The organism is Budvicia aquatica DSM 5075 = ATCC 35567, from assembly GCF_000427805.1.
GTDB lineage: Bacteria > Pseudomonadota > Gammaproteobacteria > Enterobacterales > Enterobacteriaceae > Budvicia > Budvicia aquatica.
In genome coordinates this window covers 1-84,623 of sequence record NZ_ATYS01000025.1, presented here as the reverse complement: position 1 = coordinate 84,623, position 84,623 = coordinate 1, and the positions used below count along the sequence as shown (strand labels likewise).

Genomic DNA, 84,623 nt, shown 5'->3' with positions numbered 1-84,623 from the left:
ATCGAATGGAAGTTACTGTGGGTCAAACAGGAAGGAAAAGAGTTGCCGAAAAAGGCACCGAACCTGAAATGGGCGTATCTGTCGTTGGCTAAAATGGGTCACTGGCATGATAGCAAACGCACGGGACGGGCTGGCTGGATAGTGATATGGGAGGGGTGGTTCAAACTTCAGGATATAGTTGAAGGCTACAGGCTGGCGAAGTCTCTTGATCAGGAGATCTGATCAAGAGACAGGTTGAAAAACGGGGTCCGGCCCTTAAGCCAAATACTCACTGGTTATAAAACCGGGATGATTCGCTGCGCTCACCCTGCGAGCAATTCGCTATGCGAATGTTTGCTTCACCTACGGCCCGCGTTCCCGTTTTCATGGGGATGAGCAGACCGGGGAATCATCCCGAGGATCAGGGGTATAAATTCCAACGCCCAATATTTACTTATTGGTAAAACTGACCGTCATCGGTATCTGTTGCTTGCCTAACTTATCTTTAAGAGTGACATTCACTTTCCAAACGCCTTTAGGATCGCCCTCTTCGCTGGTAAAGCCGATCACCGGAATAGCCATCGTCAGATCGGTCACGTTACCAACCAGCATGCCTTGAAAACAGGCTACGTCTTTCTTACTAAATGACGCACTGCCGTCGGGCTTAACCAACTGTAAATCACAGGCAATATCAACGGCCTGGTACTCATTAACGGTCGGATTAGAGAAAAAGGTAAGCACAAAAATCTGTTCACCCTTAGTCACGTTTTCAACCCGATGAAAATCAGGCAGTGCATCTGGCACGATGGTCCAGTTATCATCCCATTCAGAATTCGATGTCGCCACCAACATCCCGCTAAAACCGCTGCCAGAGTGCAATGCCCCGACATATTTAGGGAAAACGACGCCCTCTCGCCAATCCGTTTGCGCCAAGGCCAAACAGGAATAAAAACAGAGAGAAAGAGCTACTAGCAAGCGTGATGTCATTAATGAATATCCTTTTTATTTAACAATAGGGGAATAAGTGTGTTGTTTAACTACGTTAACCACTACGCAGGAAAAAAGGTATGGCATAAAGAATATATACTATCCCCGAAAAACCTCACGATGGTGCCAATAAATAAATGAATCCTGAGGATAATCCCCTTTATTTTTTGGTAATTCAATCTCTTTACCAGCAAAATCCCAAAATAGACGTTCAACAATATTATTACCATTAACGCCTTGGGATACGAGCAACTTCATATGTTCATCAATAGCAATGGCTCCCATATCAAATGCTGCATGGTGCAGTGAACATAATGCCAGACCATTATTAACTGAACAGGGGCCACCAGACTGCTTCCATTTGATATGCGCTGCTTCTAACCCAACAGGAATACAATCATGCTTAAGATTATAGCCGCATACAGCGCACTGATAATTATAGGCGCGTAAAACCGACTGTCTAAATTTAGGATCGCGCTCCTTACGTACTTCCGTCAACGAAAAACCTAACCGATTGGCAATAATATCCTGAACACTCTCAGGAAAATGCGCCTCTAATAGGTACTGAGCTAATTTATCAAGAAGCTTTGGTTTATCCTTCAATAACTGATAGGCAGCCTCATCAAAGCCGCCCGCAACGCCAAAGTCTATCAACTCCCGTTTTGGAGGCTCTTTGCTCCCAATTCGGGGGGAGCAACGCTCTGCATTCTTAAGCGACCAAAAGCCATCCCCCTGTAAACGCCAGAATGGCATTGCAGGATAGTGAGATCGCCGGCTTGGTCCAAAACTATTTAATAATTCTAGTAAAGGCCCCTGGATTTCCGAACCAAAATCAAAAAAACGCTGATGCCCTTTTTTATATTCAGATAAGACGTACAGTAACAAAAGAGGCTTGTGAGGAGCTCGTTGCTCACCCTTTTTCCATATGGTTATTCTAGAAAATGCTTCTTGTAAGCTTTGTTTGTTCATAGCACTCCAGCCGACAAATTCTATTACACCTATCAACGGCAATAATAAGTGATCTCATACCCAAATATTTTTAAGATACAAGATATTGTGCAGTATCTTATGCGATACAACGCCAAGAAAATACCGGCTATTTAAGCTTTCTCATCAAGGATGAACCAATACGCTCAACGCGAAACAATGTTAACCAGCTCAAAGAATCCATTTAATGGTATTGCAAAGGTATTACCAAGTGGTATTGTCATAAGGTACCCGATAATACCTATTGCCAGTAACATGGAAGGAATGAAAGATGAATAAAATAACAGCAAAACTCTCATTCATGATGTTCATTGAATGGTTTATATGGGGGGCCTGGTTTGTCCCTCTTTGGCTCTTCCTGAACGGAAGCGGATTTACTCCCTCTCAAATCGCTTGGTCTTACGCCTGTACGGCGATTGCCGCGATTATCTCCCCTATTCTGGTGGGATCAATTACCGATCGATTCTTTGCCGCCCAAAAAGTCCTCGCCGTACTGATGTTTGCCGGTGCTATTCTGATGTTCTTCGCCGCTCAGCAAACCGAGTTCAGAACATTTTTCCCGCTGCTGCTGGCCTATGCTTTGACCTATATGCCAACTATCGCATTAACCAATAGCATTGCGTTTTCAAACGTAGAAGACGTTGAGCGTGACTACCCGCGCATTCGGGTAATGGGCACCATTGGCTGGATTGCATCAGGTATTGCCTGCGGCTTCTTGCCTGCAATGATGGGCTTTGGTGATATTTCAGCGACCAATATTCCGTTGCTCGTTACCGCGGCCAGCTCTGCTCTGCTGGGAGTATTTGCCCTCGTCCTGCCAAACACCCCGCCGAAGGGAACAGGAAAAATGAGCATGAAAGTCATGCTGGGTCTGGACGCCATCGTATTACTCAAAGACCGCAACTTCTTAGTGTTTTTTGTCTGTTCATTCCTGTTTGCTATGCCGCTGGCCTTCTACTATATCTTTGCCAATGGCTACCTGACCGAAGTCGGTATGAAAAACGCAACCGGCTGGATGACGCTGGGACAGTTCTCTGAAATCTTCTTTATGCTGGCCCTGCCGTTCTTTACCAAACGTTTTGGTATTAAAAAGGTATTACTGCTGGGCTTAATTACTGCGGCTATTCGCTACGCTTTCTTTGTTTACGGTGGCGCAGATCATATCTTCACCTACGGCCTGCTGTTCTTAGGTATTCTGCTGCACGGCGTTAGCTACGACTTCTACTATGTGACCGCCTATATTTACGTTGATAAAAAAGCGCCGATTCATATGAGAACCGCGGCTCAGGGCCTTATTACCCTCTGCTGTCAGGGGTTCGGTAGCCTGCTGGGTTACAGCCTGGGCGGCCAGATGATGGAGAAGTTATTTGCCAACGCAGAACCCATCAACGGTCAGACATTTAACTGGGCTGGCATGTGGGGATTCGGTGCCGGCATGATTGTAGTGATTACCCTGATCTTTATGCTGATGTTTAAAGAGTCTGACGGTGATATCAAAGAGATTGATGTTCCCCAAGACAACGGTAAACCCGCTACAGCCTGATTAACCAGACCGTAAAATATTATCCGTTTTTATTTGCCGCTCTCAGGCAAATAAAAACGCAGCAGTCAGTCAGAAACTAAGGATTTATGATGAACAAAGAGAAGCGTATTTTAGGCGCCTTTTATGGCCAGGCTTTAGGTGATGCGATGGGTATGCCATCAGAGCTATGGCCCCGTTCTCGGGTCAAATCATACTTTGGCTGGATAGACAGCTTCTTGCCCGGTCCGAAAGAAAATAACGCTGCCTGCTACTTTAATACCGCAGAATTCACCGACGATACCTCAATGGCACTGGCACTGGCCGATGCCATTATCGAATGTCACGGCAAGATAGAGCCTGAAATTATCGGTCGGAATATCATGCGCTGGGCAGAAAAATTCGATGCCTTTAACAAAAATGTACTCGGCCCTACGTCTAAGATCGCCCTGAATGCAATTAAGCAGGGAACGCCGATTGCTGAATTAGAAAACAATGGCGTGACCAACGGCGCCGCGATGCGGGTGTCACCGCTGGGCTGCCTGCTGCCAACCCGCTCTCTGGACGATTTTATCGATCAAATCACCATCGCCTCCAGCCCCACCCATAAATCTGACGTGGCTATTGCCGGCGCGGTGGCCGTAGCATGGGCAATCTCTAAAGCTATCGACGGTATAAACTGGGCGCAAATTTGCGACCAGCTACCGGCGGTTGCCAAAGCAGCGCAGGAAAAACGCGTAACAACCTTCAGTGCATCAATGGCCGCCCGAATCGAGCTGGCGCTGTATACCGCAAGAAATGCCACCGGTATTGAACAAGGTATGGAGCAGATTTATCAATTAGTCGGGGCAGGAACCAGTACCATCGAGTCAGTGCCTGCGGCGATTGCCATGGTTGAACTGGCCGGAACGGATCCTAACCGCTGCGCAATACTGTGCGCTAACTTAGGCGGAGATACCGATACAATCGGCGCGATGGCAACGGCTATTTGCGGTGCTTTGCACGGTATCGATGGTATCGATATGAAACTTAAGCAGCAGTTGGATCGGGTCAATCAGCTTGATTTCACCCGCTACAGTCAGTCATTTATGACACTGCGAACCCTCAGGGAAAAGGCTTATGACAACGTCTAAACTGATTAACCAACTGCCTACGCTGGCTAACCGCCGCCCGGTATGCGTAGTGGGCGCGGCGGTTATCGATGTTATTGCCGATGCCTATTCACTGCCCCATCGGGGCAGTGATATTGAGCTACACCAGCAGGGCGTCAATATTGGCGGCTGTGCGTTGAATATTGCAATTGCTTTGCATCGGCTGGGGATGACATCCCTTAATGCCTTACCAATGGGAAAAGGTATTTGGGCGGATATTATCCGTAAAACCTTGGCAGAAAATGAGATCGTCTCAGCCATTGAAACCGACAAAGGTGATAACGGTTGGTGTCTGGCGCTGGTTGAACCCGACGGGGAACGTACCTTTCTTTCCATTAGCGGAGTAGAAAACCAATGGGATCGCCACACGCTGGATAACCTGAAAATTCAGGCGAACTCTCTGGTTTATCTTTCAGGTTATCAGCTTTCTTCGTCCTGCGGAGAAGTGCTGATTTCGTGGGCGGAGTCACTACCTGACAGCATCGATCTGTTTATCGACTTTGGCCCGCGTATTTCAGACCTGTCGGCTGAACAACTTGCTCGCTTAATGGCCTGTAAGCCAATGGTTTCACTAAATCGCCAGGAAGCTGAATATATTGTCGCAACGCTCTCCGGCACGCCGGGTAAAGAACTCGATACCGAAGCATTGGCCGAAGACTGGTTCAAACATTACGCCAGTCCGTTAGTGATTCGAGTGGATAAAGAAGGGGCATATTACCGTGACAGCCTGACTGCCGGCTGGGTCGCCCCGTTTGAAACCACGGTAGTTGATACTATCGGTGCGGGTGATAGCCATGCCGGCGGCGTTCTGGCCGGGCTGGCTTCCGGCTGGCCGCTCAGCGAGGCGGTTATGCTGGGCAATGCGGTGGCTTCATACGTTGTCAGCCATCGGGGTGGCGACTGTGCGCCGCTAAAAGAGCAACTTATCGACTATTTAGCCCGATATTAATCACACGGCTGAAAGATAAGGGAATATCTTTCTCAAACCGCTGCCCTTAGGCGCTCTGGACCCGTAGCCCTTTGGACTTAAAGACACGGCCGCCCGGTTACTCTTCAGAAACAAAGACATACATATCGCTACGGCACTGATTAATACTGTACTCAATCGGTATATTTTGGTGATCGAAGGCGACCTGCTTAATCACCAGCACCGGAACTGAATTTTCCAGCTTAATATGCGACTGGAAATCAGCATCCGGCATACGGGCACTGACTTTGCTTTTGGTACGCTGAGGAAAAATATTCTGGCTGCGGAAATAGTCATACAGCGACAGGCCGATATCATCGACCTCTTTAATCAGCGCCACCGGTACGTAGGACTCTTCAATCGAAACCGGCTGATTATCCACATAGCGGATGCGCTTTAGCATAAAGACATCGCTGTTCGACGGGATCTTAAGCTCTGCGGCAACGTCTTCCGAACATCTAATCACACTCTTATTAACCCACAGGGTATCGGGCTTTTTCCCCCGCAAAACCACCTGTTGAGAAAAGCCTTTGGCTTCTTTAAGCGAATACTCAAACTTATCGCTGATCTGGGTACCGTAGCCTCGGGAACGAATAATTACCCCTTCCTGATCGAGCAGTTCCATTGCTTTGCGCACCGTAATACGCGACACGCCGGTTTGCTGGCTCAGCTCCCGCTCGCCGGGCAACATATTTCCCTGATGTAATACGCCGGTGCGTACTGCAAATTTCACCGTATCGGCAAATTTCACGTATAAGGGTGTATTATCGGTTTGGGAAAGCCGCGTACAAAGCTGTTGGATCAGTGATGAATGTGCTGGGTTCATATCAGTCTGGTTACCAGAAAAAGTGTATAACAGTCGACGCAGCTCTGGGCTTAGTCAAAGTAATACCATTATACTACCACTGGTTTTATCGGCGTTGATCTATCCCGCAGTTTTATTATGTGGTTTAGGCAGATAACTATCAGGTATCCTTCACTTTGGCTGATTAGGGCCGGAAGATAAGCAGCGTCAGATCGCCAGAACTGCCGAATAATTTCGCCAAAAATCGATAAAAAGTACTAACGCGGATGGCTCCTATGCTTTCATCTCATTCTTATCACTGGTATCAGTACGCTCTGTTTCCTTTTCTGCGCCCGGATCGCAACAGGCTCAGCCAGCAGCTCAACAATAAAACCATACTAATCACCGGTGCCAGCTATGGTATCGGTGAAACGCTGGTCGCTATGCTATCAGGAATGAATATCCATTTGATTCTGGTTGCCCGCACGCAAGAGAAGCTGAGTCAGCTAAAACAACAAATAGAACCCCATGTCGCCAGCTGTCAGATTTTTGCCGTTGACCTGACTCAGCAGGATCGGACAGAACGGCTGATTAATGAAGTTAAGCAGCGTTATGGCGGTATTGATATTCTTATTAATAATGCCGGGAAATCCATTTGCCGATCTATTGCCGATTCAACTGACCGACTGCATGACTTTCAACGCACAATGGCGCTGAACTATTTTGCCCCGGTTCAGCTCTGTATGGGGTTACTGCCACAGCTGAAACAGAATCAGGGGCAGATAATTAATATTTCGGCGGTTAACGTATTACTGGCGCCGGCACCTTACTGGGCTGCCTATCAGGCATCTAAATCCGCATTTGACCAATGGTTTCGCTGCGCGGAACCTGAATTACAGGTATCGGGGGTTCAGTTAACCTCTATTTATCTTCCGCTGGTCAATACCCGAATGATTCAGCCGACGTATGCCAATAAGTCCGTTCCGGCAATTTCCGCCCCTCAGGCGGCAGAGATTATCTGTCGGGCAATCCAGACCAGAAAACCCTGCTTTAAACCGCTATGGACGATTTTTGGTCAGCTGGGCTCGGTAATATTTAACCGTTGGTGGGTGATGGGTTGTGCTCACTACCTGAAACGAAAAGTCTGAAACGGAAAGTTTGAAACCAAAAGTCTGAAAAAAAGCCCTAAAAACGCTAATGGATAAATATGATAAATAAACTCCGGCTACTGATTAAGTTAAATATCCTCACTCCGAACGGGTTATATACTTTAATTCAGTCAATTCGGGCTAACGGTATCAATCTGATGGCCCTGCTCGGTTTCAGCGCCAGACTTTACCCGCAGCGTATTGCGGTGCAAGACGACAGCGGCACCCTGACTTATGCGCAACTCTACCAACAGAGCAGGAATATTGCGTCAGCCCTTTGCCATCACCACCGGCTAAAGCCCGGTCATAAAGTGGCATTAATTTGCCGCAACCATGCCTTATTGCTGAAATCACTGTTTGCCTGTTCCTACGCAGGGGCTGATATCTATTTGCTGAATACTGAAATAAACCTGCGGCAGTTCTCTGCTTTTATCGACAAACATCAGTTTGATCTGATTATTCATGACGCCAATATCGCCCCGCTACTGGCCGAAGCCGGTTTCAGCGGGACGGCTATTCCGGCAGAGAATAGCGACAGCGTATCTATTCAATCTTATGCGCATACTTCAGGCTTGCTCGCTAAGCAGATCAAACATGGCCCGGGAAAAATTATTGTGTTAACCAGCGGCAGCACCGGTGACTTCAAAGCCGCTGCACGAAAGCCGTCGCTGTTTGCCTTTCTTAATCCACTGTATGCCCTGCTGACTAAGCTTGAGCTATTTCACTACCGATCAATTTATATAGCCACGCCGGTGTATCACGGTTTCGGCTTAGCAACGCTCAGCATTGCCACGTTAATGGGAGCCACGGTCTACCTGACGCGTAAGTTCGATGCCGATAACGCCAGCCATCTGATTGCTGAGCATCAAATTGAAGTCATTACGCTGGTTCCGCTGATGCTCAGCAGAATGCTCTATCGCTCAGCCGATAAGTTGCTCTGCTTGCGCTGTATTATTTCCGGCGGCGCTCAGTTACAACCGCGCTTGGTGGCCGATACCCGTACACAGCTGGGCGATAAATTATTTAACTTATATGGCACATCTGAAGCCGGAATCTGTACTATCGCCACCCCGCGCGATTTGGCTCACAGTGCCAGTACTATTGGTATTCCGATTGAAGGGCTGACCATTCAGTTGTTGGACAATCAAAGCGGATTGCCGGTGTATCAACATCATGTGGTCGGCAGATTAGCCATTAAGTGTCCGTGGGCCGCTCAAAATAACGGCGATCTGATTGAAACCGGCGACCTTGGGTTCCATGATGCTGACGGCTATTATTACTTAAGTGGTCGGGCTGACAGCATGATAGTTTCCGGCGGAGAGAATGTGTATCCCGTTGAGCTGGAAGATGCGATAACTCAGCATCCGATAATCAGCGAATGCGTTGTTATCGGTATTCCAAATGCCGAGTTCGGGCAGCGACTAAAAGCCTTTATTGTTACTCAGCAACCCGATAGTCTTACCGCGGAACAGCTCAAGCTGTGGCTCAGCGAACGAATTGCCCGCTATCAAATGCCTGAAGAGATTGTATTTCTGCATGAAATCCCGTTAACGCCAATCGGTAAGCCGGATTTAAAGTATCTGAGCCAACAAATCACATCAGAGAAGCAGCCAAACGGGCAAGAATAACGTATCTGTGTGATAATATTTATAGCGTTAATAAACCATAGCCAAATGCTTCAAGTTGCAACAATTTGAAGTATGACGGATATATAAGCGAGTGTTGCCATTGAATAATAAATTATCCTCGGTAGGCCTAAGAACAATGCTTATGTTAGCGTCGTTGGTCATTATTTTATCTGGCATAAAAGCGGCCTCCCAAATAGTTATTCCTTTTTTATTGGCGCTGTTTCTCTCTATTGTGCTCTATCCGGTCGTGCGTTTTATGGCGCGGTTTCGCATCCCTAACGTGATATCCGTTATCTTGATTGCACTGGCGATAGTGATTGGCTTTCTGGCGACCGCCAGCGTTGTCGGCTCATCGCTCAACGACTTCACCCGTACTTTGCCTCAATACCGCGGATTAATAGGCGAACACCTGCGGGATTTGCAGTTTTATGCCGCTCAGCTAAATATTCAAATTTCCAGTGAAGAGCTGATGCAATACTTTGATCCGGCGCTGTTAGTCAGCTTTCTCACCACCATGCTTTCCAGCTTTTCCGGCGTCATGACCAATATCTTTTTGCTGCTGATGACCGTTGTTTTTATGCTGTTGGAAGTTCAGAGCTTGCCCCACAAGCTCAATAAGTCACTGAGTAATCCGGTTCAGGGCATGATTAGCATCAATAATGCGATTAATAGCATCAGCCGCTATCTGGCGATTAAAACCGTTATCAGCATCATTACCGGTATGATTATCTGGGGATTCCTCTCATGGATCGGTGTGAAATACGCCATGCTGTGGGGCGTTCTGGGCTTTATGCTTAACTATATTCCCAATATTGGTTCATTTATTGCTGCCGTTCCCCCTATTCTGCAAGCCCTGTTATTTAACGGTTTTGCCGACGGCTTGGCGGTGCTGGGCTGCTATATTGCCGTCAACCTTATGATTGGCAATATTATTGAACCCCGGATCATGGGGCGCGGGCTGGGCCTGTCAACGCTGATTGTCTTTTTGTCTTTGATTTTCTGGGGCTGGCTGCTGGGGCCGGTGGGCATGTTATTGTCCGTTCCGTTAACTATCGTCGCGAAGATTATGCTGGAAGCTAATCCGGGAAGTCATAGACTGGCGATTATGTTGGGGGATGGTAAGTAACCATAAAACTACAGACGAAACGATTTAATTTAGTTTTATCGTCAGCTTCGTCCGTAAAAAGAACGTCGAAATATGACCTTTTCCTCGCGGCCGAGGGGGAGTTCTTCTTCATCCCGTTGAAAAATGGGATCCAGCCCTTAGGCCCGGAGCTCGTTTGTGAGCTAAAACCGTGGATGATTCACTGCGCTCAACCTGCGGGCCATTCGCTTTGCGAATGTTTGCTTCACCTACGGCTCGCGTTCCCGTTTTCACGGCGATGACGAGGGGGAGTTCTTCGTCATCCCGTTGAAAAACGGGATCCATCCCTTAGGCCCTGCGTTCATTTGTGAGCTAAAACCTTGGATGATTCACTGCGCTCACCCTGCGGACCATTCGCTTTGCGAATGTTTGCTTCACCTACGGCTCGCGTTTCCGTTTTCACGGGGATGACAAGGAGAAGAGCCGCGATAACAAAGGTGAAGGCTTCTTGGTTATCTTAATTTCCTTTATTTTCCATATTCCCCTACCTTTACAAATGTTAACAAAATGTTGATGAAATTTTATGTTATCTTTAAATAGCGTACTATAAAAAATCCGGCGGATACCGGAACTCTCTGATAATCAACGGAGGAGCTATGTCATCAAATCTACGTGAACAGAGTCTTGCCCGACTGACTGTGTCACATCAAGAATATCATTATTACAGTTTGCCCAAGGCCGCCGCTCAACTGGGCGATATTCAACGGCTGCCGAAATCCCTCAAAGTACTGTTAGAAAACCTATTGCGATTTATTGACGGTGATACCGTGCAAGAGTCCGATCTGTCGGCATTAGTTGAGTGGCTAAAAACAGGCCATGCCGATCGGGAAATCGCCTATCGCCCGGCAAGAGTATTGATGCAAGACTTTACCGGCGTGCCGGCCATTGTCGATCTGGCCGCCATGCGTGAAGCGGTTTTGCGGCTGGGGGGCAACGCATCTAAAGTTAATCCACTGTCGCCGGCGGATCTGGTTATTGACCATTCCGTTACCGTCGATGAATACGCGACGTCTCAGGCTTTCGGTAATAACGTCAGTCTGGAGATGGAGCGCAATCATGAGCGCTATGCTTTTCTGCGCTGGGGGCAAAAAGCCTTTAGCCGCTTTAGAGTAGTCCCGCCGGGAACCGGTATTTGTCATCAGGTTAATTTAGAGTATTTAGGCCAGACCGTCTGGCATGAAGAGCTGGACGGCAAAAATTGGATTTACCCGGATACGTTAGTAGGTACTGACTCCCATACCACCATGATTAATGGTTTAGGTATTCTCGGCTGGGGCGTCGGCGGTATTGAAGCCGAAGCCGCTATGCTGGGGCAGCCGGTGTCGATGCTCATCCCTGACGTGGTCGGTTTTAAACTCACCGGCCAGCTTAACGAAGGCATTACCGCCACCGATTTAGTACTGACCGTCACTCAAATGCTGCGTAAGCACGGCGTAGTCGGTAAATTTGTTGAGTTTTATGGCGATGGTCTGGCCCGCCTGCCGCTGGCAGACCGGGCGACTATTGCCAATATGTCACCGGAATTCGGGGCGACCTGCGGATTCTTCCCGGTCGATGAAGAAACCCTGCGCTATATGGCGCTGTCTGGCCGCACCTCACATCAAATTGAGTTAGTAGAGGCTTACGCCAAAGCGCAGGGCTTATGGCGCTATCCCGGTGATGAACCGATTTTCACCAGCTCATTATCGCTGGACCTCTCCAGCGTTGAAGCCAGCCTGGCCGGACCTAAACGCCCTCAGGATCGGGTAGCCCTGGCTAAAGTGAAGCAGGCCTTTGACGCAGCAATGCATCTGGATCTGACCTCAACCCAGCCTAACACCGACAGCGTGCCGATGGTGTTAGACGGTAAGAATCTAATTTTGAGGCAAGGTATGGTGGCTATTGCCGCCATTACCTCCTGTACTAACACCTCTAACCCCAGCGTGATGATTGCTGCCGGTTTACTGGCTAAAAAGGCGGTAGAGAAAGGTTTACAGCGCCAGCCGTGGGTTAAATCATCCTTGGCTCCGGGTTCAAAAGTGGTCACTGAATATCTGGACGCTGCCGGTCTGACGCCTTATCTGGAAGCACTAGGATTTAATCTGGTCGGCTATGGCTGTACCACCTGTATCGGTAACTCAGGGCCACTTGCGCCGGCTATCGAAGCGGCGATTAAGCAAGGCGATCTGACCGTGGGTGCCGTGCTGTCGGGTAACCGTAACTTTGAAGGCCGGATTCATCCGCTGGTTAAAACTAACTGGCTGGCATCACCACCGTTAGTGGTCGCTTACGCACTGGCCGGTAATATGAGAACCGACCTGACGCAAGAGCCGCTAGGCCAAGATAGAACCGGTGCGCCGGTGTATCTAAAAGATATCTGGCCTTCAGCGCAGGAGATTGCAAAAGCGGTTGAAGGCGTAAATGCAGAGATGTTCCATAAGGAATATGCTGAAGTATTTAACGGCGATAAAGAGTGGCAATCGATTAAGGTTGATGAATCTCAGACTTATCGCTGGCAAGAGGATTCAACCTATATCCGCCATCCGCCATTTTTCACCACTATGCAGGCTGAACCTGATATCGTTCAGGATATTCACGGGGCACGTATTCTTGCCATACTCGGCGATTCGGTGACTACCGACCATATCTCTCCGGCCGGTAATATCAAAGCCGATAGCCCTGCAGGGCACTACCTGAGCAACCACGGTATTGATAAAAATGACTTCAACTCCTACGGTTCTCGCCGCGGAAATCATGAAGTGATGATGCGCGGTACTTTCGCTAATATCCGTATCCGTAATGAAATGGTACCCGACATTGAAGGTGGTATGACCCGGCATATTCCGTCGCAGGATATCTTGCCAATTTACGATGCTGCCATGCGTTATCAGCAGGAAGATATCCCGCTGGCCGTGATTGTCGGTAAAGAGTATGGTTCCGGTTCCAGCCGCGACTGGGCGGCCAAAGGGCCAATGCTGTTAGGGGTGCGGGTCGTCATTGCTGAGTCTTTCGAACGAATCCACCGTTCCAACCTGATTGGAATGGGAATTCTGCCGCTGGAATTCCCGGAGAATACTAACCGTAAAGTCCTTGAGCTCTGCGGCGATGAACTGATTTCAGTGACCGGACTGGCCTTTATTAAACCGGGCCAGCAGGTTCCGGTGACCATCACCTATGCCGATGGTCATCATGAAATCATTAATACGCTATGTCGTATCGATACCGGTAATGAGCTGACCTACTACCAGAACGGCGGGATCCTGCATTATGTCATCAGGAAAATGCTGTAGTGTTAGTTCAATAGAAAAACCCCCGAAGAAGTAGCACCCTTCGGGGGTTTTTATTGCATTCCTATCGGGCAAAACCCGATATTAAAGACTATTTATTATCGCTAAAGAATGCGCGCTTAATCGCCAGCTCAACGCCGCGAACTTCAGCCAGGCCTTTCAGGCGGCCGATAGCAGAATAACCCGGGTTGGTTTTCTTCTTAAGATCGTCCAGCATCTGGTGACCGTGGTCAGGACGCATTGGAATAGCGCGGAAGTTTCCGGCTTTCTGACGGCGGTCTTCTTCAGTCAGAATGGCTTTCACCACCGAATACATATCAACGTCGCCCTGCAGGTGTGCACCTTCGTGGAAGGTTTTAGGATTCTCTTCCCGGCAGGTTGAACGCAGGTGAGTAAAGTGAATACGGTCACCAAAGGTTTCGATCATCTTCACTAAATCGTTATCACCGCGTACGCCGTAAGATCCGGTACACATGGTAAAACCGTTATGGATACTGTCGACGGTATCTTTCAGCCACTGCATATCTTCAATAGTAGAAACAATACGCGGCAGGCCAAGGATTGGACGCGGTGGATCATCCGGATGAACCGCCAGCTTCAGGCCAACGGCTTCGGCAACCGGTACGATTTGGCTAAGGAAATAGCCCATGTGCTCACGCAGTTTAGCTTTATCAATACCGTCGTAAGTTGCCAGATGAGCGCGGAACTGATCTAACGTATAGCCTTCTTCTGCACCCGGCAGACCGGCAATAATATTACCGGTTAACTTATCAATTTCCGCCTGAGACATGGCGTCAAAATAAGCTTTAGCCTGCTTAACTTCTTCTTCAGAATAATCAGCTTCAGCACCCGGGCGCTTAAGAATATGCAATTCAAAGGCGGCAAAGGCAATCTGGTCAAAACGCAGCGCTTTAGAACCGTCCGGTAATTCATATTCCAGATCGGTACGGGTCCAGTCCAGAACAGGCATAAAGTTGTAGCATACGGTGTCGATACCACAGGTCGCCAGATTACGAATCGACTGCTGATAGTTGGCAATATGCTGTTTATAGTTGCCGGATTGAGTTTTGATCTCTTCGTGAACCGGAATACTTTCGACCACGGACCAAGTTAACCCTTTCGCTTCCAGAATGGCTTTGCGCTTTTGAATCTCTTCAACTGTCCAGACTTCACCGTTTGGAATATGGTGTAGTGCGGTCACTACGCCTGTGGCTCCCGCCTGACGGATATCGTCAAGAGAGACCGGATCGTTAGGGCCATACCAACGCCATGTTTGTTCCATGATTTATTCACCTTTTATATTGGAATTTCATCTCAAACGGCTATTCACAACGCTCTGTCCGATATATTCCAAATCGCAGGAAAGTAGCTGATAAAGCCGTCCTGATAAACTTACATCAGTAAGCGGTCAGGACAATCGAACACAGCTAATACACCGTTAACTTGAAGTATGACGGGCATATCAGGCGCTAACCCGATGAACCGCTGTATTGATTAATTCTGATATTCCAGGTGTTCAGCCATTACAACTTAGTCACTGGGACAGAATCAAAAAGATAACCGTCAAACCCTAGATCGTCACTATTAGACAGTTCTAACAGCGTCAATTTTACATTCTCTAAATGTTGCCACATGGCATGCTTGGCCCCTTCCGGATCCCGATGCTGTAGAGCCAGCAAGATCTTACGATGGTCTTCAAGCCATTTGCGCCGATAACTTTGGTCCACAATATGGGTATGTAGCTTCTGCCACATCGGGCTATTCTGTCGGCGAACCCACAGGTCGTGAACCATACTTTCCAGCACTGAATTCTGTGTCGCGCGAGCTATCAACATGTGAAAAAGCTCATCGTCGTCATAATCTGTCCGGCCACTTTCCAGCGCCTGTCGCTCAAGTTCCAGAGCATTCATCATGTCAGCAATATCTGACTTGATGAGCTGTGTTGCAGCGAATGCAGCTATATTACTTTCAAGCAATTGTCTTGCCTGAAGTAATTCAAAAGGCCCGATATCATCATCTGTTGTTTTTAAGGCACTTTTTTCATCGCTGACGGTATTAATCACATAAACGCCCGAACCCTTACGAACATCAATCAGATTTTCCAGTTCCAGCATGATTAACGCTTCGCGTACTACGGCACGGCTAACACCAAACTGTTCCGCTATATCTCTCTCCGGCGGTAAACGAGAGCCTACCGGATAACGCCCCGAACTTAGTAACTCTTTGAGTTTTATACCGAGTTCCTGATAGAGGCGCTTAGCATTAAGCATAATAGAAATCCTTCTTTGGCTGTGAATTAGGGTATATACCGGGCTGAGTAAAATACCATACCAACCAAATTATTGACATAACATAGCCTATAGCCACAACATTGGTCAACCAATTATTGACATATTGATTTATCCATTATATTCAATGCATTAAGAATAAATACCCCATATAAATAGGATAAAATCCAGATAAAAACCAATTTTAATGCTTATTATTTGATTTATGTGGTTTGGATCTCAAAATTGGACTGACAACTATGATAACTTTCACCGCCTAAAGGTAAACCAGTCAGATAAAAACTCATCGAAAAATATCACTATCACCATGAATAATAATATTAAAATATCTTTTTTTATTTTGGTATGACCGCATTAACAATCTAAGAGGGATATCCCTATGTTAGGAAAAAGTTTATTACCACAGTCCGTTCTATCTCCGGAATACGATCGTAAAAAGCTGCAAACTCGCATCGTTCATTTAGGATTTGGTGCCTTCCATCGCGCGCATCAAGCGTTGTTAACCGATCGCGTATTGAACCAAACCAAAGGTGACTGGGGTATCTGTGAAGTTAACTTAGTTGGCGGCGAATCATTGATTAAATCACTGCGCCAGCAAGACCACCTCTATTCCGTGCTGGAAAAAGGCGCTGAAAGCAATAAGTGCATTGTTATCGGTTCAGTTAAAGAGTCATTACATCCGGCAATAGACGGCATTGATGCCGTACTGGAAAAAATGGCTGAACCACAGGTCGCTATTGTCTCACTGACCATTACAGAAAAAGGCTACTGTGTATTACCCGGTGGTGGTGGCTTGGACCTGAATAACCCGGCAATTCAAGCCGATTTGGCTAATCCAACTAGGCCGTCAACGGCGGCGGGAACCATCGTTGAAGCGCTGTATCGCCGCCGAGCCCGTGGACTGGCTCCGTTCACCGTCCTTTCCTGTGACAACATTCCAGAGAATGGCCATATCGTGAAGCAGGCTGTACTGGATCTGGCCAAAGCCCGCGATCGAGACTTAGCCGAATGGATTGAACAAAACGTCAGTTTCCCTAGCACCATGGTTGACCGCATTGTACCGGCGGCAACGGATGAAGCCCTGGCTGAAATTAGCCAAGCGCTCGGCTTTAGCGACCCTGTTGGTATTGCCTGTGAGCCCTTTATTCAATGGGTGGTTGAAGACAATTTCGTTGCCGGTCGCCCTGAATGGGAGTTAGCCGGTGCTGAATTGGTAAAAGACGTTCTGCCGTATGAAGAAATGAAACTGCGTATGCTAAACGGCAGCCACTCCTTCCTAGCCTATTTAGGCTATCTTGCCGGCTATCAGCACATCAATGACTGTATGACTGACGCATCATATCGCGCAGCGGCACATCATTTGATGTTAAAAGAACAGGCTCCGACGCTGAGCGTAGATAACGTTGACCTCGCGGCTTACGCCGACCGTTTAATTGAGCGTTATAGCAACCCGTCTCTTAAACACCGCACTTGGCAAATTGCCATGGACGGTACCCAAAAATTACCCCAGCGGATGCTGGACTCTTCCCGTTGGCACTTGGCACATAACAGTAATTTTGACTGTTTAGCGCTGGGTGTTGCCGGTTGGATGCGCTATATCGGTGGTGTCGATGACAACCAACAACCGATTGATATTCGTGACCCTATGGCCGACGTTCTGGCCGATATCGTTAGCCGCTCGCAGGATGGGACAGAACGGGTTAATGCGCTACTGGGCCTTAGCGCAGTCTTTGGCGATCGGTTGCCAAACAACCCACGTTTTGTCGAGAAAGTAACAGAAAGTTACCTGTTCCTGATGCAAAACGGCGCACAAAAAAGCATAGAGAATCTTAAATCGCAGGGAGTAATTTAATGAAGCCCTTTATGAATGATAGCTTTCTGCTGAGCACTTCAGCCGCAGAGCGACTCTACTTTGACTATGCTGCACCGCAGCCTATTTTTGACTACCATTGCCATTTGCCGCCAAAAGATGTGGCAGAAAATCGGCAGTTTAACAATTTAGCCGAAATCTGGCTGGCCGGTGACCATTACAAATGGCGCGTACTACGCACCGCCGGCGTTGATGAGCAATTGATCACCGGCAATGCCGATGACTATGACAAATATTTAGCCTGGGCTGCCGTTGTTCCTAAAACATTAGGTAACCCGATTTATCATTGGACGCATCTTGAGTTAAGACGCCCTTTTGGTATCGAAAATATTCAATTTGGCCCGCAAAATGCGGAAAAAGTCTGGCATCAGGCGAATGAACTGCTGGCTACGCCAGAGTTCTCAGCCCGCGGCATTATGCAGCAAATGAATGTGAAAATGGTCGGTACAACTGACGATCCTATCGATTCACTGGTTCACCATCAGGCGATTGCTAAAGATGCCAGTTTTGATATTCAGGTTCGTCCTAGCTGGCGCCCGGATCGGGCTTTTAAGATTGACCTGCCGGGCTTCACTGACTATTTACCGCTGTTAGAAAAAGCCGCGGATGTTTCTATTAGCGGCTTTAACGACCTGCTTAGTGCCCTGGCTAAGCGCCTCGACCATTTTGCCCAACACGGCTGCGTTGCGGCTGACCACGGTATTGAAGTAATCCGCTATGCACCGGTACCGGCTACCGCTGAACTCGATCTGATCTTGCAAAAGCGCCGGGCTCAACAACCTCTGTCTGAGCTGGAAATCGCACAGTTTAGTACTGCAGTTCAAGTATGGCTTGGTCGTGAATACGCTAAGCGTGGTTGGGTTATGCAATTACATTTAGGCGCTCTGCGTAATAATAATCAGCGGATGTTTAAGCTGCTTGGTGCAGACGCAGGCTTTGACTCGATCGGCGATCGTCCGGTAGCAGAAGCCTTATCTCAGTTGCTCAACGCACTGGATATCGATAATCAACTGCCTAAAACTATTCTCTACTGTCTCAACCCGCGTGATAACGAAGTACTGGCCACTATGTGCGGTAACTTCCAGGGCGGCGGTATTGCCGGCAAAGTTCAGTTCGGTTCGGGATGGTGGTTTAACGATCAGAAAGACGGCATGCAAAGACAAATTATGCAGCTGTCTCAAATGGGGTTACTCAGCCAGTTCGTCGGCATGCTGACAGATTCCCGTAGCTTCCTCTCTTATACCCGACACGAATATTTTCGCCGTATTTTATGCGAAATGGTGGGTAAATGGATGGATGATGGCGAATTACCCCATGATTTTGAACTGGTCGGGCAAATGGTAGCTGATATCTGCTACGGCAATGCATCCCGCTATTTCGCCAATTAAAAAAAATAATAATGCCGCAATACGTATTTGCGGCGACTTCAAACATTATGGCTTGTCTATTGGTAGGCTAGCCATTACGGGCATAGAGAATTCCTGAGGCTTTTACTTATGAAGATAAAAAATCTTCGCTGGTGGATCATATCGTTAGTTTGTTTAGTCACAATAGTTAACTATTTGGCTAGAAGCTCATTAAGCGTTGCTGCGCCAACATTATTTACAGAATTACATATTACCGAACAGCAATATTCCTGGATTATCAGTGCATTCCAACTGGCTTATACCGTCGCACAGCCGATTTGTGGTTATATCCTCGACGTTGTAGGTCTGAAAATTGGTTTCTTCATATTTGCCGTAGCATGGTCACTGGTCAACATGGCTCACGCCTTTGTCGGTACTTGGCAAGGGCTGGCATTCCTGCGTGGTTTAATGGGCTTAACCGAAGCGTCTGTTATTCCTGCCGGTATGAAAACCTCTGCTGAGTGGTTCCCTGCTTCCGAGCGTGGTATCGCCGGCGGTTTGTTTAACGTCGGTACCTCTATCGGTGCAATGTTAGCTCCGCCGTTAGTCGTGTGGGCCATTCTGACCTTTAACTGGGAAGCTGCTTTCGTTATTACCGGTGGTATTGGCTTAGTTGTCGCCATAATTTGGTATCTGGTTTATAACTCACCGGAAAAGCACCCGGCCCTTACTGACGAAGAAAAGAAGTACATCTTTGACGGTCAGGAAAAACACCTTCAGTCTACTGAGAATGAAAAGCCGGCAATGGGTGTCATTCTAAAGCAGCGTAACTTCTGGGGTATTGCCGTTACCCGCTTTCTTGCGGATCCGGCCTGGGGTACCATTAGTTTCTGGATGCCTTTATACCTAACTCAAGTGATGCATATGCCGATCAAAGAGATCGCGATGTTTGCATGGTTACCGTTCCTGGCCGCTGACTTTGGTTGCGTTGCCGGTGGCTTCCTGACCGCATTCCTGATTAAGCGTTGTAATATCACTACGGTTAACTCACGCCGTATTGGTTTTACCATTGCAGCAGTATTGATGACCGCTATCGGCTTTGTTAGCATTGTTGAAAGTGCTTATGTGGCGATTGCGCTGATCAGTCTCGGTGGTTTTGCCCATCAGATGCTTTCAACGCTGGTTATTACTCTGGCTTCAGACCTGTTTAAGAAAAGTGAAGTAGCTACCGTAACCGGTTTAGCCGGTTCAGCAGCCTGGGCAGGACAGCTGTCCTTTAACCTGCTGATGGGTGCGTTAGTGGTTACTATCGGTTATGGCCCGTTCTTTATTATTCTGGGATTCTTAGACTTGATTGGTGCGGTGGTTCTATGGACGGTGATTAAGGATACCCATCCGTCTGAAACCAATAAGTCACCGAAGCTGGCGACACAGAGCTGATATTAGTTTTAGCATAGAAATTGGTTAACCAGAGGAGCTTCCGCTCCTCTGTGGCTCCACCGTCATCCCCGCCAAAGCGGAGATCTCAGGTTTTAGCCCACAAATTAGTACTTAGCTTAAGGGCTGGATCCCGTTTTTCAACGGGATGACGACATGGCTACTCTCTCGTCATCCCCGCCAAAGCGGAGATCTCAGGTTTTAGCCCACAAATTAGTACTTAGCTTAAGGGCTGGATCCCGTTTTTCAACGGGATGACGACATGGCTACTCTCTCGTCACCCCGCAAAAGCGGAGGTCCAAAATTTTAGCCCACAAATTAGTACTTAGCTTAGGGGCTGAACCCCGTTCTTCAACGGGATGACGACAGGGTCACCCTCTCATCATCGTTATTCATTTCCCTAGACTGACAAGCATTAGACTCTATATCGAGGTTTCGTATGGCCAGTTTTTTCAAAAAGATGTCTGAACGTTCTCAGCTAAAAAAGTTTCTTAAGAAATATCGCATACCTGGAAAATACCAAAAATACATGGCGTTAGGTGCGGCATTTATTTCTATAAATGACTGTACTGAAAACGTGCTGGCGCTGCGATTGGATCAAGAAAAAATTACCGGGATGTTAGAAACAACGTGGAAAATTACCGATCGGGAAAGTGCAATAAACACCATCGATCAACTAATTGAAAACTGTTCCAGGCCGATAACGCTCGATGCGGAAAATGGTGCCGTCAAAAAGTTATTAGACCAATGTGAACACTATTACATCAAGCAAGATGCCATTCTCAGTTGCACCAATAGCGCCGGGCTGAATCTGGAAACCGCCGCATTTTTAGCCAGAAACTGCTTTCATGCCGGATACCTGTCCGATGAACAGACTTGGGAATATTTAATTAAGAAAATCCCGCCGGTCGCAGTGTCTCTGTTTGATAACTGGACCGAATATGGCGCCTCGGTGTTAGTCGGGCATACCGTAGTTCACGGACGAGAGCCAAAGAGCATTGCTTATGCTATCTCCCGGCTGCTCAATAATTCACGCTTTAACTCAATATGGCGCAAATGCCCGTTGAATAAATTATCAACGGTCAATCCGGGCTGACGATATTTATTATATCGCGGAGATTGGCCAGCTGCGGCCCTCTTTCTCTAAGCTAAGAGCCCGCTGAGAAGAGTTAAAAATCATCTGAGTTGAGATATAGCGACAAAGTTCAGCGTCGCGCAGTCGGATAGCATCTATCAACTGGGCGTGGGTTTCTGCCGACTTGTAGCGTTCTTCCGGTTCATCTAACGGGCAGGTTATCTGAATCGAGCTATTAACCGCGGCGTGCATGGTTGGCGCGAGTTGAATAAAGATCACATTATGCGTGGCATGAATCAGCGCATAGTGAAATGCTAAATCGGCTTCGTTATAAATTTCTGTCTGATGGATCTCACAGTTGGCCTTCATAATGGCGACCGCTTCTTCCATTCGCTTAATATCATCAGCATCGGCACTTTCTGCCGCCATCGCGGCAACGCTCGGCTCGATCACGCGGCGAAAACGCTCCAGCTCACTGATTTTAAACAGTTCAATACCTGCTTCATCGGCTATGTCTAATAATAACGAGTCCAGTATTTTCCACTGTAGACGGTCGGCAACAAAAGTACCGGCTTTCGGACGAGAAATAACTAACCCCATATTACGCAAACTGTGGAGTGCTTCACGAACGGACGTTCGGGAGAGGCCATATTCCAGACAAAGTTCCTGCTCTTTTGGCAGCTGAGAACCAATCGGATATTCCCCCTTAAGGATCATGGTCGCTAATGTGCCAAGCAGTTCATCATAAAGGTATTTTTTTGAGCTTTTTAAATTAGTTTTCATGGTATACCCAAGCGGACTCTAATCAACATCGGTGGCAACTAACACAATTGTCCAGTAGCGTATTTTCCGAAGTCAAAGAGTCGGGTCCTTGCCCTATCTCATCGTAAAGATGACAATACTACCATACTGTCTAACGTGCCCAATATCCTTGTCTAACATGATAATAATCTCTTATGGAAGCGGGTACTGGATACCGCTTCCATGCGCAAGATAAGTTTAATTCTTGTCTATCCCGTACCGCAGAGATCGATGGCTAAGCCATTCGTTCAATAACCTGAGCGGCTCGCGGGATCGGGCTTACCGCACCATAACCCATAACGCTTAATGCGGCGGCCATATTGGCGTATTGCAGACAGTATTTTATCTCTTTACCTGCCAGATAGTTATGGCAGAAAGCGCCGGCAAATGTATCGCCGGCACCGGTGGCATCAACCAGTTCAACCCTGTTCCCCGCCATCTGAATACGTTCCGATTCCGTTGCGGCAATCGCACCTTCAGCGCCTAATTTCAGCACCACCAGCTTGGCACCCAGCTTCAAATAATAATCAATAATTGCCTGTGGTTCACTAATACCGGTCAATAATGTGGCCTCATCGACACTTGGAAAACAAATATCAGACATGCCGACCGTTGCATCAATTGTCGCCCGCGCTCTGGCTTTCGACCATAGCTTCAGCCGTAGGTTAGTATCAAAAGAAACCAGCGTTTGGTTGTTTTTAGCTATCTCAATGGCAGCAAATACCGCATCAGAAGAAGACGCGCTAATGGCATGGGTAATTCCACTTACGTGAAGTAATTTAGCGCCGGCAATCGCCGCCTCTGGTAGCTGAGCCGGGGTGATCAAACTGGCCGCAGAGCCCTTGCGCATAAAGTCAAAGTGGTGGCCCTGACTGTCATAAGTAATAAAATAGACTGCGGTAAAAGCCGCCGGATTAATCACTACATTCTCGGTACTAACCCCTTCGCTCTGCCACAGGCTAATAAATTCTTTAGCAAACATGTCATCACCCAGATGACATAGCATGCCGACTTTAGCCCCCTGCCGCGCCGCGCTAATGGCAAAGTTAGAAACATCGCCGCCAAAACCACTTTTAAAATCTCCGTCGCCCGTAACCTGCTTAAGCTTAGAGAATTCATACATTGGTTCACCAAATGCCAATATTTCAGGATACATGCAACACCCCCTTAGGTTAAAAAAAGAACTATCTTGTATAACTTAATAATAAATAAATCCAGATTAAAGACAAGGTTAATGTGATCGAAATTACTTATTTTCATGATAAATAACGATTTTATACTTAAATCAAATCAAAACATCGTTTCATTTAAATCACATTTTTAGAAATAAAAGTAATATGTATGACATGGATCACAGTTAACAGGCACATTAATTCGCTAGCATGCAGCCATCAAAACAGACTTAAAAAATAGTAATCGAAAATACCTTATCTGGGTCAATGGAGGATTTATGAGTAACATTCTGGTTCAGGCGGATACGCTTAAGGCACTGGCAACTGAGCAGTTAGTCGCTGGTGGACTGCCCGTCGAATCTGCAGAGATCGTGGCAGATGTCTTAGTTCACGCTGATTCAAGAGGAATTCATTCTCACGGAGTAATGCGCGTTGAGCACTACTGCAAGCGTCTGGCGGCTGGGGGTTTAAATCCGAATGCGAATATCACTTTAGACCAACGAACTCCGGTGATCACCATTATGGACAGTGATAATGGCATGGGCCACGTTGCCTGTAAGAAAGCCACCGAGCATGCGATTGAAACCGCAAAAACTCAGGGTATTTCGATGGTGATGGTGAATAAAACGTCACACTGCGGCGCTCTGTCTTATTACACCGAGATGGCCGCAAAAAATGACATGGTAGCTATCGCCATGACTCAGACCGATAAGTGCGTAGTTCCTTACGGCGGCGCTGAACCATTCTTCGGAACTAACCCGATTTCGTTCTCATTCCCGTCGGCAGACAGCGAGCCGGTGATTGTTGATATGGCAACCTCAAACGCAGCCTTCGGTAAGATCCTGCACGCACGCGAAAATAATCTGGAAATTCCTGATAACTGGGCCGTTGATGCTGAAGGTAACGCCATTACTGACCCGACGAAGTTTGCCGCCCTGCTGCCTTTTGGTGCCGGTGCTAAAGGTTACTGTATTGCATTAGCCATTGATGCCCTGACCGGTGTGTTGATGGGCGCTAAATATGGCCCGCACATTACCCGTATGTACGATGAGTACGACAAAATGCGTAACTTGGTCAGTATGATCATCGTGATCAATCCGGAGTTCTTTGGCGGTATTGAAGTATTTAAATTGCTGATGAAACAAATGTCCGGTGAGTTACATGCGTCTAAACCACAGCCGGGTTTTGAAAGAGTGATGGTGCCGGGCGAACCAGAAATGCTTAACGCTCAGCGCAGCAAAACCAGTGGTGTACCTGTAGCAAAAAGCGTTTATGAGTCATTAACCAAAAACGCAATGGCTCAGGCATAAGGAGATAATCATGATCGTTACCAACGTTAATGACTACCAAGAAACCGTTTACTTATCAGCTCAAATGAAAGAATTGATCGGTAAAGCTTTGGCCATTACTGCCTCAAATCCGGCTGATGGCCGCCATAATATCGACGGTGATTCTGCTTTCGTACTGATTTCCAGCCCGATGACTGAACCTCATGAGAAGCGTTTAGCTGAAATTCATCAAAAATATCTCGACGTTCAGATTCTGCTGTCCGGTAAAGAGGTGATTGGCTACGGTATTGAACTGACTCATGATGCCGCAGACCAAGACTATCTGGCTGATAAAGATATCGCTTTTTATAAAGATATTCCGAATGAACAATTTGTTTCACTTAATCCGGGTGACTTTGTTGTTTTCTATCCTTATGAACTTCATCGCCCATTATGTGCAGCAGATAAAGAGCAACAGGTTAAGAAAGCCGTAGTAAAAATAAAAATCGATTATCTGAAATAAAATTAATTTTAATTAAAAGTGAAAATCAATCGAGATTGAAACTAGTTAAACGTTAATTACAGATAATAAAATTATTTAGTTAATACCACTTCGCTTTTATTTAAGGTGCTCATTACCTCACCCTGAATAAAGCGAAGTGATTAGAAAATGATATTATTTACAAGGAATAATAATGTCTATTACGTCAAATAGCACTCAGCTTGCTGATGATGTTCAAGTCCCGAATTATGACCGTAAGGCACTAAAAAGCCGTATCGTTCATCTGGGTCTTGGCGCGTTTCACCGCGGGCATCAGGCTGTCTATCACCATGAACTTTTAAATCAGGCACCTTCTGACTGGGGCATTTGCGCCATCAATCTGGTTGGCGGAGAACAGCTGATTAAAAGCCTGAGAGAGCAGGATCACCGCTATACGGTTCTGGAGCAGGACAGTGAAAGTCAGAGCTGGAAGAATATCGGTTCTATTCACGCCACCCTCCACCCGGAACTGGACGGACTTAACGCGGTACTCGAAAAGCTGGCTGAACCCCAAGTTGCTATTATTTCGCTGACCATTACCGAAAAAGGTTACTGCGTCCAATCCGGTAACGGTGCTCTGGACTGGAATAACAGCGCAATTATTCATGACCTCAACCACCCGGAGCAGCCGATTTCGGCGCTTGGCGTGCTGGCTGCAGGATTTAAACTTCGTCAACAGCGTGGGTTAACCCCGGTGACAGTGCTGTCCTGCGATAATATTCCTGAAAATGGCCAAGTCATCGGCAGAGCCCTGCTGGAATTCTGTGACCGACAGGATCCTCAACTGGCCCAGTGGATTCGCTCTAACATTACCTTCCCAAGCACCATGGTAGACCGAATTGTTCCGGCAATGACGCCGGCGGCCCTTGAATTGGTCAGCCATAAATTAGGCGTTGCTGATGACTGTGCGATTGTCTGCGAGCCTTTCAGACAGTGGGTTATTGAAGACAACTTTATTGCCGGTCGCCCGGAATGGGAAAATGTTGGCCCTCAGTTAGTAAAAGACGTTGTACCTTTCGAAGAGATGAAGCTGAGAATGCTCAACGGCTCCCACTCGTTTCTGGCCTATCTGGGCTTTCTGGCCGGATATACCTACATATATCAATGCATGGAAGACCCGGCGTTTAAGCGCGCAACGCTTAAGCTGATGTTACAAGAGCAGGCGCCGACATTAACCATCGGCGGCGATGTAGATTTAGAGGCTTACGCCCAAACGCTGATTCATCGTTTTGCGAATAAAGAAGTTAAACATCAGACCGCCCAAATTGCCTGCGATGGCTCACAAAAATTACCTCAACGTATTCTGGAACCAATGCGCAAGCTGATTGCCATGGGCAAACCTTTCCCTTGCCAGGCGATGGCCATTGCCGGATGGCTACGCTATCTGAGCGGAAATGATGAAAACAATCAGAGCTATCAGGTTAACGACCCGTTATTTAGCAGCCTGAGCCAAACCTTATCCGGAGCAGAAACCCCGGAACAAAAGGTTCTGGCGTTACTGTCATGCCGAGACATATTCCCTCAAGACCTGGCCACTAATCCGGCAGTGATTGCGGCAATAACCGATAGCTACCGTCAAATTATGACAAAAGGCACCGCTGCGGCCGTCGCGAGCCTGAGCCTCTGATTTTAAATTAAGACCAAGGACATCATTATGAAAGCGCTAGTTTTGCATGAACCGTTTAAATTTGAATATGTCACGATGCCAATACCGACTCCGGCAGAGGGTGAGCTGTTACTCAAGGTTAAAACCGTCGGGATTTGCGGTACGGATATTCATGCTTACTCCGGCAAGCAGCCGTTCTTTAGTTATCCAAGAATTCTGGGGCACGAAATCTGCGCCGAAGTGGTTGACGTCGCTGACCCGAATAGCACGATGAAAGTCGGCCAACGTGTAGCCGTTATTCCTTGTGTACCTTGCTATACCTGTCATGCCTGCCAGCAAGGCAGCACTAACTGCTGTGAGAAAGTATCACTGTTCGGCGTACATCAGGACGGCGGATTCCGCGAGTACCTGACCACACCGGAAAAAAACGTGGTTCGGGTTCCTGATGAAGTCTCTGACAGCGCTGCTGCGCTGATCGAACCTTTCGCCATCGCCGCGCATGCAGTCGCTCGGGGGGGGGTTCAGGCCAATGAAGATGTGCTGGTGATTGGTGCAGGCCCTATCGGTATCGGTATTGCTGCTATAGCGAAAGCCTACGGTGCCAACGTGGTAGTGGCCGACACTCAAGCTTCACGTCGCCAACACATTGAAAAAGTGCTTGCCCTGCCAACGGCCGATCCACTGGCTGACGATTTTAATCAACGGTTAATGGCGCAGTTTAACGGCCAGATGGCAAAAACCGTGATTGATGCCACCGGCAACGCCGCCTCGATGAATAAAGCGGTCACCCTGCTGCGCCATACCGGCAAGCTGGTGTTTGTCGGGCTGTTTATCGGTGAACTCAACATTAACGATCCTGAGTTCCATAAGCGTGAAACCACGCTGTTCGGCAGCCGTAATGCAACCCGTAAAGATTTCGAAAAAGTCATTGAGCTACTGCAAAAAGGACTGATCGACGAAAACATGATGAAGAGCCATGAGTTCTCTTTTCAGGACTTAGGGGATTACGAAAATACTGTAGTAAAAAATAAAGAACTATTAAAAGGCGTGATTCGCTTTTAATTGAAAACCAACGCGATCAGAAGGAGCTAGCCCCTCTTGACTGAAAATAATAAATAGAGAGTAGGAGAATTCGCATTTATGACTTCATTATTTTCCATGACAGCCATAAATAACCACTTGAACCCATTAGATTTGTTTTAAATGAATTATGAACGACCTGAAAAATAACAGTAATCATGATGACCGTAGTTAATTTTATTAAGTAATTACTTTCATTAAAAATAATCGGCGCTCTTCAAATACTCATTTGAAGAGTGGCCTAAAGCAAATATTCAATTTAGGTGGGAATTATATGAAAATTAAACAGGCCATAGACAGAATCCCCGGCGGGATGATGCTAGTACCTCTATTTTTGGGGGCGCTATGTCATACCTTATCTCCTGGTGCAGGTAAATATTTTGGCTCATTCACCAACGGATTGATTACCGGCACCGTTCCCATTTTAGCCGTGTGGTTCTTCTGTATGGGCGCGTCAATTCAGCTAAGCGCGACCGGTACGGTATTACGTAAATCCGGTACGCTGGTTATCACCAAAATCGCCGTTGCTTGGGTTGTTGCCGCCATTGCGTCACAATTTATTCCTGAACACGGCGTAGAAATCGGCTTCTTTGCCGGTATGTCAACGCTGGCTTTAGTTGCCGCGATGGATATGACTAACGGCGGACTATATGCCTCCATCATGCAGCAATACGGTACCAAAGAAGAAGCCGGTGCATTCGTTCTGATGTCGGTTGAATCAGGTCCGTTAATGACCATGATTATCTTAGGCACTGCCGGTATCGCTTCGTTTGAACCACAGGCGTTTATCGGTGCTGTTCTGCCGTTCATTATCGGCTTTATTCTCGGCAACCTTGACCCTGACCTGCGTGAATTTTTCAGTAGAGCTATTCACACCCTGATCCCGTTCTTCGCCTTTGCTCTGGGTAACACCATCAATCTGGGCGTTATCCTTGAAACGGGTCTGTTAGGCATTCTGCTGGGTCTGGCCGTTATCGTTGTAACCGGTATTCCTCTGATGCTGACCGATAAGTTTATAGGAGGAGGAAACGGTACCGCCGGTATTGCCGCCTCCAGTACAGCCGGTGCCGCAGTGGCAACCCCGGTGCTGATTGCTGAAATGCTGCCTCAGTTTAAACCTGTTGCTCCTGCGGCCACCGCCTTAGTCGCAACCTCGGTCATCGTGACCTCGGTATTAGTGCCAATTATTACGGCCATGTGGTCAAAGCGAATGAAAGCCCGCTATCCACAGCCGGCTGAAGCTGCACCAAATTCCGGAAGTGAACAGGTATAGCTAACAAGCGTATTGTCCGGCTCAAATAACGTAATTAATAAACTTTAATATTAGGATATTAAGATGAAAAAATTATTAGGTGCAGCACTGTTTTCCCTATTACTAAGCGGAACCTGTTTTGCTCAAAGCGCAGAGACTAAAGCCGTCACCGACGCCGTTGAAAGCATGCGTCAGGCAATGGTTAGCGCTAAAAAAGCTGAACTGGAAAAAGTAGGCTCACCGGCCCTAAGCTATGGCCATTCCAGCGGCAGAATCGAAAACAATGCCGAATTTGTTGACGCCATTGTGACCGGAAAATCGACCTTTGTGACTTTAGATCTGAAAGATCAAACGGTTCAGGTTGATGGTGACGTTGCTATTATCCGTCACATTATGGAAGCAAAAACCAACGACAGCGGCAAGCCGGGCGAAGTCAGAATCGGCGTAATGCTGGTGATGAAGAAAGACAAGGCCGGTGAGTGGAAACTGTTAGCCCGTCAGGCTTACAAGCTTCCACAATAAGATATTCCTACGGTCGGTAACACCGTATACGTAGAAAATTTAGCCGCCTTTCCCGTTGGGAGGCGGCTATAATCAAAGGATATTATTCCTGACAAAACCAGTGGATTTTATACCCTAAACATCATACTGCGATGGCAGCAGTGGCATACATAATCCCTGTTATTCATATTTAAAAGAGGTTCTACTATGGAAGTTCGTCAAAGCATTCACAGCGAGCACGCTAAAAGACTGGACACCACAGAACTCCGTCGCGAATTCCTGATTGAAAAAATCTTCGAAGCGGATCAATACACCATGACCTATAGCCATATCGACCGTATTATCGTCGGTGGCATTATGCCGGTCAGTAAGTCGGTCGCTATCGGAACCGAAGTCGGCAAACAGTTAGGCGTGAGCTACTTCCTTGAGCGTCGCGAATTCGGCGCCATCAATATCGGTGGCGCAGGCATCATTACGGTTGATGGTAAGCGTTATGAGATCGGTAACGAAGAAGCTATCTACATTGGTAAAGGCGCGAAAGAAGTGAGTTTCAGCAGTGCTGATGCGGCTAAACCAGCTAAGTTCTACTATAACAGCGCGCCGGCACATATGGCTTATCCGACCAAGCTGATTACCCGTGCGGATGTGACCCCAATGACCGTGGGTAGCGCTGAAACCAGCAACCTACGCACCATTAACAAATATCTGATTCCAGAAGTGGTAGAAACCTGCCAGTTAAGCATGGGCTTAACCAAACTGGCCGAAGGCAGCTTATGGAACACCATGCCGACTCACACTCATGAGCGCCGTATGGAAGCCTATTTCTACTTCAATATTGATGAAGAAAATGCCGTATTCCATATGATGGGTCAGCCACAAGAAACCCGCCATATTCTGATACATAACGAGCAGGCCGTTCTTTCACCAAGCTGGTCAATACACTCCGGCGTGGGCACCAAAAACTATACCTTCATCTGGGGCATGATTGGTGAAAACCAAACCTATGATGATATGGATCACGTGAAGATCAAAGATATTCGCTAGTAAGTCCATCTCTTATCGGCCGGTAATAATACCGGCCGCTTTTATATCAAAATGAACCGTTGAAAGGCGGTTCAGCAGGGAGATTATTGTCATGATTTTAGATTCCTTTAATTTGAAAGGTAAAGTTGCGTTGGTCACCGGTTGTGATACCGGCTTAGGTCAGGGTATGGCTGTTGGCCTGGCTCAGGCCGGCTGTGATATTGTTGGTGTTAACATCACCGCCCCAACGGATACCATTAATAAAGTAGAAGCATTGGGCCGTCGTTTTTTAAGCCTGACTGCGGATTTAAGCAGCATTGAATGTATTCCGTCCTTGCTGGAAAAAGCGGTAGCTGAGTTTGGCCAGATTGATATTCTGGTTAACAACGCCGGTATTATCCGCCGTGAAGATGCTATCGATTTCACTGAAAAGAACTGGGACGATGTGATGAATATCAACATCAAAACCGTGTTCTTTATGTCTCAGGCCGTTGCCCGTCAGTTTCTTAAGCAAGGCAAAGGCGGGAAGATTATTAATATCGCCTCAATGCTCTCTTATCAAGGCGGCATTCGCGTACCTTCTTATACCGCGTCTAAGAGTGCCGTTATGGGCGTAACCCGCCTGCTGGCAAACGAGTGGGCTAAACACGGTATCAACGTTAATGCTATCGCACCGGGCTATATGGCAACCAATAACACTCAGCAAATACGGGAAGATCAGGATCGCAATCAGTCGATCGTAGAGCGTATTCCTGCGGGTCGTTGGGGATTACCTGAAGACCTGATGGGGCCGGCAGTATTCTTAGCCTCACCGGCATCTGATTATATTAATGGTTATACGATTGCCGTTGATGGTGGTTGGTTAGCGCGGTAATGAGTGCACGGCATAGGTAGGCATTATGCTCTAGCCTATTTATGCCGTTATCCCTAAACCATAGCCCCAAGATCGTTATTGAGCCAAAATCACAATATTAATGACAGGCACTGTCGCGAATCATCCTACCCTTAACCAAGCGCAAATTTGTTAGCTAAAACCGTTACCTGCTAAGAACAATACTTCAGCATCGGGATTAATTATCACGCCAATCCGCTAAGGCGGGCTTTAAACTCGGGTTGCAGTAAATATTCAACGGCCCACTGACGAACCTTTCCCATTCCATCTGAACGATAGGCTAAAAACATTTGAGTAGCGTGTTTGTGTTCCTGCATCGGTTTTTTGACCAGCTTACCGTCATTTAATAACGGCTGGCTAAGATGGTGAGGAATATAGCTAATACCGACACTGCGTCGGATCAGCTCAACCGCCGTATGAAAATCCGGTACAAAAATCGGTTTCTGCCCTTCCAGTAGCCACGCTTGCTGACCAATAAAATTCACCGACGTATCGCGAATGCAAATCGCCGAATACTTTCTTAATTCTGAGTTCTGTAACGGCTGCATCTGAACTGCCAGCGGATGTTCGGGGCTAACGACAAAATCCCAATCAATCTGACCTATCGGCTCACTGATAATGCCTTCAGTGCTGGGAACCGAATGGGGCGCACCGATAGCTAAATCAGCCCGCTTACTGTACAGCGCATCCCAGCAGCCGTTATACACTTCCGTATTGACTTTGAGCTGGGTCGAAGGAAAAGCCCGATCGAATGCCGCAATAAACTCGACCAATGCGGCCGGTGCCACAATATTATTTACCGCGACGGTAAGCTCGCGTTCAACCCCTTCATACACCAGTGCCGTATTGCGCTTTAGCGCGTCCAGATCGTCAAGAATGGTTTTACTGTGGTGAATAAAATATTCGCCCGCCGGCGTCAGTTCAATATATCTGCCTTTGCGAATAAACAGCTCTACGCCAAAGGTTTCTTCCAGTTTTTTAACCGTATAGCTAATCGCTGAGGGGACTTTGTTAATCTGTTCTGCCGCCGTGGTAATACTCTGATACTCAGCAACCAGGCGGACAATTCGGATAGTTTCATCAGAGATAAACATAGTGGATTCCCGATAACGGTTATACAAGCAATAAGATAAATACGCCCAAAGATGATGGAGTAGTTGAACCTGAGATGCAACTCGATGTCAGAACAATGCGTCAGTTGTAAGCAGTTTTTTCATTCCTGAATATCAATGATATGAATTTATGACTAACTATCATCAACCTCCGTGAAATTCCGGCTTAAAACCCACAGAAAGCGTTGCAACTCATTGTGATTATTAATATTTTTCTCTGAGAACTCTCAGATAACTTGTTACACTCTCACACCACCGCTACTCGTTACGCTATAAAGCGATAAATACATGATTCAACATTTATGAATAAACTAAAGGCGTTATCGCAGCAAAATCTCTCATTGCTGTTGGCCCTCTATATTGGCATTTTCCTCAACCTATCCGTATTCTACCGTCGTTTTACCCTACAACTTGATGTCGAAAAACAACTAGAAGCCCTGACAGAAGTTGTCGTTATTATCTTATTTACCTTCTTCGTTATGCGCCTGCTGTCTCTTGGCGGCCGACTATTTTTCCGTGTTGTAGCCAGCCTGTTCGTGATTATCTCCGTCGCCGCCAGCTACTATATGGTGTTCTTTAACGTAGTTATCGGCTACGGCATCATCCTTTCCGTCATGACCACAGATATAGACCTGAGTGTCGAATCAATCGGCTTTAAATTTGGCCTGTGGGTTGCCGCTATCAGTATGATCCCGTTGTTGCTTATCTGGAGCAGCTCGCTGCGCAATACGCTGATTGAGCAATTAAAAAAGCCCGGCCATCGCATCTCTTCCGTGGTGATTATGGTTATCGCAGGCCTGCTGGTTTGGCTGCCGTTACGCATGCAAGATGCAGAGCAGACGGTGAATGAAAAGCTGACCAATACTGATATGCCAAGCTACGGTGGCGTAGTCGCCCACTCCTATTTACCGTCAAACTGGCTGGCCGCCCTCGGATTATTTACCTATACACAAATCGATGAAAGTCAGGATACGCGAGACCTGTTTGACCCGGCGAAACAGTTCACCTACGTTGCACCGGCGGATATAGATCAAACCTATGTAGTGTTTATTATCGGCGAGACCACCCGTTGGGATCATATGGGGATGTTGGGATATGAGCGGGAAACTACGCCTAAAATGGCCAAAGAAAAAAACCTGCTGATGTTTAAAGGCACCTCTTGCGATACGGCAACTAAGCTCTCTTTACGCTGTATGTTTGTGCGTGAAGGCGGAACCAAAGATAACCCACAGCGCACTCTGAAAGAACAGAATGTCTTCTCGGTGATGTCTTCTTTGGGGTTCAGCTCTGAGCTGTTTGCGATGCAGAGTGAGATCTGGTTTTACAATAATACCAATGCCGACCAATATGCATTCCGTGAAACCATCGCCTCAGAAAAACGCAACGACGGTAAACCGGTTGATGACATGTTATTAGTCAATGAGCTGGATAACTCATTAAAAAACCACCCGCAGGGGAAACACTTAGTCATCCTGCACACCAAAGGTTCTCACTACCTCTACTCTCAGCGCTATCCGTCCGGTTTTGGTCCTTACACGCCAGAATGCATGGGTATCGATGACTCATGCAGTAAAGCCCAGCTAGTTAACTCGTTCGATAACAGCGTGCTGTATACCGATAGCTTTATTGACAGCGTTATCGACCAGCTGCGCGATAAGAATGCGCTAGTGATCTACTCTGCCGACCACGGCGAGTCGATTGATGAAAATAGCCATTTCCACGCAACGCCAAGAGAAATGGCTCCGCCAGAGCAGTTCCGCGTACCGGTTATGGTATGGGCATCAGATAAGTTTTTAGCACAGCCCGAGCGGGAGCAGTCATTTGAGCAGCTGCGGGCTAAACAACGCAGCGGTGCCACACTTCGCCACGTTGAGCTGTTCGACTCGATCCTCGGCTGCCTTGGGTATACCTCACCGAACGGCGGGATCAATCAGGGGAATAATTGGTGTTCGGTGCCGAGGGATGCTGCCAGTGAAGCTGTTCCGAGCTAACCGGCAAGATAGTGAAAATAATATAGGGAGCCGCTGGCTCCCTATATTGCTAACAACCCTGATACCTGAATACTCCCCGAATCCTTTCTCTCGGATTCAGTTTCTACCCTAAGCTACCCACCACACACTTTAGTGATTTCAGCCACGCTCAGTTTTATCCGTTCATTGGTATAATTTTTATCTAAATGGTTAACATAAGTTAAAAATTGTGCCCCTACGCTGGAGTCACAGATGGTTTTTATCGCTTCGCGATTAAACACGTTGCCCTTATCACGGCCATTATTGATATAAAAATCATTGGTCACAATATTCCAGAGTTGCTCATCGCTTACGGTTATTTTTTCTTCCAGTAATTTATTGAGAAACAGCGCGAAAGCCGAGACGGCATCTTCGCTTTTTTCGTCAGAGCCGCCGCGTAACACTCCGGCGACACGGCCTGCGGCGTGGGCCAAAATCAAACTATACCCTCTACTGTAATAGAGATTTTCATCTTGCCAGTTAATCATCGGCAACACTGCCTGTAGGGTATTCTGGTTACCAAACATCACAATATAAGACAGTAGATTCGTGCCTCCCGGATAAAGTTTACCAATCGTCATTTGATGATTAAGTAATGAAGGCTGTGTTTTTAGTAGTTTGACTAACCTATCCGTTTCTCCTGCCAGCACATAACTCGCGGCGGTCAGTGTCTCACCGCTCGGTTGAGAATATTTGGCGAACAGTTGCATCGCACGAAGATCGGCATTTTCAATAGTGATATCAATAATTGGCCGCTTATCTTCTTTAGTTAGTGCCAACAGAGGGAATGCCGAGAGGATTAAGTCCGCTAGTTTGAGGTCGTCGTCAGACTCACGGGGTTTTTGGTAAAGCGGATTTCCCTTTCTGGCAAACGTCTCTTCCAGCCCTAGCCATGAGGGTGGCGCGGCATAGACAATATCCTGATAATGTTTAAGTTCTTCTGGCGAAGCCGTTTTAAACTCATCAATAAACACCTGTAAGGCGGTGAGATTTTTTTGATGAATCGCATCAAAAAAAGGGATTTGATAATAATTACTTTTATGCGCTACATAATCCAACGACCCTTGATCGTCCTTTAATGGGCTGCCCAGTTGCCCAATAAAATAGCTATAGATCTCTTTAGGCGCAGTTTTATCCATTATGGCAACTGAATACAGAGAATATTTTTCCTGCTGGGTTTTACCTTTAAACTGCGCATCAAATGCGCTTAATCCTTCGGCGTGATAAATATCCCAAGAATTTCTATTTTCTTGATATTTAAAACTATCAGAGATAAATGCCATCGGAGGATCAACAAAATAATTCAGGGCAAAGGCAAATAATAGCGCGGTGACAAGATGATTAAAGATATAGGCTCTGCCAGGCAACAAATTAACCAGAATAAAAGCCAAGAACAATGCCGCGGCCGCGGCCCAGGCAAGATAAACTAAAAATTCGTCAAAAAGAACAAAAACACCTAATACACCCAACCAGCGATAAACCGCTATGACGAGCATAGTGACAACTAGCAGCGTGGCGTTAATCAGCGTCATCCGCTTGCCAATCGCCTTCCCTCTCATCCACAAAGCGGCAAACAATAATGCCGATCCAACCACCAATCCTGGGATCACAAGGTAGACAAATATAATGATATACATTCCCAGACTATCCATCGTCGCCGCTCTTTATTTAGAATGTACCCGCAATAGGTACCAGTGGTTTTACATTCTCTCATATTTCTGAGTCTGGTGTGGCTGTTCCGAGCTAACCGGCAAGATAGTGAATATAATATAGGGAGCCGCTGGCTCCTTGAAATAAGCCAGCATCGATATAATTAGGCGATGTTGGCTTATCTATATTGTTAAGGTTAGGCCAGCGCCAAGCGCTTGAGTATCTGCTGTTTAAGACTTTTTGTTTTCGCGTATTGAAGCAGAACGGTCAGTATCTCCTTACCGCTACGTTTATGTTCTGCAATATACTGATGAAGGTACTTGTCTCCTGCTTTTATTAAGATTTCTACCTCATCAATGTGCTTGTAGTGGCTATCGAACGCCATCATCTGCTCTTCCAAACGATAATGATCTTCAGCCGTTTGCTCGCTGGTATCCTGCATAAACGCTTGGAATTTTAGAGTATCACCGCTTGCCAAGGTAAATAGATAAATGCTTTGGCCGCTACCAAAATATTGGTTCATCAGTTTTGACTTAGCGGCATAGAACTGTCCAAGGAACAACAGGGTATCACCACCGAGCATGGGGATACTGGCGTCAGCATGTTTCCATTTAGGCGGCCGGCGTAAGCAGCGAATTTTACCGATATCAAACATATCGCCCATTTCTTCGCAGACTTGATCGTTGGGCACGCTGTAAACACAGTTATTATGTTGAGCAAGTTGATATTCTGTTCGCGTGCTTCCCGTGTCGTCAACCACCAGTAGCTCATTGCGAAAGAGTTTTATGTTATTCCACATTTGTCCGGTATCAACCTTAGCCCCGAACACGGTAATACTGCGCGCTGATATTGCACCGTTCGCCTTCGCATCTTCGGCACTAATCTGAAGTTGCCCTAAGAGAATGGATGGAAAACCGCTAATGGTCGGATTATCGGAAATATTGTTATTTACTTCAGGCGATGGATGCTTAATCAAGGTAGTTGCGCTCCCTATTGAACCCGTAATGCTTAACGCTTATGTCGATTTAGTCGTGGATTGCACCATATTAAGCTAAGTGTGGTTAGTTAGCCAAAATCCGGATGATTCGCTGCGCGAGGATGACGGAGAAAGGAACCCTGTCGTCACACCGTTGAAAAACGGGGCCCAGTCCTTAAGTCGAGAGTTAGCTTGTTAGCTAAAACCTGGATCCACGCTTTCGCGAGGATGACGAGGGCGGAGGAAACTTCTTCGTCACCCCGTTGAAAAACGGAGTCCAGTCCTTAGGCCGAGAGTTAGCTTGTTAGCTAAAATCTGGATCCTCGCTTTCGCGAGGATGACGAGAACGGGAGAAACATCTTCGTCACACCGTTGAAAAACGGGGTCCAGTCCTTAGGCCGGGAGTTAGCTTGTCAGCTATAAAACCTGGATCCTCGCTTTCGCGAGGATGGCGAGGGTGGAGGAAACTTCTTCGTCACACCGTTGAAAAACGGAGTCTAGTCCTTAGGCCGAGAGTTAGCTTGTTAGCTAAAACCTGAATCCCCGTTTTCACGGGGATGACGAATATTTAAGTTTAAATGTGAATTTAGGCTTATTAGGTATCCATTATAAATAATAAACCCAGCCACCACCTAGGCAGTAACCTTCTTAGCGCCGCCAACCCGGCTCAGCACCATATAACAAATACAGGCCACTAGAATCGAATCTACCGAAGGGATAGTGGTTAAGGTAAATACGCCGTTGACCGTCATAAACCCGACCAGAGAACCAATAATCCAGGCCACGAACGTCAGCACTTTTACTTTTGGTTCACTGGCCAGCAATGCTTCATCATATCCGCCGCGGCGATACATAAAGAAGTCAGCAATATAGATACCGGCCACCGGCGGTGTTGCAATACCTAAGAATAATAGGAATGGAATAAACCACGCCATAATATCCATACTACCGACAATCGCCGCTAAAACGCCCAGCGCAATGGTAATCTGCCACTTAGGAAAACGCGCTAACAGAGTAGAAACTACCAGAGTACCTTGGAACATATTGCCGGCGTTGCCGGTGACGGTAGCAAAAATTAGTAACAGCGCAGCCGGTAATACCGCACCAAACATCGCCATCGCTCCTAACAGAGAGCCTTGACCGGTTAATGCACTTGGCATAGCGCCCGCCCAATAAAGCAGCGGATAAATCACAAAGAACGTCAGAACTGAAGCTATCAGCGCATGCTTACGGTTATGCACAAAGCTGCCAAAATCAGGCAAGGTAGCGACCAGAACAATAATGGTCCCCACCACCGATGAGATTGCGACGCCGGTATTCATACTGCTTAGCGTCTCAACAACAATAGGCTCGCCGTGAGTCGCAACGTATAAAATATAGCAAAGCATAAAGGCAATAACCGGAACGGCAAACTGGGCCACCTTACCTAAAACGGCAAAGCCGAATGCGGTAGAACAAACAAAAATCACGCAGCCCAATGCCACCAGCAAAGGAACCGGCAGGTCAATATAGGGAGCCAGCAAATCATGAACCGAATGGCCGAACATATTGGCCGTTACCGCAATCCAGCCGAACAGGCTGATAGCCATCAGGATATTGATCGCCACTGCGCCCTGCTCACCAAACGGATATTTAACAATACCGTAGGTCGGTAAACGGGCTTTTTCACCGACACAGATAGTAATAGAAGCAATAATGGCCAGAATAAATCCGCCAATACCCACGACTTTAATTAATTCAGGGCCAGACAGCTGGTTACCTAAACTGGATGACGAAAGCAGTACGGGCGTAACGGCAATACCCAGCATGATCATGGCAATACGATAGCCAGAAGCCGTGTCCAAATTTTCATTAGTCTTACGCATACGATATTCCTTCGTGTCGTTGTGCTCAGCTTAGTTGATAATGGCCGGTATATTTACGCCAGCAGCCTAAGTCGGTGATCTCTTTCTGGCCTTCAACTAACCAAGGTTCTGCCAGAACGCCCAGCACTTCACTACCGTCCTGTAGTTTAACCTTACCAATCGCCAGCCCGGCAGGTTCGCTGGCAAGCAGATCGGCAAAAGAAGCCATCGGTAGTTGCCAGATCTCCAGCGCAACGGACGTTCCGCCTTCAGTCACCCGAATCATGCCCGGATGACGATCGTTAATCGTCCATATACGGTAATGAGCATCGGTTTTATCTTCACGCACAAACACGCCACCGGCTTTTAGCATATTTGGGTTAAGTTCCAGACCGCGCATCAGCGTTCCGTTAACGGCTAACAGCGTTGTTGCTGCCATAATAAATCTCCTGTTAAGTCATGATTTAGTTAGCGATGATCCTCGCAAGGTCACCGCTGAATTTGTTGGTCTAAAAATTCGAACGAAAGGAGAGGATTACAGGCTACTTCCTGTAGCCTGTAATCCTAGCCCTGACGCTCACTAATCTCATAAACATCGCCCTTCGCCGCCAGAAAAAGTGAATATTCCGGCGCCTTTATTGCGGACGAAATCTACGCAAATATTCAATTGGCCATTTAGTCAGTAATTTTCTGAAGAACAGCGCTTCAAATTACGACGATATCCACGTCCCGGTTTTATGCGCCAACGCCCGCTTAATCGCCTCCGGGCTGGTAATCAAACCGCTACTGGCTTTGCCCTGTTTCTGGTTATGGGCAATAAAACGCATAATGGCTTCGACTTTCGGCAACATACTGCCGGCACCAAACTGGTTCTGATCAATCAACGCCTGCGCTTCATCCATGGTTAAGTTGCTTAACCAGCGCTGATCCGGCTGGCCGAAATTAACCGCCACCTGCTCTACGCCGGTCGGGATCAACAGCAGGTCTGCTCCCAGCTGTTCCGCCAACAGTGCGGAAGCCAGATCTTTATCGATGACTGCTTCAACGCCGCTCAGCTGTTTATCTGCATGACGGATAACCGGAATACCACCGCCGCCGCAGGCTATAACCACACACCCCTGAGCCAGCAAACTGGCGATAACACCGTGCTCAATAATTTCTAATGGTTGAGGTGAGGCTACGGTACGGCGCCAGCCGCGGCCCGCATCTTCCATCATGGTCCAGCCCAACTCTTGCTGACGCTGCTGGGCAGTCTCTAAATCGAAAAAGGCGCCGATCGGTTTTGTCGGCTGACCAAAGGCAGGATCTTCAGAATTGACTAGGGTTTGAGTAACTATTGCCACTACCGGCTTATTGATCCCCCGACGCTGAAGCTCGTTGTTCAGTGCCTTCTGGAACATATAGCCAATCGCCCCTTGGGTATCACCCACCGCGTAGTCCAAAGGTACCGGAGCGACTTCCGTTTGCGACATTTCAGAGCGGCGTAAAATAAAGCCAACCTGAGGGCCATTGCCATGAGTAATGACGAGGTCCCAGCCGGCTTCAATCATTTCAGCAATATGCTGAACGCTTTCGATTACCGACTGATACTGATCCGGAATACTGTTGTGCCGATCGTCAAGGATCAGGGCATTGCCGCCGACGGCCACTATCGCTAAAGGTTTAGTCATGATGCTTTCCTACCGTTTTTCTGATCATGCTCTCTGACCTTTTCGGCCAGCGCCATAATGGCTTCAACAAAGCCCGGCATCGGTGCGGTAGTAATTCCTGCACCAATCTGACCTACGCCAGCCATCTTATGGGCAATACCGGTATTGATAATCGGCAGAATGCCGCGGTCGACCACTTTGCGTGCATCAATACCGGCAGCCGTTGGTGCAAAGTTCAATGCGGGTAAAGTGAAGGCCGGATTTCCGCCTAAGGTGATTGCCTGCATACGGCGGCTATTATTGGTGGCGTCCGCCGGCGTTCCGCCAACAAACTTCACAATGGCCGGAGAAGACGCCATGGCAAATCCTCCTACCCCTGCGGTTTCAGTAATCGCGCTATCGCCCAAGTCAGCGGTGGCATCGTCTACGCTATAGCCCGGGAAGAACAGACCATCAATTGGGTTGGCCGGAGCCTGGAACCACTGGTCGCCGGTACCTGACAGGCGGATACCGAAGTTCACGCCGTTACGCGCCATAACGGTCACCATCGAACTGAACGGCACGTTAGCCGCAGCGTCCATCATCGACTTACAGGCTGCCATCGATAAATTAAGGAAGAAGTGGTCATTACTGACAAGAAATGCCATAACCCGCTGAAGCTGGTCGAGCGGTAAACCGCTGTCCAACAGCGCCGGGATCAGGCGTTTAATCAGCAGCCCGGTCGCCGCTGCATTACGGTTATGGACTTCATCGCCCATATGTAGCGCCTGAGCCATCAACGGTTTGAGCTCCAGCTCACCCAGAACCTGTACCGCTTTTTTCAGTGCCGGTGCCAGCTCATCGGCCATCCAGTGCAGACGATTAAGCACTTCATCGTTATTAGCACCAAAACGCAGAACTTTGCCTAAGCCTTCGTTGAAGTTACAGAAAGAGCGGCGACCGTTATTTTTATTTTCAATCACCCACAGCGGCATCGACGGGCTGATAATACCGGCCATCGGCCCGACTGCCTGATAGTGGTGACAAGGTTCAAGATCTATCTTGCCGTCTGTTATCAGTTTCTCTGCCGCTTGGTGGCTGGTCGCCCATCCTTCAAACAGGATGGCGCCGATGATGGCTCCTTTAACCGGGCCACACATATCCGGCCACGCAATCGGCGGTCCTGAATGTAGAATCAACTTACGCTGAGCCATTTCAGCAATGGCTTCACGCGCTAACATCACGTCGGTTAATACCGGCTGAGCACTGAGATATTGTTGGAATGCCTGTTGATTGGCCTGCTCGACCAGTGGGTGGCGCATTAACCAGGCTAAATCCAAACCCGCTTTGACATTACCCAGCGCCGGTGGCTGCCAACTTAGGTTAATCACATCACCGCCTGCCTGTTTTAAGTTATCGGCAAAGCTGGCCAGACCGGCGTTAATCACTTTCAGCGGTTGACTAAATAGTTCGTTCATCATGGACTCCGTTATTTGTTAGCCTGAAGGTGAGCAACGTGGCTGGCCCACAGGGCTGCCTGAGCATTACAACCGGCCACTAAAACGCCGGCCTGACACAGCGCTTCAATCTGGCGAGATCTGACCTGAGGATCGGCTTCAGTACCGCAGACGTGGGCAATCAGCAGAGGTAACCCTTTAGCTCCGGCCTGAGCCCGAACCTGATTTAATAGCTCAACCAGTTCAGTGGCCGGTTCAGCCGAAGCGCCATAGCCCAGCACTAAATCAAACAGCACCACGGCGGTTTTAACATCGATGAGTTCTTGATAAATACGTTGATTACGTAGCGTCGGGTCAATCATCGGATGCGGGCGACCGTTGGTAAAATCGTCGTCCCCCATATCCACCAGCGTATTGCCCTGACTATGCCAGATATCAGCCAGCTTGGTATTACCGGCCACGGGCGTATTTGAACAGGCAGCGAAGCCCTGCTGGCGGCAAATCAGTTGGCTTTCATAACAGAAAGTTCCGCCGGCAAATACGCCACGAATCTCTTGGCGTTGAGCGTCTAACTTCATGCTGCTTTCAGCCAGCATCGCTTGGTCTTGATCGGCGATGACCGCCACAGACTCCGGCAATGTGCGCTTATTGAGCAATGCCACCGCGATTTCAGCAGCATCCGCCAGCGTACCCGCAGGCGTAATGCCCGGCAGGCCGACTTCGTCAGCCTGCGCACCGAGGAAGTTGACCACAACCGGCTTACCACAGGCCTGAGCGCGTTTAAGAATTTGTTCTGCAACCGGGCGGGCCGGTGGCTTAGAGATCAGAACTATTACCTGAGTCTCAGCATCATTAGCCAGCGCATCCAGACCAAACAGCATTGAAATACCGCCGATCTCTTCATGTAAATCGTGACCACCGGTACCCAGTGCCTGAGAAATACCGGCGCCAAGCTGGTCGATTCGACAGCTAACCTCTTGTAAACCCGTGCCGGACGCGGCAACCACGCCAATAGCACCGCGTTTAACCACGTTGGCAAAACCCAACGGCATACCGTTAATAATGGCGGTTCCGCAGTCAGGGCCCATCACCAACAGGTGTTTGTCACGGGCCAGCATTTTGATCTGTTTTTCGTGTTCGAGGCTGACGTTATCGCTGAACAGCATCACGTTCATACCCAACTGCAGCGACTTAATCGCTTCTGCTGCGGCATAGTCGCCGGGCACAGAAATCAATGCCAGATTTGAACCGGCTTCAGTTTCCAGTGCCATATCCAGACTGACTAAGGTTGGCCGCTTGATACCGTCTCCCACGCTCTCTTCCGGCTTACTGTTCAGTCGCTGTTCTGCCATGGTTAATGCTTCATCACAGGCCGCGTCATCGCCCCGGACAGCAATAATTAAATCGTTCGGGCCGGCCTGACAGCCGTTGTCTAATCCCGCATCACGCAGTTGGATCAGATTATTGTCAGTCCCCATCACTACAGACGCTTGCTCAATGCCCGGCAATTTGCTGATTTGGGCTGATATCTGCATCAGGGAAACCGAATCCTGATAGAGATTGGCAAAAACTTTATGTTTAACGCTCATCGTTATTACCTGTGTTTCAGATGCCTGTTCACTTTCTTCAGGCAAAGTTATGGCTATGTTGATGCGCTGCCGTCTCTACGGAAGCGATTAACATACAGAATGTATTAGTGGTTATTTGCTACTTAACTTATTGATTTCAGACTACGTAATCCGTGTAATAAACCGGCCAGACAGTCCACTCCGGAAGAAGCGCCGAATTGCATTACTTGATAGGCTGAAGATGAAACCTCATCCGCTGATGCCCGCTTAAAAACGGCTGCCAGCAGTCGACTAACCGGCTCAGAGAAGTGTCCCTGTAATGCCTGAGTTAAATAGTGCTGACTAATATCGGTGGTTTTACCCAGTTGCCTGTGGATAATTTGGCTTAGCAAAGCCAGATGAGCAGCAACATCGGCCAAATGCTGCCAGGACCAGAGTGCGGCAAAATAGCCGACCAAATAATCATCTCCGTCCGGCGTTAAGCCATGACCAAAACCGATTAGCTGAGAGACCTGATACTCCAGCGCCTGACCATCGTCTTTCAGTGCCAAAATAGGTAATCGCCCTGTAGTAGGCCACTCAGGTAATAGCTGAAGGCTGCTAGTTATCTGGCTATTCAAACAATAAGCGACTAACTGATTCACCAGCGCCGGGTAGTGGCGCTGGGCCTGTAACAGGGCCTGATGATTAGCATTCGCCCTTAAAGGCTCCGGTCGCCAGTAAACGGCATGATTTAAATCGACGGACCAACCATCACCAAATAGCCCGTTGTTATGCGCTACCACAGTCTTGTCACGACAGCTCACCTGACCCCAGTTCCAACCGTCGGGCGCATTAACCCGAATAGCCGCGGGTAAATTTTGGTAGTGATGGCTTAACAGCGTCAGCAGGCTTCCGTCTTCCGCTGTCAGATTAAGCGCATGTTCAAAGCAGCTATGCACCTGAAAGCGATGGGTTTCCTGAACGGGAAAATTAACCAAATAGCCGACTGAAAGTACCGGTAACTTAGTAGTATCTATCATGGTTATATCTCCCGCTCTGACGCCGGTATTACTTTAGACCATCGACAATAGCGGCTGAATCACTTACCCAGCCAAAAATAGCGCCCTGAGCTTTAATCATCTCTAGTGCATACTTCTGGAATTCCGGGAAGTAAGAGCCGACGCAGTCTTGAGGAATAATGCACTCATAGCCACGGTCGTTGGCCTCACGTACGGTCGTCGTTACGCACACTTCGGTGGTTACACCACAAACGATCAGGGTTTTAATACCGTGGTTTTGTAAAATCAGGTGCAGGTCAGTTTGATAGAATGCGCCTTTACCCGGCTTATCAATCACCGGCTCACCGGCAACAGGATAGAGCTCGGGGATAATGTCGTGGCCGGCCTCACCGCGCACTAAAATACGCCCCATCGGGCCATCAGTGCCAATAAACGTCTGGCCACCACGGGTTAACTTCGCCGGCGGGCAATCGGACAAATCAGCCCGATGCCCTTCTCGGGTATGAATAACTAACATTTTGCTTTGACGTGCGGCGTCTAACACTGTGCCGCAGGGCTTAATTGCCGTACGCACCAGAGAAACATCATTACCTAGAGCCTCGCCAAAACCACCCGGTTCAACAAAGTCACGCTGCATATCGATCATCACCAGCGCAGTCGTTTTTACATCAAACGGCAGAGCAAAAGGTTCAGCACGGAAAGTGTGTTGTGTCATTTTGAAGCTCCTTAATTCCCTTGTAGGGAGTGGGATAATGAGAGTATTTCTATTTCTGTAGCCAGTATAGGAGCAATGACTTAATCGACCAGCTAAATGATTTACAGTGCTGCAACAAAAAATTTGATGCTGGAAAAATTACAATTAGTTAGCGTTGATACAATGGTGATTCACGTCATAGAGTCGATTATTAAATCAAAAAATATGATTATGAATTGAGTTTAAGAACTAAAAATTTGCATCAAGAATGTGAGCTGGGCAGGATATTGAACTTAAACATCGCTATTATCCTGTATCAGGTCAAATGAACGAGTCAAAGGCAGTGAACTGATTCGCCGTTTAGCCCTCAGCCATCGAGGGGGCTTGCGGCAATATTATCGGTTACCCGCCCTTCAGTCCGGTTGGATTGCCATGACTCATCCGAACAGTCCGCCATGCCCGGCACAGCGCTATTTTCTGATATCGCCTGGCATCACGGTTAAAAACTGGCTTTACTCCAACCTTATTTAGCCAAAACCTCACTGACAATTTGCATATTCAGCGTACAGCTCTCGCCCCGGCGTAATAGTTTTAACCCCGGTAGCTGAGGATGATTATGCGCATTCACCGGATGAGTCTGCGGCTCCAGGCAGATAAACGGCATGACCTGTTTACCGGCTGGCTGATAAACCATCAAATAGTCAGCATCGCTGTGCATTGTCAGGCTATGACCATAGATCTCATCGCGCAGGCTGACCGAGCCCGGCCAGTCAGAAAAAGCATTATTTATCCAGATATCGCCGGGGCTTTTCGGTAGCTGGAAGTCCAGAGTATCCGGCAATTCAGAACACCATTTTCCCGGTAAGTGGAACTCCCGCTCAGGCCAATAACCACCGCATTCAAACTGCAACTCGGCCGCCGGCGTTTTCATCAGAAACGGATGGAAGCCCAAACCGTATGGGAAAGGCGTTTCAGCCAGATGGGTTAACTGAAGCGTGGCATAAAATATGTTTTCAATCAGCCCGTAATGAAGATAGGCCTGATAGTGATACAGACCCTCAACACAAGACTCTAAAGCCAAACAGACCGTTGATTCTTGCTGCTCGACTAACGTCCAGGGTTTGAGCCAGCCATCACCGTGTAAGAAGAAGCGATCGTCCATCACGCTGTCCGGTAGCTTGTAACGGTGCCCTTGGCGAGTAAAGCTATTGCCCTCAACTCGATTAGCCAGCGGTAGCATGGGAAATAGCGCACACTCCCCGATAGGAGCATCAAAGCCCGGCGCAGGCCGCAGTAAAGGCCGTTTGCTTTGTTGGCCGTCGTATAGCCCTAAAACGGCAGCCCCCTGCAAGCGAAGTTGCAGGGTGAGAGATGAATGACTGAGTTCGATAATATCGTTCATGCCCGGTAGTGCTCCGTATTTCAGGTTTATTAGCCACTTATGCGACAAGATCCGCAAAGGGATCTTGTCGAGGGTCTATAATATGCAGCCAGACTACTTAGCTTCCGCTTCTTCAACCCCGTTAACCTCAACGGTTCGGTTTCCGCCCAGCAAAGTCTCCAGCGCTTCCAGCGTGATGCCTTTAGTCTCCGGCACCTTAGCTTTAATAAACATAAAGCCCATCAGACAAATTACGCCATACAGCAAGAAACTTCCTGAAGCGCCCAGGCTGGCATTCAGTAGCGGGAAGGTATAAGTCAGTAAGAAGCAGGCGACCCACAGCGAGAAAGTCCCTACTGCCATCGCCATACCACGAACCCGATTAGGGAAGATCTCTGACAGCAGCACCCATGTTACCGGCGCCAGCGTCAGGACATAAATCGCGATAGCGGCCAAAACCAGAATCAGCACCGGCAGCCCCAAAATACCGAACGCATAGGCGCTGGCAATCAGTGCATAGATAACGGTTAATCCTAACGATCCTATCAGCATCAACTTACGGCGGCCTAAGCGGTCAACCAGCGGCAGAGCCAAAATAGTAAAGATCAGATTGATTAAACCGGTGGCAACAATCGACTTCAAGGTGTCGTTAATATCAAATCCGGCTGAGGCAAAAATCTCCTGAGCATAGTTAAAGATTACGTTAATCCCGCACCACTGTTGGAATACCGCCAATACGATACCAATGACAACGATCGGCCTGACTTTCGGGTCCAGCAGTTCAGACATAGGTACTTTCTGCTTCTCTGAACCGATAGACTGGCGAATTTCAGCCAGAGTAGCGGCAGCATAAGCTTCATCACCAATGCGCTTAAGGACCTTTTTTGCCTGCTCATAACGACCGGCTTTCACCAGCCAGCGCGGAGACTCTGGTACAACAAACATCAGTAAAAGAAATGCCACCGCCGGGACAATGCCTGAACCAAACATGTAGCGCCATCCGGTCTGACCGTTCCAGCTATTAAGGATATCCATCTGAGTTGCCTGACTGGCCACCGGCTCAGCGATCATCAAATTGATCAGTTGAGCCGCCAGCACGCCAATAACGATGGTTAACTGGTTAACCGCAACAAACCGCCCGCGCTTGGCGGCCGGACTGATTTCAGCGATATAAACCGGTGACAGTGCCGATGCCAGACCAATACCAACGCCACCGACGATCCGATAAATAATAAACATATCGAAACTGCTGGCGGCAGCGGTTCCCCATGCTGAAACGGTAAACATCACCGCCGCCAGCAATAACGGTAACCGGCGGCCAAAGCGATCGGAAATCATGCCGGAAATAACCGCACCGAACACACACCCCACCAGCGCCGAGCTCATCGCCCAGCCGGAAACGGCCGGATCGGTAATGTGGAAATAGGCTTCATAGAAAGGCTTAGCCCCGCCGATTACCACCCAGTCATAACCGAATAACAGGCCACCGCAGGCGGCTACTAAACAGATCATCCAAACGTAGGGCATATTTAATTTAGTATTATTATTCATCTCATTATCCTTTTGGACAGAGCCGATTAGTTTCCACGGGCCAGCAAGCTGTTACCTAACAGGCTAAACAGGTGTGCCTTATCGTGATTTGGATTCAATGCCAATAATTGTTGTAATGATGCGTTGAACTGTGGGGTATTCCCCTGCCCCAGATAGGCCAGCGTTTTGACAAACAGGCAGTGTTGTTGGTGCTTGTGCTGCCCGTCACTGTCTAACACCACCAGATCCGGTAGCGACACGGCAAAGAAGTCGGCTTCAAACGGCCGATCTTTAGCTTTGTCGGCCCAATCAAGCATTTGAGAGAAGATCTGCTCAGCCTGTTGAGTTTGCCCCAACTGAGCCTTGGCCATTCCCTGATAGAACAGATAGTCTACCGGCTGATCGTTGTAGTACTTGCTCTCACCGATCTGCCCGCTTCCCTGCGCCGCTTTTTGATAGAAATCCCGGGCCGATGTACGATCGTTTAATGCCTCTGCGCAAACCGCCAGCCAGTAATAAAGATCGTTATCAGTCTGACCAACTAAACGCCCTTCACCGAAGTTTTCAGGATAGTGAAGAGCCTGCTGAAGCAGCGCCTGAGCCTGTTGCGCCTGACCGTTCATCAACAAGTCAAATGCCCTGCGCTGGAGATTAATCAGATACTGGCCGGTAATTTTCCCTTCTCCGCCTTCCCATGGGTGGAAGTCCCGTTGTGAAAGGATGCGGGCGGCGAGCTCGGGCTTACCACAGATATGCAACAGGCTAATCAGCTCCGCGGTTAAGTCGTCACGCTTAAGCACAATGCTCTGGTACGGTTCGAGGGCAGCCAAACGCTGTTGCGGTGCCAGCCCTTTCAACTTACGCAGATAGTCCAGCTCAAACAACAACCGGGCATCATGGGGACTAAGTTCAACCGCACGGCTCAGATATTGCTCAGCCTTATCGCCATTTTGCTGTTTATTGAAAGCGTAAACGCCAAGATTACGCCACACACCGGCAAAGCCCGGTTCCAGCTCGGCTGAACGCTCCCATAATGCAACGGCCTTGGCGTAATTACGCTTGCTATAGTAGAAGCAACCCAGTAAATACTGAGCGAAATAGCACTCTGTTAGTGCCGTCAGCATTTGGACTTCAATCAATGTATTAGGGAAGCGTACCCGGTGGCTAAATGCATCTCGGGCCTGTTGAAGTAAAGCCTGATACTCGGTCGCAGAGAGGTTCTGTTTACTCAGACTGGCGCGTAAATACAGCGGCAGAGTTTCCTGATTATCCAGCACCGTCAATAGATCCAAGGCCAAATCCTGTTGGCCCAGTTCGACCAGCCAGCCGGCAATAGATAAAGCATTGATTCCTCTGCCACCGGTTACCTGACGTAGTTTTTCAGCATCGGCTGCTGCACCGGTCACGGTCAAACGCAGGTAATAAAGGGCATAATTCAACGGATAACTTGCCAGTTGAAGGTCGATATAATTCAGGCTCTGTTCAGACTGCCCCAACTTGTGTAATAACAGGGCTTTTAGGGCAATCGTATGATAGTTCGCGCCATTGCATGTCAGGCTATTTTCAGTAAAGGTCAGGGCCTGTTGATATTTTTTCTGGCGGCTAGATATTCGTGCCAGACCGTAGAACCCACCCTCTTTGCCGTTACCGCTCCAAGTGGCCCGGTAGAAGTCTTCATAAGCCTGTTCAACATTACCCAAACGCTCATAGGCACAGCCGCGGATCAAACTGGCTTTACCGCACTGAGGATTAATATTCAGCCGATGTGCCCGCGTTAATGCACTGTCAGCGTAGCCGATTGCCTGCTCGAAATTCGCTCTGTTATATTCCAGCGTTGCCAATGCTAAATTACAGCGATAGTCGCCGGAATCCAGCTCCAGCCCGCGCTGATAGTAATCAAATGCTGAACGGCTGGCATGGTTATACTGATCTAAGTGCTGGCCAATAAAATAGGCTTCATCGGCGCTGGCAATCAACGCCGGTTTTAGCGGTACGCTTGCCGGACTCGGTAAGGGTTCAGGCTGAGCTAAATGTTCCAGATAGCGAAGAACTTCCTGCCCCTGTTGGTCTAGCAGAACGATGGTCAGGCGATCCTCAGTGGTTTGCGCCAGATTTTCCATTAACGCTTCACAGGGCGCCAGCGTCACCGGACGATCCAGTAAAATATTATCGCCGCGTTCAGTAGCAATAATTAAACGGGCATTGTTCAGTGGTGAAACCGCATATATTCCCCATACCAGTTGACCATTCTGACGTTCTAACTTAAGCGCCGCCTGAGTATTGGCATTCTGTACCATTCCCAACGTATTGTAAGGCAGGAAGTTTTGAACAAAGCGCTTCTCTTCATAGGCATCTAACCAAGTAAAATCAGGTTGGTTATCGGTAAATACGCCGGTCATCAGTTCAATATAAGGACCGTTCTCATCGGTCAGGCTGCGGTCCCATGCTTGGCCAAATTCACAGTTGCCCCATGTCCACTGCTTCTTTCCCGGAGAAACATGGTGGTCGGCAATATGCAATAAACCGCCCTGCTCATCATGGCTATATGCCCCGACGAAGTCATAGTCCGATTTACCGGCCATATAGGATGTCGGTACCGGAATATTTTTATAGCGAGAGATATCAACCCCGGCGGAATAGTCCACCTTATAGTAGGTACCCTGCGCAATGGGGAAAGAAGATACGTCACGTTTACCGTGATCGAATACTGCGGTTACGTCCGGCGGGAATACGCTTTGGTGGTCATCACCGCCTTTCACCGCCGGGTTAGCCCACCACAGGAAATGACGAGGGGTGTCGTTACCGTTGTAGACTTTGGCACTGATTTCAACCAGCGCTCGGTCGGGATAGAGGGTAAAACCCGTCATCACCTGAAGGCCACGCATAGGTTCAATTTCACCCAGCCAGACGGTTTGAGCACCATCATCATGCTGCTGAATTTGAACATCGATCGCCATATAGGTGGTCGGGCGATGGTGCTGGGGCCAATTAAACTCAATGCCACCGGAAATCCACGGGCCAATAAGCCCCACCAGAGCGGGTTTAACCACCTCGTTATGATAAACAAAATCCCGTTGTTTAACTTTGTCGTAAGCCCGCTGAATGCGCCCGCCTAATTCAGGCAACAGCATTATTCGAATGTAATCATTTTCTAAGTAGACTGCCTGATAGCGGCGAAGCGATTTCTCACCGGTAATGGTGTCTATCACGCCATAAGGGTAAACCGCACCCGATGACCCCTGATAAACCCGATTTTCTAAAAACATCGGGTTCTCATCCTGAGGGCCAACTTCATAGGTTGGAATATCAACACTTTGCTGCCAAACCTTAACCTGGTTCATACATCCCCTTAAATTTAACTATTGATACTAAAATTTGCATATATGGCAGTTTAATGGACACAATAAGAGGAATTACGCACAATGCTCACGCAATACAGTTAACGGAGTTTAGTGAAGTGTCACCCATCGGGCTAAATAATCATCGGATACGTCATTACAATAAAAGAATTTTACTGGAGATCCTGTATCGGGAAAAAATCGCCAGCAAATCTACTCTGGCCAAACTTTCACAGCTTTCTATTCCGGCAATCAGCAAAATACTGGATGAGCTTGAGCAAGAAAATAAAGTTTTACACCGGCAGGAGAACCTCCATTCCCGCGGGTTAAGCGGCGGTAGTTATCAGATTCGCCCACCCGATGGCTATATTCTGTGTCTGAATATCTCTCCATATATGATTGAAAGCGTATTAGTCGATGGCCTAATCACAGCCCAATCCCCTTTAAGGCTCACTGCAATTAAAGCCACAACGCCGGAAGCGTTACTTGAAGAGATAGAAAAGCTGTACCGGGAATATCACCATATGCACCGTCAGCTCCCGTTACGGCTAGCCCTATCGATTCATGGTCAGGTTAATCCGGTCACCGGCGTATCACAAAATATGCCACAGGCCCCGTGGGATACTCCGATTGAAATTAAATATCTGCTGGAAGAGCGGCTGAATACCGAATTGTTGATCGATAATGACTGCATCATGCTGGCGCTGGCTGAAAAATGGCAAAACGGTTCTAATCATCAGGATTTTTGCGTAATTAATGTAGATTATGGCATTGGCTCATCCTTTGTCATTAACCAGCAAATTTACCGCGGTAGCCTGTATGGCAGTGGTCAAATTGGTCATACCATTATTGACCCTGATGGCGCAGCCTGTGCCTGTGGTCGCTACGGATGTTTAGAGACAATTGCCTCTTTATCAGCCTTAAAGAAAAAGGCGCGCATGATATTAAAAAGCCACTCCAGAGGGCACCACCAGGATCGGGTATTAAGAACGCCGACTACCGATTGGTTAATCAAACATTACCATTTGGGAGATGAAGATCTTAGGCCATTAGTCAGCAATGCGGCAAAAGCCATTGGTCTTAGCCTATATAATTTTCTTAATATACTTAATATTAACCGGATATATTTTTACGGGCGTAGCTGTGGATTTGGTAATGAATGGTTAGATATTATTCAGGAACAAACTGGATTTAATCCATTTGATCAAACTGATGCAGTAAGAACCAATGCCACAAATATAATTTTCGGCCAACTGTCTCGCCAAAAACAGGTAATGGGTATTGCCTATTTATTTGTTGAACAGGCACTTAATGATATGAAAAGTATAAATAGCTTTAAAACTGAAATTCAATAACTCAAGTTATTGCCCAAGGTTATTATTAACATTGATACATAAAAGAATAGAATTATATTTATTTTGAGGAGAATTGGTCAAAAGCTGATTTACCTCATAAGCTTTACCGATTACATTCAGATACCATATCAGTTAGAAAAGCTAATTATTCATTATAAATCATGATGATAATTTAAATTAACTCTTCTTTTATATGAAAAAATTACATAGTAAAAGAATTAAGAATAGGTAGGGTTACAAAGCACCGCTTAGATATGAAATTTGCTACTTTAATCTAACAAATCTAACTCTATCGCTTTCTTTATTGCATGCTTGGCATTAGATACGTTTAGCTTATTGACTATATTTTTCATATGGAATTTTATTGTTCTTTCACGAATGCCTAATATTATCGCAGATTCAACATAGGTTTTACCTAAACTAACCCACTGTAATATTTCTATTTCACGGGAAGACAGAATGCATTGTTTATTAGCCAGTTGGTAATTTAGAATGGTTTTAATAATTTCATCATGGGTATAATTCAATAGCAATTGAATTTCTGCTTTATACTTTCTAATATTACAATGAAAATCTTGGTCTTCATCAATATTACAAAAACTCAATAAAGCCATATGATTATTGTTATCGTGAATAGTAAAAGTATAGCCATCAAAAAGGTTATGCTGTTGAGCAAACTTAAGCACCTCACCGCCTCCCCAAGGCTTGTCAGGGCTCGATATCTCACTCCATGCAAAAGGCAGAATAGTTTGCTTTGCCGACAAAAATACCGGATCTATCAAATAAAGCTCAGCGTCCATATAACCAGACACCCATTCGGTAGGATAATTAGATATCACTAACGGGGATGAATTGATGGATTTTTGTGATAAAAAGTAGGAATATCTTTTGATACCAAAGTCTTTCAGGCTTTGCTCAAGAGACTGTTTAATCCCCAAATCATATTTAAAAAATTCCATTCATACCTCTGCATTATGGCTCTGAATATAATTACGGCTATCAGTTACTCATCCTATAGCATAATCCTTAATGTGAAATGCGGATACTGTCATAATTACCAAGTTTTCAACTAATTTACTTTAAAACAGAAGTGAGCCTGTAGCATGGAGGTAATTCATACGTACAAAAAGCATTTAAACAACCGGACAGATCAATATCAGGTTAACTATTTCACAACGGACTATAAACTCCCTATTAGTTCATCAAAGAAACCCTGCATTTTCATTCAGTTATTTTGACTAACTAAATCAAATTTATAGACTGAATTATGTACAACTTTAGCTTATAAACTAATTTTATATCAAAAAATTAGAATTAAATTCCAAAAAGAAGCCATTATCGAGATTGACACAGCTTTAGCTTAAAACATTAATCTAAGTTCCTTATTTCGCAAAGAAAAATAAAATGTTCGTCGACTATTAAACTCAAAAAATTCACCTATAATTATACTTCCTCAACAGCAGATTATTAATTTGCTATTTTTATATTTTCACATACATTGAACTAATTTTTTCTGGTAATTAGATTTAATAGCCCATTATCAGATTATTAAACGGGATGACTGCCATGCTAGCTAACTTAAATCAACTATTCACCAGACTTACCGACCACCCTGATGGCGGTAAACTTCTGCTTAGAATCACATTTTCTGTATTAATGATTTTCCACGGCGTCGCTAAATTACAACACGGTACCGGCTGGATTGAAGGAATGCTGGTCAGTCAGGGCATTCCTGCCTTTGTCGCTTATGGCGTTTATATTGGTGAGATTGTTGCACCCGTACTGATCATATTAGGTATTTTCACCCGTCCGGCGGCCTTTATTGTGGCGATTAACTTATTGGTTGCAACCTTGATGGTCGGCACCGGCAAATTCTTTACCGTAACTAACGTGGGTGCCTGGGGACTGGAAGTTGAAGCTATGTACTTCCTGGCCGCCATTATTACCATGTTACTGGGCAGCGGTCGTTATTCTGTAGTCTCTCCGGCGTATAGATAAGTTCCCCCCAAAACTCAGAGGCCATCTGTTTTAGGTGGCCTTTTTGATTTCCTTGCAGCGTTCTCCCTCTCCCTTCTCGCAAGTTTTATCCCTGCGTCTATGCTGTAAAAGCTTAATTTTTGCAACACGTTTAACTATCCTGATCAAATAACAGTCCCTGAAGCGGTTGCTTCGTGTTAACTTTATTGGAATGAAAATCTGTCATATATAGCTAAAATAATTCAATTTTCAGAAAAACGGTAAAAAAGAAAATCGCCGGGATGATAAATCGGTCAGTCAAGTAAGTGATTCGGGCGAACAAGCGCAGCCAACAAAGATGCGGCTTGAAGTATGATGGACATATAGCCAAAAATAATTCGAGTTGCATTGCGGCGGCAAGGGAGTAACAAATCTGTCTGGAACAGATTTGAACGCTGCTTGCAGCGGCCTCGGAGAGGTGAGGCCCATGGATGGGCCGAATAGTCCCGGTGAGCTTACTCAAGTAAGTGATTCGGGCGAACAAGCGCAGCCAACAAAGATGCGACTTGAAGTATGATGGATATGGTTGCAATAGAGACAGGAGCCTTAGGTCATGAGTAAGAAAAAAATCCTCGTCATTATTTTAGCGTTGATATTACTGGCCGGTGCTGTTTACGGCTGGAATAGCTATACCAGCCGAAATAACCAGAACCTCACGCTCTACGGTAATGTTGATATCAGAACCGTTAACCTTAGTTTTAGGGTCAATGGTCGACTGGCCTCGCTGAACGTTGATGAAGGGGATATGGTTACTCCCGGCCAGCTTCTCGGGCAGTTAGATGATGCTCCTTTCCAAAACTCGGTATTGCAGGCAAAAGCCAATGTTGAAGGACTTCGGGCTAAGCTGGCCTTAGCTGAAGAAGGCTACCGGGCGGAAGAAATTGCTCAGGTTCGGGCAGCCGTCGAACAGAGCCAATCGGCCTCTGACTATGCCCAAAGTTTTTATCAGCGCCAGCTTGGGCTGTGGAAAACTCGCGCTATATCTGCCAATACGTTAGAAGATGCCAAAAACGCCCGGGATCAGGCCAAAGCTACGCTCCAGTCGGCGAAAGATAAGCTGTCTCAGTTTGAAAGTGGTTACCGTCCGCAAGAAATCGCGCAGGCCAGAGCCGCGTTGGCTGAGGCCGAAGCGGTGCTGAAACAGGCCGAGCTTAATCTGTCTGATACCCGGTTAATATCGCCATCAGCCGGTACTATTTTAACCCGGGCCGTTGAGCCCGGCAGCATGCTAAGCGCCAGTAATACCGTATTTAGCCTGTCACTGACTAATCCGGTCTGGATACGCGCCTATGTCAGCGAAATAAATTTATCTCGCGCAGTGCCCGGTACTGAACTCGAAATTTATACTGATGCCCGCCCAAGCCAGCCTTACCACGGCACTATTGGCTTTGTTTCACCTAATGCTGAATTTACACCTAAGAATGTAGAAACCCCGGAGTTACGCACCGACTTGGTTTACCGGTTGCGCATTATTGTCACCGATCCTGACGATCATCTACGGCAGGGAATGCCGGTCACCATTGCCTTCCCGTCTCATTAGGCCAAATGATGATAACGAAAACTTCTGCGACCTCCACCGGCCATACCATTGTGCTGGAAGGCGTTGAAAAATGCTTTAAAGGCATGGAACGCCCGGCGGTTGCCAGCCTGACAACCAGCATAGAAAGCGGCGCCGTTATGGGGCTGGTTGGTCCTGACGGCGCAGGAAAAACAACGCTTATCCGCATGCTGGCGGGTTTGCTCAAACAGGACTCAGGCACTCTCCGTGTAACAAACCTGGATCCGATTAAACAAGATCGTGAACTGCATGCCGTTTTAGGCTATATGCCACAAAAGTTCGGCCTGTATGAAGACCTGTCAGTGATGGAGAATCTTAACCTGTATGCTGATTTGCGCAGCGTTATCGGTGAAGAACGGCGGGCAACCTTCGAGAAATTACTCACCTTTACTGACTTAACCCGCTTTACCGATCGCTTAGCCGGAAAACTATCCGGCGGTATGAAACAAAAACTGGGGTTAGCCTGTACCTTGATAGGCCAGCCTAAAGTTCTGTTGCTGGATGAGCCCGGCGTTGGCGTTGACCCGATTTCCCGCCGAGAATTATGGAAAATGGTTCATGAACTGGCCGATGAGGGAATGCTGATTCTGTGGAGTACCTCGTATCTTGACGAAGCCGAGCAGTGCCGTCAGGTATTGTTAATGAATGAAGGCAAGTTGATCTTCAACGGCCCGCCGCAGGAATTAACTCAGAGAATGGCGGGCCGCAGTATTTTGCTCTCCGCCACTCAGGGGACAAATCGTAAGCTTTTACAGAAAGCCTTAACCTTTCCTCAAATCACCGACGGAGTCATTCAAGGAAAAGCCGTACGCCTGATTCTGCGTGAAGGTGAAGAGCACCAGCAACTGCCAGCGCTGCTCGACCAGCCGGGTGCTGAAGTGATTGAAGCCGAACCACGTTTTGAAGACGCCTTTATTGATCTGCTGGGCGGCAACCCGGCCAGCGAATCGGCGCTGGCTAAAATTATGCCGATAGCTGAAGGTCATCCGGATGATGTCGTGATTGAATCTCAGTCATTAACCAAAAAATTTGGCAGCTTTGCCGCAACGGATAACGTTAGCTTTCAGGTAAAGCGCGGAGAAATCTTCGGCCTGCTTGGCCCTAACGGGGCAGGAAAATCCACTACCTTTAAGATGATGTGCGGTCTGTTAGTACCCACTAGCGGTAAAGCATTAGTGTTGGGTATGGATCTGAAAACCAGCTCGGGAAAGGCCCGCCAGCATTTAGGCTATATGGCACAAAAGTTCTCGTTATATGGCAACCTGACGGTAGAACAAAACCTGAAGTTCTTCTCCGGTGCCTATGGTCTGCATGGCCAAAAGCAGCGCGATAAAATGAATGAAATGATAGAAGCCTTTAACTTCTCACCCATTCTAAAACAGGAACCTAATGCCCTCCCGCTGGGATTCAAACAGCGTTTAGCCCTTTCCTGCGCGCTGATGCATGAACCGGATATTCTGTTTCTGGACGAACCCACCTCAGGGGTAGACCCGATTACCCGCAGGGAGTTCTGGCTGCATATTAACGGGATGGTAGAGAAAGGGGTTACCGTGATGGTGACCACTCACTTTATGGATGAGGCCGAGTATTGTGACCGTATTGGCTTGGTTTACCGCGGTAAAATTATTGCATCAGGCTCCCCTGATGATTTAAAGCAGCAGGTAGCTACCGCGGATAATATCAATCCGACCATGGAACAGGCCTTTATTGATTTAGTTCAACGCTACGATAAGGGGACGGAAAATGACTGATAAATTGCCGTCAACGTTAAGTACCTACTTTTCCTTTCGTCGCCTGATTGCCCTGTGCCGTAAAGAGACTTACCAAATACTGCGCGACCCCAGCAGCGGATTAATTGCCTTCGTTATTCCACTTATGCTGCTGTTTATTTTTGGCTACGGTATCAATCTGGATTCCAGTAAGCTTAAAGTGGGTATTTTAATGGAACAGCAGACGCCGGAAGCCCGCCACTTAGTCGACGCATTTATCGGCTCGGCTTACATTGACCCAACGATCAGTACCGATAAGCGCATATTAATTCATAAGCTTCAGGCCGGAGAAATTCGCGGGCTGATCGTGATCCCGTCTGACTTTTCCCGCCGGCTGGCCCGCCCGCAGGATGATACACCGATCCAAGTTATCACCGACGGTAGTGAGCCCAATACCGCAAACTTCGTGCAGGGCTATGCCCGAGGAATCTGGCAGGTATGGCAATTAAATCAGGCTACCGATCTGGGTGAAAAACCACAGCAGCTGATCGAGGTTCAATTACGCTACTGGTTTAACCCTTCAGCTATTAGTCGTAATTTTATTATCCCCGGCGCTATCACCATTATTATGACGGTTATCGGAGCAATTCTGACTTCGCTGGTCATTGCTCGGGAATGGGAACGCGGGACGATGGAAGCCTTACTCTCAACTCAGGTTACCCGCACCGAACTGCTGCTGTCTAAGCTGATCCCCTATTATGTGCTGGGCATGATAGCAATGGCTTTATGTATTGTGGTGGCGGTATTTGTGATGGACGTGCCCTACCGGGGATCCCTGCTAATTTTGTTTGGGATGAGCAGCCTGTTTTTAGCCAGTACCTTGGGGATGGGACTACTGATTTCAACGCTGACCCGTAACCAATTTAATGCCGCAATGGTTGCCCTAAACGCCGGGTTCCTACCTGCGGTAATGTTATCTGGTTTTATCTTTGAGATAGACAGCATGCCGGAAGTGGTCCGTGCCGTGACCTACATTATTCCGGCCCGTTACTTTGTCAGTACCCTGCAAACGCTGTTTCTGGCCGGCAATATTGGCCCAATCCTGTTAACTAACCTGCTGTTTTTAATTGCATCAGCCATTTTCTTTATCGGGCTTACTGCGTTAAAAACCAAGCGGCGACTGGATTAGGGGCTATCAATATGTTACATCGCTTACTCAGCCTGATCGTTAAAGAGCTCCAGTCATTGCTAAGAGATCCCCAGACCAGAGCGATATTGATCCTGCCGGTGCTGCTTCAGGTTATCCTGTTTCCGTTTGCCGCCACGCTGGAAGTCACCAATGCCACTATTGCCATTTATAGTGAAGACAGTGGTAAATCATCAATAGAACTTACCCAGCGTTTTGCCAAGGCCAGCGCCTTTACCAAAGTCATTTTACTCCATGGTTCACAGGAGATTGAGCCAACGATCAACCAACAAAAAGCCCTGCTTCTGGTCCGTTTTCCGTCAGACTTCTCCCGCCGTATTGAGAGTGGTCATACGGCTCAGCTGCAAATCATTCTTGACGGGCGGCGCTCTAACAGCGCCCAGATAGCGGCTAACTATATTCAGCAGATTGTCGCGAATTACCAGTTAGAGCTGACTGACGGAATGCCAAGGCAGAATAACAGCGAGCTGGTGATCCGTAACTGGTACAACCCTAATCTCGACTATAAGTGGTTTGTTATTCCTTCGCTGATAGCCATGATTGTGACGATTGGCGTATTGATTGTGACCTCACTGTCCGTCGCCCGCGAACGGGAACAAGGCACCATGGAACAGCTATTGGTGTCGCCGCTCACCACTTGGCAAATATTTATTGGTAAAGCCGTACCGGCAATGATTGTCGCGATATTTCAAGGATCGATTGTCTTACTGATCGGTATGCTGGCTTATCAGATCCCGTTCGCCGGTTCTCTACCGTTGTTTTACGGCACCATGCTTATTTACAGCTTGTCTTTGGTCGGATTTGGTCTGTTGATCTCATCGCTGTGTGCCACGCAGCAGCAGGCATTTATTGGCGTTTTCGTCTTTATGATGCCGGCCATTCTGCTCTCCGGCTATGTTTCTCCGGTAGAAAATATGCCCGTCTGGCTACAAAATGTGACCTGGATTAATCCGATTCGCCACTTTACAGATATCACTAAACAGATTTACCTCAAAGACGCCGACTTCGCCATTATCTGGGGGAGTTTATGGCCGCTGCTGGTGATTACCGTTACCACCGGTAGCCTGGCGTATTGGATATTTAGACGAAGGATTTCGTAAGATTAATGCTGTAGACCCACATTGAGGGTACCAGGGCGTGAATAAATTGAGGAAAGTTTTACTGGATTACTTAATGGCGCCACCAGCGACAAGACCGATCACTCTGTCTAAATACTCGCTTCCAAGTCGACCAGCGTATAGGCAATCGTAGTGTCAGTGTCATTACAAAATTTCATCAAATATTAACGACTCACCTCGAACAGATTGCGATCCTCGTCTCTTTAATGCCAAAATGCGTCTATAACGTACAAATAATCACTAATGGACTCGCTATTTACATGGAACAGAAAAGTAAAATCACTATCGGCACCATTGCTATTGCTTTAGTCGCCATCATTTCTTTTGGCAAAATGGGATATAAAGCCTGGCAGTCGCATCAAGAAGAGGTTCAGGCAGAAAATGGATCTAATTTGCATGCCTATATGCTGCAGTTGATGCGCGAACGCTATAACAGAATTGACCTCTTTATTGCTGAAATGAATACCGAGTTACCTGTAGACGATATGGAAGGGAATTTCGTTTATACAGACTTCAGCCGAAAAGATAACGAAATGATAATCAGAATCACGGCAAAGCCAGATACCGGGCAAGATATTATCGTTCAGGATATAAAAAACGCCCCTCGTGATAACTGTGCCGACGATCAATATGCCTTTTTACTGTACGACGACTTCTCTGTTAGAACAATTTATACCAATAGCGCAGGTAAAGAAGTAGGAAACGTAGTGGTTAATAAGCTGGATTGCCCCGCGCCTGAGACTGAGGTTGAGCAGAAAAATTAATCGGTTTCATCCACAATATTAGTCCTTAGATCGGCCTGATTCACAGACCCAAAAGCAAACGGCCTCTATTAAAGAGGCCGTTTAACTTCAAATGATATTCAATTTTTACGCTACTGCTGGCTCCGCGTTTAACGCATCGTGAGCATCTTTCTCTTTTGCTCTTTCACGCTCTAATTCCAGCGCGCCACGGTGGGTTAAGATACAGAAGATAATACAGCACACCACGCCACCGAGCAGCAGATAGAAGCCACCGTCCCAACCAACCCGGTCGACCATAATACCGAACATACTGGTCCCTAAAGATGCCCCTAAGATATAGCTCAGGAATCCGCGCAGACCAACCGCAGAACCGACCGCAAAGCTAGGCACAATTTCCATAGTTTGAACTGAAGCTAAGAACTGAGGCACATAGATCAGGCAGCCAACGCAGGCAGCAAATACCGTAACCACCAGCAGAGAATCACTTTTCCAGTAGCCAAGCAGACAGAAGAAAATCAGCACCATACTGACAATCGCCAGCGGCATACGACGACCACGGAACAGTTTGTCACTCAGCCAACCGGCTAGCAGGGTTGATGGAATCGCAGCCCATTCGAAGAACAGGAAGGCCACGCTCATCTCTGTTTTAGTAAAGTGTTTAACCGTCAGCAGGTAGATTGGCAACCAACTGATAATGCCGAAACGCACCATATAGACAAATACGTCAACGAAAGAGACATACCAGGCATTTTTGTTTTTCAGTACATAGGTAGTGAAAATCTGGAATGCTGACATATTCTCCGGCGCTTTATCCCCCTTGAGCTTAGCAACGGGCACTTCATCCGGCACAATTTCATTCAACGGTGGTAAGCCTTCACTCACCGGAGAGCCTTTACCTACTTTTAATACCACCAGTGCAAAGAATACGGCAATACCGGCAGGAACGATGTAGCTGGCAATTTTCCAGTGTTCAGTACCGACTAAAGCAAACGCAATCCCGATAATCGGCGCGACAATACCACCGCCAACGTTGTGAGATACGTTCCAGATAGCGCCGGCGACGCCGCGTTGTTTACGCGGGAACCAGTTGGCAATAGTAATAAACGAAGGCCCGACCCCCATTCCCTGAAAGAATCCGTTCAAAATAACCAGAACCAGAAACATCCAGAAGGCAAAGCTAAAACCTAAACCAATATTAACAATGGCACACAGGATCAAGCCAAAGGCCATGTAAACTTTCGGGCTAGCCTTATCAGCCAACGTACTCATGATGCCTTTGCTGATACCATAAGCAATCAACATACAGCTACTAAGCAAACCAATTTGGGTCGCAGACAGCTGTAACTCATGCATCAGATATGGCGTTGAAAGTGCGAAGTTATTTCTAACAATATAATAGGAGAGATAGCCAATAAATACGCTAAACAACGCCTGAACGCGATAACGATTATAGGTACTTTGTATTTGGTCATCCGGCACTTTATGTGTGGCAACCTTAGGTCTTAAAATTGAGAGCATAGCATTACCTTTAGCTGTAATTTTTAACTCATTTTTATATCGATATAAATAACCCAATACCATTAAGGTTATTTGATGAAAATAATTCAGATTTTAATAATATGTATATTCAACTGAGTAATTAATAGGTTTGATTTTATTAACGTTTGATAAGAAGGCCTAACCCCTTCATTCACAAAGTGCCACAGCCGTGCTGAGTATATTTAATTAATAAAGTAATCATGTTTCCTATGATGCATCAGCCCGGAGATAATGACGCTTGGCACCAAAACATTCAATATAGCTATAATGTGTCAAAACTAACCCATAATATAAAACCCATGAGTCAAATATTATCCATTATTATTTTTAGCTCGCCATTTTTCGTATTCTTAGGTTAAAATGAGTTAAATAAAACCGAATAATAAATAACGTCGATAAATTTTATTTCATTGTTATTTGAGCTGACTCACAAAATTAATCTGTGTTTTTAAATTTTGGGCGACTAATAGAGTTGTTATCCTTATATATTTCAACACTTCCAGTGAGTAACAACGGTTGAAAACGTCATCAGTCAACACAGGAAGCCACCATGGCCCGCGGGTATCTGCTACTCTTACTTTTTTTCTCTAACCTGTCTCTGGCCAGCGAGTTAGTGATTGCCACAACGCTATCACCGGAGGCTACGGCTCATATTATCGAACAGTGGCAGCAGCAGCCCCAGGCCATTAATATTCGCACCCTCAACCGTACCAGCTCATCACTAGAGCGCCTGTTGAATAATCCGTTAGGAGAAAATATTGATCTGGTACTGAGCTCATCCCCGATGTTGCTACAACGACTGCAGGACAGCCAAAAACTGTCTTATTTTGAGAATAAAGTAGAGAACAGTCGCTGCTTAGTGCCTGAATCAATTCGCGCCACTACCGTTGCCGTCGCCATTTCAGGCTATGGTATTCTGGTGAATAATACCCGACTGCAAGAAAAGGGATTACCGCCGCCCAAAACATGGGAAGATTTGGGTGACGCACGCTATCAGGGAATGATTCTGATGAGCAGCCCTTCACGCTCAGATACTACTCACCTGATGATTGAGAGCCTGTTAGAACAACGCGGATGGCAACAGGGTTGGAGCAGCCTTTTACAGCTCAGCGGTAATCTGGCGACTATCTCCTCCCGCAGCTTTGGCGTCGCCAATAAAATCAATACCGGTCTGGGTGGTGCAGGCCCCATTATTGATAACTATGCCAACGTGCTACTAAACAATCCGCATTTGGGCTTCAACTATTTTCCCACATCCCGTGCTGCGCCGATGTTTATTGCGATTACTCAGGGCAGCCTGCATCAGAGAGAGGCCGGCAGGTTTATTGACTTCTTACTTAGCCCCGCCGGACAAAGGGCGCTGAGCGACTCAGATTCAGGGAAGTATCCGGTGTATCCTTTATCCCCGGATAATCCGATGTACCATCAGCAATCCCTATTGTTGGAACACCCGTCGTTAGATTACCCATTAACCATTCAGCGCCAAAAACTGGTGCAATTGTTATTCGATACGGCAATTACCTTTCGCCTGACTCAGCTGCAGGACGCATGGAAAGCGCTGTATCATGCGGAACAGCGGCTTAAACGGCCACTGCCGGAAATCCGCGCGCTGCTCACCGCGGTACCGATTACAGCGCAACAGGCATCTGATCCGGTCTATCTCAACCAGCTAGAGCAGCAGCCCGATTTTCGCGAGTCACAATTAATGGCCTGGCAGCAGTTCTTTCAGCAACAGCAACGGCTGGTGATTAAACAGTTGGAAATATTAAAATGAGTCGACTATTTCACCGGCTAACCATCAGTGCCAGCCTGCGACTGGCCTTTGTTTTCAGCGCCATTCTGACGCTATTTGTCAGCATTGTTAGCCTATATTCGTGGAACGTGCAGAGTACTCAGGTTCGCTATGCATTAGATGATTACTTCCCCAAAATTCAGTCTTCATTCCAGTTTGAAGAGAATCTGACCTCATTGGTCAATGAATTTAACGACTTGCAGCAGTCGACTAACACCAGCAGCCGCCTGCAGTTACGGGATCAAATTAAACAGCGGCTGGAGAAAATTCAAAGCATCAGCCCGCATTTAGATCAAGAGCGCCAGATAACCCTCAGCCAGCAGGTAAATAATAGCTACCAGTTACTTAATAATCTGGACACTGCGCTCTATAACAGCTACTTAAGCAAAGAGAAATTAAATGAAATTGCATCGAGAATTAACTGGTTACACGATGACTTCAGCAATGAGTTGAGCTCTCTGTCACAGGACTTAAGCTGGCAGCAATCGTCGCTATTAGAACAACTTAGCCAAACCAGTGATGTTAATAAGAGTCAGACATTACAACTCTCTTTACGCAACGTACAAAATGAGTTGCAGTTGGTCTTTGCCCTGTCCCATACCGAGGCCCAAATTGTCGATGCCTTACGTGAAATGCTAAAGGCCGATAGTGAAGAACAGAGCAATCTGGCCAGCCACATTGGTTACCTAAATTATCTTAAACAATTAACTGATGAGAGCACTCAGGCTCTGGCAAAACACACCAGTACCGTCACCCTGCGCCAAACGGTCTATTCACTGTTGGAATTGGGTATCTCCAAAAACTATTTGCCGGGCGCTATTGCTGAGAATAATCGGGCTCAGGAGTCACTGCAGGCCACCATCGGGGATAAGGAACAGGTTCTCACCCAGCTACGTGCTCAGTTAGAAAAACAGCTCGGCAGCAGCCATCTGCAGCTTCAAACCTTTAACCACCGGCTGGAAAGTATTATGCAAATCAGCGGCACGCTGATTGTCGGAGCGATGCTAATGGCGCTGCTGTTTGTGGTTTTGCTCAACTATCTGTATATCCGCCCAAGAATGATTAACCGCTTTCAAGCGCTGAATGATGCCGTAGCCCGCTTAAGTAACGGCGAGTTAGAGACTGAAATTCCGGTTACCGGTAGTGATGAATTAGGCCGAATAGCCAACCTTTTGCGCCAAACGATCGTCCAGATCAATCAGCAGAAGTATCAGCTTGAGCAAGAAATTGGTGAGCGTATCGGCATCGAAAAACACCTGCGTACCACACAAAATGAACTGATTCAGACCGCCAAGCTGGCGGTTGTCGGCCAGACCATGACCACGCTGGCCCATGAAGTAAACCAGCCGCTTAATGCCCTGTCGATGTATCTGTTCAGCGTCGGGCGGGCCGTTGAACAAAAGGATGATGCCGCCGTTCAGCACTATTTAATCACCATGCGCACCCTGATTGAACGCATGGATAATATTATTAAGCGGTTACGTTATTTTGCCCGGCGCAGCGACGGCGAGCAGTTACTGGGTTCTATCGACCTTTTACAAGTCATCGAGTCATCTTGGGAGCTGTTAGCCTTACGTCATCGACCACTTAAAGCAGAGTTAATTTATCCGCAGCCTATCAGCCCGGTATACGGAGACGATGTGCGGGTCCAGCAGGTATTAGTCAATATATTTACTAATGCGCTGGAGGCCGCTAACGGTCAGCCTCCGCGCATTATTATTGAGCAGCAAGAACAACAAGAATCGCTCATATTATCTATTTCAGATAATGGCAAAGGATGGTCTCTGCCACTCGCCGACCGGCTGTTAACGCCATTTACTACCGATAAATCCGTTGGATTAGGTATTGGCCTGTCGATCAGCCAGTCAATTATGGAGCAGTGTTCAGGCAGCCTGACTATCGCCTCAACGTTAGACCGCCATGCCATCGTCATTTTGCAATTCAGGAAACCCTAATATGTTAGATGATACTCAATCGATTCTATTAATTGATGATGATGCCGACGTATTGCAAGCCTACAGCGCATTGTTGCAGCAGGAAGGCTATCAGGTTTATCCCTGTAGTAACCCCCTGCTGGCACAGGATCTCATTCCGGATAACTGGCCGGGAATCATTATCAGCGATGTTTGTATGCCCGAAATATCGGGTTTAGCACTGCTTGAACAGCTTCATGCCGCTGATAACCAGCTGCCGGTGCTGATGATCACCGGACATGGTGATGTGCCGATGGCCGTTGAAGCGGTGAAAAAAGGGGCTTATGACTTTTTGCAAAAGCCGGTTAATCCGGTTCAGCTATTAGCGCTGATCAAAAAGGCACTAACCGAACGAAGAGATTTGATTGAGCAAAGAGAGTGGCGTAAAGAGCAGCTTGGTCAGCACCTGATCGGCCGCAGCGGGTGGATGCGAAATTTACGCCAGCAGTTGGCCACGCTGGCAGAAACCGATCTACCGGTTTGTCTGTATGGCGAATTGGGAACCGGCCGCATGATGGCGGCTAAATACCTGCACCGGCTCAGCGCCCTAAGGGATAACCCGCTAATTTGCCAAGAATTGACGTCAGGCACCGAACAGCCGCTGCACCAGTGGATTGAGCTGGCCCACGGCGGCTCACTGCTGTTAAGAAATATTGAGTACCTGAGCCAGCAAAATCAGCGTTATCTCACTCAGCTGCAAGATCGTCAGGCAGAGCGCCACTTCCGGCTTATCGTTACCAGCCAGTTACCCCCCGCGGAGCTGGCTGCCCGGCAGCTGTTAATTCCTGAATTATACTATCTGTTTTCAATGACTCAGATTGAATGCGTACCGCTTAGCAAACGCCCCGGCGATATTGAAGATTTGTTCCGCCACTATTTGATTAATGCCTGTAAACGGCTCAATCGCCAGCTACCCCAACTGGGCGATGCCTTTATGAAAAAGCTCACCACCCGCCTGTGGCCCGGTAATGTGCGAGAGCTGGCTAACGCAGCTGAGCTTGTTGCGGTGGGCGTGCTGCCGATGGTCGGCCCGGTGAATACTCTGGCAACGGATGCCGATCCGACGCCGCTGGATGAGCGAATTGAAAACTACGAGCGCAGGATTATTATTGAGGCGTTAAATATCCATCAGGGGCGGATTAATGACGTGGCGGAGTATTTTCAGATACCGCGCAAGAAGCTCTATTTACGCATGAAGAAGTACGGGATTGATAAGATGGACTATCGGTATTAGCAAAACAAGGGTTTGGCTTTTTCCCTCGTTTTGCCGTTGACCTTCCAATGAGCACTAGAGATCGGCCGACATCAGAAATTTGGTAGTACGGCCAACATGGACGTTGGCCGAGGCACGGCTTCGTCTGGAACGAATCCGTGCCGGTACGTAAAGCCAAATTTATGGTGGAGGGAAGTCGCCTAAGCGACCCGAGCTCCCGTGCGGAGGCGCACGCCTATGGCTCCTTGTCGGTCGCGTATATCGTAGGTTATGGAATCGAAATTCATTTGGCGAACGAATACTTCGCCATACCTGCCTAGAGACCGCCAGATACAGCTAAGTGATAGCGCCTACTTTATTTTCTTTCTTCCACCAGCAACTGACCGATGCTCCCTCGGTCCGCCATCTCCAGATTATGGCTGTAATACATAAACGGAAAATGAGGCGATGAGGTGTTGTTAAACTTAACCAACAGTTCGACTTTCTCTTCCACCCAAACGGTATCCTTCCAGCCGGAGTCTTCAGGGCTTGGCTTGGCGCCGTTGACCGAACTGACGAAGAATGCGGCCCCCTGAATATGGAATGGCTGAGGTTTGGAAGTGGTGATAATCCAGCGCTCCCATGTGCCTTGAGAAGCATGCGTATCAATACGCAATGGATCCCAAATAGGGCCATTAATGCCAGGAATATCATCACCCAGAATAAACTCTCTGGAGCGAACAATACTGCCGTCCAGGGTATCTACCGGTTTTAGCGTAGTCGGTAATTTATCGGTAGACAGTGCAATCAGGCCGGTCGGGCGAATTGTCAGCACTAAGGCTGAATTCAAAATGCTTGAAGGTTCAAAGAACCCGCGCAGGCGATCGACTACGCTGGCGGATAATCCGGCGGTAATAGACACTTCTTCGCCTTTAGACATATCGATCAGCACTTCACGACGCTCACCCGGAGCCAGATTCAACGATGTAATGGCAATCGGCGCCGTCAGCAGGCCGACATCACTGGCAATCACCTGAAAAGGTCGGTTATCGCTTAAGGCCAGAGTATAGCGACGGGAATTAGAGGCATTGAGTAAACGCAGACGAACCCAGCCGCGGCCGACTTCAACGTAAGGCCCGGGCACTCCGTTAGATAACAGGGTATCGCCGAGGAATCCGGATTTATCTATCGGTGAATATTCAGGCTGACCAAAAGAGTCAAAGTGCTTGTCTTGCAGTATTAAAGGAAAGTCATTGATACCGTATTGGCTGGGAATATTCAGATTACGACTGATATCATCCTCAACGATCCACATGCCTGCCAGACCATTATAGATATGCGGCGCAATTTTATTCGGCGTGATGGCGTGATACCAGCAGGTCGCTGCCGGCTGGCGAATGGGAATAATAGGAGACCAGTCAACGCCCGGTGACATTAATCGAGCGCCATTGCCCATAAGAACGCCGGGCACCTGCAAACCGCTGACCGTCAATGCAACCGCTTCATTTAACCGATTGCTGTAAACCATCTTAACGTCATCGCCGCTGCGTACACGCACGGTCGGCCCTAGATAGGTGCCGTTAAATCCCCAGGTCGATACGCGGTTACCGGCAATAAACTCCCAGTGCGTACGTTGCATCGAGAGATAAAGCGGCTGGCCGCGACGGTTTTCCAACAGCGGCGGAACCGGTAATGCGACCTGAGGCGCGTTAGCAAAAGCCGGAGCGCTGGGTAATAGGCTAGCGCCTAACGCGACGCCAGTCGCCTGAAGTAACCTACGGCGGCTAATCGGTGCAGAGTTCTTATTCATTCAATGTAGCTACCATTAAAAACAGCCTTCAATTATAACAGCCAGAGATATGGATACCGAAATAACGGTATTAGAGATATAAACAGCAACCACATCGCTTATTGCTATAAAGCGCTAATGGGCGGCCAACACGGTTGTCGGCCATAAATCCGTTAATTAATGCTTACGGTCCGCAGCTTCTCGCTCTGCGACTTCCTGATTAAGCTTCTCGATCTTATCGGCCATAATCTGATGGCAATGCGTTGCCAGTTCACGGACCTGATCTTTGGTATAACCGCTGGTATCAATCGGCGTCATCATCTCAACGATAACGTGCCCGTTATTCCAGCGATTCAGATTAATCTTATTGTTGGTATTAGAAACGCAAATCGGCACAATCGGTACGCCAGCAGCAATAGCGGCATGGAAGGCCCCGGTTTTAAACGGCAGCAGGCCACGCCCGCGGCTACGGGTTCCTTCTGGGAACATCCACACTGAAAGATCGCGCTTTTTCATCTGTTCTACAATTTGATAAATAGTGTCGCGCGACTTGGTCTTATTATTACGATCGATCAGAATATTACCGGTTAACCAGTAGAATGGGCCGAAGAACGGCACCCACAGCAGGCTGGTTTTACCAACGGTAACCGTTCTTGGCTGTACCGCAGCGGATGCCGTTACCATATCGTAATTATTTTGGTGGTTAGCAATATAAATACAGTTGCCGGTAACCTTAATCTCTGGATTCAGACGGTGCTCAACTTTGAGACCAAATAGCGGAGATAAACTGCCAAATAGCCGGCCAAATGTATATGCATGGCGAGGGTTACGCGGGCTAAATAGGCAATATAACGAACCAAGCAGACAAACCAAAATACAAAACGGAATAACAATAAGAGCACGCAAAATAACTAGCATATAAACCCCTTTCATTTACAGCCGATGAGTATACCGACTTATAAAGAAAACGCACTGATTGCAAAATACCTGAATTAAAACAACGCCTGTTAGTTTTAATCCATCGTCGCCTGATATTTTCCCAATACATTCATACAAATGAAGTCACTCAGGCAACACAATACTATTTTAACCGATGCATATTAAGACAAATAAGTACCGAATAAGGAAATAGGCTGCCCTGATAGAGGGACAGCCTATAAGATATCACTGATTGCCGTGGCGCCGGGTACTCAACTCTCTTCGCCCGGCTGAGGCGGAGTATCCACATCAATACTGTCGATACGTTGTAGACCACGAGGTAACAGCGTTCCTTTACGCCCGCGCTCTGCCCGGAACTTCTGTAAATCTTCAGGTCTGAGCTGAAGTTTACGTTTGCCCACGTGCAGAGTCACAGAAGACTTCGGCGTCAGAATAAACAGATACGCAATACGATCTTCACCGGAAGCTGCCTGAGCAGAAGGAATAGAAATAATTTTATTGCCTTTCCCTTTAGACAGCTGTGGCAGATCGGATACCGGGAACAGTAACATTCTGCCCGCCGCCGTAATCGACAGCAGCAGATCGTCTTCACTGTTTACTTCCAGCGGAGGTAATACTTTAGCGTTATCCGGCAGTGTGATCAGCGCTTTACCATTACGGTTGCGGGCAACCAGATCTTCAAAGGTACAGATGAAACCGTAGCCGGCATCAGATGCCATTAACAGCTTTTGGTCTTCGGCATTCATCAGAACCTGTTCGATCGTAGCACCTGACGGCAGCGTTAATTTACCTGTCAGAGGCTCACCCTGCCCGCGGGCAGAAGGCAGCGTCAGAGGATCCAGCGCATAGCTGCGCCCGGTGGAATCGATAAATACCACCGGCTGATTACTCTTACCTCTGGCAGCCGCCCGGAAGCTATCGCCTGCGCGATAGCTCAGGCCACCCGGCTCAATATCATGGCCTTTAGCGCTTCTTACCCAGCCCATATCTGACAGAACAATGGTCACAGGTTCAGAAGGAACAAAGTCATGTTCACTCATCGCCTTGGCTTCAGCGCGTTCAACAATCGGGGAACGTCGATCATCGCCATAGGCCTGAGCATCAGCCAGAATTTCTTTCTTGATCAGGGTATTCATCTTACGATCGGAGGCGAGCAGTGCCTGTAACTGGTCACGTTCTTTGGCCAACTCATCCTGTTCGCCGCGGATTTTCATCTCTTCTAACTTGGCAAGGTGACGTAATTTCAGTTCAAGAATGGACTCAGCCTGAGTATCAGTGATGCCAAAACGCTGTATTAACGCAGGCTTTGGCTCATCCTCAGTACGGATAATTTCAATCACTTCATCGATATTCAGAAAGGCAACCAATAAGCCTTCTAAAATATGCAGGCGTTTTAACACCCGGTCTAAACGGTAGTTCAGTCGGCGAGTTACGGTATCACGGCGGAAGACCAGCCATTCGGAAAGAATCTCAACCAGATTCTTCACCGCCGGGCGGCCGTCCAGACCCAGCATATTCAGATTAATACGATAACTTTTTTCCAGATCGGTGGTGGCAAACAGGTGGTTCATTACCTGTTCCAAATCGACCCGGTTAGAACGGGGAACCAATACCAGACGAGTCGGATTTTCATGGTCAGACTCATCCCGCAGGTCTTCAATCATCGGCAGCTTTTTAGCCCGCATCTGATTGGCAATCTGTTCCATCAGTTTGGCACCGGAAACCTGATGAGGAAGCGCAGTAATGACAATCTCGCCCTCTTCTTTCTTCCATACGGCGCGCATACGCACCGATCCTTTACCACTCTGATAAATTTTACGAATCTCTTCGTGAGGCGTGATGATTTCGGCTTCGGTCGGGTAATCAGGCCCGCGAACAAAGCCCATCACGTCATCCAGCGTTGCTTTGGGATTTTCCAGCAGCAACACCGCCGCATTCGCCACTTCCCGCACGTTATGCGGAGGAATATCCGTTGCCATGCCCACCGCAATACCGGTAGTGCCGTTCAACAGAATATTGGGTAAACGCGCCGGCAGCATCTTAGGTTCTTGTAAGGTGCCGTCAAAGTTTGGCGCGTAATCGACCGTCCCTTGGCCTAATTCGCTCAGCAGCAGCTCGGCGTATTTAGATAAGCGAGATTCGGTATAACGCATAGCCGCAAACGATTTAGGATCGTCCGGCGCACCCCAGTTTCCCTGACCATCGACCAGCGGGTAGCGATAAGAGAACGGCTGGGCCATCAGTACCATAGCCTCATAACAGGCGCTATCGCCGTGAGGATGATACTTACCCAGTACGTCACCGACGGTACGGGCAGATTTTTTGAACTTAGCGGCAGAATTCAGGCCCAGTTCAGACATGGCATAAACTATGCGGCGCTGTACCGGCTTTAGCCCATCGCCAATAAAGGGTAATGCTCTATCCATGATGACGTACATGGAATAGTTAAGATAAGCATTTTCAGTAAACTGATGGAGCGGCTGGCGCTCTACACCGTCGTGAGTTACTTCACTCATAAAATTACTCTTTCCTTTCCCGTTCTAATTCAGCATTAGACAGTAAAACGGATCAATCCAAGACATATTTGCCGTAGCTGCCGCTTGATTAAAACCAGAATTAACTATTTAAGATGAAACCGGATGATTAAACGTCCAGCTCCACCATATCGCCTTTTTCCTGTAACCAGTTACGGCGGTCTTCTGAACGTTTCTTAGCCAGCAGCATATCCATCAGAGCCATCGTGGTTTCACTGTCTTCCAGCGTCAGTTGAACTAAACGGCGAGTATTAGGATCCATGGTGGTTTCGCGTAGCTGTAAAGGATTCATCTCACCTAACCCTTTAAAACGCTGAACGTTTGGTTTGCCTTTTTTGCGTTTAAGCTGCTCAAGTACGCCCTCTTTCTCCGCTTCATCCAGCGCATAGAAAACTTCTTTCCCTAAGTCGATGCGATAAAGCGGTGGCATTGCCACATAAACATGGCCTTCTTCCACCATTTTGCGGAAGTGGCGTACAAACAGGGCACAAATCAGCGTAGCAATGTGCAAACCATCGGAGTCCGCATCCGCTAAGATACAGATCTTACCGTAGCGTAGCTGGCTTAAATCATCGCTGTCCGGATCAATACCGATAGCAACGGAAATATCGTGAATTTCCTGCGAGGCCAGGACTTCATCTGATGAGACTTCCCAGGTGTTCAGAATTTTACCTTTCAGCGGCATAATCGCCTGAAACTCACGGCTGCGAGCCTGTTTAGCCGAGCCGCCTGCTGAGTCACCTTCCACCAAAAACAGTTCGGTAACGCTGAGATCCTGAGAAGAGCAGTCAGCCAGCTTACCCGGCAGTGCAGGGCCGCTGACCAGCTTCTTACGCACCACTTTCTTGGCGGCCCGCATGCGCTGTTGCGCGCTGGAAATCGCTAATTCAGCCAGCTGTTCTGCCGCCTGAACGTTTTGATTAAGCCACAGGCTAAAAGCATCTTTAATAATGCCCGAAACAAAGGCCGAGCTTTGGCGCGAAGAGAGCCGTTCTTTGGTTTGACCGGCAAACTGCGGGTCCTGCATTTTTAGCGACAGAACGTAAGCACAGCGATCCCAAATATCTTCAGCACTCAGCTTAACGCCGCGCGGCAGCAGGTTACGGAATTCGCAAAACTCACGCATCGCATCAAGCAGGCCCTGACGCAGGCCGTTAACGTGAGTACCGCCCTGCATGGTTGGAATCAGGTTAACGTAGCTTTCGCTCAGTACTTCACCGCCTTCAGGCAGCCATAATAGCGCCCAGTCAACGGCTTCAACATCACCTTCAAAGGCACCAACGAACGGCGCTTCAGGCAGCGTAACTAAGCCATTAACGGCTTCCATTAAGTAGTCCGTCAGGCCGTCCTGATAACACCAGCGTTGCTCGGTATTATTGACCTTATCTTTAAAAACGATCTCAACGCCCGGGCAGAGAACCGCCTTGGCCTTGAGTACGTGTACCAAACGGGACACGGAGAATCTTGGGCTATCGAAGAAGCTCGGGTCTGGCCAGAAGTGCACGCTGGTACCGGTATTACGACGACCGCAGGTACCGATTACGTTCAACTCTTCGACTATCGCGCCGTTCTCGAAGGCAATGCGATAAACCTGAGCATCGCGACGCACCGTGACTTCAACGCGGGTTGAGAGGGCGTTAACCACCGAAATACCCACCCCGTGTAAACCACCGGAGAACTGATAGTTCTTATTGGAGAATTTACCACCGGCGTGTAAGCGGCACATAATCAGCTCTATCGCTGATACGCCCTCTTCGGCATGAATATCGACCGGCATACCCCGGCCATCATCAGTCACTTCAAGAGACTGATCTTCATGCAGAATAACTTCTATTTTTTGTGCATGACCTGCCAGCGCCTCATCGACGCTGTTATCAATAACTTCCTGTCCCAAGTGGTTCGGGCGTGAAGTATCTGTGTACATGCCGGGACGGCGACGTACTGGGTCGAGTCCGCTGAGTACCTCAATGGAATCAGCGTTATAACTGGATTGGCTCATCGTTTGGTTTTCTAGACTAGTTTTAGGGCCTGAGAACGATCATTGTTTAGTTACCGATAAATCGGTTCACCTTCCGTGGTCGGGAGCTGAAGCATCTATTAAGCCGCAGCTAGCCCTAAGAAATCAATAATCGGGGAAAAATAGTGTTCAAAGCTAACAAAACTGTGGTTTCCACCAGATTCTACCGTTTGCCTACAGGAAGTGTAGTACGTGACCGCCCTGCGGTAATCAAGTACTTCATCTCCGGTTTGTTGCAATAACCAAAGTAAATCGGGTGCTTCCAGCGGTTCGATTTGCATAACCTTGAGATCGTAAATATGCCGTGACTCTATCACATATTGCTGGCCTGTGTAGGGATTCTCGTGATTTCCCACATAGTCCTGAAGCCACTCAAAAGGTTTAACCGCCGGATTAACTAATACCGCGGGCACCATAAAACACTGGGATAACCAGGTCGCATAATATCCGCCTAATGACGACCCGACAATGCCCAAAGGCTGGCCCGCTCGGTCTAATACTATCTGCTCAAGAAGTGCCGCAGCATCAGACGGATAAGGAGGAATCTGCGGGATCAACATCTCGATATGAGGATGATGCTCAGACAACCATTGCTTAAAACTTACCGCTTTGGCCGACTCGGGGGAACTGTTAAATCCATGTATATAAAGCAATGTTGCCATCAGTAGCCATCCGAGTTCATATCAGGTCTGAATGCATCACCTTCAAGGCGGCACACCGTAGTTTCAATTGAACCATCAGAATAAAGATCGATAAACCGCCAGCCGGGCGCTAAGTCATCAATAGTAAAGTTAGTACAGTGTGGCTTAAATTGCACACAAGTTGAAGGCGAGGCCAGCAAGCGTCGACCATTCCAGTCAAGATCGAGGTCCTGATGAATATGGCCACAGAGTAAGGTTTTCGCCAGAGGGTGTTTGTCTAAAACTTCAGCCAGCGCATGACTATTACGCAGGCTATGTTGATCAAGCCATGTGCAGCCCGACGGCAAAGGGTGGTGGTGTAGCAGTATCAATGCGTGGCGATCGGGGTACTGATTTAAAGAACGATCGAGCCAGTCGAGCTGATATTCATTCAGTTCACCGTAGGGCGCACCTAATACCTGACTGTCTAATAAAATCAGAAACCAATCATCGCCCAATAACGCCAGTTTGGAAGGCAGAATCTCCGCGGCAGCCATCGCATCAACCATCGCAGGTTGGAAATCATGGTTACCCGGAAGCCACACGCAAGGCGCAGGCAAGGTTGCAATACCTGCAGCAAAACGATCGTAAGCAGCAAGAGAGTGATCCTGAGCTAAATCACCCGTCGCGACGATTAAATCATAACCATGCCCTTGCTCGGCAACTGCGTTCAGCACCGCCTGAAAACTCTCTTGGGTATTAATACCTAAAAGGGTTTCATCTGCACCGGCAAACAAGTGGGTATCAGTAATCTGTAAAACTCTCACTTTGGACCCACGAGCCAAAGGGAGTTGAAAAAGGCTTTCCAAGAGGTTTCCTTTAAAAGGCTAAATTTAGTAAGCTCCTGCTTTCTAAGTGTTTAATAAACCGGAACGGACATCGTTCCTTCCACAAGACAAAACCGCAGCCAATCGGCTAAAAACTGATTAATCTGATGTTTTTCGTCACGTTGATGTAACTTTTTATTAGGATAATCATAACGTGCTTTAAATCTAAAGATCTGTTGACTGGAACACACTTCTGCAACGAGCGCGTCATGATAAAGCCTGACATTCAACGTCGGCATGCTCCAGTAGGTGATTTTAGGGAATATTTGTTGAATGCAAACCAGCGAAGTGTAACGAGTAGATTCTTTGGTTTCTATTCGGTACGTCGCACCGGCAACGTCAAATGCAACCGCGCTTCCAACTTGATCTTCACGGGGAATTAAGCGCCGTAGCTGAGCATAATTCATCTCATTTAAGCGCATCATTGCTGGGAAATCGGGAACGTATCGTTTCATGTTATCCTTGGTATTTCAGCTAAGGATCCGTTGATACCACCCCATCACAGAGATTCTCGACCCGGTCTCGCCATTGTTTTGTACGTCAATCATTGCAAAATCTGAATGCTATTATGACGGAAGTCATAAGCGTAAATAAAGAATCAATTAGCCAATCAGCGATATCTGTTAAGGCCAGCCCCTGATTCAAAGGTGATCGTAGGTCAATTCGCAGTAAAAACCTTTCATATCACTACCGCCGGTAATCAGCTTATAGACAATTAAATTATCATCGGCTCTACGGGAATAGAAGGTAAAATAGGAATACTGCATGGTGGCGACAAAAGAGAGGAAATGGGCTTTAATATCGTGAAGGCTTGAATCTTTAAGCACCACATCAATAAAATATTTATTGTCTGACACCTCTACGCTGTACTCGATAACCTGTTCATCGGCGCGAAAGAAATTCTGAATCTCCGCATCGATGCCGGGCTCGGTGATAAGCCCAATGCTACTAATGATGTTTTCGACTATTTTATTTGCCACATTGAGTTCCTTTCTATCAGAAACAGCATACTGTTGAACCGTTATCGAACCTGCATATCGATAGCCCGGAATGTTAATATTGAAAATACTCTTTTAATATTAGCAGCATCCGGACAGTTTGATAGTGATCTATGCCAATTATCCATTCCACTCATTGCGTAATGACGGATAGTTCAATTGCAGCCATTGGAGGGCGATAATAGAAGCCGCGTTATCAATCATTCCGTCAACAACCCAGCGATAAGCCTGCTCTCGACTCACAACATGCACGCGAATATCTTCATTTTCTTCTGCTAGGCCATGAATGCCCTTTGCCGTAGAAGAATCCACTTCACCGACCATAATTGAAAGCCTTTCGCTGGTGCCGCCCGGGCTGGCCAAATAGCTCAGAACCGGCTTACAGCGGCCGACGGTAATATCAGCCTCTTCTTGCGCTTCACGCCTGATGACTTGCTCAATGTCCTCACCCGGCTCGATCATACCGGCAACTAATTCGAGCAACCACGGGGTTTTACTGGTTTCAATTGCCGCGATACGAATTTGTTCGATTAATACCACTTGGTCACGCTGAGCATCGTAAGGCAGTAAAACCCCGGCGTGGCCTCGCTCAAAAATTTCACGCACCACTTCGCCACTCATCTCGCCGTTAAACAAACGGTGTTTGAAACGATATTGATTCAAACGAAAAAAACCTTGATAAAGAGGCTGCTGAGCGATCATTTCGACGTCGTTCTTCCCCAAAGTGACCGGAGAGGGTTGAGATGAATTCATTATTTATTTCTCTATTTAGTCGATAATTTATTAGATAACGCTTATCTTGATCGGGTATATGTCTTCAATTCAACTGATAATTGCAAAGACTGGGTAAAATTTATGTAAATAATACCGATATGGCACAGATAGCTATCTTTATTATCGAGGATACTCTGGTAGAATTTGCGACTATATTATTATCTATCTGACAGTAACAATTAAGCAAAATAACATTATTGCTGTACAACAAGGATCGCCCATGAAAAAACTGCTTCCTCTGATTATTGGTCTTAGCCTAGGTGGCCTCAGCACATTGACGCATGCTGACAATTTAATGCAAGTTTATCAACAGGCTAAAAGCAATAACCCGGACTTACGCAAGGTAGCGGCTGACCGTGATTCGGCATTCGAGAAAATCAGTGAATCCCGCGGCGCTCTGCTTCCTCAATTAGGATTGAACGCTGGTTATACTCTTAATCGTGGATTTCGTGATAACAGTGGTAACCAAAGCGACGTTTCCAGCGGAACGTTGCAGCTGAGCCAAACGATCTTTGATATGTCGTTATGGCGCCAGTTGAATATCACCGAGAAGCAGGCCGGCGTTCAAGACGTTGCCTATCAGGCCCAGCAACAAACCCTGATTCTGGATACCGCTACCGCCTACTTTAACGTACTGCGTGCGCTGGATGTTTTATCCACGGTTGAAGCACAGAAAGATTCGATTTATCGTCAGTTAGACCAAACCCGCCAGCGCTTTAACGTTGGTCTGGTTGCCATTACCGACGTGCAGAATGCCCAGGCGCAGTACGACCTGACGCTGGCTGATGAAGTGACTGCCCGTAATAATCTAGAAAATAATATCGAACTTCTTCGCCAGATTTCAGGCATGTTCTATCCCGAATTAAGCTCTCTGGATACAAACCGGTTTAAAACTCAGCGCCCGGGTGATGTTAACAGCCTGCTTAAGCAAGCCGAAGACCGTAACTTAAATTTGTTAACAGCGCGTCTTGCTCTGGATTTATCTAAAGAGCAGATCAAGCTTCAACAAACCGGCCATATGCCAACAGTTTCATTAAACGCTTCGACCGGCCTGTCAAACAATGACTACCGCGGAACTAATACCGTAGGTCCTGACAGTTCAATAAATGGAAATACCATGGCTGGCATCACTCTAAGCTTCCCGCTGTTTACCGGTGGGCAAACTAACTCAAGAGTGAAACAGGCTCAGTACAATTACGTGGGCTCAAGTGAATCACTTGAATCAGCTCATCGCTCTGTGATTCAAATCGTACGTTCGTCTTACAACAACATCTCAGCCTCTATCAGCTCAGTGAGCGCATATAAGCAAAGCGTTGTTTCTGCCGAAAGTTCATTAGAAGCGACTCAAGCCGGTTATGACGTAGGTACTCGTACCATCGTTGACGTATTGAATGCGACCACCACGCTATACAATGCCAAGCAGCAGTTATCTAATGCCCGTTATGATTATCTGATTAACCAATTGAACATCAAATATGCCTTAGGGTCGTTAAACGAAAACGACCTTATGGCGTTAAACGGTACCTTAGGTAAGCCTATTACCACCATTCCGGTAATCAAATAAGCCCGACGATTAACTGTCGTTAGTCTGAAAAAAAACGCCCCGAGCTCACTGAGTTCGGGGCGTTTTTTATTTGTATACAGAAAGCCAAAATCCAAACCGAGATTCAGCGCACATTTTTCTTATCAGCCTCTCTGATTCACATCACAAAGGCTATCTTTGCTTTCACTTCACGGTACTTTCCCTTATTCTAACCGCTGCTGATTAAAAGGGACTTTTCCCTATGCTGCCTCGGTCCGGTTGATTATCTGCTTCTTACAAAAATATCCGGCGACGCGGCGTATGAATTCAAATTTTAACTCTGGGAATGATTAACTATGAAGCGCACTAAAAATATTAATCGCGACTCTTTTCGCAAAGCATTCAGAATGGCTCCGTTAGCTATTGCCGTTAGCGCCGTGTTTATGCTTTCCGGCTGCGAGCAGGCTGACGAAACTGTTTCACTGTTCCAAAGCGCTGACGAGTGTAAGCAAGCGAATCCTGCCTTAGGCGATCAATGTACTATTGCTTACAATCAGGCTCAGGAAGAAGCGATAAAAACTGCACCTAAATACGCAACCAAAGAAGATTGCGTGGCCGAGTTTGGTGAGTCCCAATGTACTCCGGTACAACCTGCACAAGCGGGTATGTCTGCTGAACCTCAGCAAAGCGGTAGCATGTGGATGCCTCTGATGGCCGGCTATATGATGGGTCGTATGATGAGCGGCGGCTATGGTCAGTCACCACTGTTTACCTCTAAAGCAGCAGGTAGCCCGGCAAACGGTCGTTTTGTTGATTCAACCGGTCGTAACTATGGTGCATCAACCACTGGCCGCACGATGAAAGTCGATAAAGGCGCATTAGCCCCTAAACCGGCAACCACAACAACGGTTACCCGCGGTGGCTTCGGTGACTCGGTCAATAAACAGAATTCAATGCAACGCACCAGCGGCAATAGCAAAAGCTCAACATCCACCGGTAATGGCCGTTCATTCGGCGGTTAAGGCTAACGTTTAATGATTCGTCAATCTATTACTGAACGCCCTAACTGGCGCGATGTTGCCACCGATTATGGCTTTCAGTTTCACACCATGTATGGCGAGCCATACTGGTGTGAAGATGCTTATTATCAGTTTACGCTGGCTCAGATTGAAGAGCTGGAAAATACCACGGCAGAAATTCACCAAATGTGTCTGCAGGTGGTCGAAAGAGTGGCTAACAGTGAAGAACTGCTGGCCAAGTTTCACATTCCTAAGCACTGCTGGGAGTTCGTTCAGCATTCTTGGAAAACTCAGCAACCCTCGCTCTATTCCCGTCTGGACTTAGTCTATGACGGCAAAAGCCCGGCTAAGCTGTTAGAAAACAATGCCGATACCCCCACCTCACTGTATGAAACGGCATTTTTCCAATGGATGTGGTTAGAAGATCAGATCAACGCCGGTCATTTACCGCAAAATGCCGATCAGTTTAATAGCCTTCAGGACAAGCTGATTGAGCGCTTTGCTGAATTTAAAAATCAGCATGGTTTTAGCCTGCTGCATTTTGCCTGCTGCCAAGATACCGATGAAGATCGCGGAACGGTTCAATATCTTCAGGACTGCGCCAATGAAGCAGGCTTAGCTAATCAGTTCCTGTTTATGGAAGAGATTGGTCTCGGCGAGAAGGGCCAGTTTACGGATACTCAAGATCAGGTCATCAGTAACCTGTTTAAGCTCTACCCTTGGGAATTTATGTTCCGTGAAATATTTTCAACCAAGCTGACCGACGCCGGCGTCCGCTGGTTAGAGCCCGCATGGAAGAGCATTATTTCCAATAAGGCATTGTTGCCGTTGCTATGGGAAATGTACCCAAATCACCCTAACCTTTTACCTGCATATTTTGCCGGTGAATCTCACAATCTGACTCACTATGTCACCAAACCCCTGTTTTCACGGGAGGGTGCTAATATTCAGATTATCGATAACGGTCAGGAAGTGTGTAAAGTCGACGGGCCTTATGGCGAAGAAGGAATGATTATTCAACAGTTCCAGCCGATGCCTCGCTTTAACGATAGCTATACGCTAATTGGCAGCTGGTTAGTGGATGACGAGCCTGCCGGTATCGGCCTGCGTGAAGATCGTAGCTTAATCACTCAGGATCTTTCCCGTTACTATCCGCATATCATTCTGGATTAGTTAATCGTCTGACGATAGAAAGCGCCCTGAATATCAGGGCGTTTTTGTAAAAAGCCTATTCCCCTAACTGAACCGACAACATACTCAGCGATCCCATCTCAATACCATCAACCGGAATACTTACCGCTTCCTCGCCGTTCCATGCGCCTAAGACATACAGTAAAGGTAAGAAGTGTTCAGGAGTCGGTGACGATAGTTTGCCGTCAGGATGTTGCATAAAATCGACCAACGGATGGTGCTCACCGCGATAGGTTAAGTTATTACGCACGAAAGAATTAAACGACTCTGCCCAGTCATACGGTTGGTTATCACCCTGCCATTTGGCCATCCGCAGATTATGTACCACGTTGCCACTGGCGACGATCATAACCCCTTCGCTGCGCAGCGCGGCCAGTTTCTGACCTAGCTGATAATGATATTGTCCAGGCTGTGTTGCATCGATACTGAGCTGCACTACGGGAATATCAGCCTCAGGGTACATTTTAATCAATACTCCCCAAGTTCCGTGGTCTAATCCCCACTCAGTCGTATCAGATATTACCGCTACTGGTTCTAGCAATTTCTGAACTCTGGCAGCCAAAGCCGGCGAGCCCGGCGCAGGATATTGAGTATCAAACAGCGCCTGCGGAAAGCCACCAAAGTCGTGAATAGTCTTTGGCTTCGGCATTGCCGTTACCGCCGTTCCACGGGTATACCAGTGGGCTGAAACGGCCAGTATTGCCTTTGGTTTTGGTAAACGCTTAGCTAAATCACGCCAAGTCTGAGTATAGATATTCTCTTCTAACACATTCATCGGGCTACCGTGTCCTAAAAACAAGGCGGGCATTACGTTACTGGTCATAATCATTCCCCTGTTACCAATATGTGTGTTTATCTGCTGTGCCACCTATTATTGGCTATAATCAATAAGCTGACGGCCGGATGCACCATGGTGATTAAATATTTTGAATGTCAGAGCGGTAAATTACGCTTCTCTATTTAACCTATTTTACCCTCTGACTCGTAGTTTGATAGCCGATAACCATGATGAAGATAATCAAAAAAATTGAATGCCGTAGATATCTATTCCCTATTAATTAAATTGTTACTAACATGTTTTCTCTTTGCTGTTACTTTGCTACCATCTGACAAATGAGAATGATTATCAATTGTGAGGTTTTATGTCAGTTCCATTAATTCTTACGTTACTTGCCGGAGCCTCAACCTTTATTGGTGCCTTCTTAGGAATTATTGGTCAAAAACCGTCAAATCGCTTACTGGCGTTTTCTCTTGGTTTTGCTGCCGGCATTATGTTGTTAATCTCTTTAATGGAGATGCTACCCGCTGCACTAGCCACTGTTGGCATGTCACCGGTACTTGGCTACGGCATGTTTATTGTCGGGCTGTTAGGCTATTTTTTGCTGGATCGCCTGTTACCTCATCAGCATGCCCATGATTTGATGCCGGGAGAGAAAAAATCTCCCCGCAGCCTTAAACGCACGGCGATTTTATTAACGCTGGGTATCAGCCTGCACAACTTTCCTGAAGGCATTGCCACCTTTGTTACCGCCAGCACCAACTGGGAATTGGGGCTAGGTATCGCGCTTGCGGTAGCAATACATAATATCCCTGAAGGCCTGGCGGTTGCCGGCCCGGTGTATGCAGCAACCGGCTCAAAAAGTAAGGCTCTATTCTGGGCTGGCTTATCCGGAATGGCTGAAATTGCCGGCGGTCTGTTTGCCTTCTTCCTGCTGGGACCCAATGTATCGATGGTAGTCATGGCAGCCATTATGGCAGCGGTAGCCGGCATCATGGTTGCGCTATCGGTCGATGAGCTAATGCCGCTGGCAAAAGAGATCGATCCTCATAATAACCCGAGCTATGGCATTCTTTGTGGCATGTCCGTTATGGGTCTGAGTTTAACCCTGTTGCAGTTTTGGACGGTGGGATAATCGAGCCCGATCAACCATTAAAAAAGAAGCCGCTAATGCGGCTTCTCAGACTGATGACAAAGTCCTAGTCAAAAGGCTAGGACTTTGATCTAATAAGGTCAGTACAAAAAATGGACTGACTACCATGCTTAGAGACGCCTCCCCACAACAATACCAGTTTGAAACTATCACCCTTGATGAACTCGTCCCCGAAGACCATCTGGTACGCAAAATTGATGCCGCCATCGACTTTGGCTTTATCCGCGATGCTGTCGCGCACCTCTACTGCCCCAATAATGGCAGACCGGCCATCGACCCCGTTCGCCTGATTAAAATGAT

The 84,623-nt window shown here is 47.4% G+C and carries 67 protein-coding genes and 3 pseudogenes; 37 read left to right on the top strand and 33 right to left on the bottom strand.

From position 1 onward, the window contains the following. A pseudogene (locus YWE_RS0111560) lies at positions 1-222 on the top strand (IS4 family transposase); the annotation flags it as partial. A 207-nt stretch (positions 223-429) separates the two neighbouring features. Here YWE_RS0111560 and YWE_RS27120 read toward each other — a convergent pair. Together YWE_RS27120 and YWE_RS0111550 are read right to left on the bottom strand one after the other, a co-directional pair. Next, a complete protein-coding gene (locus YWE_RS27120) occupies positions 430-966 on the bottom strand; it encodes a hypothetical protein (protein ID WP_051323304.1) in 537 nt (178 codons plus the stop codon). Between the two features lie 99 nt (positions 967-1,065). After that, complete coding sequence (locus YWE_RS0111550) at positions 1,066-1,935, bottom strand: phosphorothioated DNA-binding restriction endonuclease (RefSeq protein WP_029094677.1); 870 nt, start codon at positions 1,933-1,935, stop codon at positions 1,066-1,068. A gap of 289 nt (positions 1,936-2,224) precedes the next feature. On the opposite strand from YWE_RS0111550, the gene YWE_RS0111545 reads away from it, so the two are divergent. The 3 genes from YWE_RS0111545 to YWE_RS0111535 all read left to right on the top strand — a co-directional run bounded on the left by YWE_RS0111545 (position 2,225) and on the right by YWE_RS0111535 (position 5,572). Further along, positions 2,225-3,496, top strand: a complete 1,272-nt coding sequence (locus YWE_RS0111545; protein ID WP_029094676.1) for a nucleoside permease — start codon at positions 2,225-2,227, stop codon at positions 3,494-3,496. A gap of 89 nt (positions 3,497-3,585) precedes the next feature. Next, on the top strand, positions 3,586-4,605 hold the full coding sequence (locus YWE_RS0111540; RefSeq protein WP_036015804.1) for an ADP-ribosylglycohydrolase family protein: 1,020 nt from the start codon (positions 3,586-3,588) through the stop codon (positions 4,603-4,605). Then, positions 4,592-5,572 (top strand): PfkB family carbohydrate kinase, encoded by a 981-nt coding sequence (locus tag YWE_RS0111535; protein ID WP_029094674.1) that lies wholly within the window; start codon positions 4,592-4,594, stop codon positions 5,570-5,572. Before YWE_RS0111540 ends, YWE_RS0111535 begins: the two co-directional genes overlap by 14 nt. A 97-nt stretch (positions 5,573-5,669) precedes the next feature. On the opposite strand, the gene YWE_RS0111530 is transcribed toward YWE_RS0111535, so the two are convergent. Next, positions 5,670-6,416 carry a GntR family transcriptional regulator gene (locus tag YWE_RS0111530; protein ID WP_029094673.1) on the bottom strand — a complete coding sequence of 249 codons (747 nt, stop codon included), beginning with the start codon at positions 6,414-6,416 and terminating at the stop codon, positions 5,670-5,672. Positions 6,417-6,670: 254 nt separating this feature from the next. Between YWE_RS0111530 and YWE_RS0111525 the strand changes: the two genes are divergently transcribed. The 3 genes from YWE_RS0111525 (at position 6,671) to YWE_RS0111515 (ending at position 10,276) form a co-directional block, all read left to right on the top strand. After that, on the top strand, positions 6,671-7,522 hold the full coding sequence (locus YWE_RS0111525; RefSeq protein WP_036015803.1) for an SDR family NAD(P)-dependent oxidoreductase: 852 nt from the start codon (positions 6,671-6,673) through the stop codon (positions 7,520-7,522). A gap of 59 nt (positions 7,523-7,581) precedes the next feature. After that, complete coding sequence (locus YWE_RS0111520) at positions 7,582-9,150, top strand: AMP-binding protein (RefSeq protein ID WP_029094671.1); 1,569 nt, start codon at positions 7,582-7,584, stop codon at positions 9,148-9,150. A 100-nt stretch (positions 9,151-9,250) separates the two neighbouring features. Beyond that, positions 9,251-10,276, top strand: coding sequence for an AI-2E family transporter (locus tag YWE_RS0111515; RefSeq protein WP_036015815.1), 1,026 nt, complete (start codon positions 9,251-9,253; stop codon positions 10,274-10,276). A gap of 108 nt (positions 10,277-10,384) precedes the next feature. Here the strand turns inward: YWE_RS0111515 and YWE_RS0111510 are convergent, their stop codons facing one another. Further along, positions 10,385-10,579 (bottom strand): hypothetical protein, encoded by a 195-nt coding sequence (locus YWE_RS0111510; RefSeq protein ID WP_029094669.1) that lies wholly within the window; start codon positions 10,577-10,579, stop codon positions 10,385-10,387. A gap of 311 nt (positions 10,580-10,890) precedes the next feature. Between YWE_RS0111510 and acnA the strand changes: the two genes are divergently transcribed. Next, entirely contained in the window at positions 10,891-13,563 is a 2,673-nt protein-coding gene (gene acnA / locus YWE_RS0111505) for an aconitate hydratase AcnA (RefSeq protein WP_029094668.1), read from the top strand. Positions 13,564-13,651: 88 nt separating this feature from the next. Here the strand turns inward: acnA and uxuA are convergent, their stop codons facing one another. Both uxuA and YWE_RS0111495 read right to left on the bottom strand, forming a co-directional pair. Next, positions 13,652-14,842 (bottom strand): mannonate dehydratase, encoded by a 1,191-nt coding sequence (uxuA, locus tag YWE_RS0111500; protein WP_029094667.1) that lies wholly within the window; start codon positions 14,840-14,842, stop codon positions 13,652-13,654. Positions 14,843-15,083: 241 nt separating this feature from the next. After that, the gene (locus tag YWE_RS0111495) at positions 15,084-15,830 is read right to left on the bottom strand and encodes an FCD domain-containing protein (protein ID WP_036015802.1); all 747 of its coding nucleotides are present in this window, start codon (positions 15,828-15,830) and stop codon (positions 15,084-15,086) included. Between the two features lie 391 nt (positions 15,831-16,221). On the opposite strand from YWE_RS0111495, the gene YWE_RS0111490 reads away from it, so the two are divergent. The 4 genes from YWE_RS0111490 to YWE_RS0111475 all read left to right on the top strand — a co-directional run bounded on the left by YWE_RS0111490 (position 16,222) and on the right by YWE_RS0111475 (position 21,597). Then, positions 16,222-17,700, top strand: a complete 1,479-nt coding sequence (locus YWE_RS0111490; RefSeq protein WP_029094665.1) for a mannitol dehydrogenase family protein — start codon at positions 16,222-16,224, stop codon at positions 17,698-17,700. Next, positions 17,700-19,106, top strand: coding sequence for a glucuronate isomerase (uxaC, locus tag YWE_RS0111485; RefSeq protein WP_029094664.1), 1,407 nt, complete (start codon positions 17,700-17,702; stop codon positions 19,104-19,106). Before YWE_RS0111490 ends, uxaC begins: the two co-directional genes overlap by 1 nt. Before the next feature lie 108 nt (positions 19,107-19,214). Beyond that, the gene (locus YWE_RS0111480) at positions 19,215-20,504 is read left to right on the top strand and encodes an MFS transporter (protein WP_029094663.1); all 1,290 of its coding nucleotides are present in this window, start codon (positions 19,215-19,217) and stop codon (positions 20,502-20,504) included. A 436-nt stretch (positions 20,505-20,940) separates the two neighbouring features. After that, positions 20,941-21,597, top strand: coding sequence for a DUF1266 domain-containing protein (locus tag YWE_RS0111475; RefSeq protein WP_029094662.1), 657 nt, complete (start codon positions 20,941-20,943; stop codon positions 21,595-21,597). 9 nt (positions 21,598-21,606) lie between these two features. Here the strand turns inward: YWE_RS0111475 and YWE_RS0111470 are convergent, their stop codons facing one another. Further along, positions 21,607-22,359, bottom strand: coding sequence for a FadR/GntR family transcriptional regulator (locus tag YWE_RS0111470; protein ID WP_029094661.1), 753 nt, complete (start codon positions 22,357-22,359; stop codon positions 21,607-21,609). Positions 22,360-22,612: 253 nt separating this feature from the next. Further along, positions 22,613-23,533 (bottom strand): sugar kinase, encoded by a 921-nt coding sequence (locus YWE_RS0111465; RefSeq protein WP_029094660.1) that lies wholly within the window; start codon positions 23,531-23,533, stop codon positions 22,613-22,615. A 294-nt stretch (positions 23,534-23,827) separates the two neighbouring features. Here YWE_RS0111465 and allD point away from each other — a divergent pair, with 294 nt between their 5' ends. From allD to kduD, 8 genes are all read left to right on the top strand, one after another. Then, on the top strand, positions 23,828-24,859 hold the full coding sequence (gene allD / locus YWE_RS0111460) for an ureidoglycolate dehydrogenase (RefSeq protein WP_029094659.1): 1,032 nt from the start codon (positions 23,828-23,830) through the stop codon (positions 24,857-24,859). A gap of 10 nt (positions 24,860-24,869) precedes the next feature. Beyond that, positions 24,870-25,340, top strand: coding sequence for a NanQ anomerase/TabA/YiaL family protein (locus YWE_RS0111455; RefSeq protein ID WP_029094658.1), 471 nt, complete (start codon positions 24,870-24,872; stop codon positions 25,338-25,340). Positions 25,341-25,512: 172 nt separating this feature from the next. Then, complete coding sequence (locus YWE_RS0111450; protein ID WP_029094657.1) at positions 25,513-26,985, top strand: mannitol dehydrogenase family protein; 1,473 nt, start codon at positions 25,513-25,515, stop codon at positions 26,983-26,985. A 27-nt stretch (positions 26,986-27,012) separates the two neighbouring features. Continuing rightward, complete coding sequence (locus YWE_RS0111445) at positions 27,013-28,026, top strand: zinc-binding alcohol dehydrogenase family protein (protein ID WP_029094656.1); 1,014 nt, start codon at positions 27,013-27,015, stop codon at positions 28,024-28,026. Between the two features lie 292 nt (positions 28,027-28,318). Further along, complete coding sequence (gene kdgT, locus YWE_RS27115; protein WP_051323302.1) at positions 28,319-29,317, top strand: 2-keto-3-deoxygluconate transporter; 999 nt, start codon at positions 28,319-28,321, stop codon at positions 29,315-29,317. Between the two features lie 63 nt (positions 29,318-29,380). Continuing rightward, positions 29,381-29,818, top strand: a complete 438-nt coding sequence (locus YWE_RS0111435; protein ID WP_029094655.1) for a nuclear transport factor 2 family protein — start codon at positions 29,381-29,383, stop codon at positions 29,816-29,818. Positions 29,819-30,004: 186 nt separating this feature from the next. Next, positions 30,005-30,841 carry a 5-dehydro-4-deoxy-D-glucuronate isomerase gene (kduI, locus tag YWE_RS0111430; RefSeq protein ID WP_029094654.1) on the top strand — a complete coding sequence of 279 codons (837 nt, stop codon included), beginning with the start codon at positions 30,005-30,007 and terminating at the stop codon, positions 30,839-30,841. 91 nt (positions 30,842-30,932) lie between these two features. Beyond that, on the top strand, positions 30,933-31,694 hold the full coding sequence (gene kduD, locus YWE_RS0111420; protein WP_029094653.1) for a 2-dehydro-3-deoxy-D-gluconate 5-dehydrogenase KduD: 762 nt from the start codon (positions 30,933-30,935) through the stop codon (positions 31,692-31,694). Between the two features lie 203 nt (positions 31,695-31,897). Here kduD and YWE_RS0111415 read toward each other — a convergent pair whose 3' ends face one another. Further along, complete coding sequence (locus YWE_RS0111415; RefSeq protein ID WP_029094652.1) at positions 31,898-32,806, bottom strand: LysR substrate-binding domain-containing protein; 909 nt, start codon at positions 32,804-32,806, stop codon at positions 31,898-31,900. 320 nt (positions 32,807-33,126) lie between these two features. Here YWE_RS0111415 and eptB point away from each other — a divergent pair, with 320 nt between their 5' ends. Continuing rightward, positions 33,127-34,815 (top strand): kdo(2)-lipid A phosphoethanolamine 7''-transferase, encoded by a 1,689-nt coding sequence (eptB, locus tag YWE_RS0111410; RefSeq protein ID WP_029094651.1) that lies wholly within the window; start codon positions 33,127-33,129, stop codon positions 34,813-34,815. Positions 34,816-34,928: 113 nt separating this feature from the next. On the opposite strand, the gene YWE_RS0111405 is transcribed toward eptB, so the two are convergent. The 9 genes from YWE_RS0111405 to YWE_RS0111365 form a co-directional block, all read right to left on the bottom strand. Then, positions 34,929-36,470, bottom strand: a complete 1,542-nt coding sequence (locus YWE_RS0111405) for a hypothetical protein (RefSeq protein ID WP_127526433.1) — start codon at positions 36,468-36,470, stop codon at positions 34,929-34,931. Positions 36,471-36,679: 209 nt separating this feature from the next. After that, entirely contained in the window at positions 36,680-37,459 is a 780-nt protein-coding gene (locus YWE_RS0111400; protein ID WP_029094649.1) for a hypothetical protein, read from the bottom strand. 632 nt (positions 37,460-38,091) lie between these two features. Next, entirely contained in the window at positions 38,092-39,324 is a 1,233-nt protein-coding gene (locus YWE_RS0111395) for a cytosine permease (RefSeq protein WP_029094648.1), read from the bottom strand. 25 nt (positions 39,325-39,349) lie between these two features. Next, entirely contained in the window at positions 39,350-39,742 is a 393-nt protein-coding gene (locus YWE_RS0111390) for an allophanate hydrolase-related protein (protein ID WP_036015798.1), read from the bottom strand. Positions 39,743-40,013: 271 nt separating this feature from the next. Then, positions 40,014-40,973: a carbamate kinase gene (gene arcC / locus YWE_RS0111385; RefSeq protein WP_029094646.1), complete on the bottom strand. Its 960-nt coding sequence runs from the start codon at positions 40,971-40,973 to the stop codon at positions 40,014-40,016. Then, positions 40,970-42,409 carry a YlbE family protein gene (locus YWE_RS0111380; protein WP_029094645.1) on the bottom strand — a complete coding sequence of 480 codons (1,440 nt, stop codon included), beginning with the start codon at positions 42,407-42,409 and terminating at the stop codon, positions 40,970-40,972. The genes arcC and YWE_RS0111380 overlap by 4 nt, the downstream gene beginning before the upstream one ends. 11 nt (positions 42,410-42,420) lie before the next feature. Then, positions 42,421-43,977: an acyl-CoA synthetase FdrA gene (gene fdrA, locus YWE_RS0111375; protein ID WP_029094644.1), complete on the bottom strand. Its 1,557-nt coding sequence runs from the start codon at positions 43,975-43,977 to the stop codon at positions 42,421-42,423. A 122-nt stretch (positions 43,978-44,099) separates the two neighbouring features. Then, complete coding sequence (locus tag YWE_RS0111370) at positions 44,100-44,978, bottom strand: oxamate carbamoyltransferase subunit AllH family protein (protein ID WP_029094643.1); 879 nt, start codon at positions 44,976-44,978, stop codon at positions 44,100-44,102. Positions 44,979-45,006: 28 nt separating this feature from the next. Then, positions 45,007-45,672, bottom strand: coding sequence for a cysteine hydrolase family protein (locus tag YWE_RS0111365; protein WP_029094642.1), 666 nt, complete (start codon positions 45,670-45,672; stop codon positions 45,007-45,009). A gap of 291 nt (positions 45,673-45,963) precedes the next feature. Here YWE_RS0111365 and YWE_RS31895 point away from each other — a divergent pair. Beyond that, positions 45,964-46,182, top strand: a pseudogene (locus YWE_RS31895) (Fic family protein); the annotation flags it as partial. Here YWE_RS31895 and YWE_RS0111355 read toward each other — a convergent pair. From YWE_RS0111355 to YWE_RS0111345, 3 genes are all read right to left on the bottom strand, one after another. Next, positions 46,175-47,053: an aldose 1-epimerase gene (locus YWE_RS0111355; protein WP_029094641.1), complete on the bottom strand. Its 879-nt coding sequence runs from the start codon at positions 47,051-47,053 to the stop codon at positions 46,175-46,177. The pseudogene YWE_RS31895 and the gene YWE_RS0111355 overlap by 8 nt on opposite strands. Before the next feature lie 93 nt (positions 47,054-47,146). Then, positions 47,147-48,583: a sugar porter family MFS transporter gene (locus YWE_RS0111350; protein ID WP_029094640.1), complete on the bottom strand. Its 1,437-nt coding sequence runs from the start codon at positions 48,581-48,583 to the stop codon at positions 47,147-47,149. A gap of 26 nt (positions 48,584-48,609) precedes the next feature. Further along, positions 48,610-51,903: a DUF5107 domain-containing protein gene (locus YWE_RS0111345; RefSeq protein ID WP_029094639.1), complete on the bottom strand. Its 3,294-nt coding sequence runs from the start codon at positions 51,901-51,903 to the stop codon at positions 48,610-48,612. 53 nt (positions 51,904-51,956) lie between these two features. Between YWE_RS0111345 and YWE_RS0111340 the strand changes: the two genes are divergently transcribed. Then, positions 51,957-53,255, top strand: coding sequence for an ROK family protein (locus YWE_RS0111340; protein WP_084167054.1), 1,299 nt, complete (start codon positions 51,957-51,959; stop codon positions 53,253-53,255). A 269-nt stretch (positions 53,256-53,524) separates the two neighbouring features. Here YWE_RS0111340 and YWE_RS0111335 read toward each other — a convergent pair whose 3' ends face one another. After that, positions 53,525-54,214: a helix-turn-helix transcriptional regulator gene (locus YWE_RS0111335; protein ID WP_029094637.1), complete on the bottom strand. Its 690-nt coding sequence runs from the start codon at positions 54,212-54,214 to the stop codon at positions 53,525-53,527. A 607-nt stretch (positions 54,215-54,821) separates the two neighbouring features. On the opposite strand from YWE_RS0111335, the gene YWE_RS0111330 reads away from it, so the two are divergent. The 6 genes from YWE_RS0111330 to YWE_RS0111305 all read left to right on the top strand — a co-directional run bounded on the left by YWE_RS0111330 (position 54,822) and on the right by YWE_RS0111305 (position 61,627). Next, complete coding sequence (locus tag YWE_RS0111330) at positions 54,822-55,253, top strand: DoxX family protein (protein ID WP_029094636.1); 432 nt, start codon at positions 54,822-54,824, stop codon at positions 55,251-55,253. Positions 55,254-55,824: 571 nt separating this feature from the next. Continuing rightward, the gene (gene hlyD, locus YWE_RS0111325) at positions 55,825-56,811 is read left to right on the top strand and encodes a secretion protein HlyD (protein ID WP_029094635.1); all 987 of its coding nucleotides are present in this window, start codon (positions 55,825-55,827) and stop codon (positions 56,809-56,811) included. 8 nt (positions 56,812-56,819) lie between these two features. Further along, positions 56,820-58,580 carry an ATP-binding cassette domain-containing protein gene (locus tag YWE_RS0111320; RefSeq protein WP_036015794.1) on the top strand — a complete coding sequence of 587 codons (1,761 nt, stop codon included), beginning with the start codon at positions 56,820-56,822 and terminating at the stop codon, positions 58,578-58,580. After that, entirely contained in the window at positions 58,573-59,727 is a 1,155-nt protein-coding gene (locus tag YWE_RS0111315) for an ABC transporter permease (RefSeq protein ID WP_029094633.1), read from the top strand. The genes YWE_RS0111320 and YWE_RS0111315 overlap by 8 nt, the downstream gene beginning before the upstream one ends. Before the next feature lie 11 nt (positions 59,728-59,738). Beyond that, complete coding sequence (locus tag YWE_RS0111310; protein ID WP_029094632.1) at positions 59,739-60,845, top strand: ABC transporter permease; 1,107 nt, start codon at positions 59,739-59,741, stop codon at positions 60,843-60,845. Positions 60,846-61,123: 278 nt separating this feature from the next. Continuing rightward, entirely contained in the window at positions 61,124-61,627 is a 504-nt protein-coding gene (locus tag YWE_RS0111305; protein WP_029094631.1) for a hypothetical protein, read from the top strand. 105 nt (positions 61,628-61,732) lie between these two features. Here YWE_RS0111305 and pgtP read toward each other — a convergent pair whose 3' ends face one another. Then, entirely contained in the window at positions 61,733-63,124 is a 1,392-nt protein-coding gene (pgtP, locus tag YWE_RS0111300; protein WP_029094630.1) for a phosphoglycerate transporter PgtP, read from the bottom strand. A gap of 571 nt (positions 63,125-63,695) precedes the next feature. Between pgtP and YWE_RS0111295 the strand changes: the two genes are divergently transcribed. The 3 genes from YWE_RS0111295 to pgtA are packed head-to-tail and all read left to right on the top strand — an operon-like array spanning position 63,696 to position 68,144. Beyond that, the gene (locus YWE_RS0111295; protein ID WP_036015792.1) at positions 63,696-64,919 is read left to right on the top strand and encodes an ABC transporter substrate-binding protein; all 1,224 of its coding nucleotides are present in this window, start codon (positions 63,696-63,698) and stop codon (positions 64,917-64,919) included. Continuing rightward, the gene (gene pgtB / locus YWE_RS0111290) at positions 64,916-66,892 is read left to right on the top strand and encodes a two-component system sensor histidine kinase PgtB (RefSeq protein WP_029094628.1); all 1,977 of its coding nucleotides are present in this window, start codon (positions 64,916-64,918) and stop codon (positions 66,890-66,892) included. The genes YWE_RS0111295 and pgtB overlap by 4 nt, the downstream gene beginning before the upstream one ends. A 1-nt stretch (position 66,893) precedes the next feature. Further along, positions 66,894-68,144: a two-component system response regulator PgtA gene (pgtA, locus tag YWE_RS0111285; RefSeq protein ID WP_029094627.1), complete on the top strand. Its 1,251-nt coding sequence runs from the start codon at positions 66,894-66,896 to the stop codon at positions 68,142-68,144. A gap of 334 nt (positions 68,145-68,478) precedes the next feature. On the opposite strand, the gene ftsP is transcribed toward pgtA, so the two are convergent. The 9 genes from ftsP to nudF form a co-directional block, all read right to left on the bottom strand. Then, positions 68,479-69,912, bottom strand: coding sequence for a cell division protein FtsP (ftsP, locus tag YWE_RS0111280; protein ID WP_029094626.1), 1,434 nt, complete (start codon positions 69,910-69,912; stop codon positions 68,479-68,481). A 156-nt stretch (positions 69,913-70,068) separates the two neighbouring features. Beyond that, entirely contained in the window at positions 70,069-70,809 is a 741-nt protein-coding gene (locus tag YWE_RS0111275; protein ID WP_029094625.1) for a 1-acylglycerol-3-phosphate O-acyltransferase, read from the bottom strand. Between the two features lie 272 nt (positions 70,810-71,081). After that, positions 71,082-73,346: a DNA topoisomerase IV subunit A gene (parC, locus tag YWE_RS0111270; RefSeq protein WP_029094624.1), complete on the bottom strand. Its 2,265-nt coding sequence runs from the start codon at positions 73,344-73,346 to the stop codon at positions 71,082-71,084. 127 nt (positions 73,347-73,473) lie between these two features. Next, complete coding sequence (parE, locus tag YWE_RS0111265; RefSeq protein WP_029094623.1) at positions 73,474-75,363, bottom strand: DNA topoisomerase IV subunit B; 1,890 nt, start codon at positions 75,361-75,363, stop codon at positions 73,474-73,476. Between the two features lie 98 nt (positions 75,364-75,461). Further along, positions 75,462-76,043, bottom strand: a complete 582-nt coding sequence (gene yqiA / locus YWE_RS0111260) for an esterase YqiA (protein WP_029094622.1) — start codon at positions 76,041-76,043, stop codon at positions 75,462-75,464. Then, on the bottom strand, positions 76,043-76,870 hold the full coding sequence (gene cpdA, locus YWE_RS0111255; RefSeq protein ID WP_029094621.1) for a 3',5'-cyclic-AMP phosphodiesterase: 828 nt from the start codon (positions 76,868-76,870) through the stop codon (positions 76,043-76,045). Before cpdA ends, yqiA begins: the two co-directional genes overlap by 1 nt. A gap of 50 nt (positions 76,871-76,920) precedes the next feature. After that, positions 76,921-77,343: a DUF1249 family protein gene (locus tag YWE_RS0111250; RefSeq protein WP_029094620.1), complete on the bottom strand. Its 423-nt coding sequence runs from the start codon at positions 77,341-77,343 to the stop codon at positions 76,921-76,923. 186 nt (positions 77,344-77,529) lie between these two features. Further along, positions 77,530-77,868 (bottom strand): hypothetical protein, encoded by a 339-nt coding sequence (locus tag YWE_RS0111245; protein ID WP_029094619.1) that lies wholly within the window; start codon positions 77,866-77,868, stop codon positions 77,530-77,532. Between the two features lie 138 nt (positions 77,869-78,006). Then, on the bottom strand, positions 78,007-78,639 hold the full coding sequence (nudF, locus tag YWE_RS0111240; RefSeq protein WP_029094618.1) for an ADP-ribose diphosphatase: 633 nt from the start codon (positions 78,637-78,639) through the stop codon (positions 78,007-78,009). 241 nt (positions 78,640-78,880) lie between these two features. Here nudF and tolC point away from each other — a divergent pair. The 3 genes and pseudogenes from tolC to YWE_RS0111225 form a co-directional block, all read left to right on the top strand. Continuing rightward, a pseudogene (gene tolC, locus YWE_RS27110) lies at positions 78,881-80,212 on the top strand (outer membrane channel protein TolC); the annotation flags it as partial. Between the two features lie 326 nt (positions 80,213-80,538). After that, positions 80,539-81,204, top strand: coding sequence for a DUF1190 family protein (locus YWE_RS0111230; protein ID WP_029094617.1), 666 nt, complete (start codon positions 80,539-80,541; stop codon positions 81,202-81,204). A 12-nt stretch (positions 81,205-81,216) separates the two neighbouring features. Beyond that, positions 81,217-82,374, top strand: coding sequence for a glutathionylspermidine synthase family protein (locus YWE_RS0111225; protein ID WP_029094616.1), 1,158 nt, complete (start codon positions 81,217-81,219; stop codon positions 82,372-82,374). Between the two features lie 55 nt (positions 82,375-82,429). Here YWE_RS0111225 and ygiD read toward each other — a convergent pair whose 3' ends face one another. Next, the gene (gene ygiD / locus YWE_RS0111220; protein ID WP_029094615.1) at positions 82,430-83,215 is read right to left on the bottom strand and encodes a 4,5-DOPA-extradiol-dioxygenase; all 786 of its coding nucleotides are present in this window, start codon (positions 83,213-83,215) and stop codon (positions 82,430-82,432) included. Between the two features lie 319 nt (positions 83,216-83,534). On the opposite strand from ygiD, the gene zupT reads away from it, so the two are divergent. Continuing rightward, entirely contained in the window at positions 83,535-84,305 is a 771-nt protein-coding gene (gene zupT, locus YWE_RS0111215) for a zinc transporter ZupT (RefSeq protein ID WP_029094614.1), read from the top strand. 124 nt (positions 84,306-84,429) lie between these two features. Then, positions 84,430-84,623 (top strand): transposase (locus YWE_RS29585; protein ID WP_071605862.1); only part of this gene is annotated, 194 nt, incomplete at its 3' end.

What these genes read in the sequence shown, in the direction of transcription:
- uxuA (WP_029094667.1), bottom strand. Translation starts at nt 14,842, where the DNA reads ATGGAACAAACATGGCGTTGGTATGGCCCTAACGATCCGGTCTCTCTT.
- YWE_RS0111305 (WP_029094631.1), top strand. Translation starts at nt 61,124, where the DNA reads ATGGAACAGAAAAGTAAAATCACTATCGGCACCATTGCTATTGCTTTA.
- YWE_RS0111445 (WP_029094656.1), top strand. Translation starts at nt 27,013, where the DNA reads ATGAAAGCGCTAGTTTTGCATGAACCGTTTAAATTTGAATATGTCACG.
- YWE_RS0111415 (WP_029094652.1), bottom strand. Translation starts at nt 32,806, where the DNA reads ATGTTTATCTCTGATGAAACTATCCGAATTGTCCGCCTGGTTGCTGAG.
- allD (WP_029094659.1), top strand. Translation starts at nt 23,828, where the DNA reads ATGAGTAACATTCTGGTTCAGGCGGATACGCTTAAGGCACTGGCAACT.
- YWE_RS0111315 (WP_029094633.1), top strand. Translation starts at nt 58,573, where the DNA reads ATGACTGATAAATTGCCGTCAACGTTAAGTACCTACTTTTCCTTTCGT.
- hlyD (WP_029094635.1), top strand. Translation starts at nt 55,825, where the DNA reads ATGAGTAAGAAAAAAATCCTCGTCATTATTTTAGCGTTGATATTACTG.
- YWE_RS0111540 (WP_036015804.1), top strand. Translation starts at nt 3,586, where the DNA reads ATGAACAAAGAGAAGCGTATTTTAGGCGCCTTTTATGGCCAGGCTTTA.
- YWE_RS27120 (WP_051323304.1), bottom strand. Translation starts at nt 966, where the DNA reads ATGACATCACGCTTGCTAGTAGCTCTTTCTCTCTGTTTTTATTCCTGT.
- YWE_RS0111295 (WP_036015792.1), top strand. Translation starts at nt 63,696, where the DNA reads ATGGCCCGCGGGTATCTGCTACTCTTACTTTTTTTCTCTAACCTGTCT.
- yqiA (WP_029094622.1), bottom strand. Translation starts at nt 76,043, where the DNA reads ATGGCAACATTGCTTTATATACATGGATTTAACAGTTCCCCCGAGTCG.
- YWE_RS0111520 (WP_029094671.1), top strand. Translation starts at nt 7,582, where the DNA reads ATGATAAATAAACTCCGGCTACTGATTAAGTTAAATATCCTCACTCCG.
- acnA (WP_029094668.1), top strand. Translation starts at nt 10,891, where the DNA reads ATGTCATCAAATCTACGTGAACAGAGTCTTGCCCGACTGACTGTGTCA.
- YWE_RS0111365 (WP_029094642.1), bottom strand. Translation starts at nt 45,672, where the DNA reads ATGACACAACACACTTTCCGTGCTGAACCTTTTGCTCTGCCGTTTGAT.
- YWE_RS0111340 (WP_084167054.1), top strand. Translation starts at nt 51,957, where the DNA reads ATGGACACAATAAGAGGAATTACGCACAATGCTCACGCAATACAGTTA.
- ygiD (WP_029094615.1), bottom strand. Translation starts at nt 83,215, where the DNA reads ATGACCAGTAACGTAATGCCCGCCTTGTTTTTAGGACACGGTAGCCCG.
- parC (WP_029094624.1), bottom strand. Translation starts at nt 73,346, where the DNA reads ATGAGTGAAGTAACTCACGACGGTGTAGAGCGCCAGCCGCTCCATCAG.
- YWE_RS0111275 (WP_029094625.1), bottom strand. Translation starts at nt 70,809, where the DNA reads ATGCTAGTTATTTTGCGTGCTCTTATTGTTATTCCGTTTTGTATTTTG.
- YWE_RS0111355 (WP_029094641.1), bottom strand. Translation starts at nt 47,053, where the DNA reads ATGAACGATATTATCGAACTCAGTCATTCATCTCTCACCCTGCAACTT.
- YWE_RS0111395 (WP_029094648.1), bottom strand. Translation starts at nt 39,324, where the DNA reads ATGCGTAAGACTAATGAAAATTTGGACACGGCTTCTGGCTATCGTATT.
- YWE_RS0111350 (WP_029094640.1), bottom strand. Translation starts at nt 48,583, where the DNA reads ATGAATAATAATACTAAATTAAATATGCCCTACGTTTGGATGATCTGT.
- YWE_RS0111465 (WP_029094660.1), bottom strand. Translation starts at nt 23,533, where the DNA reads ATGTATCCTGAAATATTGGCATTTGGTGAACCAATGTATGAATTCTCT.
- parE (WP_029094623.1), bottom strand. Translation starts at nt 75,363, where the DNA reads ATGAGCCAATCCAGTTATAACGCTGATTCCATTGAGGTACTCAGCGGA.
- YWE_RS0111475 (WP_029094662.1), top strand. Translation starts at nt 20,941, where the DNA reads ATGGCCAGTTTTTTCAAAAAGATGTCTGAACGTTCTCAGCTAAAAAAG.
- pgtP (WP_029094630.1), bottom strand. Translation starts at nt 63,124, where the DNA reads ATGCTCTCAATTTTAAGACCTAAGGTTGCCACACATAAAGTGCCGGAT.
- YWE_RS0111435 (WP_029094655.1), top strand. Translation starts at nt 29,381, where the DNA reads ATGAAAAAATTATTAGGTGCAGCACTGTTTTCCCTATTACTAAGCGGA.
- zupT (WP_029094614.1), top strand. Translation starts at nt 83,535, where the DNA reads ATGTCAGTTCCATTAATTCTTACGTTACTTGCCGGAGCCTCAACCTTT.
- YWE_RS0111230 (WP_029094617.1), top strand. Translation starts at nt 80,539, where the DNA reads ATGAAGCGCACTAAAAATATTAATCGCGACTCTTTTCGCAAAGCATTC.
- YWE_RS0111455 (WP_029094658.1), top strand. Translation starts at nt 24,870, where the DNA reads ATGATCGTTACCAACGTTAATGACTACCAAGAAACCGTTTACTTATCA.
- YWE_RS0111250 (WP_029094620.1), bottom strand. Translation starts at nt 77,343, where the DNA reads ATGAAACGATACGTTCCCGATTTCCCAGCAATGATGCGCTTAAATGAG.
- YWE_RS0111545 (WP_029094676.1), top strand. Translation starts at nt 2,225, where the DNA reads ATGAATAAAATAACAGCAAAACTCTCATTCATGATGTTCATTGAATGG.
- YWE_RS0111370 (WP_029094643.1), bottom strand. Translation starts at nt 44,978, where the DNA reads ATGATAGATACTACTAAGTTACCGGTACTTTCAGTCGGCTATTTGGTT.
- YWE_RS0111320 (WP_036015794.1), top strand. Translation starts at nt 56,820, where the DNA reads ATGATAACGAAAACTTCTGCGACCTCCACCGGCCATACCATTGTGCTG.
- YWE_RS0111470 (WP_029094661.1), bottom strand. Translation starts at nt 22,359, where the DNA reads ATGAAAACTAATTTAAAAAGCTCAAAAAAATACCTTTATGATGAACTG.
- YWE_RS0111335 (WP_029094637.1), bottom strand. Translation starts at nt 54,214, where the DNA reads ATGGAATTTTTTAAATATGATTTGGGGATTAAACAGTCTCTTGAGCAA.
- YWE_RS0111510 (WP_029094669.1), bottom strand. Translation starts at nt 10,579, where the DNA reads ATGGATCCCGTTTTTCAACGGGATGACGAAGAACTCCCCCTCGTCATC.
- ftsP (WP_029094626.1), bottom strand. Translation starts at nt 69,912, where the DNA reads ATGAATAAGAACTCTGCACCGATTAGCCGCCGTAGGTTACTTCAGGCG.
- YWE_RS0111380 (WP_029094645.1), bottom strand. Translation starts at nt 42,409, where the DNA reads ATGAACGAACTATTTAGTCAACCGCTGAAAGTGATTAACGCCGGTCTG.
- kduD (WP_029094653.1), top strand. Translation starts at nt 30,933, where the DNA reads ATGATTTTAGATTCCTTTAATTTGAAAGGTAAAGTTGCGTTGGTCACC.
- pgtA (WP_029094627.1), top strand. Translation starts at nt 66,894, where the DNA reads ATGTTAGATGATACTCAATCGATTCTATTAATTGATGATGATGCCGAC.
- eptB (WP_029094651.1), top strand. Translation starts at nt 33,127, where the DNA reads ATGAATAAACTAAAGGCGTTATCGCAGCAAAATCTCTCATTGCTGTTG.
- YWE_RS0111450 (WP_029094657.1), top strand. Translation starts at nt 25,513, where the DNA reads ATGTCTATTACGTCAAATAGCACTCAGCTTGCTGATGATGTTCAAGTC.
- YWE_RS0111535 (WP_029094674.1), top strand. Translation starts at nt 4,592, where the DNA reads ATGACAACGTCTAAACTGATTAACCAACTGCCTACGCTGGCTAACCGC.
- YWE_RS0111225 (WP_029094616.1), top strand. Translation starts at nt 81,217, where the DNA reads ATGATTCGTCAATCTATTACTGAACGCCCTAACTGGCGCGATGTTGCC.
- kduI (WP_029094654.1), top strand. Translation starts at nt 30,005, where the DNA reads ATGGAAGTTCGTCAAAGCATTCACAGCGAGCACGCTAAAAGACTGGAC.
- YWE_RS0111405 (WP_127526433.1), bottom strand. Translation starts at nt 36,470, where the DNA reads ATGTATATCATTATATTTGTCTACCTTGTGATCCCAGGATTGGTGGTT.
- fdrA (WP_029094644.1), bottom strand. Translation starts at nt 43,977, where the DNA reads ATGAGCGTTAAACATAAAGTTTTTGCCAATCTCTATCAGGATTCGGTT.
- YWE_RS0111330 (WP_029094636.1), top strand. Translation starts at nt 54,822, where the DNA reads ATGCTAGCTAACTTAAATCAACTATTCACCAGACTTACCGACCACCCT.
- YWE_RS0111550 (WP_029094677.1), bottom strand. Translation starts at nt 1,935, where the DNA reads ATGAACAAACAAAGCTTACAAGAAGCATTTTCTAGAATAACCATATGG.
- YWE_RS0111525 (WP_036015803.1), top strand. Translation starts at nt 6,671, where the DNA reads ATGCTTTCATCTCATTCTTATCACTGGTATCAGTACGCTCTGTTTCCT.
- pgtB (WP_029094628.1), top strand. Translation starts at nt 64,916, where the DNA reads ATGAGTCGACTATTTCACCGGCTAACCATCAGTGCCAGCCTGCGACTG.
- arcC (WP_029094646.1), bottom strand. Translation starts at nt 40,973, where the DNA reads ATGACTAAACCTTTAGCGATAGTGGCCGTCGGCGGCAATGCCCTGATC.
- YWE_RS0111345 (WP_029094639.1), bottom strand. Translation starts at nt 51,903, where the DNA reads ATGAACCAGGTTAAGGTTTGGCAGCAAAGTGTTGATATTCCAACCTAT.
- YWE_RS0111390 (WP_036015798.1), bottom strand. Translation starts at nt 39,742, where the DNA reads ATGGCAGCAACAACGCTGTTAGCCGTTAACGGAACGCTGATGCGCGGT.
- nudF (WP_029094618.1), bottom strand. Translation starts at nt 78,639, where the DNA reads ATGAATTCATCTCAACCCTCTCCGGTCACTTTGGGGAAGAACGACGTC.
- YWE_RS0111480 (WP_029094663.1), top strand. Translation starts at nt 19,215, where the DNA reads ATGAAGATAAAAAATCTTCGCTGGTGGATCATATCGTTAGTTTGTTTA.
- YWE_RS0111310 (WP_029094632.1), top strand. Translation starts at nt 59,739, where the DNA reads ATGTTACATCGCTTACTCAGCCTGATCGTTAAAGAGCTCCAGTCATTG.
- kdgT (WP_051323302.1), top strand. Translation starts at nt 28,319, where the DNA reads ATGAAAATTAAACAGGCCATAGACAGAATCCCCGGCGGGATGATGCTA.
- uxaC (WP_029094664.1), top strand. Translation starts at nt 17,700, where the DNA reads ATGAAGCCCTTTATGAATGATAGCTTTCTGCTGAGCACTTCAGCCGCA.
- YWE_RS0111495 (WP_036015802.1), bottom strand. Translation starts at nt 15,830, where the DNA reads ATGCTTAATGCTAAGCGCCTCTATCAGGAACTCGGTATAAAACTCAAA.
- YWE_RS0111530 (WP_029094673.1), bottom strand. Translation starts at nt 6,416, where the DNA reads ATGAACCCAGCACATTCATCACTGATCCAACAGCTTTGTACGCGGCTT.